The following is a 115343-nucleotide window of genomic DNA, read 5'->3' on the forward strand; positions in this document are numbered from 1 at the left end:
GTGGCCGCGCTGACCTCCATTAGCTCCTTGCGTTTCTTCATCATACTGCTGGTGGCGAGACTGCCATGGATTATCGCATCAGCTGCGTTAGGCTCGACCATTCAAACACAGCAGTACACTATTGCGATCATCATATCCGTTATTGCTGTTATCGGTTTTGTACTCGGCTATATCTACAAAGACAAGCTAATGAACCTGTTCTCCAAAGCGGAGCAGGCCAACGAAGCGCCCCAGGTCGATGAGACCACCAAAACAAATGAGACAAAGAATACAAACAAGGTCATAAACGCTGTCAAAGCCAAAGCCGCTCCTGCCCTGACCAAGCCTCGAGACATGGCCGCCGTCAAAAATAAAGGATAATACGAAGCAATGATTCATCATTCTGTATTATATACAACATAACTGGAGGAATTATTTATGTACCCCATTGAAACCAATCGATTGATCCTGCGCAATTTCACCGCAGCAGACGCTGCCGGACTGCTGGAGTATACAGCCAACCCACGCGTGAACTGTTTTATGGATCATCAGATGACAACAATTGAGCAGGCCACCGCCGAAGCCGAGAAACGCAGCAATGACGATTCCCATATCGCGGTCTGCCTGAAAGACAGCAATGAACTGATTGGTGAACTGTTCGGCATGAAGGAAGAGAAGGATTCGGATACGTACAGTATTGGCTGGAATTTCAACGGAAGGTATGAAGGAAAAGGTTATGCCAGCGAGGGCGCGAGGGCGTTCATCGAACATCTCTTCATGGAGCAGGGCATACGCAGACTGTACGCTTATGTGGAGGACGATAACTTCCGTTCCCAGAAGCTGTGTGAGAAGCTGGGCATGCGCCGGGAAGGTCTGTTCCTCGAATTCATCTCGTTTGTCAAACACGAGGATGGCACCCCGAAATACGAGAACACCTACCAATATGCTTTATTAAAAAAAGAATGGCTTACGCAGCAGGAAGCTCGGAAGTAACCGAAATAAGCCAGCTAACGCAGCCATAGACCTTATATACACATGCTGCATGATGCACCGAAACGGCTCACCATAAATATGGCGGCTTCTCCCCGGATATATTCCGAAGGATAAGCCGCCATTGTTGCTTTTATAGATGTATAGAAAGGTGATGCCAGACACACCATCTGTTCAGCTTAGATCGCATTTCCCCAGTATTGCTTTGCAATCTGCTGACCCTGATGAATTTTTGCCCACTGCTGTGCTTCACTCAGCTCATTCCCGCCGTCACAGGAGGCAAAGCCGCACTGGTGAGAGAGCAGCAGCCTGTCCTTGTCTATAATCTTGGATGCCTCATCCAGCAAACGGACAACACGCTCCTCATCGTCAAGTGTACTTGTCTTGGAGGACAGCAGGCCGAGAACAATCTCCGTATCCGGTCGATCCTTGAACACTTCCAGCGCTTCGATGGAACCTGCACGATCATCATCCCACTCCAGGAAGAAGCGGTCATACTTCAACTGTTTCAGGAACAGATTCGCAATCTTCGCATATGATCCACCGCCCATGTTGCGGGAATCATAATTGCCGCGGCAATTATGTGTCCACATTTTCAGACCCAGGCTGTGACCGTAGTCAATAATCGTGTTGTTAATGTCGATAAACTCTGTAGCGAGTCCTTGTACTTCCTCCTGATTAATATGCTCCCCGGTGAACGGCGAGTTCGGATTGTCGTCAGCGAACAGCTCCCACAGACAGTCGTCCATCTGCAGAATCGTACCGCCCGCAGCTGCAAATTCCTGCACAAATTCCTTATACGCGCTGACCAGACCTGCTTTGAGCTCCTGTGTATTCTGGTACACCGCATCCTTGCCTCCGATGTTATCCGACCAGGACAGTTCACCGAAAATATGCGATGGTGAAGGAATGCAGAGCTTGGTCTGCTGGTCGCCGGCTTTCTCCTGCAGCTGTTTGAACAGTTGAATAAAATGATGGTTTTTCCCGCTCAACTGGCCCGTAATGCGTAGTCCGATATCCTTGCGAGTTTCATATTTTGAAGTGCCATCCACATCTCTAAAAAAGTAACCATGATCTGCGATATAACGCTCCACCCCATCAAAACCCCAGACAAAGTCGAGATGCCACATCGATTTGGAAAATTCACCATCCGTAATGACGGTCAGATTGTTCTCAATCTCTTTCTGTACAACCTGATCAATGGCTTTGCTCTCACATTGCTGGTACCCTTCAAAATTTTCATAGAATGGATACTGGATGTCATCCCGATGCTCAATCTGTGTTTTATATGTCAACAGCTCTTCTGGCCGCAATAAACTTCCTACAATCTGAAACTTGTCTGTCATAAAAATAACCCCCTCGTTTGTATATGTTCATCATATCACGCAGAGCAGGGTTAGAAGAGATACCAAAAAAGTATGACTGGTTATAGCTTTAGGCTATATCACTATGCTTCCATTACTACCGTTTCACAGCTGTTAAATAACGAGAATCGCTGGAAGCAATCGTTCACTTGTGCTTCAAGCTGCTTGGTTAACTGTACATCTTTCTCGTACCAGACATGTTTCACAACAAGCTTGCTGGCTTTACGCTCCACAACAATCTCGGCCCTACCGATAAATCGATCCCCATATAATAAAGGCAGCACGTAATAACCAAATTTTCGTTTGAGTGCGGGCGTGTAGATCTCCCATTTATAATCATAGTCAAACAATGCATTTATGAGTTTTCTGTCCCACATCATATTGTCCAGCGGAGCAATCAGCTCGCAGCGCTTAGGCAATTCCTGATTTTGCAGTATCGTGTCGATCCAGGGCATGTCTTCCGACCTGCAATATAAGGTCTCCTTCATCTGCTCTACCCTGACCTCGATAATCCGATTTTCCTGCAATAGTTCTTCGAAGACTTTGTTGCGCTGCTCCGACTTTAATCCCCATATATGAAGCCAGGCATCCGATGCACGATTCCACAGCAGGCCTACAGCACCAATTCGGCGCAATACCCTCCACTTGTGATGCTGCAATTCGTCCATCAGTGGCTCAGGCGCATACAGCAGATCAGACCGTATATATTTCTCCGCCACATCATAATACTTGCGTGTTCCCTTTTTATGATGTATAACCAGCTCGCCTGTCGAATACATCTGCTCCAGCACGGACCGGGCAATGTTGCCACCACTACTCCAGTGGATGGCTGAGCTCCAGGTGAAATCTCCACTCAACTGTAATACATTCAAATCATTCGAGCTTACCGGACCATAATGCTGTATATAATTCCTTACTTGTGTAGTTAGCGCCTCCATCTCGGGATACTTCATGGCATGCTGCCTGGCAGCTTGTCTGTATCGTTCGAAATAAGGCCAGTCCTCCACGGGCATGATCGCCAGATTTTTGTCAGGATAATCAACCAGCAATCGATCCTGATACAACAACTCGTCGAGCATGCTCTTGCTAAATCCGCTGATTCGTGACTGGAGTACCAGTTCGGCGTTTTTTCCACAGACATCGATCGGATCATATTGAATGCAGCCAACTTGCCGCACAAAGTCCATAATGCCTGCCTTTCCGATAAACTGATGTTCCCCCAGCAACCCATGCTTCAACAACAAAAACTGTCTTGCCTGCCGTTTGGTTAATCGTATCATGAACATGTTCACTCCTTAACAAGTTCAATCCCAGTAATATACGAATATGTATTAAGCAAAAAACATAAAAACATACGTTCTTATTCTATCGTAACATGAATCTTACCTTGATTGCCATTATCGTGCACCTAAGGAAATATGTATTATGGTATAATTGCATAGCAATGGAAAGGCTGATATGGGCGGTCGGCTAATCTCCCGGAAGGGAGGTGATGCCTTGTGACAGTGTTTGAAGCGATTATGCTGATGCTTACCTTTGGTTTGCTAGTTACAGCGCTGCTGTCCGATAAACACAAGTAGACCGCCCACCCACGCAAAGGTTGCGGTCTACTTGGTCGTGTATCCTCTTGTTTGAAGCCCACCGCCCTTAAAAGCGGCTATTGCGCAAAGAGTCGTGTCGTCGCACGGCTCTCTTTGCATTATAAGCTGTTTATAGCCTTAGTATAACACGAGCAATTAAATTTTCACACCGTCCTGCGGCGCAGTTCATAAAAATACTGCACAGCAGGATGCTTAATTTTAATCGACTCCGACATGTTCAGAATCCGCTTTTTACCCACTCGTCTGTCAATCAGCGCCAAAATATTGAGCAGGATATCTTTACTCTCCAGATTGTCCTCAATTGAAGTCGCTAGAAACGTAGTTGCTGCTGTTGTAAAGTTAGATTTGCTTAACGCCGTTTGAGAAGCTAACAGCTCTTTGGCATGAGATGTGCTTTTTCGGCCTCGCACCATGATCTCAAGCCGCTCCTCAGGCACAGCCCCTTTTGTTTCTTTTCGAATCGCTTCAATCTCTTCAGGACTTACAGGGATGACGATGTTCGGATCGTTTTTGATCTCCTGATCGTTCTGATACCACCGGATAGGTGTTGTCGTATCCGCCATATTAAGGATGTTCTTCTGATCTACAGTCAGGTAACAGCTTCCTGATTTATCCGGTGAATAGCGATAGCTGGTCGCCCGGTACGAAACTTTTCCAGCCAGTGCAGGACTAAGAAAACTGTCTAATTGTTGTTTTAATTTACTCCAGGACATCTACTTCACCTGCTTTTTCTATTTTTCGTTCGAACGACCAAGGCCCCTCTTAAAAGAAAAACATAGCCGCGCAGGCTATGTCTCTCTAACCTAAATCATCATTCTTCTGAATTTCCGGTAACTAAGTCAGTCTACTTGCTTATCTGCCTCATCTGAATTATGGTTTTTGTCAAACTCATCCAGCAATTCACGTACTCTGGCGGTTGTTTTGGCGTTCATCAAGTTACCTCTCAGCTCACTCGCACCGCGGAAGCCACGGACATAGATTTTGAAAAAACGAGCCAGCGGACTAAACGAACGCGGTTCCAGCTCCGAGTATTGATCATGCAAATCCAGATGCAGCCGCAGCAGATGAAGAAATTCCTCTGTGGTGTGCTCCCGCGGCTCCTTCTCAAACGCAAACGGATTCTGGAAAATGCCCCGCCCGATCATAATGCCGTCCACGCCGTACTGCTCCGCCAGTTTCAGACCAGTCTCACGGTCAAGGATATCCCCGTTAATGGTTAGCAGTGTATTCGGTGCGATCTCGTCCCGCAGCTTTTTGATCTCGGGAATCAATTCCCAGTGCGCGTCCACCTTGCTCATTTCCTCTCTTGTCCGCAGGTGAATGGACAGATTCACAATGTCTTGCTGCAAAATATGAGTTAACCAGTCACGCCATTCATCGACCTCGGTGAAACCCAGCCTTGTTTTGACGCTAACGGGCAGCCCTCCGGCTTTTGCCGCCTGAATAATCTCCGCCGCAAGCGCTGGTCGGCAGATCAGACCGCTCCCTTTGCCATTCTCTGCTACATTCGCCACAGGACAGCCCATATTAATGTCAATGCCCTTGAAGCCTTCCTTCGCCATACCGATGCTCATCTCGCGGAAAAACTCCGGCTTGTCTCCCCAAATATGAGCTACAATCGGCTGTTCATCTGCGGTAAAGGTCAACCGCCCGCGCACACTTTTGTTGCCCTCCGGGTGACAGTAGCTTTCCGTATTTGCAAACTCGGTAAAAAACACATCCGGTCTGCCCGCCTCACTGACCACATGACGAAATACAACATCCGTCACGTCCTCCATCGGCGCCAATATAAAAAATGGTCGTGGCAATTCACGCCAAAAATTGTCTTTCGTCATATCCAAAACCTCTCTATGCATACTAGGGAAATTCTTTATCCCGAAATGGTTCATCATCTGTAGAATGATTATATCACACCCTTGAAAGAAGCATACTTCTCTTGAAAAACCGAATACATTTGACATCACCATATTTCAAGGATATTATAGACATGTTTAATCTTTGATTAAAGAGTGAATGGGCAGCCACTTATAAAGGAGATTAATGAAAATGGATATACTAACGAGTCAATATGAAATGATTAAACGAACGAGAGAGTCCCTCTTCTAAATGTGTGAGACGATGTCCCCTGCAGCTTACTTGCAAACCGTTGAAGCATTAGGCGGAGAATCCATCCGTAACCTGCATGTCCATGTCACAGATTGTTATCGCGTATGGTTAGGCGTTCGCGGTCTTGGACGAACCATTCCCAAGTTAAAGTCAGAATCCATCAGAGACGTACAAGAAATGCGCACTTTATTTGAAAATACAGATTTGCTGGTTGATGAATTTCTCCATGATTTTAGAGACAACTGGGACGCGAGCATGCAAGCCAGTTGGATGAGTGAAACCGCTGAATTAAGTGAATTATGGCTTTTTACACATTGTATAACCCATGAATTTCATCATCGAGGGCAGATTGTGAAAATCGCAAGACTCCTCGGAACCATTCCGCCCAAAATGAATTTATCTAAAATAAAATAATCACATGCGATCTACCTTATTTTCACTTGCCGATCCCCAAGGGCTCAACTACAATGGAACTCGGGTAAATGGTTATTAACATTCATACAAAATGGAGGTCTACATCACATATGGAAATTTCACTGGATATCATGAAGGACAAGGTTGAATGCCTTCAAGCTTATGACTTTCAGGAATTGGAACGAGCGATCGATGAACGAATCAATGTGAACAAAGCCCTTCTTTTACGCGTGAAGCTGGTTCAGCATCAAGTTACGTTTGATCCCGTTCGCAATAAAATGCTGTATAGTGCAGTGGTGCATTTTGCTGTAGAGTGAATGGCTTATTTTTAGTAAAGCTTCATGATATTCGTTGAAAAAAAGCAGGTTATCCAGAAGATAGCCTGCTTGTGCTGTATTGCTGCATGATTCAATGTTGAGCTAAATGTATAAGCGGATGATACGGCGATCTCCTCTGATCGAAGTTCACATTCTACTTCATGCATTCCCTACAGATTCAGTTAAAAGAGGTGAATACATCATAAGCGCATTGTTCTCCGTAATGAATTCATCGTTAACAAGTTCCCCATCCTGATTAAAAACATGTCGATGGAGCACATTCCGTCTCACATAACCACCCCAATGCTGCTGTTCAATGCGGTGCTGCTGCTCGTAAATTTCGTAAGAATGCAGTGGACTTGTATCTGCACGCCATTCTCCTCTCAGCACATGATCTCTCAACTCCAGATGAAGCTGGTAACAGGTTGACGTTGGATTAGAAATCATCAGATCCAGATAGTTATATGCACATGTTGCCCCGCTGCCAAAGGGCTGTGTACGTTTCGAATCGGGAAAAACATCATAACTGTGCCGGTGACGCTCAACCACAGCGAGTGGAGTGTGCAGGGTCATCCAATATAAAAGATTCGAGAGCTGACAGAGTCCTCCACCAACTCCCGGCTTAAAGCCGCCATAAAATAAAATCATACCCGGAACGTATCCTTTACGTGCGGTTGTTTTACCGATCAGCTTCCAATAGGACATCGTTTCACCGGGCTGAATAAGAAGTCCATTGAGGCATTGAATCGCAATCGACAGATTGATCTCTTTGTTGTGCTGGAGCCACATATCTACATCCTTTAATTTTCGTAGTGTAGGCGTTTCGTGCTGAAATACAACGTGAGGAAGCTTCTCCTGCGAAAAAGATTTAGCGAATGAAGTACCGTCCACCAGCCATCTAGCATATCTTCGCCAAATGTAATATGTTTTCCCCAGCATCAGTCTAAGTCTCGATCTCGGAACAGGTTTCTTTATCATTCAATCAGTCCCCTCGCTCTTATACTTCATCTATTAATTATTGAACACTCTACTCCTTACTCAGGTTACGAATGGTCCGAAGCTCCCTGTGCCAAAACAACAAAAAGACCTGAATTCACAAGAATCCAGGTCAAAGATACATGATGGAGTTTACATTCAGAACAGAAGCTTTTCTTGTTACTCTTCAAAAAAAACAGATAAAAATTCCGTGTCGTGCCGCACATCTTTGGATAACAGCCGTTCTTGCTCTATAGAGGGACCCGCTTCATTCTTGCGAATAAATTCCTTGAGCATGACATCCGCGTTCATATGAATCACAGCCTCCCGTAATTCCGCAGCACCAATAACGTAAACACCGTATGATACGGCTGCCAATGCTTCAAGCCATGCTCATCCCCCCAGCCTCCGTCTTCACGCTGCGAGGATTCAAGGTCATTCAGAAACTTGTCCAGTAATGCCTTGGGCATCGCTTTAGCAACCCGGGTATCCGGTGAACTCGCAAATTGGAAAATGGTGAAGTAGTTTTTCTCCGTTGTGTTTTGAACACATTTCAATATATTGTCGATTGTCGCTTCTATAAAAGGTCTATTCTCAGGTGTATCCTCCAGATTGAGATAGTAGTCATGGGCGTGATACGCCATAAACAGCCAATCATTGGCCTGAATGTGTTCCAGGCTCAGATTCGACTTCACCCACCGTGATGTGGATGAGGCCAAGGAAGAAGAGCAAATGCCCTGTTTCATCAAATTGCCCGTGATGGAATCCGGTGCAGATTGTCCGCCATTGCTCCACCACGAAGCATGGGGGTACTTATGTAAGGAAGCAGGATTTTTCAAAGAGCCGTCTTCATTTCGATTGCGTTCAACCCAATCCACCGTACCGATTAATACCTCGGTCAGCGACAGCTTCATATCACGTCCCATTGTCAGCAGAAACTCCAGCGCAAGCGGATGAGAGTCCGGGCATTTGATATCATGCTCCAGACCATGTCCCCACCCGCCGTCGGCATTTTTATAACAGAGCAAACATTGATAAAGTCGTTCAATCGAGCCACCGTCAAAAAGATAATGAAACAGCGCCTGCTCCCAAAGCACACCGTTAGCGTAAACAAAGTCCCTGGCTTTATCTATAGATACTCGCATCGTACGACCTCCCTTTATTACTCAAGATAGGTGAACGTTAAAGTGGATAATTCCATACCTTTCTGCAAATCCATCCCCTACAGCTTGGGTTTCAAATGTCTGATTACAGCTACACTCAAAATGGTCATCCCTACGCCAAAGCCTGACATGGATAATGGACCAAGCAGGAATCGCATGACCTCGCTCTGCACAACAAAGCTCGCAAGCATAACGACCATACAGATCACCGTGAAAATGCCCACCGTTAACGTGCCTATAACCTCATTCAAAGATTGGTTTTGCTCACGAGTGATCGTAATCTTATTGTCTTTCAGAATAGGAAGCTCTAACAATCTAGGAATGTAGTCCGTAATCTGGTCCTTGACCTTGCTTATGCGCTCCTTAACCATCTGCCCTTTGTTCATATGATCGGCATAGGACTGACTTGCTGCGGATAAGGAGAACGTATCATCTACAGATGACAGTGTGCCGTCCAGTGTAATGATCGCTCTGAATGCACCAGCAATGGTTGGTTTTAAAGACATCCCCATGTCCGAGATGAGGGTCATCATTCGTTTCATCATGACACTGGTCGGATCTGGTGAGAAAGATGCTTCTGTTAATAAACGATTAAGACGTTGTTCGATCAGCTTTTGATCCAGTAGGTCCCCTTCCTCGCAGACCTTTGTTAAGCCATGCGCCATCTCCTTGGTATCTCTATTGCTGTAACCCATCAGGAAGCTTAACATGCCGTCCCGTTCCTCATCTGTCAGATACCCCACTGAACCAAAGTCGATCAGTGCAACTTCGCCATCTGAAGTCAGCATGAGGTTGCCAGGGTGCGGGTCCGCATGAAAGATACCCATCATCAGAATTTGATCCAGAAATGCATGCATTACCATCTCCGAAACGTCGTTTGTCACCGCTTTGGTGAAGCTGGTTCCTTCGATATATTCCATGGTGAGAATCTGCTTCGTCGAACACTCGGCGTAGATTTTAGGAACACGAATTGGAATCCCATGTTCCTCGAAGGCTTTTCGCATCAGATTCGTATTTAAAGCCTCAATATCAAAATCCGTCTCTTCAAGTAAATTCTGTTTGAAACCTTCGGCCAGCTGGATTAATCCAAGTCTCTTGATTTTGACCGAACGTTCGGAAAGCCATGACACAAACTGGATCAAAATATCCAGGTCCACTGTCATCTTCTGCTTCACATCCGGTCTCAAAATTTTAACGACAACCTTCTCTCCCGTTGACTTCAGCGTTGCCAGATGAACCTGTCCGATCGAAGCCGCTGCAATAGGTTCCATGCCGAAGGATTCATAGGTTTCATCCATATTTCCGATTCTGGCGTCGATGATTGTTTTCAGTTCCTCCTGACTGAGAGGTTTGACCTGATCGTGCAGACTGGAGAACGCTTGAATATAGTTTGCAGGCAGCATGTCCTTTTTGGTCGATAACACTTGAGCAAACTTGACAAACACGCCGCCCATGTTATCCAGAACCTCAGCGATGGCATAGGGCAGCTTCGCATGATCCTGCTGAATCAGATGAGTCAAACCTTTACGTGAAATAATCCAGAATAAACGCATCATACGTCTGAAAGCACGAACCTTGTTCCAGATATAGAGGAGTGGATTGGTCGCTTGCAGCATTTTAAAATTAAACAAGCTAAGCAGCATATAGACATAACACGAAATAAACACAATCAATAACGGATAATAGATAAACATCACTCTAAGAACTTCGGCATCCGGCGGAGCTGCGGTTTGATTGAAGTATGTAAAGGAGAGCACCAGGGTTACGATGGACGTACTGAATAATACCGCCAAGATCAGCCTCAGCTGATTGCTTTTCAACGTGCTGATATTTCCGATAATAAAATAAATGACAAACGCCGCCACCAAAATACTGCTCAGATAAAATTGCTCCAGAACCTGAAGCAGCACACTCACCACAAAGGCACTGGCTAACGAGATCAACACTTTATGTTTCCTGTTAAATAACGAAGTCAGCAGCATGAATACAATGAAACACACGAGCAATGTAATGAAAAAGAACATTTGCATCCCACCTGTTATGTAATTAATACCGTTCTATCCCTCTCCCTCATCAATATAACATACTCCCCCTTGTGTAAATAAACACAAATAAACAAGCCTTCGTGCCACTGGTTAACATGCCATAAAACATCTTCTCCATTTACACCATTCAATCGTTTTTTTTGACATATGATTAACGTTACAGTAAACTGTAAACAATACAGTTAAGTGTAACACAAACTGTGAACTGTAATGAATAGATCAGAACTTTAGGTTAAAGGAGGTGCACCATGAACAGTTATACCGCTAAACAAATCGCTGAAATGCTGCAGCAGGATGACCCGCGTATGAATCTGCGAACCGTGAGGTATTACACTCAGATCGGTATGGTACCTCCCCTTGAATTAGCAGGTAACAAAAGAGTTTACACAGATAACCATCTCCATTATTTTCGGGCAATTATCACACTAGCGAGAACCGGGGAAACCCTGGCCTCCATCCAGGAAACATTGAAGAAACTCTCTATAACAGACATTGAAAAAATAAGTCAGCAGCTACCCTTATATGAACCCAGCCGAATAATTGAAAATGAAACGCTCAAAATCACAGATGATGTCATTATCACAATCAGCCCTCGAATATCCGCAGAGGTCAAACAACGAGTTATTGATTCTGTATCACAAGCTCTAAGGGGGGAGGATCTGTAATGTTTGATATCCAATTAGCAAAGTCCAAGATGGAGAACGAAGAAGGAATGAATCATCTATGGATCAGGCTCGTTCAGGGGGAACAACGGCAGGCATCAGAAGTTCAAATACAACTGCCAGAAGGGATATACCGCTCCCCAAATTTGAATGGCCTCACTGAGAATGAACGAGGACACATTGTAGTGGATGCGCCAGATCAAGATGTGCTTCTTGAAATCTATACGCAGACAGCTGTTCCATGCGATGAAATGACCATCGTAGTAATCCTGCACACCGCCGAGACAATGATACGCAAAGATATTACGATTCAAGTGGTTGAGGAAGAAGAAATGCATACTGCCGAAATGAATGAGCACGTTGTGGAACGAATCAAGACGTTGCGTCCCCCCTCTTCAGCCAGCAATCAGGACAAGGATGGAAGCACTATCATATACATTCAACCAAAGAAATTGGAAAAGAGTACATCAGAATACTCTCATCTGGAAAAGAATTACCGAGTTGACTACTGAAATGGAAAGGATGAACGCTATGACCCTGATTCCTTACGTTATCGAGCATACCTCCCGAGGGGAACGATCCTACGATATATATTCCAGACTGCTGCAGGACCGTATCCTGTTTGTGTCTGGTGAAATTACCGATGCTGTAGCCAACAGTGTGATTGCGCAATTACTCTATCTCGACGCCATGGATTCTGAAAAAGACATCCACATGTATATCAACTCACCAGGTGGCTCCATAACAGCAGGTATGGGCATCTATGATGCGATGCATCTGGTTAAAGCCGATGTATCCACACTATGTGTGGGTATGGCTGCATCTATGGGAGCGTTTTTATTAGCTAATGGGGCAAAAGGCAAACGACTTGCACTCCCAAACAGTGAAATTATGATTCATCAGCCGCTAGGTGGAGCACACGGTCAAGCCACAGATATTGAAATTAGTGCCAAGCGCATTCTTCGATTGCGAGATAAGTTAAACAACATATTGTCCGAGCAGACCAGTCAGCCACTGGAAAAGATTGCACAGGATACGGACAGGGACCACTTTATGAATGCGGATGAGGCTCAGGGTTACGGTTTAATTGACAAGGTCATTCATACGGCACAATAAACAAACCTCATAAAAACTTTAAGGTTAAGGAGCTAATGCCATGCAGGAACTGCAATTTGTAAAAGGTTATAGAGATCATGAAACACTTCGAACAAGTTTCTTCGAACTGGCTGCAAGTACGTTTGGTATCCATTTTGAAAATTGGTATCAACAGGGATGCTGGGGCGAGGGATATGTCCCCTTTTCCTATGTGGATGGAGATCAGGTGGTTGCCAATGTTTCAGTAAATCTCCTTGAACTCATCATTCATGGGGAGAAGTATAAAGTGATACAGGTCGGCACGGTGATGACACATCCCGATTACCGGAAAAAAGGGCTTTCAGCCCGTTTAATGAACAGGGTTTTGGAGGAATACGAGAATAAGTATGATTATATGTACCTTTTTGCCAATGAATCGGTGCTTGATTTCTACCCCAAGTTTGGATTTAAACCTGTGGAAGAGCATCTTTTTTCAATGGATTATACGGCGAAAAAACGATCGGTGCCTGCGAACATTCGCAAACTCGATGTTACTAACGCGGAGGATGTACGTCTTATCTCTACATTTGCATCCGAAAGACGACCTGTTTCGCAGCATTTTGCCACCGCTCAGACTAAAGGCATACTCATGTTCTACTGCCTGAATGTTTTTAGCCATGATATTTATTATTTGGAAAAGGAACACGTCATTGTTGTTTATCAGAAAGAAGGCAATACGATCAATCTTTTTGACGTCATTAGCTTAAACGAAATCCATATGACCGATATTTTAGATCAGATTACAGATGAAGATACGCAGAGAATAACATTTCATTTTACGCCGGATGCAGCAGAGAATATCATGCTCAAAAGCACACTAACCAATGAAGGTTTGTTTGTAAAACCTCATGGTGAAAATCTCTACCCTGTGCATGTGAAACATCCGATTACATCGATTGCTTGATAAAAAGCCTCAAAAGGAGCAGGTTTCCCCTGCTCCTTTTTGCTATGTGAAACTTCTTGTTCTTATCAAACGTAATTCTTCAGAACATTAAACGGTCGAGTGGACCCGTCATGCTAAATCACTGATCTTTAACGAAGGCCGATGTACTCCTGCTAACATAAAAATTCAAATTGTTTTTTTGAACAGAGAGAAGCTCTCACAGGAGTATACAAGGTATAATGAAGCCAGATGACCGTTTGGCATAAATTTATGACCATCATAACGAAGGAGAGGACATTCGTGGCGTTTATTCCGTTAAACTGTCCCAATTGCAACGGACGAATTGAATACAAAGAGGGTGAAATTCTAAAGTGCCCTTATTGTGAAACTGAGCTTCTATTGAAGCAAAATAATGTCTATTACGTAGACCAGACCGTTAATCACTATCACGGAACACCTCCTAAAGCACCGCCGAAGCAGGCTGGCTCCGTAAAGCTGTTACTTATACTGATGCTGGTGCTCGTCGGCGCCATCGGTACTTATGTGTATTCAAGCGTTAGCTCCACTCATCCACAGACAGAAGCCAAGCTGCCAGCGCGCAAGATGCCTGAAAGCGAGGTACTGCTCTCCTTTTTGCGGGATATCTTCGATAAAGGGGCTGCCCTGCCGACAGAGGAGGAACTGGCTCGAATTCGTTATTTGACTGTAGATTATTCGGACAATGACCAGTGGGAGTTTACATACAGCTTCTCCGATCCCTTCAGCGATGAACAGGCCGAGAAGCTCACTTATGTGACTCAGGACAAAAAACTGAATACCCAGAAGATTGATCAGCGAGATTTTGAAGCTTTTACGGGACTGACTGCACTCGATCTGACCGGAACCTATGAAATCTCCCAGACAGATCAAACAACTTTTGCACATATGACTGGTTTAAAAAGCTACGGGGGTGCCTTTAACGAATCCTTCAGCTCATTTTCCGATTACTTTGGTGATAAGTCTAAAATTACGCACCTTTCTACCCAGTTGCGGAGCAATCAGGAGTTGGCTCTACTGCTGGAATTCCCTAACCTTAACTCGTTATCGATTACCTATGCGGATGAGTCTGTAACGGATTTTCACCTGTTAAACCAGCTGCCGCTCAGGTCTCTGTCGCTCACCTTTGTCAATGAATTGGGATGGTTATCGTCCATGACCGGATTATCATCCTTATCCATCCATTACAGCGAAGCTACAGACCTGCAGCCGTTATATGCATTAACCCAGCTTCAAGAACTTAGGTTGTCTTTTTTATCCAATGTAAAGTCTATCGACTTTGTGCAAAACATGCCTGCTCTGCAAACGTTAGATCTTGAAAATGTCAACTTTTCGAATCTGGATCGCCTTGCTGGCAAGAGCTCCATTACCAAACTACGCCTGGCTTCATTAACCAAGCTTGGCTCGGTAAAGGCCATAAACACCCTGCCCTCTCTGCGTGAGTTAGTATTGTCAGGCTATTACGAAAACGCAGAAGCACTATCTTTACCTAAGGTAACACGTGTAGAAATTCCAAGCACTTTTCTCGCCGGGCTGAAAGCACCCGCTGCAACAAGTCTGACGCTTCGCGGTGGAAGCGGAGAATTAAATCTGGCGGCGCTAGGTAAATTCCCGAAGCTGGAGCAGCTATCCCTCTGGGAGACGAGTGAAATCACGGGTCTTGGTTCACTGGACAGCTTGACCAGCCTGCAGACCCTGAACATCTATGACTCCTCACTGTTCCAGGAGAGCGATGCCTTATTTCGTCTAAAGCAGGTTAAATCTCTAACGTGCTCCGAGTGCAGACTGAACTTTGAACAGAAATCGTCCGCGGAGAACAACGTTCTTGAGCAATTGACCTTGGAGCAGTCCTATTTTAGTAAAAATAATAACTCAATCACCGAGGTGGATCAGATCATGCCTTACTTTGTGAAGCTGTCCTCTCTGCGTTCCTTCACTCTGCAAGACAGTAATCTGACTTCTCTCGATTTCATGAGCGGCTGGAAGAACATCGAAGAGCTGCATCTTGAGAACAATGCCATTTCCGATGTTGAGCCCCTAAGCCAGCTGCCTCGACTGCAAAAGGTACATCTGACTGGAAATTCAATACAAAACAAGTCTGTGCTTGGTGCGGGTGTGCAGGTGTATTAAGAGGGTTGGAACGATTAAAATTATATCTTCAGCATCATTTCATATTGACTGACAAAGTGCTGAAATCCAAGGCTTATGAGAAATTCCATCATTTTATGCTCTGACGAATCGATGTTCAACAGACGAATGTTGTCAGCCTGTGTACGGTTTGCGAGTTCTGCGAGAAGGCTGGCTCCAATCCCTAATCGACGGAATTTCGGATGTACTGCTAGCTGCGGAATATCACCACTTTGTCGCTCAATGATGCCATATCCAGCAAATTCCCCATTATACCTGACGATGACATGTATGAATGCTTCGGGAATAGCGGTAACAGATGCAATCGAATTTTGCCACGAAGGCTCAACATCCCAAAAGCGCTTGCCTTCTTGCCAGTCAATCTGGCTTATTTGCTCCGTATGGTGATGTGGGGTTAAAGTCATCAGATGCTCTTTCTTGATTTGAAAACAGGCCAATTCCCGTTGAATTTGAAATCCTTGTTTTTCATATAAACGAATAGCCGGCAGGTTATCTTTAATTACCTCCAGCAGATACTGCTTGACATGCTGCTTCTTCAGAATACGGCTTGCCTGCATAAAAAGCTCGCTAGATACCCCTTGACGGCGGTATTTCGGTGCAATGCCTGTCGCAATATCATAGGCAGTGGGAACGCCCTTTAGCACGCGCAGCCCCGTTAAGGAAAAGCCAATCAGCTGCTCACCATCATACGCCCCAACTGAGAGTGTTGGAACAAAGCCACGGCGCAGCATCATGCGTTCAAAGTCAGGAAATGAAATGTCCATCTTCACCTGATAATCGGAGAATGCTTCGATAAATGCAAGATGAAGTGAATAAAGGTCAGTTTGTTCAAGAGTACAATAATTCATAGGATTTATTAAATTCATTGGTTATCACACAGCGCCACAACAAGTGTATGCCGCCTTCGTCCCTTTCATTTTTACTGTAATTCTATACGCGTAAAAGAAGTTAAACAATGTTGTTTTCCATAAATGACCAAACTAGATTCTCCGGAAAACACCCTATCCCTACTTGCTCGATATTGTAAAGGAGGATACCACATTTGGAGACGAATAGATGTAACATAATCAAGCTGCAAAATAATGATTATCACGATGTGAAATTGATTTATATGAATGAGAAAGTTAGAACATATCTCGGTGGAACAATACCTGAGGAGCACACATTAAACAAGTTTTCAGATACATTAGAACGCTCCCGGACGGGTTCTTATTATTGGGTTGTGCGATTGAAAAGCAATAATGATTGCATCGGTCTGGTTTCCTTGGATAAACACGTGGATGGTCAGCATTTTGAGATTTCCTACGAGTTTCTGCCTGATTGGTGGGGACAAGGATATGCCAAGGAAGTAATTAGTCGCATGCTTGATTACATATTTGATGAGTTACATCTAACCAAAGTCATAGCCGAGACCCAAACGGCCAATCATTCATCTTGCAGACTATTAGAAAACGTAGGAATGAAACTGGAACAAACCGTTACGAGATACGGTGCTGAACAGGCCATATATGGTATGGAGAAACAAAGCTAGGATACCCGATTATTGAGTTATATAGAAGGAGATCGATATGGAGATAACAGTAGTGATTAAACACTCAGAAAGCGAAACTGGGTGACAACTAACGTCATTTGAATGTCTCGAGAAAAGCCAACAACAAAGAGGGGGCCGCCCCTCTTTGTAATTTTTATTAATACATCTACGATGTAATTTTCGCCTCACCAACAATGCCACCAATCCCGCATGCATAGCATATAGGAAACAACCCTGATATTAGAAATTCCGATACAGCCAGTCCCTCTTTCTCTTTCTCTTTCTCTTTCTCTTTCTCTTTCTCCTCGTCCCCCTACTTCTTATTCGAATCAGAGCGCTGCGGATTGGCCTTGCCAAAGATATGATACGGGGTTATCCCCTTAGCAAATAAGCTATCGATCAGTCCGACCAATTCTTCTGACGATAGATCTTTGCCGTTGCGTATCCAAAGACGAAACATAGATATTAATGTTGATATGTAAAACTCCATAATATATGGCGCTAAAGCATCGTTTGTTGGAAAGTCCACAATCAATCGCTCAAAGGGAATTTCTCTTTTCAGACGTTCAATAAAATGAACAGAACCATAGTCGCCCAAGAGGGCCTTCAGAACTGAAATGTCTTCTGCATTTTCCAAGCATTGAAGTGCATCTTGGAAAGTATGTGTAGAAAACTCTCTGCCAGCCATTTCCTCGTTAATGGAATTCAAGATACGCTCTTCAACGTAGTCCAACAACTCATAGATATCTGTAAAGTATTGATAAAATGTACTGCGATTATATCCTGATTGCTTGGCAATCTCTTGAATGGATATTTTTTCGATGGGTTTTCGACTATATAAATCGCAGAATACATTTACAAATGTCTGCCTTGTTTTGTCCGTCATTTCAGGTTGCTTATGCATGATTTTCCTCCATTTTCTGTTCAATCCGTCCAACCCATCATACGACAGATATTAAAAATCTGATGGTTGATGAGTGTGTAGTCAATCCATACAATAACATTATACAACACGTTGTTGGATCATCGACAAGGACTGAAATACATTTTTAGGAGGTAATATGAGAATTTTATTCTTCGGTAGAGGTGTCATATCGACCCAATATGCTTGGGCTTTTGAAAAGGCAGGGCATACAGTAGAGTTTTACGTTAGAAAAGGGAGAAAAGAAACCTTCGGAAGCCATATAGAGCTTGAAATGTGGGATGCGCGAAGAGGGAAACAGCTAATTCAAGAAAACTGGAACGTCAAACTGCATGAGGAGATTAGCCCAAATTATGATCTCATTATTGTAAGTGTCAACACGGAGCAACTTCCAAAAGCAGCACAATTACTATCGACTGTTGCTGGAAACACCCCTGTCCTCATATTTAATAACATTTGGCAAGATTTGAAATCATCAATCTCACCACTGTCTATGAACAATGTTGTTTTTGGGTTCCCAGGAGCCGGTGGCGGCATTGCCGACAATAGGCTTAAAGGTGGTTTTTTGAAGATGCTATTTCTTGAAAAACCACGGGCAGGCACTGAACATATTAACAACAAGGTCAAAGAACTATTCGAAAGTGCCCATTTTAAAATTAGCTGGATCAAAGATATGCAAAACTGGCTATGGAATCACTTTGCCATGAACGCGGCTATGGAAACCGAAGTGTTGAAAGTGGGAAGTTTTCCAGCAATCTTGAATCATCGTGACTCATTCGCAAATGTTGGGAAAAATATGAGGGAAATTGTACCTGTACTCCAAGCAAGAGGTGCAAAGATTGATATGATCTCACTCCTGCTAACCAAGATTCCACCGGCACTTCTCGGAACGCTTTTTAACAAGGTTATTTTGGCAAAAAGCAGCATACCACGACTTATCATCGAATACAACAACAGCAAACCAAATTTTGCGGTACTTGAAGTTGTGAGAGAAGCCAAAAAGTTAGGCATACCTTTACCGCGTCTTACTGCAGCTTATGAAAACAACGAGCTTGCACAACGTTATTGAGAACTGATCCATCCAACAAACAGAAGCCACAACTAATGCTTTGGGTTAAATATATATTTTGGTTAAAACAAATATAGCCCGAACTTTAGCAGCTTCGGGCTATATAGCTTTTAAACAGGTACGTTCGGCTCCAGAACACAATATCCTGACCAACATCACTACTGGACTCCACATGCACCGTATCTACTTTTTCACTAGCCACTATGTGGGGGTATAATAAAAGAGCGACTGTTGTCAGCCGCCCCTAATAAAACCTATTTTTCAAAAAAAGAAGCGGGACATTACCCGCTCCGTATAGAGTTTTCCCAAAAATCCCACTGTACGTCAAATACTTCAAAATAGGTATCCTGAATTCTTTAACTCTTTGAATTAGTACCTACACCCAACCACCATTATTAAAGAAACATATACATTATTGATATAACAAGAGCAGACACCATGAATAGAAAAGGTAGAATCGTTAAAGTTACTCCTGCAATCGCCATTCCTCTTCCTTTAGATGACTTTATTGCACTTAATCCTAGCGGAAAACCCACCAATGAGGAAATACCTGCGATGAAAAAAAATGTTAAACCTACTCCGCTTGCAGATGTAACCACCTCTGCTACAATTGTTAAGACGACGAAAATGGCAGATATAATACCCAAAATCATTGAGACAATAGCAGCTCCTAGCCTATTCTTTAGTGGCTTTGGCTTTACTTTACTTACTGTTTTAGTTAAAGCTTGAGTAGACATAAAGTAGTGCTCCTTTTTACCTATGTATTTTGTCCTATTAGTAAATAATACCTTTATTCTTTAGCTCTTTCAACATCTTTTATATAGTTTAATTACAATGGATCGGCTACACTAAGTTGGACATAAAAATAGGGGCGAAAACAGCAAGCCCAGAGATGCCATGGAATTACGAAACCTTCGTCATTTAGAACTGGAATTATACGACTATGTCAACTGGTTTAATAGGCATCGAATTTATAGATCACTGGGATATTTGACACCTGTTCAGTATCGCCAATAAGCCCTTAAAAAAATTGGTCTGATTTATCGTTGACAAACCATTCGTGAAATTTCCAGGCGGATATAACAAGCCTTAACCTACATTAAGAGACAGTATCTTTTTAACTAGCCACTGGGTGCGGGTGTAAAAAAAACGGCATCTCTGCCGTTTGTGTTTAAAGTGTTGATGCAGACAGCGGCGGCGGCTTCTCTGTTCGCGGCGGTTTTCATACGATGAAAAGACACATGCACAGTATGTCTGTTGATGCGGCTCATTTCTGGCAATATTAGATGTGATTTTACCTATATAAGTTGAACCAAACAATTTACACAAGCCACTCCGATGACAGAATAACCTTCCAATCGCTGTTATCCCCAGATTTTTTTGATTCCTTTTTTAAAGGGGAAAATCTGGGGATAAAGGCGAACGCTTCGCTTTTTCAGTTTTTTTCTGTCCTCTTCGTTAATGTGTAAAAGAATAGTTCAACTTAAATAGAAGCCTTTAACATTAAAAATAATTGATTATGAAAATGTACTTCATTCGTATATATTTTTGTAAATAAACCAATGCACTTGTCTATGCTTTCCCCAGTGAACTTTTGGGACATGATGGCTTTATTCGAATAGATCCTTACTGTCTTCCAGTCACGAATAATTTGGTCCAATAACGGGTCAAGCGTATGTTTTGCATTGATTTGATCAATGTTGTACTTATAGAGCGTATTTAACCTGTATTTCTCAGAACATTTTCTGTAAATTGTACTGCTCAGTGTCTCTATAATCGTTTCATTTTGTATAATGAGCTCGTAATTTTCTGCGAGCAACAGTATATTATTCAAACTTTCCGTTATTTCATTTTGATACCTGCACATATTTTGTACGAATGTATTGATGGTTGTGTGCGCTGACTTCTTATTGTCCAAGATCTCATGATTACCGGGGGGCACTAGCGCATATTCCCAAAAGTAGTCTGGCATCTTTACGTGTTCCGAAGTCAGGCATGACGATTTGAATTCTGAAAATGGCAGAGAATATTGTCTGTATTCTGTAATATCATCAACCGTATATATTTCCTCGTTCGTAAGATTGAAGCCATAGACAAAAACAGGATGCAGTCCATGTTTTTTGTTATAGTAAAAGTCTCTCCCGCGTTGATAAAATAAATCAATAAATATGGAAATCGGATGACCACTAGAAATAGAGTTTATGATCTCATCTTGTAACGTATCTAGTGCAGGGGATATTTTACGAATAGAGATCCCCATTTCCTCAAGGATCTGATCTCCCTCCTCAAGATCCAACACCTCTAACTTGAAATATCCTCTTGTTTGTATTTTTTGTTTATCAAATCTATAAATAGTAATGACATTATTCAAAATCGGCAGCTCATCTTTTTTAAAATATCTGGCAAGCGTTAACAACAAATTGTAGCCGCAATTAAAATAAGGAAAATTATGATGAGGAAACATTTTTGTCATGCCGTCGAAGGGCTGAAAGGTGTCCAGGGAAACAATTTCTTCCATACATATTTCTCCTATACTAGGACGTGTCTTGAAACCTACTGAAGTGCATCTTTTACCGCCTTTTCGCCCCCTGCTACGTCACTTTCCCTTGACGTGCCCCGGCACGCCTGCGGAAAACTTCCTGGCTTGGAACGAAAATTCAGCAAAATCTGCCGCCTTCAGAGTTTTCAGACACGCCCAAAATTATTGTTGATATTACGGCTATATTACCTCTTAACAAGGTTCATCATACGGTATTGCCGCGTTCCAACCTTCATCTCTTCATATTTCTTCGAGCCGGGCAATGCGATGAAATCATGAATATCTCCAATATTCGTGCTCGCTTTGGCGTTGCTCGCAATGCCTTGTGTGCCAGTACGCTGCTTCGCACTCTCATCACATGATAGAAGAACATTCGAAGTCACATCCTGATTACGGATTACAGACAGGCCTGCTTCCTCTAACAGCCTGACGTTATGCGCTACCTGATCTCCCAGCATCAGCTCCGTATACAGAAATACGCCACCAGCTCTCATGATCCGGTACACCTCTTCATAGAAGCGTGATCGGTTCGGATAGGCATGCGCGGATTCTATATTTAACACCACATCGAAGCTCTCGTCTGCAAACGGTATATTCTCTGCATCGCCGACGAGATACAAAGATTCACCCCCTCGGGATTTGGCATTGCAATAGGCAATATTCGCCGGGCAGATGTCGAGACCGACAATAGACAGCGGCTTGAAATATTTAGACAGAGCTGCTATGTTCCCTCCCCTGCCGCATCCGATGTCGATCACCTGCCGTTCCCGAATCGCCGTCCTGCCCACTGTCTCAAGTAGCAGCTTGACTGAGTTTCTATTCCATGCATCGCCCGGCTCGATCACCGCATGTTGCTCACTCCCGTCCGGGACGTAACCATAATTTAAGAAGGTGGCGAATCGGCCTATACCGGACAGCCCAAGGGAGTGCGAAATCTCGCTATAATCCCGAATTTCAGCCTCTTTCCGGTTCCAATCGGAAGGGTGGGCAACCTGCTCACGCTGGTCGAGCATTGATACATAACGATCATCAATCGGATATACCGCATCGCAGCTGCAGCATTGCAGCAACGCCTCAGACTGGACCAGCACACCCTTGCAGCTGGAGCATACCAACCTTGCATGCAGATGCTGTAGCATGACGATCACCCAGCCGATATATGCATTTGATTCAATGCATACACATTGTAGTAATTGGGGATGTTCAAGTCTTCGTAGTAATCGATCAAGACATTGAAGCCGTTGGTGCGGAAGATGTTCTCGAGCCTGCTGATCTGTTCTCCATCCAGTCCGTGTACCTCCATTACAATTTGCCTGATTTTGCCCCAATCCTCCGGCTCTATGCCTTCCAGCACCTCAAATTCACTTTTTTCCACGTCGATTTTGAGCAGATCAATGGGGTTCAGATCGTAATAACGGATCATTTCAGAGATCGTAGTCAGCTTGCATCGATGGATTTGTTCATTCAGAAGCTTCGGCGACATAAGTTGATCCACAAACCGGTTTAGCATGCGCGGGTCATCGAAATGATCCCGGTAATGGTTGATTAACCCGTATCGGAGATCCAGATCGTGGTTCTCCCGGTATTTGATCTGGACAGAATCCGTGGACATCGTAGGGAAATAGGCAAACTCTGCTTCCTTAATCTCATTGGAAAGCCCGACGTTAACCGTTGTTACGCGAGGCAGCGAGCTCGTATTCATCTTCAAGAGCTCAAACGTCGGAGGCAGTGGCTCAAAGGCATATACCCTGCAGTTGCTCTTGCTGCTGACATACAGGGTGAACATGCCGATATTAGCCCCGACGTCCATGACCGTGCCATGATCCGGGAGCGTAATCCCGTGCTTGAAATACATCTCCTTCTGGAAAATCTCGTTGTAGAGGAACTCGGTCTCTCCTTCGTTGTTTTGATAGATTTCGATCCCGTTGTGCAGCCGCTTCTTGGCAATATCCTCTGTCTGCGGCGAAAAGCTCTTGTACTCCATCCTGCTCATGCACTTCACCCTCTCAACCATTTGTTTGTGGCATTTCTCTAACTGCTGGCGCTCTCGTAGTGTCTGACGGCCAGCTTCCAGAACAGCCTGACCATTAGAAGCGATATCACAGGAGCTGCAAAAATCCATACCCCAAGGAAGAAGTCCAAGCGGTCGATCAAATAAACCGAGGGCATGTTGGTGATAAACAAGATAGGCACGACATACAGTCCTATTCTCTGCAGCCATTTGGGGTATATGTACATCGGCATATTGTTCAAATCCCAACATTTGTCCAGTATGTCGAAGATCGAACCGGACTTCACCGTCCAGAAAGCAAGAATTTGCGGAAGCAGAAGCACTGAATACATCACGATCGTGCTGCTCAAGATCACGCCGATATATCCGGCCAAGTGCATGAAGCTTGGCTCGATGCCAAGCCGCCGCCAAGCCAGGACGATCATCGTGATCCCGGCGATCAGGTTCGGAATCGGAAACGCGTAGTTAACGTTCCGGAATGAAATCATAAACTGCAGCGATAGCGGCTTCGTCATATACAAGTCCAGCGTTCCGTTGCGGATATGGCCGGCGAATCTATAAAAGTTATCCATAAACAATCCTGTATAGATTGCGATCATAATCGTATAGGTCCCGGTGAAGATCATCATCTGGTCGGGAGAAATGCCATTAATTTCAATCCCCAGCCGAAAAACGAAGATGACATAGATCAGCTTGGTAAACAGAAATACGGTCTCCATGATCAAACCGGAGTAGAAATTTGCTTTGTATTCCATATAACCGACCAAACTGTTCTTTGCGAAAATAAAAAACATACGTACATGCTTCCGAATCTCACTCAAGCGGATACTCACAGACCTAACCTCCAACGGCTACATATTTCTTCATCCCGGAATCCCAAGCCAATTTGGAAATGACCAAAAGTACCATTACCCAAACCGCCTGTACCAGGAGCCCGCTCACGATCTCATGAATCTCCAAGCTCCCGAGGATGATCTTAACCGGGAAGAATACGACATACTGGAACGGTAAATAGCTGGAGATTGTGGCAAACGTATCTCCGAAAATATTAAGCGGAAAGATGGCGCCGCTGAGCAGATAGACGCCTTGGTTGAACGCGATATACACGCCCCAAACCTCAGTAATGATGAACGCGAGCGCACTAATCGAATAAAAAAGCAGGAAGTTGATGAGCATTCCGAACAAAATACTGACCAGGAACATAACGATCTGCCCCACTCTGAGCGGAAACCCCCAAATCTGAGTAAACACGGTCATCAGTATGACGAATAAGACAAGCACGACCCCGGTCTGAACCGTTTTCTCACCGAAAAAATTGCATATCCGATAGCTGAAATAATGAATGGGCTGAGCGATAAACTTGCTTAGCCCGCCCGTCTTGATATCATTCGCTATCTCCCCTTCGAAGCCGGCAGAAACCAGCTTGGAGACGACACCGGACAACACGGAATAAATGATGATCTGTGAATACGTATAACCGTTAATAATCTCTTGCGGCGAGCTGCGGAACACAGCTGTCCAGAGGAAGCATTGGACGAGTATGATAAAGCCGCCGCTGATAATGCCCATCAGGAAATCGGTCCGGTACTCCATCGCATTCTGAAGCGCAAGGATGTAAGTCCTTTTATACTTCTGCAAGGCTTTCATGTCTGGACCCCATCTTTCTGATATAAGCTTTCGATGCCTCGCTCGACAGGTACATCTTCAACTGTGAAATCAAGGATCGGGAACCGATCAAGTATCATTTTGGAAAGCCGCTGGAGGTCATGCTTCTCAATTTCCATGACGGCATTCATGCCGTCATGTTGAGTAATCGTGCCATAGTCGCTTAACGCTTGCCTCGGCACTTCATCCGTAAATTGCAGCTTGATAATCTTTTTGGCATGCAGCAGCTCGTTCACACGCCGAAGATCACCGTCGTATACGATCTTCCCCTGATTGATGATGACCGCTCGCTTGCATAGATCTTCAATATCCGCCATGTAGTGGCTTGTCAGAATGACCGTTGCCTTCGTCTGCTCGTTATAATCCTTCAGAAACTCCCGAATGCGCTTCTGCGAAATCAGATCAAGTCCGATTGTAGGCTCATCCAGGAAAATCACCTTGGGCCGGTGGATGAGCGAAGCAATAAGCTCCATCTTCATCCGTTCCCCTAGCGAGAGTCTCCGCACCTGAATATTGAGCAGGTCTTTAACGTCAAGCATCTCCGTAAGCTCATCCAGGACAAGGTTGTAGGACTTATCCTCGATCTCATAGATGCATTTGTTCAGGTACAACGATTCGTTCGCCGGTAAATCCCACCACAACTGCGATTTCTGCCCCATCACGATCGAGAACTGCATCTTGAATTCTTTTTTTCGCTCCCAAGGGACATAGCCTAATACCGTCGCTTGCCCGCTTGTCGGATACAAGATGCCGGACAGCATCTTAAGCGTAGTCGTTTTGCCAGAACCATTCGGGCCTAAAAATCCGACCATCTCACCCTGCTCGATTACAAGGGATATTTCGCTAACCGCTTCTTTGATTAGTGATTTCCGCTTCACTAAATTTTTGAGCGATTTTTTGAGCCCCAGCTCTTTCTCGTAATACTTGAAGCTTTTGGATAATCCCTCCAGGTGGATAATGCTCACTTGCGCACCTCATTTATGTGAATTTAGAATCGTTATACACCGTGCAAATGCAAGACACTGCACTTGGAACAAGCCGGTGTCAGTCGTTCGTCCATCATTTCCCTTATCCTTCTGTAGGTCATGCTATGCCATAATTCCTGTACGGACGCTTCATGTAAGTTGCCGATCTCGAACTCCTTGAAAAATTTGCATGCAACAATCGTTCCATCGGGCGTAATATCCATCCGATTCGAGAGAGCCAGGCACTTCTTGTTCATCGTGCCTTTCCCCCTCACCTCTTTGCCAAGCACGAAATCTTCGATCTGGTCATGATCCAGATTAGGCTGGTAGCGTAAACGCATTTTCCAGACCCGATTATTCACCCGGTCCAACTCGCTCATCAAAGCAGGGATACGCTCCGGATCGAGCTTGTAGTTAAAGGCGTGCCAGCTTCGTTCGCCCTTGTGCCCGCTCGCCGGAAGGAAGTCGAACTTCTGGTCAAAGTAATCGTCCATTCCCTGCGTGCATTCATCCGAGATGTACCATGGGAAGCAGACCATGACCATGTCTACACCGACGCCCTCCAGAAAGTTCAACAGATCGTAAAGCTTGTCGGTCATAGCATCGTTAACGACGGTATGGATCGTAATTTTGCCCCTGAATCGGTTTTCCTTGCGCAGCTCGACCAGCTTCCGGATCGCATCTATCGCCTTGTTGAATACCCCTTTGCCGCGAAGCGCATCATTCTCTTCTTCGAAGCCATCAAGCGCAATGAGCAGCTCCAGGTTGTCGGAGATTCTCAGCAAGGCGTCCAGCTTTCGCTCGATCAGCACCGCGTTCGTGCAGATCGTCGTCTCACGAGGATGGGCTTCAAGAAGATCGGCCAAACGGTCGAAATGGCTGTATACGAGCGGCTCACCGCCCCAGATATAGAGTCTCGACTTGGCTGGTTCCGTCTCAAGGATTAGCTTCTCCAGCAGCCCGTAGTCGAGCTGTTCGCGCTGCTGCTCCGGTGTCATGAAGTGATGGTAGCCGGTGTCGTTCCATTGATAGCAATGCTTGCAGCGCAAGTTGCATTGGTTTGTCAGTTTAATCCCGACCGACTCTGGCAACGGGGTCGCGTAACCCACTATTTTCTCCATGTTCCGCTTGGTTTCCACCGTATTCTTGATCGTACGTTTCAATATTTGCAGATCCTTTGCGGAATGCTTAATCTCGGATTTCGGATTCATATCAACACACCCTTCTTAAACGTAATAGGTTATTCACATGAATCAGTAGATATAATACCTTGAACAAGCCGTACAAATCGGAAGCATATTTTTTTTCATATACGCGCGATACTCTTTGTAATTGTCACTGCGCCAGATATCCAGCAGATTATCTTCGTTCACGTTGCCAAAGGTCAAATCATAGAAGGCATGGCAGGGCGAAACATCACCCCTTGCCGTAATCTCCGCATAAGTCCATGGTAGGGAGCAGCGTTTTCGTTTATCCGCCATCTGATGGAATTGTCCCGAGAAATAGTTTTGCAAATTCTGTTCATCTATCGTCTTCGGATAGGTAATCACATCGATACGGTTTTTCAAGCAATAATCTTTAACATTATTGAGCTGTCTCGTTAATTCGGGAATATCGATCTGACTGAACGAACCGATGTCTTTCCAGACCATCCCCTTGGCATACGGAGCTTCATGCACGCCGAATTCCTCACTAAGAACCTCCACATATTGGGCATATTGCTCTTCCGTGGCATAGAGCTGCACTTCCATGCTGATATGATCCAACATCGACAAGTCTATTTGCTTAAAGAAAAATTCCTCGATGTACATATAGTTCAAGGGTGTAATGATAAAGGATACACCTATCTTCGGAAATTGCTTGCCTTTGCTTTGCCGGAGCTCATAGAGCTTCTCGATTCCTTTGATTACTTTCTTGAATACGCCTTTGCCCCTCTGCCTGTCGTTGATTTCCTCAGGGCCATCAAGCGATACCCAGATCTTATTGGGCGGAGTCTCGACTAACATCTCGGCATGCTTTTCAAGCAGTGTGCCGTTCGTGGGGAAGTCAGCTATGCTTCCATAATGATTGATCATGGCGAGAATGTCGCTCAGCCACGGGTACATCAGCGGCTCACCGCCGAAGAAATCGTAATACGGCTTGCCGGGGCTGCACTCGATGATGATCTTTTTGATCAACTCCGGGTCCAGCTGCGCTAATGTTTTTTTGCTTTTGTAGGGCCCTTCGAGGCCCCATTCATAACACATTTTGCATCGTAAATTGCACTCCTCCAGCAGCTGCAGGACGATCCATCTTGGATAGCTTACCGTATCCTTGGCAACACTCAATGTATTTAAGCTCATCGCATAACCCCTTCTGCCATTGAAATCTTACCTCTTCGTTAAGGCAACCCTCGAACAATAGTGATCCACATAATTCGTCCGTTCACCGGGCCTGTTCTTGATCGCTTGATGCATCTCCTTAAGGATATCTACAGAAAAATCCATCTCTCGCCACTTCTCGTAGCGTATTCCGAACCCAAGCGACTCCCACAATTCCAGATTGCTAAGCTCATGACTGCCGAACGGCTCCAGAAGAATAAGAGGGGTTTCGGAGGCGAGCGAGTCGATCAATGTGCCCGCTCCCGGCTTGGCCACGATTGCCATCGCCTCAGAGGCGACGTCAAATAACCAATGATGATCAGCCTCAGCAGCGTATGAATTCGTATCTTCTCCGGATATTTCAATATATGGAGGAAACTCATGCAGGCCGTTCGCGCTCTTCACCCATGAACACCATTCCGGATCGTTCATCCAATATCGGTGATCGGGATCGGGCTTCGCTTCCTTCCAGTCGTAAGCTACAATATCAAGCCCGTAGTTATGGCCGGCAAGCTCTGGAATTGTACTTTGATAAGTGCCCATCCCCCAGCCGCCGCCATGAACAACAAGCCGTCGCTTCCTAGATTCGAAGGGCAGTGGCGTAGCAGGAAGAACCGGGATTTCGTATCGAATCGCCAACTTATCAGTGTCATAGAGACAAGCATTGTAATAATGCTCGTCATACCGGGGATGAAACTTCTTCAGGCTCTTCCAGGACGGGGCCAGATCCGAATCGACGTAGAGCAGGTCTACATGAATTGGATTCGGCAGCATCTTCTCCCTATACAAATCCAGAATATAGACCCAGTGTCCGGATAGCGATATGAATTCGTAGCGTTCTTCCGCTTTCCATGCCTCAAGCAATAGCTCGACCTGGGCATAATCTATACTATTGCGGATATCCATCGGCATTCGGGCCGAAAAATTGGCAATAGCGAAATTATTGTGGTATGCCGTCCTGCTGTCTGCAATATGCACCCTCTTGTCATGCTCCAAATAGCTTTCGAACACGAGCACTTCCGTCGCGATATCCCTTTTCCCGAAATCGCTTGCAGCTAACAGCCCGGGAATATAGAACCCCAGACCGAAACCCGAGCATAGAATCGTTACTTTCCGCTTCCCCATAAACTCTCTTCCTCCATCCATGGTTTCAAGCACTTCGGAATACATCAGCGGGCGATCTTAAAGGATAACGACAAAAGAACCTCCTCAAGCTTCGCGGACAATCGTTCGTTATCCCCTGTTCCCTCGATCAGCGAATAATACAATCTGCCCTTCACCTGCTTATTCCGGATCCCCTTGCACTCGCTGACGACCTTGTTAATAAAGAGCGTATTCGCGCTTAACGGTAGTATGCCAAACCCTTGATCAGGCTTATATAGAATACCCTCGCGGTCCAGCGATTCCAGCAATTGATCGAATGATACATCCCCTGCAAACTGTAAGGTCGCATGTGTCATGCTCCCGGCCGTACCGTGTTGCTCGAGATACCGATCAACGTAATGCTTGATCAGACTCATCGATCTCCTTGCATTGACCTCAACAATCGGAACGATGCGGCCGTCTATTAGCAGCATCGAATCGACGCATACGTGCCCGTGATAACCCGACTGGTAAAGCTCGCGGGCCGCCAGCTTCATTACATCAAAGTACTCCGCTTCGTGCAGCCTATGAAGCAGCCTGTCATCGGCTGTATAGGAACCTTGGTAAGCGAAATTGTGATTGACCAATTGCTGCACAGAGATATGGCGGTACGTACCGTCCGGATCGATGTGGAATTGGCAAGAGAAATCCAGCTCCTTGAGGAGGAACGGCTCAATAATAAACCGAACCGTTCTTCCCTTTCTGCACTGATCGGCAAGATAGGATGTGACCCGCTGCAGAATCGCTTCCGACTCGATTAGCAAATTGCCCTTCCCGGATACCCCAAACTCATCTTTGATCAGAAAGGGGCCATTTTTCAGCAGATTCAAGCCGCTTGACAGCAGCTCTTCGTGGGAATAGACCGTCTGGCTGTCACACTGAAGCTCAAGGCGACGGTTCAATTCGGTTGAATACAGCTTAGAGTTGACCGTCTGAACCGTCTCGACAGCTGGATAATCCTGTTCCAGCCCGAAACGCATAGCAGCACGGTCCGCCCCCGGAATGAGCGCAAAGGGCGACAACCGGGCGCCGTTCAGCAAGTATGGATCCATGTCACCCACATGATCAGTTGAGGTTAGCAGGTCGAATATATTGGCGGTTCTGCCTGCACTTCCTCCATCAGGACGCTCAAGATCGGTTGAATTGGACAGAAATTGGAATCCGATCTCATGCAAATACGCTTTATGAGAAGCGTTCATTCCATAACGAGTAATGAGCCTATCCTGTGCCCCGCAAAATGGGAAGAGCAGCTCATCCATGGCCATCACGACATTCTCCATTTCAGGATCGTGAAACGACGGCAGTTTGGCTTGATTAGGGTCGCGCCAGAAGCGTTCCGCATCAAACGTCCCGATAATGAGCTCGAACTTGCGTCTATCGTTCATGCAGATGCCGTCTTCTGCAACTCCGAGATATAATTGCAGAAGACTGTAACCGATTCCATGCAATCGAAGTCGAATTGTTCAAAATCGATTTCAATGTCGAAGCGCTCCTCCACCTTCAATAAGAAAGTAATCAGTTGTAAAGAGTCCAATCCCCCGTCTTCCATGATGCTGGAATGCCCGTTCAAGCTGATTTCCAGTTGGGCGTCGTCCTTGACTTCGCTTATCATCGCTATGATCTGTTCCTGCATAGGTACCTCCCGTTTAATAGATATATTGACTCTGGTAATAATAGATCGTTCTAGTGAGTGCATCATGCAAACTGATCGCCGCGTGCAGCTCCCAGCACGCAGTGCCTCGCTTTATGACGATGGTGGTCAGCCACAGGTTCCCAGTCCATGATCGTCCTTGATCTGGTTGTATCCGGATTCCTTCTCTTAATACAATGAATTTAAAAATCCCCATTGCGTAAGGTTGTTGAACGATGCGTTGCTCCCAAACGAAACAGGTATGGTTCTAGGCATGAATCACAAGATGTCGGGTCAAATACTAGGAGAGATTCTTGAGGTGATTGGATTCGCTGTGGTAGTGCCGAAAAAAAGAGCTTGAAGCAATACGGATCGTTGAAAGACAAGAAGGCAATAGGCTGTCAGCAAACGTAATCTCTAGGACAAGAGTAACGGTTTGGCTTACTCAATACGCTGTATCGCAACGATTATAGTCCCGGCATCACTCCCTCCACAAATATGCCCGGATCACCCCCGGCTTCGTGCTAAGGCTTCTATTCGGGTGCAAGAAGAGATATCCACAACTGACACCATCTGCTCCCTCAACATGACTGAATGTCTACCTTCTTCAACCATCGTTCGAGGAATATGGATTCTTCATTTTCTATATTCGTAATCAGCGTTTGAAAACTTTCGGAAATACTCGTATCCCTTGTCAAATTATATTTCATCGCAACATTCACAAGTATCTTTGCCTTAAGTTCAATGGCTGTGAATTCATCTATATGCTCTTGATTTAATTTATTTAAATGCCGATTATCGTACAAATACTTGAGTCTTAGCGTCATTAACTTCTTATGATCATAAAGTAAATGAAAAGGTCTTATATCAAGCGTAGCCTTCTGTTCCGATGTCTCTTTCGCATAATTTAATAGAGTTGTGTATATTTGCATGCCGAAATCAAGATTATGCCTGTCGCCCCCATAGTTGAACATCTCCCAATACTCCGGCGTTTTGTTAGTGAAATAATTTCTTATAGAATTCACCAGGGTATCTGCACTGAATTTATCCTGATGCTGCTCATTAAATGTATACAGATAAACCATTTCTCTAAGATAATCATGATTGGTTGTTAGATGATTCATGTCGAACGCAAGCTGGAAATCAGTAAATGATATCTCAGCCTGACTATACACGCCGTTCTTAAAGAAATCGGAAACATACAATATCTCTCTATCCAAATCATAGCCGTAAACAAATATGTCATGATGCAATTGAAGTTTATTGTAGCGATCGCTTAGGGGCACGTAGAAATAATTGACCATGGTGTGCACATAGTTATTCGCATTAATGTTTTCTATAATAAAATGAATAACCGAGTCCCATTTCGTTGTTACCGTATCTCTATGTAACTTTTGAGTAGTAATCCATTTGCACGAATCCGAAGGCCGCAGCTCATAAGTCACAGGGAAATAAAAATCTCCCCAATGATGTTTATAATCTTTGTTAATATATAATTGGATGTAATTGCTAAATATCCATGGATGTGCGCACTCGTAATGGGTAAGTATGGACAAGAGATGAGCATGCTGCGTATAGGTTGTAATCATCGGATAACTGACCGGCAATATTTTGCTGCCTAACGTTTGAGTTGAATTTTTCAACCTTTCGTTCACCCCTGATTATTTGGTTAAATGGCTTAAGGATTCCGAATCAGTATATCTCATTTAGCAATAAGCGCTTCGTGCTTGCCCTGTCCAGTTTTCCTGTTTTGGTTTTTGGAATGTCATCGATAATCCTCCATTGTCTAGGCACTTTATATGATGACAAATGCAAGTTGCAATGTTGTGTCAGTGCATCTATATCAATCAGGCATTCATTATAAACTTTCAGAAATGCGACGGGCACTTCGCCTAACAGATCATCGTGTACACCAACAACCATGACCTCCTCCACTTCTTTCAAGCCGTACAAAAATTCCTCGATTTCTTCCGGATAGATATTGATCCCGCCGGATATAATGATATTCTTCTTTCGGCCTGTGAGGATGAGACACCCTGATTCATTCCAATATCCCAAATCTCCTGTCTTTAACCAACCCTCAACAATGGTAGCGTTCGTTAACTCCGGGTTTTTGTAATAACCAAGCATCACATTCGGGCCCTTGACCCAAATTTCTCCGATCGCTGCTCCTTCAATCTCATTCTCTTCTTCGTCAACAAGACGAATAGAAACGTCATTGATGGGTGTTCCACAGGATAAGCTGCGCTCTCCCCGTTCCATCATGCTCACCCGCGGAGAAGCTTCGGTCAATCCATAGGTTTGAATAATGTCCGCGTGAGGAAATACAGTCTGAAGATGGTCTACTAATTTTGCGGGAATCGCCGCACCGCTAATTACAATAAATTCAATGGAATCAAAGGCACTCCAGTTCTTTGTCTGATGGAAATCGGAAACAAAGTGCATCAAATGCGTAGGCACCGCTGAGAATGCCGTGACCGCCTTATTCTGAAACAGTTTGAACGCGGTGCGCGGCAGCATGGGCAAGCTGATAAGTTTAATTCGGGTTCCATATAACATGCAAGAAATCAATTGCGTGACAATCGTAGAACTGAAATGAACGGGCATCGTTACCAGAAACGAATCCTGATCCGTATACCCCACCTTTTCGCCATGTGCCAACGCATTCGTTAATACATTCCAATGGGATAACATAACGATTTTAGATTTTCCGGTTGTGCCCGATGTAGGAAGGAGAATCGCACATTGATCGGGATCGGACTGATTTGTTATCGAGATCGATTCAAACGAAGGCTTTGGTTCTTGCGATAAATCCTGATCGGTAACCCAAGGAATGTCGCAATTCAAATGGGCAGGCTGTACATATTTGCTGATAACCAGTTTGGCGTCACTGGCATTTAAAATATTTTCGATTTCAGTATTGGATGCCGAATAAGGAACCGGTACGAACACATAACCGCAGAATTGAATACCAAGCGCCGTAAAAATGAACAAGGGCTCATTATTTGTGTATATTGCAAGATGACTTCCGGACTCAAGCTCAAAATTTTTGCGGATATATAAAGCAATCAAATAAGCTTCTGTCATCACATCTGCGTAAGTCCATTGCTGCTTCAGATCTTCAAGGATAATATGATCTTGGCGATCAGAGGCCTCCAGAAATAGACGCTGAATGATCGTCATCATAGCGTTTTCTCAGTCAAATAATTAAGGATTAATCCAGGCGTGGAGAAATTCTCAAATAACAGATCTTCATCAGGGATCGAGATATTAAACTTCGATTCCATTAAAACAATAAGCTTGATGAAGCCTGATGAATCGATCCCTTGGTCCAACAAACGGGTATCGTGGTCTTCCGGATACTCGATGTCCAGCTCAGCAAAAATTTCATTTCTCAAGATCAATTCCATTGATTTAGACATCATGTTTCCCCCGTTAGATAATCTTTAGAAAAAGGCTGATTAAAGAGGATCGTATACGTGATGAGCAAGCGAAAGTGATTGTGAAGAAGAATAAGTTCATAACGATAGAAAAGGTGAAATTTGCACTGAAAGAGTTGTTTATAGAGTTGTATGCAGAGATGCTGCAATTCATGTTGGAGGCGGAGTATGACACGATGCAGGACATAAAAGGCTTGACGCGAAGAGTACAACGACGGAAATACTTGAGGGTTACCATCGTCAACATCGCAAAACCTAAAGAAAAAAGCATTTTCCCAAGCAATGAAGCGTTGCTGAAAATGCTTTACAAAACTAAGAGGAATGCCACTCGTAAATGGACAGGGCGTGTACAATACTGGGACTAATCCCCCCATCACCTCTCCATTTTCTTCCTCGACGGGATCGAACTATATTGCGTAAAGTTGTGCTTCAAGAGCGTTTACACTAGTAGATTTACAGCACCAAGCGATTGATATATTAAATATAATTACATATATGCCAATTGTCAACAATTTTGAAAAAGCCCGTTGATGCCCTCTGAAATTGCATTCGTCATCTGGCTGTTTCTCTCATGTGCGATTGTTTCAAATGTGTATGGTAAAGGGAAAATATATTCAACTCAACCAGTCTAGCCATAAGGGATGCGCCCAATACAAAAAACAATGTCAGAATGCTTCATAGGCACAATGTCGAAGGTATTTTCTTCTAGGGACTGTACGAGTATCCAGGGGCAGAGGGCGCACTATGTGCAAGAGTTGCTATTGCCCGGATTGCGGAGCAGGAATGAACTATAAGAATGACCGTCATTCCTGCGTCTGCTCAACGTACACAGCTGTTAAGGAATTAGAAATGGTCTTCTACGTAATTCCCAGTCTTCTCTTTGAGATGGGATCAACGTTAAAGGTCTTTCCTTGAAGTAAATCGCACTTGTATTTTTCATTTTTAACAATGCCAAGAATCGCACCATCCTACCAAATACTTCGACCTGCCCGTGTTTTATGACCCGCGGCAGTTAATTCCTTAGCAATCATATGAGCCCCATAGCCAGCTATGTAACGCTCAAATATATAACGAACGATTTCCGCTTCCTGCTCATTTACAGATATTTTCTTCGTTTGAACATCATATTCATAACCCAGGCAGCTTTGAAATCCAACAAGCTCGCCACGCTTCATTTTCATCTTCAAGCCCTTTGAAATTACACCGTAGTCCTTCATAATTTTGCTTTTGAGCGCACGAAACTCATGTTCGGTAATTAGAGATATGGATAATAACTGCTTGAGCATAGCAATTTGCATGTTGTATCGGATCAGTTTGCGCTTCATACAATACCTCCCAATAAAGCAGATTAAGAAAATTCATTATTAAAGGGTTTTATTCAAGATAAATGCATAGTTTGGCACAAGTTTAAATGAAAGGGGCATGCGAATGCCCCTTCTCCTCTGTTTTGGTTTGACGATTTACTTATCCAGCGAACGATGGTTAGTCATTCTCATAGGTATCTAACCTCTCCCAGGTTCTCTGCGAGCTGCCCCCATTGCGATAAGCTGTGGCTGGACAGAAGTATCATTATTCCTCCGTATGGATCATCGCCTTAAATGGAACCACCATTTATTTACTGCATGGCAAAATCGCTTGCATCCTACAGAATAAAATAAGATGATTGTGGCGCACCAGCAGACTGGCTTTCTCCTTTTGGAGCACGCGAATAATGTGCTAGATAAGACATATTTAGTTTTCAATGAACACTGAGGTTTTAGCCCTCTACTTATCATTTCAATTTTCAATTAAAATCGGACCCTCAAAATAAAAAAAGCACGAATCTCATAATTGAGTTTCGTACTTGCTTCTCATTACATTTTACTTGTCGATGTTAGTATCTTTTTTTGTGAGAATGACAAAAAGCAAAATAATCTAGCTTTTGGAGTTAAAATGACCATCTCAATTAAGTTTCTCTTTGCTGTCCAAGTATTCACATAAATGTTCCGCTATTGCTCTTGCTAGAATTGGCGGTACTGCATTTCCAACCTGCTGATATTGCGCATCCTTCGTTCCAAAAAAAACAAAGTTATCAGGAAAAGTCTGCAAACGCGCTGCTTCCCGTATGCTCAATGCACGGTGTTTCTTAGGGTGAATCCACATTGACTTTCGGACATTAACAACAGTGCCTGAGGGCTCATCGTACTTTAAACGCAGATAAATAGTATTTTGCGTGCGTTCTGTATCAGAGTAAGTAGTTTTAAGTTCTGGCGGCAAACTATGAAAGTTTTTCCCTGGCTCAATTGCCTTAAACCTCTTTAGCGCTTCCGAAGTTGTTGCTGTTGAAACATGATTAAAAAGTTTTTTTGAATTGCGAAGTTGTTTTCCAAGCTCACTAATACTATTCAGAGAATCTGACAATTCCACTCCAATGTTCCCATTGGATATCTCAGTTTCAGTTTCAATTTCTTCTAAATCTTCTATTGCATCTCTTACTGTACGGTAATTCGATTCAAAAAAGGGTCCAATTGGGAGTCTAACCTCGTCGTTTATAGATTTCTTAACACCTATAAGTACAAAACGCATTCGCTTTTGAGGCGCACCAAAAGTAGCAGCTGACATAATACCATAACTTATACTATATCCTGTGCTTGAAGCTCCCAAAATAGACTCAATATAATCAATAACTGCCATCGAAGTAACATGAGCAATAAGACCGTTGTCAATTGAATAATGCTCAACCTTAATGCGATTGTCCAATATCTCCTTTGCTTTTGAAAGCATTCTCTGCATCATTATTGCCGGCATAATTATTTCACAAAGATTCTTGGCGTTTTCATACGATTCAGCAGTACTAAAATACTGTTGGATTGCCACCCCTGAATCAAGAGAATATTTCGCAATGGGGTTTCCCTCATCAACTGCTACAACAAGACCCGTTGCAAGAGAAAGGAGTCTTTTTTTATGTTTTTCTAGTGTAGCGCACAATTTATTTGAATTATTTCGCATTTTGAAAACAACATTTAGAGATAAATAATCGCTTTCCTTCCATAAATATTTTGTAATTTGTTCTAAGTTGCGAACAATGTCGATAATTCCCGGAAATATAAACTCCGGATCAAGCAGTTGTATCTCAGATGGAGCAGTTTTAATATTGTATTCTTTCACAATTTCAGCATCTGTTTCATCCACGTAAAAACGATGAATATCCGATTTAAGCATACTAACGTTTTCCATTACGAAAGCCATTGGGTTCAGATGAAGTACAGCCTGAACATATTTTTTGACAAGAGAATTATTTTGACTGATTGCATGATTTTTTTGCCGATTTGCATTTGAAAAACCTTGGCATGGAGGTCCTCCGATAACAACATCCACTTTGCCCAGTTTCTCTTTTACATCATCACTGAGTGCATCGGAGACATCACCGTAGACTTCTGTATTTCTGTGATTATTTTTATAAGTCTGTTGTGCATTTTTATTGTTTTCAAATGCCGCCTTTACATGATACCTACCCGTTTGAAGAAAACCACAGCTAAGTCCTCCTGCACCAGCGAATAAATCCACAACACTGTATTTTGATTTTGTGTTAAAATTCATAGTTTAAATCCTTCCTCCTGCAACCGTTCCAGCACAGCAAGAAGTTTTTTGCATTGGATCGGGTTAGGAATCTTTTGCGGTATCTGACACGCAATTCGCAGTGCAGTGTGTTCATCTGCTGTTATAATATGCCTATTGGTAGCAAAACTAAATATGTTTTTCCACTGCTCCTGAGAAATTTCTATTATTTTTGTCATAATCTCTGCATCTGAATCTACCCGCTGATCCGCTTTTGCTTCTCTTTCTGCTACTTTTCGCTCTTCCAGCCCAATAAGACATACTTTAATCTCTGAGGGTAACTCATACTTGATACTTTGAACGCTATTCCAGCATGCTTCTTGTTTGCACCACTGGGTGACATTTTCAATACCTCTTTGCGAATCGGTCAATTTACCGTACACAAGTTCAGATAATTCAGTCAGTGCGATAGTCACCGCATCAGGTATACTTTGACGATTCCAAATACTCATCAAATCTAAATTCATTCCAGGAAATTGTTTTTGTATAAGTGTATGAAAGAGAGAAATCGTGTAAGTCACAATGTTAGCACGATAGCCTTGGGAGTACCATGACTGACGTGACACCATCAATTCACTATACCTAAATATTATAATCAAAGCAACGCTCTCTTGAAAATACTTTTCATTGAAAACGAGGCCATCATCTGAAGATTCCCACTCATTATTTGTAGTTTTTGCAAACTCCGAAAAATTTGTTTGCGCGCCTTTACTCACTATGTAAGGTAACCCTTTCCATGTGTTGCGAACTTTAGCAAAGTCAGTTTTTGTTATAAGTTGATTTTTGGGATTTTGAAGCAAGAACTTCTTTTTTTCTCCAGCAGTCATCCGCATCTGCTTTTGAAGATACTGTCCACGTGCTCGCTCATAAAACCACTTTGTTTCGTGCTGAAGGCCACCCACCGCTCTTGCATACAAACGTTGTGAAAATCTCTCCATACGAATATGGAACGGATGAGTTGAGAAAAAGTCAGCATCACTGACTTTATTTTGGCTGTTAGAGGATCGCGAAATGTTTTGAACAAGTTCTGTCGCCTCCTCTTCTAATGTATGTTCAATAACTGTCAGTTTCATTTGAACAAAGATGGAGCTGAGATCAGCTTTATCTCTAAATCTTGCATTAGAAAGTGATGCGGTAGTTTGACCACCGTTGATTATCTGAAAATCCTTTGCAGAAACAAGGCAACTTCCCTCTGCAGTGCGATCAATTTGAATATCCATTGCAGTAGCAGAAATGCCGTTATTGTATGCAAAAAAACGCTCTGGACTCTGTAGAATAGAAGTGCGAATTTTTTTGTTTACGGCGACCTTTGTAGATAAAAATGAGCGTACATTTCCTTCTAAGAGATTACTGCCATACTTATCATAAATATCTGCCAAGATAGTACCAGGAATAATACAGAGATAGCTCTTAAAGTCTTTTGTCACAGTTCCACTTGCCTCCATACAAGGAATTCCATGATTAGAATACTCTTTAAAATCAATTTCAATAACATTTCTACCTGTATCTGAACTGCAGACTTTAAATAAACGATTTATATCCCATATTTGACTTTCAGAAGGGACTCCATCAATATGAGCAGAATCTAAAATCTTTATAGTTGTGCCTATAGAGGCTGTCGTAAAAATTAAAAGTTGATATTTACGAATTTCTCTTCGTTTCTCCCTAAGTAAATCTACTAAATCAGAGCAAGGCCTACTCATCTCAATTTCTCGATAAAAAGAAGAATTTAAAGCATGATCTACAAAGGCACTCAACCTTTCTAATAATTGCCCTGCCTGTGTTTTCGTGAGCACCCTCTCGGTTTCAGAAGTATCATAATCAGCAATTATCAAACTCAAAGTTTTGTCAAACTCATCAAAAGCATAGCCATCAACTCTTAACTTTCGGTTGCGCTTTCCCGTTCCTTCGAAATAGGCAACAGTAAAATCCATTAGGAATTCGGCTTCCTGTAAGTACTGTGCAAAAGAACTAACAAAAGACGCAGTAGAACCCTCCCCAGTTGCCGCTGCCTCTGCTTTAACTCCTTCTATAAAATCTTTTCGGAATTCTTGTGCGTCCATAGTATTATCCTTTCAGCCAGTCTGACAGTGCCGGCAAGCTTAATTCATAGTGTAATGATTCAACCTGTGGAGGAATATTACTCCTCATAATCCTTGGAAAAGTGTTGTTAACCTCATACCGTTGCGATCCAGAACAGTAATACTTCTGCTGAGAATACTCCTTCAAGTCAATGTATCCATATGCACTTAATTTAGATCGAAATAAATCCAAAGCATTCGAGCTATTAGCTAGTGTTAAGCTTATTTCATATACCACATCATTTAGAGATAATGCTCCTGCTTTATCAGGAGCGGCTTTATCAATTCGCATTACCACAAGTTCACCTTGGGTAGCAGAGTCCAATTGTTCCAATGAAGAAATTGTTACACTTGTAGCAGAGAGACCGATACTCTTCACTTCATACCAACAATCTTCATATATAAAATCTTGATCTAATCCCTCTGCTCCAACCCAACCTTGTATAGTATCCAACACAGAAGAACTTGTTTTTATCCGTTCCCACAGAAATAGAAGCTCCCCAATCAATCCTTTACGACGCTTCTCATCCATAACACCTTTTTTTTGCGACTCAAGAAGACGACTCCACTGCTTAAATCGATTAATAACCAAGTCTAGCGCTACTTTTTCATCTTTTGCTAATCGTGAATGTTCGATAATATCTGAACAGAGTATAACAAACACATCTTCTTGTTCATTTCTTAACAGTTCAAACGATAGAGTATATCGGTTGTCTGTTTCTCTTTTTCGGCGGGTTACCAGCATAGATTTTGATGAATCAATTACCTCGACATCTGTATTGCAAATAAGTAATAGCGTTTTTTGACTTATTGATTGATACCCAATATGCCACTCAAGTGGATGTTGCGTATCAACCTGTAGAAAACCACCCTCTTTGTAGCTTATACTGCTCCATTGCTTTTGGAGGATTTCTGGTGTTGTTCTCATTCGTCATTATCCTCCTCAGGATCATAATAACTACTGAGTTCTACCATGTTAACCATATAACTAGCTGTTTCTTCAGGCAACCCTGTAAACGGAAAACCTGCACCTAATGCAAAAAGAAAATCTGGTACTTGGCAACCTTCTTCAATCTGTGTTCTTACCTTACCGTTCTTATCAGTACTGGTTCGATCAACAGAAATAACATGTAGCATCAAAATAGGAGAACGCCCTTTAATAAGATAAGCACTATCGGAAACATGTACTTTCCCAGGATGCTCTTTTTTAAATTTTGCTTCTGCTTCATCTTTCTGTGTTTGCGTCAACCCCAACTTCGCTGCACCGCCCGCACCTACACGAACCTTTGTACCACTAATGCTAATTTGCCCTGATTTTGCAATGATGGTCCGCTTTTCAGGCTTTATTGTCAATTGCTCATCGCCGCAATATAGCTCTTTATAGTCTTTTTCAGAACCTTCAGCAATAACAACATCCCATGAATAATTCCCCATTTTGTCTCTAATAAAGTCCGCAAGAGCCTGCCCCTGAAAAGAGAGATGCCAAGGGTGAGTTTTGAAATCTCGTAAAAGTTGTTCAATTTCGTCTTTATTAACATCTTCCCAAAAATAGCCTGCACCTTCACGTTCAGTCCGCTTTCCTGTACTATCAAGTCGGTTCACAAAATCTTTAAATACACTCTCATTAGATTTCAAAGATGCAGAATCAGATTTCAGCCGCGGAGTTTCTAGCAAACGTCCTGAAACAGTTATTGGGCGTTTAACCATTGTTCCTGCTCGCATCTTGTTTCTCGCAGTAACAATTAGAGAGGCAGGGTCTTGTCGAACTTTTAACCCAAATTCCAGCGGTGTAAGGTTTGCATTCTTCATCCGTGCAATTTCTAATTTAAGTTCTTCAGCTGCTGCTGTTATATATCCATACCAGTCCACAGCTTCCACACCAATCCAAATTTTAAACAGATCGTCGTATCCTGGACGATAACCAAACCAACGGCCCATTTGCAGCAATGTATCATACATTTGTGATTTTCGGTAGAAATAGCTGACACATAGACCTTCAAGTGTTAAACCTCTGGAAAGGCTATTTCCGCCCACTGCAATAACGCGTAAGCCATCCTCACGGTGATTAAAATAATCAAGACTAGTTGAACCGCTTTCCTGATTGACTGCTCGCACATCTATCGGTGCTACAGCCTTAAATAAAAATTTCGAAAGGAATTCATGCCATTCCAATGGTTTTTGAACACCAGCTTTTTCACTAAGGCTGTGCTTATTCCACACAGCCTTTAAATAAGCAATATTAGATATTTTATCACTCTCTTCTTCAGGCTTACGCGAGTAATTTTGAAGATCGGAACGCATTTGGAGTATCCATTCAGTCGCCAAATCACGGATTTGGTTTTGGACATCCGTAAACCTGCTTACATGAATCATCATTGAGCGATGAGCTTTGTAATCTCCACGCAAATCACGAATACCATTTATTAACAAGAAATACGCCATAGCTTCTTTCATGCTTGGAGGTAATTCAGTGACTGGATGCCCTTTTTTATGATTAAATGGAAAGAATGCATTCATTTCTTGCGGTTGCAATTCTTCAAGACAATCCCTGAAAAGAGCTTCTACACCAAATATACTGTCTGCTCCGATATAGTTTGAGGGAGGAGCCAGTGAATATATGAAATCACGTGGAAACAAATCCTCTCCCCGCATATCATCAGTAGTTTCAGGATTAATAAAAATATTCGCATACGGAGTTGCAGTTATGCCTAGATAAGACGCTTGCCGAAACAGCTCCAAAAGTTTCCTAACTGCTTCATTGATAGCTGTCGGGTCTTCATCCGCCTTTTTTGTATTGACAGAAGCATTATCAGCCTCATCATCAATTAACAGCATAGGTAAATCAATCTTTTGCCCTGCAACGACATTATTATCACGCAACCAACGAATAAGATTATTGAGAATACTCTTGTTTTTCTTAACAACAAATACTACTGGATCACTAACACTCAACAACGATAAATCGTTGCTTTTCAATATATTTATATCGAAATCCTTAACTACAGAGGTGAAAGAGGCTATACGCTTATTCGTTCCGTATCTTCCAACTCCTACTGGTTCATTTCTGATTTCCTTCTTTGTAGGATCAAGAAAATATTCACTTTTTCTTCCTGAGAATTCTGCATCTAACCGTTCCTGTGTCTGCTGACGTAGATTTTCCATCATACCTGCAAGCACAATGATAACTCGATAACCTGTATCCGCAGCTTTATTAACAATAGCTGTATAGTTTGCAGTCTTTCCCGACTGCACATCTCCAAGCACAAGACCACGTCGTTGAAAATCATTTGTTGATTTCGGATCACCTAGCAAATCAACAATTTCATCAGATACACGGCCAAGATTTCCAGTTACTCTCGGGTTCCAATGTTTTATCTCTTCAAGATATTTTTTATATCTGTTCCAAAAAAAGAAATCAAGTTCAGAGCGCCTTGTCGGGAGCCATGATTGATGCGGACGCTTATCATCTTTAATAACAACACCAATTTCCATTACAACAACTATATTAGCTTTGAGTCTTCGCTTCATATCTTCGAATTCAGCGTCTCCTACTGGACAAAATGAAGACAAAGAATGTCGGAGCATATCAGCTATTTTGTCAAACTCCGCTTCACTTGGAGGAACCTCTTTAAATTGCGTATTTATATTTGCGGAAATCATACCTTCCAATTGTTCTGCATTAGTTATAGCCATTATACGTTACCTTCCTTTCGGTACTTTTCAATGATTTTCGGATGGTTTACAAAAGGCTCTGACACGGCCAGTCTGCCCAGCATCTCTTTTTTTGTTGCTGATGTTGGCATCTGATCAAGGAGCACTCGCAACATACTTTCAACTTCTTTTGCTGTTGTCTCCGTTTCATTCTCAAGGGATTTTTCCGATGTCAAATCAATGTATAACTGATTAAGCGGGATACCATTTTCAATAGCCTTTAATAGTGCTTCTACATTTTGTCTAGTTTGCAGCGGAGCATCTATGAATACCTCTACTAAAGGATGATCACGATTAATTCCATAAAAGAAACCTCCTTGCACTCCCTTGAACCGTTGCCAAATGTGAACAACTGAATCATTTGTCTCTTTTTTTCCTCTGAATACCCATGTCTGCTTGCTACGATCTGCCATTCGTTCAATGATAGATTCCAAGTTGTTTCTAACAATCTCAGGAGGAATAGCAATTGATTTTTTAATATCAAGGGTCCAGAGGCTATCCAAATCGTTTGGTATATCTACTTGAACCCGAGCTAACTTTGAAAGCTCACTCTGTCTCATCATGCGGAACCATGTTCCCCAAACCAAAAGTCTCTTATTCCTATATACATAAAAACCTTGGCTTTTACGAAGTCCTTCTTTGCCTCCAAGTTTCTTTATTTCAGCGGTCGATAATTTAGAAATGTGCGGCAGTATGTACGGACGAACAACAACCTTTGCACCATCAACATACAATACTTCATCGGCCATTGCCTGAGTATTTCTGCGCATGAGAAAAGGATCAGCATATTCAATTGGTATTCCATTCATATTTATTTCTATTTTTTTTAGGCCGCTTTCTCCGCTGAGATATCGGTGGAATACAAGGGAAAGATGATCACGGACATCGTCCATTTTCCTTCCCATAGAGCGTTCAAAATCCAATTCTCCAATTTTAAGCCTGTCGAGATTCTGCCATACAACCATTGTACCGCTCTCTAATCTATGAAGATTTTCAATGCATGGAATTGCATTAATTTCTTCTTCAGTCTCCATTACAATAAGCGACCATTCCTCATTCTTTATTACATGGTCAATATCCCAGCAACGAGCTTCAATATTACCATCCTTTTTGCTTACAACAGTCAAGGTACGGCATTGTGATAAAGAAGCTGTTTTTAGTCCAAGACCAAACCTTCCTAAATCTGTAGCCGCCCGCTTGTCATTTGGACTCTGACTACCATATCGCATAGCAGATTCAAGCTCATCACCACTCATTCCACACCCATTATCCAATATTGCTATATAGGAATCCCCAACAGGGAAGAAGAATATTTCTGCATAGGAAGCCGATGCTGAAACACAGTTATCTACAATATCAGCAATAGCTGTTTCTAATGTATATCCAATAGCTCTAGTAGATTCAATAAGTGTCGGAGCATATGGTGTTATGGTAATAGTTTTCAAAATACTCCCCCGTTCCCCTATAGTCCAAATATATAATCAACTACTCAAAAAATTGAACCCATGGGAGCAAGATCATCTCACACAAAGATATTCTTCAACTATAAAACTTATGATTTTCACTAATTTCAGAATTCGACATTCATCCACACTTCCCCTTTATGATATATATTTACTATTAAATTATAGTGTTTGGTAGTTTTATTAGATTTACAGATACTCTATTAACAAAAGAGTTCAATACAATCCTGTATTACTCTCCCATAAATCACCTGCCCACGGCTGGAGGAGGCATCAACTACCTTGCCATTCCCTCATAAATGTCTACATGCGTTATATCCATAAAACGACCATTGCATTCATAGCTCCAAAAACTAAATCATCCGGAGCTAAATTTTCATATGAATTGCAAGATTATTAACTACAATATATCGTGCCTGTTCTGCTACAGTGCGTGGCAACTGAATATTTAACCGCTTTTAAACCCACTGTATAAGGTAGCTATAATCTGTGTAGCGATCCATCACAGCCTTGGGCTGGCTATATGGGTCACTCAATCGTGTCAATGCCAGCTTGACAGTCCCAACTCCATGCCCCCTAACCCGCTAAGTGTTGAAAACAAAGAATTTCTAGGTATCTATTCGTTGCATTCCTTCCACGGTCTCCACATGAGTATTCGGGAACATGTCTACCGAATGTTTACCTCAAATATTTGATAACCGCCATCTTCAAGCATGTGCAAATTACATGCTAAGGTACTCGGTTTAAAACTTGCGTACAACACGCGCTCATGCGACATCTCCAGGACTGTATTCAGCTAACGTGAATCCAGTCCTTACGCGTGGGATCGACGATGATAACCGTCTGCTTCGATGCCTTGTTCTTTCCAACGAGGATCATATCCTCAGGTGCACCAACTTCGGACTTTGCATTCTTCACCTCGTTCAGTGCCGAATTGCTGAATGCATCTTAAGTCGTTTCAAACAAACTCCCCTATACCCGATCCGTTAATATCGCTTGAATTGAATGGGATCCCTAATCATCTCATCTCTCTGGATTTTTCTAAGCCTGATTATATGTAGGTGAGATCAACTCAACAGAATAGTTGCCATATGTTACTTTAGAATTTTTAATTTCATTTTTTTTGTTAAAAGGGCTTTCCTTTTGAATTAAGTCAAAAAGTTTAGATATGGTAATACCCTCCTTTTCATGTTTTCCTATTATTTCAATCAGGTTATACCATTGACACCAAGCAGCATTATCGCGTGGCATTTCGTCTCCTGAGAAGTTTCCGTTGTGTCTACCTATCACAAAAAACTTTATCTTATCTTTATTAATAAGTTGTGGACTCAACTGCAGAAAATCAGCTATCCGTTTTTCTGGAACATTGTTAACCCACTGTTCTATATCATTGACCCACTTTGTCGCTTTCTCTATATAATTCTTTCTCTTACTAATAAGTGATCGCGTCGATTCATAAATTGAGTCTTGCCATTTCAATTGAATAAAAGCAATTTCTTGTGTCTCTTTATCAAGTATACACGCATCAATATCTGTAATGTTTCTCCCGTTTTCATAAATATCTATACCTTTATTAAAGGTAATAAAACGATCATTATCAAAGTAGTTATAGAGCTCGTTTCTAAATAATTGTTCTCTATCTCTAGTGTTTCGGTCCCAATCTTTTGGATATTTCCTTTTTAACTCAGAAAACATAAAATCTATAGGCCTATAAATACATCCAGCGAATGAACGCAACAATTGTGTAGAAGATATTCTTGTGAATAATGGGCTTGGTGCACCTATATGACTGTAGTATTCTTTTTTCTCGGTATCAAATATGAATGTGTCCAGTATTTTTTCACCTATTTCGGTAGAAATATCTAAGAAATCTGTCAACGAATCTAAAAAAACATCATAGTCTAAAACAAGAGGAAGAATATTCACTTTTTCTAAGCTAGAATCCTTTTTCATTGCTATCTCTACAAATTGCAAATGTTTTATAGAGATTGATTCAATAACAAGAAGTGCATCTAGAAAGTATTGATATTCTATATTTCCAAATCTAGAAGTTTGAGAAAATCCATCCCACTCTGTTGCTTGTGCAAAATCTAGCTGTGCATTTAGAATAAAAAATTGATCTACTTCTAAATCAGCATCATAAGCTATAAAATTATAATTCCAGGTATATACTAATCTCTCCATTTTCTTCACAATCCTCGGAAGTTGAGTGAACGCTCTAAAGTATTCATCTCCTAAAGAATTTAATATGGTATGAGAATAGTTAACAGTCTTTATTTTTTCATATCTTTCAATTGAGTAGTGCTTACTCACATACGATAAATGTGCATTTTTTTCATCAATATGTTCATATTTTAATACACCAATCCGAAGCAGTTCTTCATAACTCTCCATAAGTCCTGCTTTAAAACAAATATTCAAAAACGTTTTAACACTTTGTATAGTTTGAGGTGTTGAAGGTATCAAAGGGAAGCGTTCGATATTATTATATTCTTTGTAGAGATAACGAAATGCTATTGGAAAAGAAAAATCAATAAAGTTAAGCTCTCGATCACTATCTCTGACACCTTTAAGAAGTACCGAATCATAGATTTGGTCATAGTATCGTACTACTTCGTTAATGAATAACTGTTGCTGTCTAATTGATAATCCGGCTATATATTTTTTAACTCTGTTTAATGCATGATCTTTAATTTTTTTTATTATTGTTAAGTTTTCCATAGTATCCCCTCTTTATAATTCTCGAAAATTAGATTATGCAAGCATTACCTACTTATAGTCCCTTAACACAACCCTCTAAATCGCATATTGTGACCGTAGGAATACAATTTACGACGGTCTTAAATGCAAAATCACAATGAATATTAGATTTATTTGTAGTAAGATTTTTACTTATACTTATCGTACCTAGAAATAATTAATTAATTTATAAAACATACATTAATATTTATTTTATTAGCCTACAAGAAAAACAGAAAACGTATGAAAGAACACTAACACACGCGTCCTGCTTCAATGTTTTCATAATAAGTGGAATGTCCTAGGCAAACGTAATTTACTTTATTTCTTAAAACTTACTAGACGTATCCACCCACTTACAACAATTGAACTCTGTTACTTTGTATCTGTAATCCCCCCGTCTAATATAAGGCATATTATAATATAGGAAGCTGATAACCGAGTAATTCTAAGCATTGACTCTCACCAACATCGCCACCGACTCCACATGCACCGTATGCGGGAACATAGGCTAGTTAGCTCCTATACGCTGCGGCGTGTTAAAACCTTGATTTATAAAGGATTTCTTCAATCTTATAGGTTCTGTTTGGTTGACGTTTACTCGAAAATGACGGCTTTCGTCCCCAATTCGTCCCCATCATTATCTGGATACACAGTACAGTTACATCATGCCACCCAGGAGACAAAGACGTTTTAATGTATTTTTTGAGTCTTTTCTTGTATGTAAAATCAGATTTCCCTCAGAAATCAGTCCCATATATTCAAGTGAATACGATGTTTGCGTAGAGCTTGTGAGCAAAATGTGAGCATGGAATCATCCATGTATATATTCCGTACGCAGGGGGCAACCCGTTATTGCAACTTTTGTTAAATTGACCGAGGAGAGTCAATTCTTCTGCATGAATGAACTAAGCCGTGATATAATTCAAAAGACATAACTAGTAGGTATTAACCCGTTGTTTGAGGAAGTTATTAGAACAGACCAAGTTGTGATCAATACTTTCAAGGATTCAGATCCTGCTTTATCGAAACTAATTGAACTAATAGGTAATATCGAGCTAACATTAAAAAGCAATTATTTTGAGTCACTTGTCTTTTCAATCGTATCTCAAATGCTTTCTGCAAAAGTTGCCGAAACCCTTAAGAAAAGATTATTAGATCTTGTATCAGGTGATGTTACTCCTGACAAATTGCTTTCTTTTGAAATTAACGAGTTACGTAAAAGCGGTATTTCTCCTCAAAAAGCATCCTATATATTAGGCCTTTCACAAAAAGTCTCATTAGGGCAGCTCGACCTAGAAAAATTGAAAATTTTGTCTGACGAAGATGCAATAAAGACATTGACCTCAGTAAAAGGTATAGGTAGGTGGACTGCCGAAATGTTTCTTATTTTCTCACTAGGAAGAAAGGACGTTATTTCGTTAGGCGACGTTGGACTACAACGATCGGCGTTGTGGTTATACCGCCAGTTTAATCCTGAAGAAATGAATAATTGTTTAGAAAGGCATTCCCTTTCGTGGATTCCTTATAGGAGTTTTGCTTCTTTATACTTGTGGAGAGCTATTGATGATGGGTATGTAGATAGAGAGTTTATAATAAAATAAACCGCCCGCAAATAAAATGCGTGGCGGTTCTCCTATGAATTAGAACAACTCGTGAAGCAATGAATTTTTCAGAGCATCACTATTTTCTTTCATTTTGCTAATTTCATGTTCAATAGTTTCACAATATGTGAGTAATGTCTGTACCTCGTTTATTATTTTCTCTTGCTCATCAATATTCGGTAGAGGGATTTCAAAGTCCAGAAAATCTTTCTCTTTAAGTCGAACTCTATTTGTAGAACCACTACTCGATTTCACACACTTTTGAACAAACTCCGGAGTTTTTACGACAATCTCCAGATATTCTGGCAAAACCAGCTCTTTATTTATATCAAATGAGGGAAAGTCAGCACTCACTACTGCACCTTCGAGATAATCTGGAACTATTCCAATAGCCCCATTCCTGGCATCAATTTTTGAGAAAATTAATTGGTTTTCACTAACAACACTTCGTTTTTCGCCAGCAATTTCAGAACCTTTTACTTCATTTCTTCGAACTACACCCTTCCCCCACATTTTAACCGTTACTTGTGAGTAAGTTTTATTAGGGTCAAGCGTAGTTTGATTTACATTTCTTTCCAATAACTCAGTTAAAGGTACCAGTGGGTACTTACCCGAGCTATTAACTTCTATTAAATTTGAACTCAACTCAGACAAATGCTTATTTATTTCTTCTTGGTGTTCCTGAATGCTTGCAATAATATCACTAGGTGACTTTATACTTTCTGAAGGCTTATTAGGATTAGTAAAATCTAAATCATAATTTCTTTTGATAACTTCATCAATAGATACTTTCCATGCAAAATCATTTTCAACTCGATTATTCCACCATTTCATTTCAGGCTCGAATTCCTCAAATGTAATTGGTTTTGTTTTTGAGTAATGCTTTGCACCTTCCGGCATTTGGTGCTCATAGTACCATATATCTTTTGTCTTTCCTCTTTCAAAAAATAATAAATTTGTTGCAATATCTGTATAGGGAGCAAAAACATTTTTAGGCAGCCTTACTATAGTGTGTAAATTAAAATCTTCAAGCAATTTTTCTTTTATTCTTGTTTTGATGCCCTTACCAAACAATGATCCATCCGGAAATACGATGGCTGCCCTGCCCTTTGCAGACAACACCTTCATGATATAGGCCAAAAATAGATCGGCTGTTTCATTTGTTCTAAAGATTTTGGGGAAGTTTGATGGAACTCCTTTTTCCTCTCTTCCACCAAAGGGGGGATTTGTTATAATAACGTCGACTTCATCATTTTTCCCGTAGTCTTTAAGTGGCTTTTGTGATAATGTGTTATCCCTTCTTATATTTGGGGAAGTTACATTGTGTAACAAAAGATTGGTTATCGCCAATAAATACGGCAGTGGCTTTTTCTCAATCCCAATCAAGTTTTTCTCTAATTTCTGACTATCCTCAACGCTGTTTATATATTGACTTAGATGTTCAAGAGCACAGATTAAAAATCCGCCCGTACCGCATGCAGGATCTAGTATTCTTTCTCCTAGTTTTGGTCTTGTCATCTCAACCATAAATTTTGTAACAGCCCGTGGAGTATAAAACTCACCTGCATTACCGGCATTTTGGAGCTCTTTTAGAATCCCTTCATAAACATCATTAAATATATGCCTATCCGTTGAACTATTGAAGTCTATTTCGTTTATTTTATTGATAACCTGCCTAATCAACGTTCCAGACTTCATATAATTGTATGTGTCTTCAAAAACAGTCCTGATCTTAAATGCCAATGGGTTTTCAACATCAATATTGATATTCTTAAGGCCTGGGAATAAATCGTTATTAATAAAGTTTACAAGCTCATCCCCAGTCATACCTTCATCGTTTGCAGCCCAACTTCTCCATCTTAAATTTGCAGGGATCGGAGAAATATAGTCCTCTAGAAGTTCTCGTTCTGTTTCCATATCGTCAAGAATTTTTAAAAAAATCATCCATACAAACTGGGAAATTCTTTGGGCATCTCCGTCTACGCCCACATCTTTTCTCATAATATCCTGAATTGGCTTCATATTAATAGTCACTTAGTTCCCGCCTTCATACCTAGTTGATGTTAGTTTGAATAAATTGCTGCAATTAAATTTTCAATTTGATTCAAATACTTGTCTTTCCCCCCGAAAATTTTCAGTATTTCGGTCGGTGATCCTATTTCATTAAATGGCTGTATTCTTAACAAATTAATGTTTAGAATTTGTTTAATATCAACCTCCACATATTTATCAAGAAGCGCATCTATAATAATTCTAACATGCGGACTTGTCGTTTTGTAATACTCCCCTTCTTTTACCAAATTAACGCGTTCGGGTTTAGTGACGAGCACTTTCCCATACACAACATTACCGACAATATCAAAAATGTCATAATGGTTACCAAATTCTTGTGAGAATCTTGCAAGAGTAAGACCGCTATCCTCGAGAATTTGGGTCAACCTTTCGATTTTCCCTGTATTAATCCACTTAGTTTTAAACACTTCGTATTCGCCAAGAAGATCTCTTAATCTTTCGAGCATTCCATCTTTAAAGTTATTTTTTAAAATAGATCCATCCTTGTCGAAGAAGCTAACGGTTTCCATTTTGATATTCACAGCAACATTATCAACTATAAGCTTATTATTTCTATCTGATTTTGACTGAATAATGACTCCTTTTTCAGGTGGCTGTTTCTTAGCTTTAGTTTCCGACCTCTTTTTTGTGGCACCCTTGCTGTTTTCTTCGGTGTAATCCAACGGATCCCCGTCAAAACTAGGATCTGCAAATAGCCGTGTTGCATTTCTGAAATCTATAATAGTAAAGAAATATTTATTGTATTCTTCGTTAACCCTTGTTCCTCTACCAATGATTTGTTTAAACTCAGTCAGGTTGTTTATATTTTTATCAATAACAATAAGTCCACAGGTTTGTGCATCAACCCCGGTAGACATCAGTTTAGAGCTAGTTGCAATAACAGGGTAATCTGAACTTGGATCAATAAAGCTGTCTAATTCCAGTTTACCTACCTTGTCATCTCCTGTGATTCTAACCACATACTTAGAGTTAAGTGAATAAAGATCGCTATTTTGGTTAACTAAAGCTCTTCTCATTCTCTCTGCATGTGGTGTATCAGTACAAAATACTATGGTTTTAGTAAATCGGTCCGTTTCTCTAAGAAATTGAGTGACTCTTTTGGCTACAACCTCACCTCGTCCATCGATTACTACAGTCTTATCGAAATCTTCTTGATTAAATGTCTTTTCTTCGATTACTTTTCCATATTTGTCGAGCATACCTTCTTCTGGCTGCCAACCTTCATCAATATCCAGCTCAATGTTTATGACTTTATATGGCGCTAAAAAACCATCCTCGATACCTTGTCTTAGCGAGTAAGTATAAATGGGCTCTCCAAAATAATCTATATTTGATGCATCTTTGTCGTCTTTAGGTGTGGCAGTCAGGCCAATTTGGGTAGCATCATTAAAATACTCAAGTACTTGATGCCATTCCGAATCATCAGCTATACTCCCGCGGTGGCACTCATCCACGATAATAAGATCAAAAAAATCCTTGGAGAACTCCTTATATATATTCTTGAAATCTTCCTTTCCGGTAATTCCTTGATACAAGGCTAGATATATTTCATATGATTTATCCACTTCACGTTCAGTGATTTTGGTCATCTTATCTCTAAAATGCTTGAAGTCGTTTGTCATTGTTTGATCTAGTAAAATGTTTCTATCTGCAAGGAATAGAATACGTTTTTTATTCCTCGCCTTCCATAAGCGCCAAATTATTTGTGAAGCCACATAGGTTTTTCCTGAGCCTGTGGCCATAACCAACAAAATTCTAGGTACATTATTAGCAACTGCTTCAATAACTCGGTTAATAGCAATTCTTTGATAATAGCGCGGTTTTTTTCCTGAATCATCTCTATAAAAATCCTGAGCAAGGATTTTTGATTGTTCATCATTCAATCCTTTTGCATTCGTAAATCGATCCCACAACTCTTTTGGAGATGGTAATTGATCAAGATTAATTTCCTTTTCTTTTATACCAGAAAAAACAGTGCGGTCGTGTTCAATAAATCCATCCCCATTGGTACTATAAACAAAAGGTACATCTAGAATCTCCGCATAGTCTAATCCCTGCTGCATCCCTTCCCCAATGGAATGATTGTTATCTTTTACTTCTATAATAGCTAAGGGAATTCCAGGCTTAAAGCTCAGCAAGTAGTCATATTTTTTCAATTCATCTCTGTATACATTTTCTTCTTCATCAACAATAATTTGACCCGATGTAAAACTTTTTTGTTCACTAACCTGTGTGACTATATCCCAGCCCGCTTTAATGATAGCTGGAGTAATGTACTTTGTGGAAATGTCCTGTTCAGATAACTGCTTTTTGTCCAATGGGTTCATGTTATCTCACTCCAATGAGTTCATTTAGTAATGATTTGTCATGAATAATAAATGTCCTTTACCCGCTGCATAATAGCAGCCTTCCACTTACACTAAGATAGCAAAGAGAAGATGGCACTAAATAACCATCTTCCCAAAAGTATAGCTTAACCTCTTGGTGGATATCGATCGTTTCCATAACTGTTTTTATCTCTGATCTGACCGTTCTCCCGGTGGATAACTACTTCGGATCGTTGGTTCCGCGCAATCTCTGTAGCCCGGGCAATAGCTTCAGCCTGAGTATTTGCCCGGGCAGTTGCTCTATCGTTCCCTGCACCTTTCACTTGCCAACCGCCATCACGATGTGGAGTAACATGCTGATTCTTTTTCACTGAGATCATCCTCCTCAATCTGGTTTTCTTTTTAATGCAACAATTGGGCTGCCCTGATTTTTATTATTAAGTGTCCCTTCTTGAAGACCCAAAAGCACCTCAATCTCAGACTTATTCAAACTTAACCCATTACGCGAAAGTTCTAATATAAGCTGATCGCCAGATAAAGCATCATTGGTTATCAGAACGTCAATTGCCTTTTTTAGTACTGTCGGCTGCGGAATAGCAATAATATCGTCCAAAGGTTCTTTCGTTCTCCAACCCCTCTTGGATATCTGCCTTATGAGGTATTGATATTGATTGGGACTGATTACCTTTAGCTGGTGAGCCCGCATCACCATAGCGGATATAGACACTTTCCACTTCTTCTTTAGCTCAACGTAAAAATCCAACCGATTAGGGTATATCAAGTCGCTCACAAACGATTCCTTGGGTAGCAAGAAAGCTGCGGCAAATTGGTTTGCTTCTTGCTCCAACTGACGAAACTCTTCTCTCGATACTTGTTCTAAGTCCAACGACCAGTCATGTAGGATTATATGCCCTAGCTCATGTGCGGAATCGAATTGTCTTCTGCTTGCGCTGTTCTTGTCACTGCCAAGCACTACAAAGTAATACTCCTCACCATTAACTTCTTGCCTTTGACTAAATGCATCGATGCTTCTGCCATCTGTTGAGAAAGAGGTTACGATAAACCCGTTTTTCTCCAGAAGACGAACCATATTAGGGATTGGGTCTACGCCCAATCCCCATTCCTCCCTCAATAGTAAAGCTTTTTGTTCAATATTTGCATCATAATCAATCTTCGGTACGTTAAGCGGCGGAAAGTCGATGTACTTATTGAGAAAATGATAAACTCTCGACAGCACTTTAATCTTTTCAACCTGGGAGAGTCTATCTTTCTTATTTGTAGTAAGCAGTGCGCGGAAGTACGTATTCCCTACCTTTACTTTGTCTTTATCTTCCTCATAGAAATAATCCCGCGGGAACCCCAGCGCGTTTATTAGCTTAAGTAGCGTCTCCAGACTAGGGTTCCCCTTATCATTCTCATATGAAGATATTGCTTGCTTAGTTATGTCAGCTGCTTCAGCTAACTCTGCAATGGTCATTGACCTGTATATTCGAGCGGCTTTTAACCTTTCGCCGTTAAACACCCTTACTTCTGGCATTTTACTTCCTCCTAAAACTGGTAGCCTCAATTTTCTTCGTTGTTTACATTATCGTCATCCTGCTTGAGATTAACCGATGGATCGTCTCCTGTTTCCGGTTGCTTTTTGAGTGTAACCAGAACATCCTCTTCCTCTTCCTCGGAAGGAGTATAATCAAATGCAACAGAATTTGCGCCATAATTTGTTGGAATTAACTCGCTCCAATCAACCTCATGTACAACTCCAAGTTCTGTGCTGGGTATTATAGCTGAGACAGATATAATATCATCTTTAGAAGTAGAGAAGCCAATCACAACGAATCGTTCGATTTCATCTTGACGCTCACGAACTATTCGATGTAGAAGATTTTCTACTCCTTCATCCCAGATTTCGTCTTCGAACAGACAAAGTTGATCGTTGTCAGCATGTAATCCACTATTAAGCAAGGCAAGAGCATCTATGTAATGGGCTGTAGACCGTTTTTTTCTTTGATCATGTAATTGCTTAAATCGCTTGTGCTTCATAAGGGTGTACAGGTACTTTAGCTCTGTGTCATAAAGTAATACGAGTGTCCACCGACCCCTTTTTACTTTAATTGAAATCAGTCTCTCATCAGCAGCATTTCTAATGAGATTGGAATTAATAAAGTCCCATACCAAAAAGTCGATTCCATTAAAGGATTCGAGTGCGAATTCTTTGACAAACTCGTTAATATCAGTTCTTTTTGCGTCTGTTAAGGCTTGTACTACGGAAACTTTGTAATCATCCGGAAGAAGCTTAAAATCATCGTCGTGCATTTACACTGCACCTCCTTTACTATATATTCATTTTACATAAAACTTAAAATAAGTCAATATGGATTCATTTTTTATCAAAAATTCAATTAATCCAACTTCATTAATTCTGATATAAATTCGCTTTAAATATCATTATAATCTAATATAGATCAAAATAAATCAATGGAAGGGAGTATGTTGATCAAATTATACCACAGAATGATTTAGAGTTGCTTCATCAAAAAGTCGAAGCCCAGTTAAGTAAATGTGAAAAGATACAAATATACGGTGTTTCAAGCTGGTCGTCTACGCTACCGAAGCTACCCGGCATATATGTTGTTTGGAACCGTGACAACAAGATAGTCTACGTGGGTGAGACGTCTAACATACAGGAACGCATGAATGATCTTAAAGATACAAGACATCATACGCTACGCCGCGCTGTTGGACATATGGAGTTTTCTAAAGAACCGGATTTCCATAAAGCAAATTCAAAAGTAAAGTTTTTGCCGCTCATTGAGAAAATGGTAACGGAGTTTTTCAAGATCAACCTGAGCCTTACATATTGTGCAACGAAGATCGGGAGGAAAGAATTCGAGGAATACTTAGTAAAGAAGTATGAGCCGGAGTATAACTCTTCATTGGGACGAAGACATATAATTTAATCCTTTGTGACTTTTACGAAGGCGCCTTTTTTCCATAAGTAATCAAACCACAAGTATTGCAATCTTCAGTACATACTTCAATTTTGGTGAATGTAATTGGGATTGCGCCAATAAATAGGGCCGAGATCGGAGACTTGTTGAGATTTGTAATCTATTATTATTTTTCAAAAGAAGATGACTTAAATGCCAGCCAACATCGAAACCATGTTCTTTGTAAGACATGCCCGTGTCTCAGACTCGGCAATCGGGTCGAGCACGCACTTAGTTCGGAAAAAGCTCTACAAGCAGCCGAACTGTATTGTGAAGTCATTTAGAAATCCATCCAAACCGAAGATTATGCCGAAATCCCTAGGTACAAAGCAAACATCCGAGCAACCGTTGATAGGATGCTCGGTGTCGTTACCAACAGGTACAAGATCGTCCAGAACCATGAGGCATTTGCTTATATTGATGAATTGTTAGGTGAAGACGTACAAACGGCAGGAAAGTATGGCTACTTGCCCATCTGCCCAAAACAGAAAACACATAAGCCATTACTTGGCGTTTGGCAGTATTAATATTATCAGTCATTCTGAACCATCAATTAACAGAAACCTCCGTTGGCCTTTTGTTTAAAAGCTGGTCGAGTTCTTTACACTTACAAACTACATTATGTTTAATTTTGAATTCTTGAAACAATATCTACAAAGTCTGAGCTGAACATGTCACCAAAAGAAATACCCTTTCTATCACGAAGTATTTTCAAAAAATCCTGAATTTCCATTTTTATTTTTGTTATGACTTTCAATTCTTCAGCATGATTACTTATTAATAAAGGGTCGCCAAGTTCAGTAATTAATTGCCGTAAGTCATCCTCAACTGATTGCCAATGTTTTAAATAGCCAGTTAGACCACCAATGGAATAAATATCGGCCGCAATTTGCGATTGAGTAGGATCGTCATAAAAAATCACATCATCCTTAGAAATCACAATATGAAACAATTTATCAATAAAGTTTCTATCTCGCATTGTTTCTACCACTTCATACATACAATTACGTGATTTAAGGTATTGGTCGCTGATAATTGAAATAACAATATCATGGTTACCGATAGATTGCATAAATTCTGTGAAACTTTCTTTATACTTCACATCTCGTATATCTCTTGATATATCTAAACCTCGAATCTTCCCCTTGATCTTCTCCTCAACTATGTCAGCAATACAAGAATCCTTTTGACAATAGGACAAGAATAGTTTCTTTCCATTTACTGGTTTCGGTCTATTATTGACAATGTCAATTCTAAAAGGTATACCATTAAAACAAACCGTTTCTTCATTTTTTTCGATGTGTATATATTCTATTTTATTTACTTCTCCTTCATAAAACTCACCAAAACAAATCTTCACATGCGAGTCAATCATTTCCCTAATAATTTTTTCCTTCTCATTTATTTTAAAGGCAGACTTTTTCATCCTCAAATTTTTTCCATCATCTTTTATACCGAATACGACTATCCCCCCGTTCTCATTCGAAAATGCTGAAATGTATTGAGCAATTTCTTCGTTCGAAATAACAGGGTGAACATAAACTATGTTTGTTCTGTCACTTTCTTTTACCTTATTTTTGATAATTTCCACAATTTTCATTTTTAAAGACTCCTTAATATTCTTCATCTATAATATTTTTCTTAGTGGAATTGCCGTAGCTCCAGTAGTTTTTAATAGGTCACCTAATGTAATTAACCTTACATCGCCTTTTTCGTTATCGGTCCATAACTCATAATTAGTGTCGTCTAATGCTTCTAGTTCGGCGTCTTCAAAAAAAATGATTTTATCGTCATCACTTGGACGTATAACAACCCTTATATTGCGATTTTCATCCAATTTCCTCGCCTTAAACACAGTAGTAGAGTAGTTATTCCATATCCATTCCTCTAATGTGTCATCGACTGAATAAAGCGGGTTATCTGACAACTCCTCGTACACACTTTTTATACTTCTTTTTATAAGAGAATCTATTTTTTCTTTTGCATAAGGCGATTTTGACGAAATATGCTGAAATAATTTCCTAGCATCTTCAGATATCGAAATTTCCCCATCTTCAAACATCTTCAGTAATCTTCCACTCTCTTTTAGAATAATTTTTATTTGCTCTAACTCTAAATTGTTTGCACGCATTTCATTTTCAAAGGTGGTTGCTAAACCAAGGCGTCTTGCTGTTTCTTCCGGGCTAGAGAGAATATTTTGGTGATATTGCTTATCATATATATCTTTAAATAATGGCTTAGCAAGATCAGGATTTTTTAAAAACCAGTCTGTAAGCTTATTAAAAATAACTTGCACTTCCTGAGTTCTTTTAGTTGTATTCGAGCTTTCATCTGACAATTGTTTACGTACATGGTCATTTATTTTATTTGCAATATATTCATTATTAATCGTTTCAATTTCAATGCCCTCTGATAGTCTGATGTTTTTATGCAATAATTTCTTTTTAATATCAGTCCCTAGTAAAGATAAGATTTCTTTTAGTAACTCATCAATGTTATCATCTACTGAAACTTTTGTAATTTCAATAAATTGATCATCTTGATTTGGAACTATAGCAGTTGCTAAAAAATTTCGTTTATCACTACTATCGAGCCATAAACTATAAAATCTATTAAGCCATGGCATCATTTCGTCTTTATCTGTGAACCAACCACAAAGATCATTTATGGTTTTCCCTTTTAGTAAACTATCATATGTGGCCTGCAGTGTAAGTCTGTTGTTTGGGGAAATATGCATCCAGTATTTATAGCTATCCTTCGTCGGGATAGCTTTAATATTTAAGCAGTTAATTAAGTCCCAAAGTATATCATTCAGATCAGGCTTATCCATCGATGGGATTAAAATATTTACTGAATTTTTACCATTACTCTCTTTGTATAAACTTTCCTTGCTTATTTTGTTTGACTTATGTTGCACATCGACAATAGGTTGTATTTGATATATTGATTGAATTGTATTAAAAATTCCCTTTTGAAATACCGACTCTTTTGAATGTTTTATGTAACACAAGTTAAATAGGTTATTCCAGTTATGCTGACACACATATTCTAGTAGATCCTTATAGAGTGAAATTGCAATCTTTATTATTTCTTGATTCGTTGCCGCCCCTTCCTGAATATGATTTCTTTCCTGTAACACTTTAAGGTTTGGGCTATTTATTACAATCGGAAAACTAAAATCCTCTGTGCCAATTAACGGGAAAGAGCAGAACAACTTTGGTATGTCTGCTACTGGGCTTGTATAATACCTATCATTTCGTTTCTCAATAAATGTAGCTACTGATACTTCATTATCTTTGTCGTAACATACCAAAATCTTTTTTGTGTCAGTAGACTCATTTTTATCATCATTAGTTTTTACAACATCAATGATTTCTAGCTTATCTTCAATTAATGACGCTTTATTATTGCGTCTATAAGTAACACCTTCACAATGAACTTCTTTTATTGTATTAACAAATGCTAATACAAGAGGAATTGACATATCAAGATCATTACATCCGCTCTTTATAGCTTCTTGTATCTCCAATGAATTTGTTCTTGTTAAATCATAAATAAATGAGGTCTTAGGTTCGCTGCTTTCTAACGAAAATCCAATATTATCACTCATATCAATTGTATCCAACATTGAAATCGCATTCATTATACTCTCTTTAATTTCTTGCTCATTTTTCCCACTTCGATCGATATCTAGACACATTCTTTTATAATTTACTGAAGCTGGAGTACTATGATAAAGCCCTTTAACTTTTACAATTTCCGAAATAAGATGCGTTGAGATGAATCCTGTTCCAAATTTCCCTGTCATCTCTTCACTGTTTATACGTTTTGACGAGATCTGTGTTATTAAATCTACTAAGTTGGAATATGTAAATATACTACCGTTGTGCGAAAACACTAATTCATTTTCATTTTTGTAAATCCATATTGAAACTTCTCTTCCATTAGCACAATCATTGGCATTCTGTATTAATTCCCATATCCAACGTCGTCTCATTATTCTTTTATCATTTTCATTAGCTCCCCGCAATTCATCCATCTTTGTCATAATGATGTTAATAGCCGAATCTATTGTCTTCTTCTGATAAATTACTTCTCGTTCATTCATATGATTAACCCCATTTCAATTAGCAGTTTCTCTACTTTGATTACTTTAGGATTGGATAAAAAGATATACTCTGAACCGACCGTTCCATTTATCTTAAGAATTTTCCACACAGAATTCTTAACGCTTACGTTCTTAAACTTGGATACAGAAATACAAAAGAGTATAGCCACATAACTCAATTCTATATTATTACAATGGAACAGCCAAATAGTTTGTTCATGTACAGCTGTAAATCCGCGGTTGCGTTCTGCTTCATCTTTTAAAGATCCGGATACTCGGCTGTAATAAACGTTATTAGGAGATGATCAAATGCCAGTCAACATCGAGTCAATGTTTTACGTAAGACAAGCCCCGTGGCACGGACTCGGAAATCGGGTCGAACACGCACTCAGTTCGGAAGAAGCACTACAAGCATCCGAACTGGATTGGAAAGTTATCCAGAAATCGATTCAAACCGAGGATTACGCAGAAATCCCCCGCTACAAAGCAAACATTCGAGCAACCGATCAGCGGTTGCTCGGTGTCGTTTCGGATCGATACAAGATCGTTCAGAACCATGAAGCGTTTGCTTTCACCGACGAATTGCTTGGGGAAGGAGTACGCTTTGAAACAGCCGGAAGCCTGCAAAACGATCGAAAAGTATGGCTTCTTGCAAAATTACCGGACAACTACAACATCGCTGGAGACCGCATTAATCCTTATCTCGTATTCTCAAACAGCCACGATGGCAGCGGCAGCATCAAAGTCGCTATGCCCCCTATTCGGGTGGTTTGCCAGAACACTCTGAACCTAGCATTAAGCAACGCCAAAAGAATCTGGACAACGATTCACATCGGCAATATCAAATCGAAGCTGGATGAAGCGAAGAAAACACTATTGTTGGCAGAATACTACATGGATAAACTTGAAGCAGAAGTCGATCAGTTGAACCGCATCAAGATGACCGATCAAAAAGTCATGGAATATATCGAGCTTCTTCTCCCAATGCCGGATAATGCTACTAAAATTCAGGAGAAAAATGTTGAGTTTCTGCGTTCCGACATGAAGCTACGGTATTTCGAGGCTCCCGATCTCGAACATGTTGGAAAGAACGGCTACCGTTTCATCAATGCCATATCCGACTTTGCGACCCACGCCAAGCCACTGAGGGAAACCTCATCGTTTAAAGAAAATCTGTTTATGCTTACGATAGAAGGAAATCCACTTATCGACAAAGCACACGAACTCGTTCTGGCCTCTGCTTAATCGTTATCGATTGCAGAGGCTATTATTATTGAGCCAACCAAGCGGTTGGCACTTTTCAATGAGACCAATCATTTTTGAAAGGTGACTTATATGAACAATCATCTTGATGATTTCAAATCCCTATTAGCTTATTCCCTGCGTGAAAAACCAGGAAGCTATATCGTCGAAGAAATCCTACAACGCTTTCCTTCCTTTTCTGAACTGGTTGATATTACCGAGCAAGAACTTCTTGCGATTGAGGGCATTGGAAAGGTGCGAGCCAAACAAATCGTAGCGACATTAAAGCTATCCCGAATTATATCTGCCCCAACGCCTTCGATCAAAACGATACAATCCCCATTAGACGTATACAGGCTTCTAGAGCCGGATTTCCGTCATTTGAAACAAGAACAGTTCATTTGCTTACTCCTGAATACAAAGAATGGCGTCATAGGCAAAGAGGTCATCTCAATTGGCTCATTGAATGCTAGTATTGTCCACCCAAGAGAAGTGTTCCGTCCTGCCATCAAACGGAGCAGTGCCTCGATCATTTGCGCCCACAATCACCCGAGTGGCAATCCCGATCCGAGTCCCGAAGATATTTCGATCACAGCAAGATTGAAAGAGACAGGCGAAATCGTCGGCATCGAGGTATTGGATCATATTGTAGTCGGTGATTACTCGTTTGTTAGTCTAAAGGAACTGCCAATTACTCTTTTCTTTGTTGCGACTCGATCCCAATCAGTTGGATTGTTATGTGACAGTCATAGTTCTAAATGAAGAGTTCTATCCGCTCAAACTAAGGGTCAATACGTGCGAAGATGTTCTTTCCGGAGGACATCCTTATTTGATTCCCCTATCGAATGGAGGCTAATATATGCAACAATCCTTTCACGCTAAAGAATTTATCCAAACCGAACATTTATCCTACGAAGATTGGTTGCAATACCGATGTCTTGGTATTGGCGGCTCTGACATTGCCGCGATCTGCGGGCTATCCAAGTGGCGAACATCCATGCATGTGTACTTGGAGAAGCTGGGAGAAGCACCGGATGAGGTGAAAAATGAAGCTGCTGAATGGGGCACTCGTCTTGAGCAGCTCATTGCCGAGAAGTTTTCCCAAGAGCATCCGGATTGGGCGATCCTCGAAAAGAAAGTGATGTACTGCCACCCTGAGAATGAATGGGGCTCGCCAATATGGATAGGATGATCATTTGTCCAAAACGCGGCCGTGGCATTCTGGAAATCAAAACAGCGAGTGAATATTTGAAACAGGAATGGGATAACGGAAATATTCCGGACTATTACTACGTTCAATTACAGTGGTACATATATATCATGAATCTGGATTTCGGGTATTTCGCCACCCTCATCGCGGTAATAAATACCGCGAGTTTGAAGTGTATCGGGATGAGGATTTAATTGCCCAAATCGTCCGGTTAGCCGAAGATTTCTGGCATCACTATGTCTTGATGCGTCATTGCCCCCTGTTGACGGTTCTGATGCTTGTTCAAAGCTTCTCTCTCGCCTTTATCCGAAAGCCTGGCACGCAACCATTCTTCCTCTCGAAGAAACTGATTTATTTACAACCTATTTAGACAAGAAACAGCAATTGAAAGTTTTAGAAGCCGCGATCACAGAATTGGAAAACCATTTTAAATCCCTATTGGGAGAATACGAAATTGGAATTGCGGATCCTTACAAAATAAAATGGGAAAACCGCACCCGAAACGGGATCGACAGCAACCGGCTGAAGGAATGTTACCCCAAGGTCTATGAAGCCTGCATTAAGCAAACGCAATATCGTCAGTTCAGCATGAAACAGGAGGTGAAAATCGATGAATCAACCTTTGCCGACGCTGTTTGATCGATTGAATGCCCCCTTCCCCTATTCTGAGTACCATTACGATAGCTTTGGAGACCGTTGTTATATCTCTGGACAATCCATTACCGAACGTCTCAATCAAGTATTAGGAGTAGGTTACTGGAAATATGAAGGGTTACATGAGACGGAGAAAATTCTCCATGATCCGAACGGTAAAAACGCTCGGGTGAAAATTTATGTACGCTTTAGCTTTTACAACAGTGAGTTGCAGGAATGGATCACCTTTATCGATACTGGCAGTGAGAAATCAAACCAGGAATGAATGAGGGCGATGCTACTAAAAGTGCCATTACCGATGGCATGAAGAAGTGCGCAAGCCGAATCGGTGTCGGAAGCGATCTCTATAAAGGAATGATCACATGGGATAAAAAGCAACAAGCGATCATTGTGCCCCAGCATTATGATCCGTATTACCAGGAACAAGGCTGGGGATTGCCGAAAATGCAACGCAGTACGCCTTCTTCATCTAACCAAACATCCTCTCGAAAGTTTGAACTGACCGATAAACTGAAAGGCAAACCTTCCGCCGTCCAAACCAAAATCAAAGCAGCATGGCAAGAGCTTGCCGGAAATCTCGATGGCTTGGATGAATGGTATGGAAAAAAGCGTCAAGAGCAAGTATCGGATCAGCAAATATACAACTTACTTCAGAAAAGGTTACAGGATAAAAAGAAACTGGCAAGTGCATAAGTTCAACCACTTATAATAGGGTCAAGCGATCTGCTTTAGCAAGATCGCTTTTTCCGTTTTTCAGGGAAAGGAGTAACAAACATGTTTAAAGGACCAAAGTTTATCACTCGCGGGGTAAAGGAGAATATCCCGCCATTCATGCAAAATATATTGTGGTATTTAATAGAGACCATGGAAGTTAAGGAAAAAGACTATTTGCAAGTTTTTCAATTAGGGAGCGTGATGGTGGATGGCAAACGAAAGCAGACGATCACCCACTCTCAACAGCAGCCTGAATATCGCACAGACTATACCGTTTGCGCCAAACAAATCGTATTGGAGAAAATTTTTGTCATTGACGATCTCACTCACTGCACAATGTTGTTGGCGGAAGAATATTAAATGGCACTTCGTAAGAGAAACAATTCAAGATATATATTATAAATCAGACATCATGCTAGATGATGGTCCTGAGTCAAGGAACATAATGGAATATAGGCAAATCCGTTTCTCAATGCACCTCCATGTTTCTAATGACTGTTTTACACAACATAAACAGTACATCATGCTTTTATACACGAATTTCATGGTTTTATCATATTGAGACAACTTGTAAGAAAAACTATCCTTTTCATAGAGATGAAAGAGGTGAACTTTTCGTATGAATAATGCCCAGCAGATTGGTGAAAGCATTCGGTTATTACGACTGCAAAAAGGATATAGTCAAGAACAGTTGGCCCTTCAAGCCGGTGTCAATACTTCGCACCTTGGTCAGATCGAGCGCGGAGATAAAAATCCGACGATTAAGACATTGAATAAAATTGCCACCGGATTGGATACCACTCTTGAACACCTGATGTTTAACACTGTTAAAAACACAAAGGAACTTATAAACAAAAATGCCATTCTTACTTTGATTTCTCAGGACGATATTAAACAGCTGATTATTGATACGATGAAAGCGAACACAGCAATGTGCCCTTCTAAAGATGACGATAACAGGAGGTAAAGTAAGTTGATGTATGCTACAGGAGATGAGCAGAAGGTTCAGAAAAAGAAGCCGCTATACAAACAATGGTGGTTATGGATGTTGACAGCAATTGTTGTCCTCTTGTTTATTTTCTCCTCAAATACCGAGCCATTAGAGTTAACAGATTTAACCAACCTGAGCAAAAAAGAAGTAGTGAACAAGCTTGGCAAACCGAATGATACTTGGATCGTTCAGGACGATGAGGACGGCTATTATTACATGTATCCGTTTGGGGTCACGCTATTGGGTGATGAAACATCGGTGTCTGAGATTTCTCTGACTTACGGCCAGAAAGGAGTCAAAAGCAACAGGGTGTACAGCATCCTGGGTCTGACGTTAGGCGTTAATTTTAATGACTACACCAAAGAAAACCCTGATGTCTTTCGAGCACCAAATCTGGACATAGTCTCCTCGGAAGGACAGCGCTCTCGAATGTATCATGACAAGCAGGAAGACACCATTCTGAACCTGCTCACCGAATCCGATCGAATTGTCGGTGTCCGTTATGCCCGCTACGCAAATAGCGATGAGTCGAGCGTAATAGACCTTGCCAACTACCTTGGAAATGCGGTGCCTGAGCAACAGATCATTCGGGAGTTAGGCGTCACATCTACGGTCACAGGCAATGCAGACAACACGTATTACTTTGGACAAGCTGGCATGGCTAACTGGGTCAAAAGCGATGCCAAGAACGGCCAAATTCGCGAGATCACGATCACAGACGGGAGATTCTTTAATATCGGCGGACAGCGTGTCGGGGATACTGAGGCACAAATCGCCGCGGCACTCGGCACTCCAACTTCAACAACTGAAAAGGCGGATGGAGTGAAGGTCAGCACATTTGAACTTACGGCGTCAAACACGGCAAATAATTGTATTGTTGAGGTTCAAAGCTCCAATGGGAAAGTCTCCACTATTCAAGCAACATTACGATCTACATATGCCGATTCATTGTTGTCACAGATCGAGGAGAAAGAGCCCACTCCTGTAACGGAAAAATCACCGAATACGTCAACAGACACTTGGCCGTCGCTAAGTTTGGAGCAGCAGATTGAATTTAATCAATATTTTAGCGAATTCAGTTCAGTGAACTTCGGCACATCGCCATATATCAAGGATAGTGCTATTAGTTCGTACAGCGCAGATGAATTGATTAGATTCGCGATTGAACGGAATCAAAAATTCGGTCAAGACAACAGCTATAGCTTGAACCCGAATAACGACAGTGAGTTAATGATGCATCAAGACTTAGTTGCTGAAGTTATCGAGCATTTCTTTGGAATTCAAATTAATCACAAGTCTACTTCCGGTTACCGATATAAAGACGGCTTCTATCGATGGGATGCGTACAGATGGGCGTATACGGATTCTAACCTGTTTTCTCAAGTACAACGGTTACTGGATAATCAAGATGGCACATTGACAGCCGAAATCGGCGTGTTCCAAGACCTGAACGACTACCGGAATTTCAATAGCGAAGATTCCGACCATTTGCAAGCGAAAGCCATTCGCTATCAACCTCAAGCTACTGGTTCGGACGCTTCACACTTTTCATATATCGGGACAGTAAAAGCAACTATTAAAAAGTCGGAATCCGATGACTGGATCTTGATTGACTATAAAGTTGAGAGCTTGTACTAGACCATCAGTAGGATGGCCCATATGACTATAAACCACATTGATAAGGAGGCACTCCATGCAACTTCAACAGAAGAAAATGAATAATGGCAGTACCCTGCCTGCACAGACTTTAATCCAGTTAGAGACTCCGATGAAAGCCTTTAAAAAATTGTACCTCATCTTTATCTTAACTGGAGGTATTGCACTTGCTTTCGGAGGTCTGGTCGGCATTCTATTCGGAATTGTAATAGGCTGGACAGCGGCATATCTTACGCTGCAAGGCATTTCAGGACTCAAGCTTATGAAATTAAATTTTAAGGACTATCCTCTTCCCTACCCTGTAACAGATGTCCAGCTATACGAGCATTTATCGTCAATATCCTTTCATCCTGATCTAAAACTGGAACAAGGAGTATGGGGGACACGATTTATTTTCAAGAATACGACAGCCCATAAAATTCACATCGATCAGAAAAAACAAACCTACTCCATTATTTCGAAATTAACCAAAAAGAACCTCGTAAAAAAGCGGCATAATCCTGGAGTTACTGAGTATTCGTTCACCTTTACGGCCGTTCCAATTATTAAACAATTGGTCGATGAAGCGGCGGCGTCATTATCAGAGCCTGGCCCAGCATCCGCTAAAGGTTCAGATTGAGTTTACAAGGATTGGAGGTACCCTGAGTGATCGCCATTTATGTAGTGCTAAGCATCCCCTTTGGCTGGGCTTTCATTAGCAAACTGCAAAAAAACGTCACGGTGCTTACAAGCATTTCAAATTAAATCGTTTATAAGAGCATCCTCTCTACCTTTATTGGTTGGGCAGTTACGCCGTTTTATCTGATCTATTTTATTTTCAAAATGTTTCGGGGTAAAAGCTTCGAGTTAAGTCTTCTTTAGAAAAATAGATTACATTATAAACCATAATGAAATGAGGATAACCACTATGCTCAAGAAACTAATAGCACTCGGTATTTCTTTCATGCTAATGTTTAGTGTTTCACAGGCTGTATTCGCAGCAAATGAGATTGGAATAAATATTGTCGGGCAAAAAGAAGGTGTTGTACATACACCAATGACGGAAGACGGTGTATTGGTATTTCCAATTGGTGAAATCCTCAAGTTCCTTGATCTTAGCGGTACAGAAACCGTTAATACTCGTGGAAAACCGATATATTCATATATCACATTTCAAGGGCAGTGTTTCAAAATTACGGAAGGTCAGACAGACGTTCAGGAATACGAGGTAGATGAGTCAGGTGCGTGTATAAGTGCCACCGGGAATACTTACCAACTAGAGAAATCGGCACGTTATCTGGACGATCCAACCCTAGGCATCTATGTTCCTTTGAGCTTTATTAGCAAAATCTTGGCGGATGCTCCTTATGGCAATACATTCGGCACAAAATATGTTGACGGTGCTTTGGAATTCAGTATGTACAAAGAAGATGGAACGGGCACAAAACAAGTAATCAATCCGATCAAACTTGCCATGAAAATCAATAGCCCGTGGTTACTAACAGAAGATGACGGAAAGAATTTTGACGATAACGATCATAATGTTACCCCCGTTATCCGTGACGGCAGCACGTTACTTCCTATTGCACCGATTATCGAAAGATTAGGTGGGAGAACTACATGGACTGGCAGCGAACAGAAAGTTACAATCACCCTCGGCGATAACACAATTGAATTATGGATTGATCAAAAAATTGCTTCTGTAAATGAAACAAAGAAAGAATTAGCAGCTGCACCAACCATAATCAACGGAAGAACCATGATTCCTGTTCGGTTTGTTACCGAGAACCTTGGCGCGACAATTCGCTGGAACGGAGATTCCCAAATGGTTTTGATTTATTATGGTGGCGCTGAGGAGAGCGCAACTGATTTATTCAGCTTTGATTATAAGATCACCATGCTTGATGCCGTTCAGAAAAAAGAGGATAATCATAAAACGGTTGAAGATGTGGTGAAGGAAAATCAACAGAAACACGAGAAAGTTCAATATAACGACCATGATCCATTAGATTATTATGGAAAGATAATACATGTAGGGGATACTGTCGGTTCAGGCACATTCGACGGAATCGTCAAGAAAATAAACGGCACTAAAGTGCTTGTTTACTGGAATCATGCCAGCTTTATCGTAGAAAAAGGCAAGGAAAATGAAACTGCCGCACTGTTCGGGATCAAATGGTTGACCGAACAGTGGGTTGAAGCTAAAACCGTTACGGTTTCTACATCGGAAAATTAGCATGTATGGAGGGGCTAGAAAAGCTCCTCCTTTTTTATGCATCATTAACCAATTCATTCTTATCCTTTTTTTGTACGTCATGATACAGGAGAGGGGCTTATCACCGAAGCATAAAATAACAAAGAATAACGTCAAATAATGTCGCTTAAATTGATTTAATGAACAGTATAGTAACTCAAATGCAAGGAGGAAATTTTTTATGTATGATGACTATAGTGAGATACTTACTGTCCAAGAAATGGCTGAGTTGTTGAAAGTGGGCTTGAACACGGCATATAATTTGGTTAACTCCGCTGAAATCGAATCGTTTAGGGTGGGTAATTCACATCGGATTCAACGCTCTGCTATTACGGATTATATTATTAGAAAGAGCACAGGTTCCTATCGAAACTAAAGGAGTTTTACGATCAATGTTACATGTAAATTCAATTACAGAAAAAGCTTTGGAAATAGTAGTCGAAAACTACCATTTACCGCATCATGGTGCCCAGAAAACTAGCAATATTTACGAGTTGGCGGATTATGTATTTGAAAAATGCTACCATCTTATTCCGAACGATATAAAAGAATTCTTTGAAATAGGTCAAGAAAAAAATGATATTGCAAAACCAGATTTAATCAGACATTTGATTATTAATGCTTATATGGTGCAACTTATCGAATCCGAGGGCAAAATACATACATCCGGTGCTTTCTTTAACCGAGTGTATAACTTTATCGATGTTGCTATAGCGAATAATCAACCAGTTTGGTACTTGTTTGAGGACAAGGTTGTTCCCCGAATAGCAGGAGAATTTTCTAAGAAACTGAGCGAACACTGGATGGATCCTGGTACAAGTACACAGGCTAATACTTTCCCCTCTTTTATAGCTCCGTTAGTTGCTTTTCAAGCCATTCATGTAGATTCCCATAAGGTTCTAAAGGGACACATGGATAATCAGCACAGTACGAGCTATTTCAAACAGCATAAAGAAGTTGCAAAAAAACTTCACTTGCATTTTAGCGATAATTTCAAATTTTTGTTAGATCAGTTTCCTACTATCGATAGAATAGAGCGCTTGTTTGAAAATAATCAGATGAGTTATCACCCTGTACTTAACAGGATTTTATTTGAGCGTGAATATCAAATAGGACTTGCAAACAAAATCGCAATTTTGACAATGAATGAGTCCGAAGAAATCAAACTCCAATACTATCGATTATTAAGCACACTCGCACTTCTTCCAAATATAAATGGGAGATTATTCTATTTACCTTACATTCGAACAAGTGGGAGGATGGAGAAATTAAGCTCTGCCTTTATAGGTATGGCGTTAATAACAATTCCTGTTATGGAATCCTACTTTCTATTTTTATTGAAAAAGAAAGGATTCTCTGTAAATGCCTCTGCCATGCATTTCATGAATGAGAAAGATTTTTTCATTGACGTTAAAACCCAACCAGAAGCCATTCCTGGTATTAAAAATCAAATTTTTGGTGCAAAATTAGGCTTGCAATGGGAACTTGCAGATATGCCTTTCAACTACATTAAGAACATTTTAATAGTCCTCAACAAAGTTGCAGAAATTCAAACGAGTCATTTGAACGGTATTCACTTGAATCCATACGATTTTTTGAAAAACAACGGATATGACAAATATGACCTGTTCTTATTCAATGAAAATAATGATCTAATGATCGAAACACTCTCACAAGTGGTCAAAGAAAAATATTTCGACGTACTGTTTAAATAGTGAACAGCAGTTAAAAGCGGAGCTACCCGAATGTTTGGGTAGCTCCGCTTTTTAAAATTTAAATATATCATAATATCGGATATTAAAGCTAGCGTTTTTCAAAAAAAACTACTTGGATAAGCGGAAGTTTTAAAAAATGCAAAGAAGTATGATTATTCACAGAGGCGCCTCTCAAACAAAAATCTAGGAGCTGAAATGAATGGTCAAAAAATCGTTGTTCGAAAATCTGGCTGAGAAGGAACAGAGACTTCTTACCCAACTATCAAAAAAGAAAAAAGACATCCAGGTCTTGGCGTGTAATGGGAAGGAGTCTTGCGCACTTATTGACCACACAAAACTTGAGCCCTACAACCTTATTATAGGAATTATTCGAAATGATGAAAAGCTCTGCATTGGTCGATACGGTGAGCAGCATTTTTCTTTCCCTGTCGATGAATCTACAAGTTTAATAAGGGTCTGGATAGATGTTATAGAACAGAACGATGTTAAATTTCACATCAATTGTCGTGACCAATATTATGAACTTTTCAATGATGACGAAGAGGTCGAATACAATGACGAGATCATGATTGCGCTGCTCCATTGTCCAGACTTCGTCCAGTTCTCAGTGTATGACGGTAATTTACCATACAGGAAGTCTAGTCATATCTTTACCGCTTCGAGGACAGCAAGTGAAAATATTAAAATCATTGCTCACAGCATGCTGAATCAGCACTTCCCCGGTCTTTCCCGTTTTTTAATCCAATTAGATGGTGATGGGAATGAAGCGGAATAATCGAACTCCATATCGTCAGAAAGACTTTGTGGACGCTGATGACTCTCTCTATGAAATACTAAACCAAATTAGATCGGGAAAACTGAATACAGACTTTCTGAACTCTAAAAACATGGAACTAGAAACTACGGACAACGACTTATCATTGCCTACAAATCAAAGTCTTAGTAGTTCATTCGTTCAATCGCACGATACGACCATCGGTGAGCTAATTTCCCCCTCTACGTTAAGGCGTGGGGGGATACAGCAAGAATACATGGATAGGCATAGTATGCAGTTTGACGAACCGGTAAACAAGGTCAACGAAGCTTCTTCCAACCAGGAATGCCCAGAGAAGAACTATAACGAAAACCAAGAAGCAAAGATACCGATCGATGTCCAAGCGATGAGGGCTTTACTTGAAAAACAAAAGGTTCGATGCTGTGGTACAACGGTGTTTCTCCATAAAGAAGAATTTGGTTGTTTCGAGGAACAAACGGAAGCAAGTCTTTACGTAGCCATCCGTAAGTCTATAACCCCGGAGATAGACATGAAGCTCGGTAAACACAAGATGGCAGAAGTTGTCCACCGCCTTGTCAGTAGTCCGGAGCATCAAGTTTCTTACACGGAATTCGACAGCCACACGCATTTAATCAATTTACGGAATGGGGTCTTCGATGTAAACCAGCAGAGATGCTATCCGCATAGTCCAGACTACTTATTTACAAGTTACGTTGATGCTGAACTCGGGAAGTCGCCTTCCGGTATTCGGGTCTATCGCCCAAATCAAGAAGACGAAGAGCACGGAAGTTGTTTTAAACGTTTTCTAGATGATTGCACGGCTGGGGATCGTCTGAAAATGAAGTCTCTACAGCAATTTATGGGCTATATTATCAGCAATGAATGGCGGGCTAAGAAGTTCTTCGTTCTGATTGGCCTTCCTCACACTGGTAAGAGCATATGGCTGTCGTTAATTCGTTCAATGATTGGCTCCAAGCATACAACTGCAATGTCGCTAAAGCAACTTGGTGAGAATCGGTTTATGAGCGCCGAGCTAATCAAATCCAAGGTTAATATAAGCCCTGAAATGGATGAGAACGGAGCTATAAAAGGCACAGATATCATTAAGGCAATCACCGGGGGCGACCTCATAACCGCCGAAAAGAAGGGCAAAGACCCGTTCCACTTCTATGGAAAAACGAAGCTCGTTGCTTGTGGAAACCATATGCCTTTGCTCAACAAGCTAGATGGAACAACCGCTTTCACTGACAGAATCCATTTTCTTGTGTTCTCCAATATCATCCCAGAAGAACAAAGGGACAAATCGTTACTGGACAAATTAATTGCGGAGAAGACGTACATTGTGGAATGGGCATTGGAAGGTTTGCGCGAGTTAATGGACAATAATCTGGTCTTTACGGAAAGTGATGAGGCTCGTGCTTTTAAATCGCGGTACATTGCTGAATTGAATAATGTAACAGAGTTTGTTCGTGAACGATGTCATGTAGATCTGGACAACGATGAGTGCAAGGTCCATCGCAAAGTTCTTTTCCCAGCTTACAAACAATACTGTTGGGATAATGGCTATAAGTCACTGAGTAAGCAAGAGTTTTTTGTAGAGGTCTCAAAACTTAATGTTCATCCGGGTAAAATGAGGATCAGCGGGTCCACTCCTCTGGAGGGTTTTCGGGGAATACGACTACTGACAAAAGCTGAGCTTAAATCTTCTTTTTGAAATATGGCAATTACTTAGCTACATTGGCTACGCTAATTCAAATGTTCAAGAAATTCGGTGTATTACGGTACTTTTAACGTAGCTTGCTCTCAACTATTACTTTGCTACATGCAGCAACAAAGAGATTCAGCCGCTGCGTCAGTCGGCTACCCGTTGATACCCAACATCCAGCACATACGTCATTCCCATAATCTCGGATATATATTATTCATCTGAATATATTGGAGAGAGGTTTTAGAATGAAAGGAAATTCGATGACCTACAGCAAGGTTTATTTTTCAAATGAAGCTCATAAGCAAAACCTTCAAAAGTGCATACAAAAATTTGCTTGCTGGACGAAAGAATACATCTCCGCTTGTTATCTAGCCGCGCACCAGGAAATTTTCAAGTGTTTCGAACTTGAACAGCAAGAAAACGGGCCATTCGACTGGTACTTTGATTGCTTGGATCACGTTTCGCTCCAAGAGCATCGCTCGACAGTCTCAACAGCTCCATTAACCGGTCAAACTACTGCACTTGTACACCTTGCACTTAATCTGTGGATGGACAAGAATTTGACCTTACCGAAGGCCTAACTATCTGGGACTACGAGCTATACCGCGTTGCACTGCAAGCAATCGCACTACGAAGAAATACACCGGAGCTTATCATTCAATAATATCCGTAATTTAAGGAGGCTAAACCAAATGAGCAATACAGCACACACTACTAATCTTAACCCGCTTAACACTCATAACACTCTCACATTTTCTGAAGCCTGGGAATTTATTTTCCAAGGTAAGATTTCCAAGGACAAACTTTATAGCGAAGTACGGGCAGGTAGGATCCCACACTTTCGTATAGGAACCAAGATCTATTTTAGAAAAACCACTTTAGACGCTTGGTTTCAAGAGCAAGAACGCATCAGCTTACGATAATTTCATAAAAAACAGAAAAGCTCGTCGTTCTCACGAGCTTTTCTGTTTAGGCAACATCTGATTGTCTAACAAAAAGTTAACTTTGGATCAGGAGGCAACCCCATGGCAAGTATAGAAAAACGCGGAGAAAATTCTTGGAGACTTGTAGTCGAGACTGGATATGATCCAAGTGGTAAGCGCCTCAAACGTTACAAAACGATCAAAATCGAAGATCAGGCGCTCTTAAAAACCACAAAGCGATTGAAAGATCATCTGCAAGAAGAACTTATGAAATTCAAAATTGAAGTAGAAGCCGGAGAATATATTGCACCTGAGAAGATGACGTTTGGGGAATTTGTGAAAGAATGGGAAGACAAATATGCAAGTAAACACTTGGCAGAAAAGACCTTATACACTTATCAATCTAACCTAAAAAATAGAATTCTCCCGGCATTTAGTCATTTGCGGATCGACCAAATCAAAACCATGCACATCGTTAGCTTTATAAACTCACTGTCAGATGAGGGTAAAAGACTAGGGTTTAGAAAAGGAAATTTATCTGCCGGTACAATTGAGATCAATCATCGGATATTGAAAAATATTTTCACACGTGCTGTCGAATGGAAATTAATCAAGGACAATCCGGTTGCTGGAGCAAAGAAGCCTCTCGTCAAACACAAGCAAATTATTCCCTACGATGAAGACGAAGTTCAAGACCTCTTACTTGCATTACAGAAAGAACCGATACATTGGAGAATTATGATTACCTTAGCCCTTACAACGGCGCTAAGAAGAGGAGAGTTATTAGCCTTAGAGTGGAAGCATGTCGATTGGAACACAGGTACTATTGATGTCTTGCAAAGCGTTTCAATGTCACCTGCTGGTAATGCGCATGTAAAAGAGCCGAAAACTAAAAACTCAAAACGGAAGGTATCTCTTCCAAACTCCATGTTGGAAGAGCTGAGAGAGTATTATCTTCATAAAATTAAAGAACGTGATAAAATTGGAGACCGATGGCAAGGTGGGGACTACTTTTTCATGTTCTGTCATCCTGACGGTAAGGCTTTCCATCAGGAGCGACCTTACCTATGGTTCCGAAACTTCATTAAGAAAAACAAATTGAGATACATTCGATTCCATGATCTTCGCCATACTTCGGCTACATTACTCATTAATCAAGGAGTACACGCTAAGATCATATCCGAAAGACTTGGACATGGGAATATCAATACCACTATGAACGTTTACGGCCATGCATTAAGATCTGCCGATCAGTCAGCGGCTGACAAGTTCGAAACAATCCTATTACGAAAACAGGGACAACAGGGACTGAAATAACTTCCGTCCCCGTTTCGTCCCCAAATCCCCTAACCACCTACTCAAAACCCTTATAGATCAATGAACAAACAGCCTCAACATGCACCGTATGCGGGAACATATCCACTGGCGTTACCTCTACCGTGCGATAGCCGCCGTCTTCCAGTACACGCAGGTCGCGTGCCAAGGTGCTTGGGTTGCAACTCACATAGACTACGCGTTCCGGCTTCATCTCCAGGATCGTGTCGAGCAGACGTGGGTCGCAGCCTTTGCGCGGTGGATCAACGACGATGACGTCGGCTTCGATGCCTTGTTCTTTCCAGCGCGGGATGACGTCCTCTGAGGCGCCGACTTCAAACTTGACGTTGCGCATCTCGTTCAACTGGGCATTGCTGCGCGCATCCTCAATCGCTTCGGGCACAATCTCTACCCCATACACTTGATCCGCATGCTGCGCCAGGAAAAGAGAGATCGTTCCGATGCCGCAGTATGCATCAATAACCGTTTCTTTGCCGCTCAGTCCGGCGTATTCTACCGTTTTGCCATACAGCACTTCGGTCTGCACCGGATTGACCTGGTAGAACGAACGCGGAGAGATCGCAAATTGCACATCACCGATATAATCATAAATTACATCCCTGCCCCACAGGACACGAGTCTCATCACCGAAAATAACGTTCGTCTGCTTTCTGTTAACGTTCTGGCAGATGCTCGCCACCTGCGGAATCGCTTCACGGATGCTGCCGATCCATTCGTCTTGATGTGGAATATCCCGACCGTTCGTGACCAGCACCAGCATCATCTCGCCTGTACGGAACGCCTTTTTTACCACGACATGACGCAGTAACCCACGGCCTGTTTCCTCGTTGTATGCACTAATGCCAAGATGGCTGCCGATCTCCTTCACCTTGGCCACGACTTCATCGTTGTGCTCGTGCTGAATAAGACAGGTATCCATGTCGATGATCCGATGGCTTCCTTTTGCATAAAAACCACCAACCAAACCGCCTTCAGCTGCGCCAATCGGCACTTGTGCCTTGTTCCGGTAACGCCACGGCTCGTCCATGCCCATCGTTGGCAGTACACGAATTGCGTGTTCTGTGTCTTTTTCGTTCATGACACCTTCAAGTCGCAGACGCATTCGATTACTCTCGTTGGTTTGTTCTTCTATTCGTTCATCAAATGGAGATTGTTCAGGCTCGCTTACCTGAGTCCCTTCCTCCACCAACACGTTCAGCTTCCCGATGCGCTGCAGATTATCGATCACCAGCTGACGTTTCCAAGCCAGTTGACCAGCATAGCTCATATGTTGAATCTGGCATCCACCACACTGATCATAGATCGGACATGGCGCGGATACGCGATCCGGGCTGGCTTTGACGATCTCCAGCAGCTTGGCGTAGCCGTATTGCTTTTTCGTTTTCATCACGCGCACGCGCACGGTTTCACCCGGAAGAGCGCCCTGCACAAATAGTGTGTAACCATTCGCGCGGCCTACGCCCTCGCCGTCATGATTCATGCCGATGATATCAATGACGGTTTCTTCATTTTTACTGACGGGCAATCCTTCGATTGGTGCTGCCGATTCACGCGGTCTGCCTTTGGAACGCGCACCAGACAGGGATGCAGATGCACCATTCTGCCGGGTTTCCTTTCCCGATTGACGTGTAGATGGACGACCAGATTTCATTGAGTTTGTTGATGGCATGGATTGATTTGAATGATTTGATTGGTTTGGCTGACGGGACGCTGAAGCCTTTCCTTTCCCTTGAGGAGCAGCCGAATTCCGGCGGTTTTTTCCACGACCGCTGCGGTTCATATTAGACAACGTACATTCACTTCTTTCTTAATATAGTACACCGCCTGCAGAGGCAGTGGTTAAATCCAGCGATAAGCCGCATTTTGCTTTATCCAGAGACGATGCAGGTAATTTTTTAAAAGGATGAGCACCGCTCGCTTATGCTCGCTGAATTCTAACGATTCCCAGGAACCTTATTCACGCCAAAAATAACGTTCCAAAATTCTAACGAATCTCAGAGACGTTATTTCAATGTAAAATCGAGTTTATCGGCCATTTTGAGTCATTTTACCTAAAATAGCGTCTCACCGAATCGTTAGAATTCCAAATCTACTGATTTCTCCAAAATAAGACTTCCTGAAATCGTTAGCACGAAATGCATCGATTCCGGCTTACCAAGCGATTGCTACAACAGCAGTGCTCTTACATACTATCGAGATCGACATAATACACTCGCACTCGCAGACATACTCACGAATCTTACATATACACTTGCACTCTCACGTATAAACTTGCGCTCCACATCTCACATTTACTCTTACACAACAGTCTGCTCTTAAAGCAGTACTCACGTACTCTTACATATACAATTGCGCCTCTTAGAAATACTGTCGCACTCTTACAGATACTTTCGTATTCTTACCTTCTCACATATCCACACACACTCTTACACATATTATTGCACTCTTGCTTCCTGTACTCTCGCACCCTTACATGTAAACTTGCGCCCCACATCTCACATTTACTCTTACACAACAGTCTGCTCTTAAAGCAGTACTCATGTACTCTACATAATACTATTGCGCCTCTTAGAAATACTGTCGGGCTATTACATTTACTCTCGCATTCATACTTTCTTACATATACTCTTGCATTCACGCACTTTTACATCCTATATCCATGCGCTATTCAACCTAACACGCTCTTACACAATCCTAGATCCTATACGCACGCATTCACTCAGTCTCACACTCGCGCGCACATTCACTAATACACTCCCGCACTCATGCACAACTCACAAACGCAAGCCACATGACTGGTCACCATCATGCACCCAACTCATAATCATACCGCACCAAACGGATCATCAGCACGCATCAGACTCCGTCCATCAGATCAAACCACACCCACCCCAAGCAGGGGCCTTCCGGTTCACCGATGGAACAGCTGCAGATGATGCTTGAGATTCGTAAACGTTGCCGGCAGTGTGCCGCCCAATTCGCCGTCCAGATTCAATTGCACATAACCCGGTGAAGTGACCTCCATGTGGTTCGTCTGGAAATGCAGAACCTTCTTGTCGTTCAGATGCTCCCCACGCAGCGCCAGCGTAACGAGACGGATCATGTCGGCCAGGTTACACTTGCGCACTGCAATCACATCGAGCATACCGTCATCAATGGTAGCGCCAGGAGCAAGCTTCTCGAAGCCGCCGACGGAATTGGTATTGGCAATGAGGAACAGCATGAATTCATCATGAATTTCTTCCTGTCCGTTCGCACGAATGATCAGCTCCTGCGGGGACAGGTTCGACATCTTTTCGATGCCCTTCATATAATAGGCCAGCTGCCCGATCATCGTTTTCAGACGACTCGGCACTTCATAGGTTAACTCGGTTAACGACCCGCCGCCTGCAATATTAATAAAATATTTATCATTGGCCTTGCCCAGATCAAGCGGACGTGTCTGCTGATTGATGACCAGATCCACGTAATCTTCCCATTGTCTTGGAATACCGAGCGCACGCGCAAAATCATTCGTCGTTCCCAAAGGAAATACACCCAGCGGCGGACGGTTCTCCCGTTCAGCCATGCCGTTAATGACCTCATACAACGTGCCGTCGCCGCCTGCCGCAATAATCATGTCATATCCGCGTTCAATGGCCAGCTCCGCTTCCCGAGTTGCATCCCCTTCACCCGTTGTTGCATGACAGGAAGCCTCAATACCGCCTTGATCCAGACGCTGCAAAATATCTGCCAGACGTTTCTTCATTTCTTCCCGGCCGGAGGTCGGATTATATATTAATCGAGCTCTTTTCATCTGATACGCCACCTATTCCACATTATCCATGAGTCGGAACGACCTCATCCGCTTTGTTTACTTTTCAGTAAAGGCCGCCATTTAACACAACATTAAACTTCAATTCATCCCGCCCAAACAATACGTTCCACATTCATATCTATGCCAAAGGAATTTCGTCTCATTCCATAGACCGCTGCTTCTATCATATCACCAAACGTAAAGATGTCCTAGCCTGTAATCCACAACTCGTTTTTGCAAAATAACCCGCTATCCTTCCATTCTGCCCGCCTGAACACGAATTAATCTCTAATACCCCTTCAGGCATCCTTTAATGATGACATAAATATACCGCAAATTTACAAATCTCAATATAAAAATATAAATATAATCAATATTTTTCCAGTAAGATGTGAGTACATGCCTCATACATAACAACCAGCACGCCATTATGTCGCAAAGGAGAATTGCATGATGAACAAAACGAAGAAACTTGTACTGATGCTCATGGTCACCCTCCTCGCCTGTATGCCTCTGGTTACTACCGCCGATGCGGCCGTGATCAATCATGATCAGGTCATCGGCTTTCAAGAAGTCACACCCGTAACAGCCACCCAAATCACAGCCAAACGTTTTCAACCTTTTCTAAAGGTCTACCATGGATGCGTGCCTTTCCCCGCTGTAGATGCACAGGGGAACACAAGTGCAGGCTTGGCAACATCAGGATCACACAATGGCGGCTGCAGCTCCAATCTGGGCCAGGTCTACTCCCGCTCAGCTTGGCATAATGGAGTGTGGGCGATCATGTACGCATGGTATTTCCCGAAAGACAATCCATCTCCTGGATTTGGTCATCGTCATGATTGGGAAGGCATTGTCGTGTGGGTAGACAATCCTGCTGTAGCCAATCCGAAAGTGCTCTCCGTCGCCTATTCCGGTCACGGCCAGTTCACGAACGTAGCTCCAAGCTCAAGCAATATGCAGGGGGATCATCCGAAAATCTCCTACAACAGCACCTGGCCGCTTAACCATGAGCTCGGTGTAACCAATGTGGTCGGAGGAACTCAGCCGCTGATCGGTTGGGATGATCTGACTTCCGCCGCACGCAATGCACTGAATACAACGGACTTTGGCAGTGCGAATGTACCATTTAACGATAACAACTTTACGAACAACCTGAATAAGGCTTGGTTTAGATAATTGGTTAGATAAAAAAACAAATCCCCTTCATGGCTGGATAAGCCGTATGGAGGGGATTTAACTATATAATATGCCACATATGATGCTTCATATCGTGCTTATATCTGAAACGACAGCTTCAATAAACAAGAGGTCATATGTCGCCTGAACCCCTCCTCCCGCCCCGACACTGAACCTATCTTCATACACCTTATACATCCGGGTAAACAGAGTTCGTAGACTAACCCCGGGCACTTGAGCTGCTTCCGAAGTGCTTGCCCCCATGCCTCTTACCGAGTGCAGAAAATTTCTTGCAGAAGCATATCTCTCGATATGAACCAAACGATTCTCCGGATAACTCGTAAAACCTGATCTCTCCAACATAACTCTCCACTCTTCAGCCGAATGAAACGACAGTCCATGTCGCTGCGGTTGAACTCTGCAGGCTAGATATACCTCATGAAATGCCTCATGCATCTCCCGAAAAGTATCCGTCCCAAAAGTTGTGAACAGAAGCCTGCCTCTTGGACGGAGTATACGCTTCAAGCCGTTCAAGGTCTGTTGAGGATCACGCAACCATTGAAAACAAGCATTGGAAACGATGATATCTACCGAGCATGACGGGGCATCATGAACCCACTTTTCAATATCAGCCAGCACAAAATGAATTCCTTCTGCGGTCCCCTTCCCACCTTCAGCATGCTGTACAGACAAGCATCGCCGGGATGCCAGACGAATCATTTCGGGTGCAATATCCACGGCGGTAATACTTGCTTCAGGCCAATCATTAGCAATCCTGTGTGTCAAAAACCCTGTACCACAGCCTATTTCAAGAATAGTCGGTGAATGACTAAACGTATTGTTCTTGCCGTGTGCAAGAGTTCCTGCAAGCCGAGAGGCCATCCTTCGCTGAACGTGGGCATGCGTATCATAAGAGGATGCATTACGATTGAATCGTCGCTGAACATTAATGCTACTGTCGAAGTTCGCTCCGTTTTCATCCCAACTCCTGCTTATACTCATGCCACCACCTCCTCCACTCCTTCTCAATTCTGACTTCATTACCGAGAAAAGCTGCATGTCCCCCATCATTCAGCGTCACTAATCTGGCTAGCGGTAACCGATCCAATAGTTCCACCCCTGCATCATATGGACAAATTTTGTCCTCATGCCCGTGGAATAAAAGGACTGGGCATTCGATTCGCGCCAGATCGGACAAATAATCCTCATGACGTAAAATTTGAAGTCCTGCCAGCAGCGCTTCGGGTGTCCAGCAGCCCGCCGGGGGGAGGCGGTCAGCATACCCCGTTTCCCACTCCCGTACTGTAAACATCATTTTGCGAAAACGACTCTCCACGTCTGGCCGTTCCTTGGCTATGTCTCGCATTATTTGCCTGACGTACGCATCGTGCACACCAAGGCTCCGTTCCTTCTTTTCCCGAACAAAACGTGCAGTTGCACTAAATAACACCAACCCATCGGCATAACCTTTGGCTGCCAGTCCAAGAGCAAGTACCGCTCCCAAAGACCAGCCCGAGATGAGTAGCGGAGCGCGAGGCACGTTCTCTCCACAAGTCCCTTTCGGCACGTGGAACAGTTCCGGCATGCCGATATCGCCATGAGCAGCGCCCTCATCCAATCGATTAGACCGAACTGCCCGAGATAACCGATTGACGGTTGTTTCCACAAGGTCCAGCATATCCTCGGGAGTACTCGCAACACTGTAATCCAGAGAAAGATGCTGATAATCAGGCAATCGTTGACGTAACGAGTTAAATACAGCATCAGTCATACTCCAGCCAGTTAGCCATAATATCGTCCCTGTTTCCTTTTGCTCTACTCGTCCCATATATTCATTCCGTATGTTCATGATGTGAGCAAACCGAGCTGATTCCCAACTTTCTTAATGAGAACACTCGCCTGCCTCAACTCATCATACGTATGCGCCGACGATACAGAAAAACGAATTCGTGCTGTGCCGACTGGCACCGTAGGTGGCCTAATGGCTATCCCAGCAATGCCGACTCCTTCCAGAGCTTCGCTGAAACGAAGTGCCTGTTCACTGTCACCAACCATGATCGGCACAACTTGCGAATCTCCTTCTACCACATAGAATCCTGCATTCATCAACGCGGAACGAAACCAATCACTGGCCGAACGCAGATGATTACGGCGCCAATGCTCCGTCTGTACCAAATGTAAAGCCGTCATAATTCCTGCCAGAAGCGAGGGCGGGAGCGCCGTAGAATAGATAAGTGGTCTGACTTTATTCATAAGAAATTGTATTAATACGTTGTTACCAGTTATATAAGCTCCATATATACCGAAGGCTTTGCTGAATGTTCCGATATGTACATCTACATGGCGATGGAGTCCCAACTCATGACAAAGCCCTTCTCCCTTTTCCCCGTAAACACCTCCACTATGTGCCTCATCCACCATCAGCATAGCGTCATATCGTCGTTTGAGTTTCACCAGTTCATGCAATCGTGCCCGATCCCCATCCATGGAAAACAGTGCATCCGTGACAATCAGCTTGCGCCTTTTATCCCGATGTTTGTGCAATAGAGCCTCCAGATGCTCCAGATCATTATGCCGATATCTGGCATGCTCCGCACGGCTTAACACGACACCATCAACGATGCTGGCGTGGTTATACTGATCGCTAAAAACCACATCTCCTCGTCCCATAAGTACTGCAATGACACCTGAATTCGCCATATAACCATTTGCAAAAACAAGAGAAGCTTCAGCATGCTGCCAAGATGCCAGCGCTGCTTCCAGACGGCCGTATAATGACCTATTGCCCGTGACGAAACGGGAAGCACCTGAGCCTGCGCCTTCAACCTGGAGTGTTTCACAAATGGCTTGAATAATATCAGGATGCCCTGCAAGTCCCAGATAGTTATTGGAAGCCAGATCAAGTAAGCTATTCCCTCCTCTTACAATATGACCAGGACGTTCAGGAGACTTAGTACTATCGCGTAAATGACGTTGATTTGAGGCGTGAGCCAGTTTTTCAAGTTCATTTTCCATCCAGTTCATATTTGTCGGCACCACCCTGCAAGGCATTGAGTTCAATCTCAAACCCCAAATCCTCAATCATCTGATGATCATTCGTAATGTCCTGACCTGCTGTCGTCAAATAATCCCCCACAAAGATTGAATTAGCGGCATACAGCGCCAAAGGTTGCAATGAACGCAAACTAATCTCACGTCCTCCTGCTACACGGATTTCTTTGGATGGACAAATCAATCGAAATAATGCCAGCACCTTAAGCGCTCTCATCGACGTTGTACGTGAAGCCCCTTCCATAGGTGTACCGGGGATTGCATTGAGAAAGTTAACCGGAATCGAATCTGCATCATGCTCTCGAAGTGCAAAAGCCATCCCTACAATGTCTCGCTGACTCTCGCCCATGCCGATAATAACACCGGAGCAAGGAGACATGCCGGAAGTTCTGGCCTTCTCTACAGTTTCAACCCGCTGGTCATACGTATGTGTTGTCGTGATGGACGGATAGTTATCTCGGCTTGTATTCAGATTGTGGTTGTAACGATGCACCCCCGCTTCAGCCAAACGTTCGGCCTGCCCCTCCTTTAAGATGCCAAGACAAGCACAGATTTTAAGGGGTAGCGTTGCACGGATTTCTTTTACAGCATCGATGACCTGCTCCAGTTCCTGATTTGTCGGTCCTTTTCCTGATGCAACGATACAATATGTACCCGCTTGGCGAGCCATTGCTTCCTGTGCACCTGACAGCAGCGTTTCCTTATCCAGCAAACTGTATTTCGGAATAGATGCGCTGGATCGGATGGATTGAGAGCAGTACCCACAATCTTCCGGACACAACCCGCTCTTGGCGTTGATAATCATATTCAGCTTTACTTTATTGCCATAAAAGTGTCGTCTCACAACATAAGCTGCATGCAGGAGTGGCAGTACCTCGTCATTATCAGCATCCAGAACAGCGATCCCTTCCTCTACTGTCAGGCATTCGCCTTTCAAAGATTTTCTGGCAAGGGACATCCAGTCTGTATCTTTAGGAGCTATGCTCATATTCATCGATTTCATCGATATTCCTCCATTTTCTGAATGGTCAAAGTATCTCTGACGGGAGAAAGGTTGATCGTTGACTGAAGCGCATGGATTAACCTCTTGGGATCAATCTCTCCTGTAAGCTCGGGAAAATGTCCCAAACAAGGAATGCCGCTGTATTGTTCAATGATTCTCCCGTTTGTCTCCACGCTTGGGTCAAGGTACAACTCACCTGAGAGACCGTCATTCAGAATGAAACCTAGAATTGAAATTCCGCGGCGTTCTAAGTATTCCATCGTAAGCAACGTATGATTGATCGTACCTAGTCCTGATCTTGCAACGATTAATACCGGAGTCTGAAGCCCAGCTATCAGATCAGCCGTCAAGGCGTCCTCTGTTATTGGAACTGCTACACCACCTGCGCCTTCAATAAATACGGAATCATATCGATTACGTATCGCTTCCCCGGCACTGAGGATATCCTGTAACGTAATATTCAATCCCGCCTGTTTTGCAGCAAGCATGGGTGCAAGTGGAGCCTCAAACGTGAACGAGGCAATATCCTCCGCGTACGAATCCATCCCCGTGTATTTCAGTAAAAGCTCTGCATCTGTTGTGCCTTCACCCGCAAGTCCACCCGTCTGAACCGGTTTCCAAACGCCGACGTTTCCCCCTTCCGCACGAAGCGCAGCAACAAGCGCACCTGTAATTACCGTTTTGCCTACCCCCGTATCGGTACCTGTTACGAATAACCCTTGTGTTCCATTCATCTCTACCGACCACCTTCGGTGACATCGATAATGGCTTTCATCAGAATATCGGTCATCTCATCCAGTTCTGCATCGGTGCTGGCAAGAGGAGGCATGAACACCACGACATGGCCTAAGGGTCTCGTCAGCATCCCCAGTTCCCGCGCACGCCCGGTTACACGAACGCCGATGCGTTCTGCCCATTCATATGCTTGCCGGGTGGACTTGTCCTTCACCAGTTCAATGCCCACCATCAGTCCCTTTTGCCGGATCTCTCCGACATGCGGAGCATCCTTAATGGCACGAAGTTTGTGCTCAACCAACAGTGCTTTCCTCCTTACACCCTCTAACATATGGTGATCTTCAAATCGCTTCAGGCTTGCCAGCGCGACTGCACATCCGAGCGGATTACCTGTAAACGAATGACCGTGAAAGAACGTTTTCTGCTTTTCATAATCCGCGTAAAAAGCACAAAAAACCTCTTCGGTTGCCAGCGTAGCTGCTACAGGCAAATAACCGCCAGTAAGCCCTTTACCCACCACCATCAGGTCAGGGGATACCTCTTCATGATCACAAGCAAACATCATACCTGTCCTCCCAAAGCCTGTAGCCACCTCATCGGCGATAAACAGTACGTCATACTCCCGGCATAATGTCGCCATCTCGCGCAGGCAGCCTTCAGGCATAACGATGATGCCACTTGCGCCTTGAACGATCGGCTCGACAATCATCGCCGCAATTTCATGTGCACTCGTTTCCAGAATTTTGCGTAGCTCAGACAGGGTAGCTTTCTTTGCTCCATGTGCACCACGCTCATGTCGATAAGCGTATGGATAGGGCACGACGTAAGACGGAAACAGCATCGGTCGAAATACGTCATGATACAACGGAATGGCACCTACGCTCACGGCGCCAATGGTGTCCCCGTGATAAGCCTGATTCATGGTGATGAATTTAGTTTTGGAGGTCTTCCCGAGATTCATCCAATATTGAAAAGCCATTTTGACTGCAATTTCTACCCCGGTTGCGCCTGCATCGGAATAAAATACTTTCGTCAATCCTTGAGGTGCAATCTCTGCAAGCTTCTCGGCTAGCTCAATTGCAGGGATATTAGCCATGCCAAGCAGTGTGGAATGTGCTACTCGTCCTAATTGTGCAGTGACGGCCTCATTCAGCTCCGGCACATTGTGCCCATGCACATTAAGCCAAACCGAAGAAAAACCATCGTAGTAAGCCCTCCCCTGTACGTCATACAGCATAACTCCTTCGCCTCGTTCAATGATTAGCGGATCAGACTGGTTGTAATCCTTCATCTGTGTAAAAGGATGCCAGACATGAGCCTGGTCTATGGCTACAAGCCGTTCATATGGTGTCATCGTACAGCTCCTTTCCATCAAATCATCTAACATTCTTAATTGTTAACCAATTTTATTTTTCAGGTTAACAATTAAGACATGCACATCTTATCAAACAAATTCTCCACTGTAAAGAGAGTTTTACATTCTACATATGGCCTATTTTTACTAAACATTACACACTTCTGATCATTTCGATTAGGTTCAAGATACCGTTTGTAGAGCGAAATAAAGACGCAATAAAACAAAAAAAACGGCATCTCTGCCGTTTTTTTATCATGAATGGATTTAAACTGGAATCCAACTTTAATGCTATTTAACTTGGAACTGCCCTATTACACTGCTCCAGCAAATACTGAATTTGCCGTTCCAGCCACTGACCAAGCAGCGGATGAGGAAGCAGCGTCTCCCCGCTATATGCATACTCCAGACCTTGAAGTCGCTCTGGAATGACATGACGCGTAAAATAACCGGCGCTCAGAAACAGCGGTGCCACAATTACACGGCTTCCACGCTCTTCGCTCCAGTATTTCGCCTTGTCATGCACACTCTCGGGATTAAGCAGCGCGTAATCTGTATGAGCTACACCGCTAATATCTTGTACGCGTCGAGCTAGAGAAGCTATGCCGGCTTCCCAGCGCTGGCGAAATCCGTCATGGATGCTTCCATGTCCAACGAGCAGGATGGTCTCCTGTTCGGGCTGCTGTGACAGTGACTGGACCTTGTCCCACACCATTACCGCAATATCAGGATCATCATCCACCGGATAACCGAAATGAACCCGGGCCTGTACCTCGAAAGGTTCAAGGTCTGTCTCCCGTTCAGGTGCTTCCTTGGCTCCAATCGCATATTCGATCTCATCCACATGTGTGCTTCCAGACGAAACAAAAAGAGGTACAACGAGCATATCCGTTACACCTTGTGCTTCAAGCCGGTTGATGCCGTCCTGAATCAAACGTCCATTCACGAGTTCCAGAAATCCGGCTTCAACAGGCAGCGGCTCAGGCAGATTCAGCCGGGAGATCGCGTCATCGACGGATTCAACCCAGGTCTTCTCCTGAGAACCGTGACTAATGATGAGTACACCCGGCTTCTTCATGAATTAGCGCCCCAGGCGTTCCAGCGTCATTTTATAACCATCATTGCCGTAATTCAGACAACGCTTCACACGCGAGATTGTAGCTGTGCTCGCGCCAGTCTCCGCTTCAATCTGGTTATATGTATTGCCTTTACCAAGCATACGTGCCACTTCCAGACGCTGGGACATGGATTGAATCTCGTTTACGGTGCAGAGGTCATCAAAAAAGACATAACACTCCTCAATATCCTTCAGTGTCAGGATGGCCTCGAATAGTTGTTCAATACTTTTATCATTTAGCTTCTTCAGCTGCATTTATTTATCATCCCCTAGCGGTTACTGTGTACCTACATTGTACCTACCCTGAGTTGGTATTTCAAGCGTTAACGATTTCACGCACTACAGAATAAAAACACATGTTAACGCTTACAAATAGTATCATTGTCCTTCCCTCATGGACATTACCCCTAAATATCGCAGTTTATCCCCATTTACAGGGAACTATATCCGATTATTCCTCTAGGATTTTTACACAACCCAATTGTGACAAAATTGTGTCTAAACTTCATTTTTCTTCCTCAAGACACATTTCCGCTCCTCACACGCCATCTGCGCCCAAATCCGCAAATATCCCGTTTCCCGTGACACTCGCCTACGCCGCTTCTCCGCGAATGACATACAGTATATCAAAAGGGAGTTCCACCTTGCTTGTTGTTTCCTCATTTCACTCCAATGATATCTCGGTAACAATCCATTCCGGGACCCTCGGTGGAACGCAATTCCGAAATCCAATATAGAAGGAACGTGATCGTTCATGCCACAGCATTATTATCATCGTCAGCCGGGAACACGGCCGCGTCCGGCTCCTCCTGGTCATCGGCAGGCCCATACATCGGCCTATGTACCTTATGGTGTCCCGCGTTCTCTGAATGAAGCCCAGATTCAACCGATGTATCCTGGGGTTGATCCGCATTACCCGGGCTTCGCTGAAGTCGAAGCATCCGGTCTTGTGCCTTACGGGCAAGGTGCAACTGGCGGAGGGTTTCTAGGAGGCAGTACTCCAGTTACCCCTGTTGTTCCAGCCCAAACACCCGCATCTTCAGGTAGTTCAGGCTTTTCCCTCGCGAATCTGGGGGAGCTCAAAGGCATGATTGACCGCTTCGGCGGTATTGACGGCATCATGAACGGTGTAGCCAAGATGCAGAAGGTCGTTGGCGGTATTCAGCAGATGGCACCGATGATGAAGCTTGTCATGGGCATCCTGCCTTTTGGCAAAAATAAAAATAGCAGCAGTGAAGCAGATGCTGACTTCGAGGAATATTCCAAGCCTCGCCCACGCAAGCGCCGCAAACAAACGAACAGCACGCAGCGCAAACGCACCTCGTCTCCGGCACGCCGCAAAAACTCAACTGCAAAACCGCGCCCCAAAAGACGCAAAAGCTAGTTCCCTTCAGACACCCCCTCTGCGAAGGCGGGTGTCTGAATAATTTTTTTCAGAATAAATACTAAGAACCTATGTTCCCATGCACAGTAGATGAGGTATAATATATAAGTTGAACTCTTCATTTACACGTTAACGGAGAGGACAGAAAAAACCTGAAAAAGCGGAGCGGTCGCCTTTATCACCGGATTTTCCCCTTTGGAAAAGGGGATCGAAAAAATCTGGGGATAACAGCGATTGGAAGGTTATTCTGTCATCGGAGTGGTCTGTGTAAAATCTTTAGTTCAACTTATACTAGAGAATACATATAAGGAGGCAGACCATGGAACTGTTCAAAGACAAATATACCCCCGCTCTGGTTGATCGGACCGCTGACCAGCTTCGCCAGTTTTATCCGCAGCTGCAGACACAGCAATTTCGTGAGTTAGTCTTCGCCGAGGGCTGGGAGACACTCGAATTCAAGGCAAGGATCCGCCGCATTACGGAAGCCTTGACTCAGGTGCTTCCGGCAGATTATGCAGAAGCGTTACATATTATCGGGCAGGCAGCTCCGCAGCTGCGAGGTGTTGAGTTTCTTTTCATACCTGACTTCATTGAAGTGAATGGACTTGCCCCAGACAGGTACGAGCTATCCATGAAGTATCTTGCGCTTGTTACACCTTATTCCAGCTCGGAGTTTGCGGTGCGCCCCTTTATTCAGCGTTACCCTCTCCAGACGATCAAACAGCTGATGGAATGGACGGAAAGCAGTAATGAGCATATTCGCAGGTTAGCCAGTGAAGGCAGCCGCCCTCGTTTGCCATGGGGAGCCAAGCTTGGTGAATTTATTGCTGATCCCACGCCGGTGCTTCCCATTTTGCATGCACTCCGGCAGGACAGCTCTCTGTATGTACGAAAAAGTGTCGCCAATCACCTGAACGATATCTCCAAAGATCATGCCGATCTTGTGTTGGATTTAGCTCAGTCCTGGCATGGTCAGCATCCGCATACGGACTGGATTATCCGTCATGCGAGTCGTTCACTGCTCAAAAAAGGGCATCCCGCTGCATTAAGCTTGTTCGGCTACAACAAACAGGAAGCTGTTGATATTGAGAACCTGAAACTGGAACGGGATACCATTGCGACAGGGGAGGAGCTTCATTTTTCATTCGATGTGGTCAATACAAGCGGGGAGCCGCAGATGCTGCGGATTGAATATGAGATCGGTTATATGAAGGCTAACGGCAAGCAGGCACCCAAGCGCTTCAAATGCTCTGACAGAATGTATGCGGAAGGCCGCACGCCAGTCGCGACCAAGCAATCCTTCAAGCTGATCACCACTCGCAAATTTTATGCGGGACTCCATACGCTCACTATTTTTGTGAACGGGCAGGAAACGCAAACCGTTTCTTTTGCGCTTGAAGTAGACTAAGCCTGCGTTTAAGGCAGAACTGGTCGCATATTTTACTCTTTTTACTTATGCACAGTTATGTATCAACGAAAAAACTTATTCACATGTGGATAGCGAAATAAAATGAGACAAGACAGGGGCCACAAGCCCCTGCCTACTTGAACCAGCCACGCTTCACAAACCATGCCACCATGCAGCCGCCCAGTACAAACATCAGCAACATCACTGCACCATATCCGTACTTCCACTGCAGCTCTGGCATATGGGTGAAGTTCATTCCATAGATACCGGCAATCAAGGTGAGCGGCATAAATACGGTAGTAATCACGGTTAAAGTTTTCATAATCTGATTCATCCGGTTGGAGTTCAGCGAAATATAGCTGTCTCGCAGATCAGCCGTCATCTCCCGATCCGCTTCAATCATATCTGTCAACTTGAGCAAATGGTCATATATATCAGTAAAATACACCGTATGCTCCCCTGATCGCTGGACATGCTGTGAATTCACGACCCGATAGAGCAGATCACGCATCGGAACAACGGTGCGTCTCAGCTTCAGCAGTCGACTTCTCAGATCAAACACCTGATTCATCAGTTCCTCCACTGATTCCTGACCCCCGCGGTTTTCCAATTCAGCCAGCTCATCCTCAATGGCAAACAGGGACGGAAAATAATGATCCACCAGCTTGTCCATCACGGTATAGGCTGCCGCGACCGGCCCTCTTGCCCAGATGGTTCGTTCATGTGCATGCTGCAGCAAACGATCCCAGGCTTCATCTACTTCTTCCAGCTTCCCATGATGAAAAGACACCAGAAAGTTGGCTCCCAGAAACAAATCCACCTCTTCGGCCTCCAGTGTGACCGGATTCAGTGCATGCAGCACGAGAAACTGCAAATTCTCATAATAGTCCAGCTTGGGCCGCTGCAAGACATGCATACAGTCCTCAATCGCTAACGGGTGAAAATGAAAATAGCTGTCCAGCAATCGGCTTTCTTCTTCTGTCGGCTGGTTGAAATCTGCCCATACCCATGCATAATCGCTCAATTCCAGCTGCTCCAGCGGCATGTTCACGGTAATCTGGTGATCCCGCGTAATTGCAAGTGTACGAATCATGGAGTAGACCACGTCCTTGTCTCTTGTCAAAGTTCTTCCCTATTATAAAAGTCTTTTCACAGATCTTGCATATCCAACATTCATTGTCCGAATTTTATTCAATCATACAACGTCAAGCCTCACACGTCTGCTTTAAGGAGTAAGTCATCGCTGCAGATGTATTACTTGATATGACTTATTTTGGCTTGATATGACAAACACAAACAAAAAAAGCCAACCCGGTTGGCTTCTCTCATTTCCCCTATCCACACAGTTTCCTGTATCCACAGGAAGATTTCTTTTGGTTTATCATTCCACGGATGGCTATCCACATATCCAGCCTGTCCACAATTTCGTGCACAGCCTATTTTCCATATCATTGATTAATTATCCACATATCCCGATATTCACATGGTTATAAACAGACCATTGTTCGGTTTTCTAAAACATATCCACGGTTGTGTTGCTTTATATGAGCGGTTTAGAAAATAATCCAGTACAGCAATCCCGCAAGGGCTCCGGTAATTGGAATCGTAATAAACCACGTAATAATTATACGGCCAGCCAGTCCCCATTTTACCGCCGAAAAGCGCTTAGCGGAACCTACACCCAGAATGGCGGATGTAATCGCATGTGTAGTACTTACCGGAAGGTGAAGTAGCGTTGCCGTGAAAATAACGGAGGCCGCCGACAAATCTGCCGCAAAGCCGTTAATCGGTTCGATTTTGAAAATTTTCGTGCCCATTGTTTTGATGATTTTCCATCCACCAATGGACGTTCCCAGTGCCATCGCAGTGGCCGCCGAAATTTTTACCCACAGCGGTACTTCGAGATGATCCTGTACTTTAGCTGCGACAAGCGCGAACGTAATAATCCCCATAGCCTTCTGCGCATCGTTAGTACCGTGCGTGAATGCCTGCAATGCAGCTGTGAAAATCTGTACCGTACGGAAGCCTTTATTGACGTTATGCGGGCTTCGTTTGGCAAATACATATTTGAGAATCGTCATGACGATATAACCGATTGCAAAAGCAATCAGAGGTGATAACAGCAAACCGCCTACAATATCAATGAAGCCCGTCCATTTCACTTTGTCCGAACCGGCTCCAACGAGTACAGCACCCGCGAGCGCGCCGATCAGCGCATGTGAAGAGGAAGAAGGAATTCCAAACCACCATGTGACCAGATTCCATATGATCGCGGCGATCAAGGTGACTATGACGACCTCGATGCCGTTATCCAGCTTGGTGGGGTCCGTCACACTCCCCCCAATCGTCTTCGCTACACCTGTAAACATCATTGCACCGACAAAGTTCATCACAGCCGCCAGAAGAATAGCCCGGCGCGGCGTCAATGCACGTGTTGATACCGAAGTTGCGATGGCATTGGCTGTATCGTGAAAACCATTAATGAAGTCAAACGCCAGTGCAAGGAAGACGACTATACCTAATACCCAAATCGTTGTTTCCATTAGTCTCTGGCTCCTTAAGAATTACGCATGATGATGGACTCAAGAACGTTGGCAACATGCTCACAATCATCCGTTGTCGTTTCAAGGCGTTCATAAATCTCTTTGCGCTTGATCAGCTCAATCGGATCGGATACTGTAGCGAACAGATTCTTGATACAGTTACGCAATACTTCGTCGCCCTGGTTTTCCAGATCGTTCAGACGAATGGTGTATTCACGAATCGCCAGCAATTTTTTCTGGGACAGCAAATGAATCGCCTTTTGAATTTCATAAGCCGATTGACGCAAAATTTCTGCAAATTGAACGATATATTCGTCCGGATCAACCAGTTGGTACATATAGAAACGGGAAGCTGTAGCTTCGATTCCGTCCAATACGTCATCAAGAGTTGTTGTCAGTTCCATAATATCATCGCGTTCAATCGGCGTGATAAATGTTTTGTTCAGCTCTGTAATGATGGTGTGTACGTAGTCATCACATTGCGACTCGTACTTCTTCATTTCATTAGCAAAAAGAGTTACATCCTGAAGGTTGGAAACATGCTGGGAGAAATAATCTGCCGCTTGAACCACCGTATCTGCCATGTTCTCCAGTGTTTCAAAAAATATATCCTTCTTCTTCTTAATCTTCATAGCTCTATCCCCTCTTCGAGAAATTGCGCTGATAACCGATGAAACATGAAATGACAACCTTTGATATCTTATCATATTTGTTTCATGGTTTGTACAAAAGCTGCGATGCTTTTTTATATTCTTCTCATATAAACCTGAAATGAATCTTAATTATGTGGAATTATGGCAAAATCAGACTCAAATTTTACACTGCGTTTACATTTCTCCAGGAAAATCAACCCAGGAGCTTATCATGACTGCTCACCGAGCTTCACATGATCTGCAAATTTCGGGGCGTTTGGAACGATGTTAATGAAGGTTTTACCAGGAACCAGTTTCATCTCCACTCCGTCCTGCACGAAACGAATGATATCCCCTTTTTTCCTCACCCATTGCCCGCGAATCATCTTTCCCTTCTGAAACAGCATCGCTTCCCCGCCTTGATCCACATTAACAGCCAATCGGCCTACATCATCAAGCACCTTATGATCTGCTCCGGCAACAATAATGTTAGCTGCACCAAGCTGATGGCCATTATCTTTATCCTCATCGGGCTTTCCATTAACCATTCTCATATATCGTCCGCTAACCTCATCGTAATCATACGTTACTTTATAACTATTCAATAAATAATGGAGCTCAAACTGCTTCACAGCCTCCCCTGCTGAAGTAGACCCTTGTTCGTCGTACATATACACAGGTGATTGGAACTCATGGCTGTATCCTTTCTTCTCTGCACCCTCTCTAAGCTTTTCGACAGAGGTATACAGGTTGTGAGGAGCCTTGCGATCCTTGGAGCGCCAGAAATAGGGGCCGCCATTCGAAATTTCATCCATATGCTGCTTCTGCTGTTTTTGCAAAATAGAATAGGCCTCCGGGCTGCCTCCCGCATGCACAAGCACACCATCATAGCTCTCTCCGAGCTCGATCAGGTACGGACGAATGCTGCGCACAGGGCCAACAGCGTCTGCACCGCCTTCACTCTGGAAAACCGCGATGAAACGGGTGATGCCGCCTTCAGCAAGCACCTCGATAATAATGTCTGCTGCGCTTAGCCCGGATTGAGGACGTGCCGCAGGTGCATTGTTAATCATGACCGCCAGCGGGCGATCCGTGGGTGCTGTCTCCACAGCTAGTCCTGTTAAAGGAGCTGTAAACATCGGATTAACAGGCTGCTCAATCGGCTGCTCTTCCTGTACTGGTGCAGGTGCAGGCTCCGGCTGAGGAACCTTGGCGAGCTCCTTATCCTGACAAGCAACAAGACTAATAGCCAGAAGACAGCCTGATGCTGTCAGCAATCCTTTTTTCCAAGAAAACGAATTCAAAATAAAACCTCCTGAACGATCTGGCTGACTCCCTTCAGATGTCATATGTGATATTTCTCTCATGCAGACAACCATCTCACGTATTTCCTTCCATTTAATCACAATGCTTCCGTTTTGTCTGCGCCTGAAAAGCCTTGATACAGCTCGTTTATCATTTTTGAAACACAGTTAAAGGGAAAAAATTTGTCTGAAATGTGAACTTCTCAAACCTTACTTAAAATTTGAACTAGATTGTGATTATTATCACAAACAAAACACCTTTACGGCTATACAATAAAGACATCAAAGGTGATCACTTAGAAAAACAAAAACAACACACACATTAGATTTCATAAAAGGAGTGGTTTATATGTTCAGCTTCAACCAATGGATTAGAGAAAACAAAGTGGCAATGTGGATTTTGACAGTACTTCGGGTGTATATCGGTTATGACTGGATGACTCACGGCTGGAGCAAATTGACTGGTGGATTCGAAGCAGGCGGCTTCCTCGCAGGGGCACTTGAAAAAGCAACAGGTGATCACCCGGCCGTTCAAGCTTGGTGGGCAACATTCCTTGAAAAATTCGCAATTCCGAATGCCGGATTGTTCGACTTCGTTATCCCGCTTGGTGAATTCCTTGTAGGTCTGGGACTCATCCTTGGATGCTTCACAACCCTGGCAGCTCTGATGGCAATGGTCATGAACTTCGCGTTCCTCTTCTCGGGTACAGTAAGCACCAACGCTCAACTGGTTGTGATGGAAATCTTCATCGTCGTAGCTGGTGCAAATGCTGGTAAAATCGGTCTGGATCACTGGGTTCTGCCTTACCTTCGCGGATTGTTCAACCGTAACAAAACGGTGACACCTACGACACCAACCATTACACCAACGAAGAAAACAGCTTAATCTGAATAAAATATAAAATCTCGGTCCTGCTCCTTCTTTCGGAGCAGGATTTTTATTGATTTGTAAGTTGGCTGCATCTTGTTAATCGCAAAAAAAGCAACAGCTTCCCAGAGGAAGCCGCTGCTTAACGAGAATTTATGGTTTAATTACATAATATTAATTGAATTTCGCCTCTCCGGCTCTCATCAGAACCTGAGTTGCTTCCGCGCGAGTCAACGGGGTCGAGGAATCAAAAGCCCCATTGACTCGGCCCTTCATTATCCCCGACTGCTGCAATTGAGCCGCTGCCTGAATTGCCCAGGCAGGGATGGTTGCTACATCCGTGAAGGAAGCCTCCGCGTCAGCATCTGTGATCGCCATGGCACGGCTGACCATAACGGCCATCTCTGCTCGGGTAATCGAAGCGTTGGCACGAAAGTTCCCTCTCATATCTCCTTGAATCCAGCCCAAAGCACTGGCTAACGCAATATCTTCACGTGCCCATGCTCCGATCTGTGCCATATCTGAGAAGACTGGCGAAGCTGAATCCGTATCGATATGCTCAGCTGCTGGCTTGTGCATCCGCACCAGCATTGCTGTAAACTCCGCTCGGGTTACGGAGGCTCCCGGATGGAATGTACCATCCGCATAACCTTTGACGATACCCAGCTCAGCCGCTTGGCGAATGGTGGAAGCTGCCCAGTGTCCGCTAATATCACTGAAATCCACTTTTGCAGGTATCGGACTCGCGTCAGCTGCTGGAACAGCCATCACAGCAAAACGTGTAAAGTGATTCACATCTACACTAATGGTATTCCCTTTAATTACGCCACCTTCAACCATGATCCATGGCGTATTGGGCTGATTTTGGTAGAAGACAGCAAGCTTCTCATTGCTCGAGAGTGATGTAGGGTCAAAACTCAGCGTTAATTTCACTGGAGCGCCAAAGTTCCCCTGCATATTTTTGGTCAATTCGTATACCTGACTCACAACACGCATGTTGCCGTTCAGCCCGGTCAGTGGTGTGTTCACAACGATAGCTTTGATCTCCAACTGCTGATTGGCTGCACCCGCTGGGACCTGGAGCTGCATTCCCGTACCTAATTTAATTTCAGCAGCCTGCCCTGCAGCAATAGATACGTTTACTTGCGTATCACTCGTACTATTCGAAGCATTATTTTCAGTGCCGAGGCCAGAGTTAGAGTTAGAGTTAGAGTTAGAACCTGAACCTCCTCCACCTTCGCTGTTTCCGCCATTTCCACTGCTCCCTGTGCCTCCGTTGCCATTGTTCCCTGAGTTTGAACCGCCACCTGGTGTCGTTACCGGCTTCCAGCCTGCATACAGAGTGATATCCGCATTCACCGTAGCTGTCGCAAAATCAAAAGGCTGGGTATGTGTCGCATCGGTATACCATCCTGCAAAGGTATACCCTGTGCGTTCTGGATCGGCGGGACGAGACAGATGATCACCGTACGCGGCTGACTGTGGAGCAATTACACTGCCTCCATCCGTTTCAAATGTAATCTGCTGAACCCGAGCGGCCCATTTGGCATACAACGTCACATTGGACTGGATCGGCTGACTAAAGTCAAATGGAACGGTGAACTGCGAATCCGAAAACCAGCCAGCAAAGACCTGACCCTCCGTATTCGAAGTTGGCTCAATAGGTAGGATTAGCTCATCACCATATCCGATACTTTGATCTGAAATAGGCGAACCTCCGGTTGTATCAAAGCTAACCGTATACTGATTACGTTCCCAGCCTGCATACAGCTGAACATCTTCATAAATAGACGATGTGGTAAAATTGAAAGGTTGCTGTAAAGCCGCATCACTATACCACCCGGTAAAGGTATAACCGGTTCGCGTTGGTGCGGTGGGTTCAATACCATAATCACCGTAATACACTTCTTGCTTGTCTACACTCGTTCCGCCGCCGCTGTCGAACAGAAGCTGACGCGGTGCATAATAGCTGAAGGTAAGTGTCGAACTATTATTAGCTTTGTCAGTAACAATCAGGGTGTAGCTGCCTTCCCGACTAACCTGATCCCCGCTTTCAAATGCTTCACCATTCAGCTTAGCCGTTCCATCACTAAAAGTAATCGTAGGCGGCACGGTATATCGTCCCCCGTTGCTTACTCCATCCACTGTTGGCGGCGTAAGATCAATCGTAAAAGAAACGGTTGTTGTACCATAGTTGTTGGTTACTACTAAAGTGTAGCTGCCTTCTGAACCAATGGGTGTTCCATTCAGATATTCACTGCCATTTAGCGTCGCATTACCATTTGTAAAACCGGGAGTTACGGTACCATTGTATATGCCGCCCTCACTAACTCCACTCACCGCTGGGGGTACAGGTGCCTCTACTTTGATCCTGATCGTAGAATAACCGCTGGCGAATCCATTGTTGTTGTAAGTACGGACGGTAAAGCTGTCATCCCCTGAATAATTGCTTGCAGCTGTATACGTAAAGCCGTTACCGCGATCGCTTACCGTTCCATGCTGAGGCTGCGTTCGCAACGATACACCCGAAGCCCCACTCCCTGATGCATTGCCAAGCAAATCCGAACTATATATTTGTACAGACTGGCCAGATGGAACTGTATAGATCGTGCTTGTTCCTGCCAACCCACTGGGAACACCTCCACCATTACCTGTCCTCGGGTAGATACCGGCTTCAAGTACAATATAATATCGGAACGCATAAGGATTATTACTAAGATTAGGCAACCCAAACTGTTCAGTACCGTTACTTCCAAATTTCACCCCTAGAAGTGAAAACAACGCCTTGTTGCTCGTTGAGACAAGTCTGCCATCGCCAGGCAACCAGGCTGTCTGCATCGGCACAAGAAACGGTATCGATTCGCCCATGAGCTCATTACCAGTTCCATTACCGATATCATTCCCATTCTGCTGCTCGGTAGAAGTTGTCGCTGCCACAGCATAAAACAGCCTGGTGTCCGGTATCGGAACCTCAACAGATGGCAGCGTAAACGTTCTGCCATCCGAAGAACCAAAAGTCGAACCAATCGCATCATACAACCTTGGATGGTCCAGTGAGTTATGGTTGCTTCCATCCAGCTTTAGCCATCCACCAGGCACAAAAGCGTACGGGAACATGCGCACCTCGCCTGCCAGAGCATTACTTACCATTCCTTCCTCTCGTGACGGAAACAATCCCCCGGTTGAAATGTAATATCCCATACCGTCAGGCACGGGTAAAGATGTCAGATTCGGTAACGAAAAGTTATCCCTCCCATTCCCGCCATACGAAGTGCCAAGTAAGGAATACAAAGTTGAATTGCTATCAATACTCAATGTCTGTCCTGCGGCGAATGTCCAGCCTTCTGGTGCATAATTGTAAGGAAAGAGCTGTATCTCACCTAGATACGGTTGACTAGCAGCTGCATGTGCGAAATGCGTTGTTCCATTCCCTAAGGAACACGTCGTAAACACAAAAACCAGTGCAATTTTCCATGCACGGCGCACATAATGAATCACTTGAATATCTCCCCCTTTTTCCTACATATCTCTTCAAGCTAAATGCAATAAGAATTAATGATGAGAACGTTCCTACATCCCTGCCTGTATGGAATTTTTCGTAACATGTAACATGATTACGCTTAGTTTAATTGATGCATGGGGAAATGAATATAGCGAATCTCTAGCTATTCAGCCTTATTTTTTCTTGCACAATTATGCATTGGAAATGATATTAATCATAATACCCATTCATTTTTTCCAGAACGCTACAATACAAGTTGAGGATATCCAGTCCCTTACACTTGCTCACCTGCCGGACTCCGTATTATGATAAAACTAAAGTCTGTTCTATAAAAAGGAGTATCCTATGCCAACTCAACGCCGTCTTGAAACGGACGCCGATTTTCAGGAAGCCATGTCTTTAAAACATAAAATTCGCGTATTCAAAGATAACCACCAGATTGATTCTGGCGGCATCATCATTCGTTTTGACGAGAACACCGTTGTTGTGCAATCCAGTGTCAGCGAGCTGGCCTATCACTCACGTGCGGAATGTGAGTTGTTCGAGATTCGTAAGTAGTGTTAAAAGTCAGGATACTGGCACGCTTTTTGAGATATTTGAGCGAAGCCTGTGACGTATCTATACACCAAAAAAAGGTTCCACGCAGTCGTTAACAGATGCGAGGAACCTTTTATCTTATTTATACGGTATTCTTCATTTCATTAATCGTTAATAACTTGAAAGACGTCACTTGCATCCAAACTGGATGCGAACTACATTCCAGCATTTTCATGTTCTCCACGCTCATCTGCTCCGAGTTATATGCCGTCTCCAAACTGCCAGCAGTTCAGACTAAGCGTGCCATGAGGATAGGATTGAAATAACCGCCGGGCTGTGCGGGACATATCCGCTGTCCCCATCGCATAGAACAAAGGTGCGATATGCTCCATTCCATAGGAGGGTACCGCTGTCCGTGCATGAGGAGCTTTTTTATCATACTGAAACAGCTCTCTTGTGTTCCATTGCTGCAGGCGCTCTCCAAGCCAATCATCAAATTCGATTGCCCAGTCCTGTGGCTCGTCATCCTGTGCCAGCATTCTCAGATTATGAACGGTTCCACCGCTGCCGATGATGAGCACATGATCATGTCTGAGCTGCTCCAGCATACGACCGATATCATACTGCTCTTGAGGAGAACGCAGGGAGTCCACCGACACGGCAATAACCGGAATGTTGGCCTCGGGATACATATGCAGCAGCGGCACCCACACGCCATGATCCAGCCCTCGTCCCATAACAGGCTGATACGGCAAGTTGCTTCGGGAGAATAACGCACAGATTTCGTTCGCAATCTCAGTCTGCCCGACTGCAGGGTACTGTATGTTATACATTGCTGAAGGATATCCGTAAAAATCATGCAGGGTTCGATGGTTCTCATCCATCGTCACCGAAGGCACAGGACAGTCCCAGTGTGCAGTAAAAACAACGATAGCCTTTGGAGCCGGCAGCCTCTCTCCAAGCTGGTTCAAAAATTGAGTGTAATCACTGCTCTCCACCGAAAGCAGGGGAGAACCATGCGCAATGAATAGTGCGGGTAATGTCATCGCTGCCAACCTCCAGACACGGATAGGATGCTTACCTCTCTATTTTACCCCGAAGAAGGCGCTTTTCCAAGCTACCCCCGTGACTTTTGATTGATGACGTTTGACTTATCGTTTAGATCATCCAGTGCTGCCAGTTCTCTTCAATCTTCTGACGCTCTCCAAGCCATTCTCTTGTGCGAGTAATAAGCTGTTCCCGCTCTTTACCTGATGAGAACGTATGATTGCCCTGGAAAATAATCTCCTTGTCGCAGCGCCCTTCCTGACGCATCCAGAAAACTTTCTGATACAGAAACGCATAGTCTACCGGGATGACCTCATCTGAAGTACCGTGTACAACCAGCACATCCCCGCTGAACTTCACGGCTTCCTGGAATGGTTGATGTTCTGCGAGAGATTCGAAAAATTTCGGTGTGAATTTGTAACCTAGATAATCGGCAGCACCTTTTCTCACACCTTCATCGTACACGTCCCGGCCTGTAATCTTTACAATATCATTGAATGGGTAACCGACAGCAGACCACATCACGAGATTTTTAACCCGTTTGTCACGCACAGCTGTCAATAGCGCAACAGCTCCACCCAAGCTGTGTCCGATCAATGTGACACGTGTCGGGTCTACATCACTGCAGTTCACCGCATAGTCCAGTATAGAACGGGTTTGCAGCACCATGGACTCCAGCCCTTCGGCTCCATATTCACCGCTGCTCTCCCCGCAGCCGATGTAATCGAAACGAAGCACCAGATATCCGTCCTCCGCGAGTTCACGAGCAGTCTTTACAAACAAACGATCCACACCAATTCGGCTTCCCACAAAGCCATGGCAGATGACCGCCAAAGGTACACGCTGCTGACGTGTCTCCTCTTTGATATCTTTTACAACCGGATAGTGAATGGTCGCGGTTAACTCCTCTTCCCCGTGACGGATGCTGATCTGACGTTCCATACCGATTTCCCCTTTCCTTGGTGAAAATGCAATCTATTTGACGTTTCTCGTTCTTATGTTAATTGTATTTAATCCGATAAGTTTAGTAAGTATTAAGAAGATATTAGTATATTATCATTCCCTTACCCGTAAGTCAACGCGAGAAATGATCGTTCTTTGTCGTAAGTTGTTGTTCTCTTTTTGAGCCTTTCCCCCCTGCAAAAAAAGAGCCTGGCTATGTTCAGCAAGGCTCGTAATATACGCTGTTTGGTTCCTGTAGCAGCTATTTCCTCTGCATGTATAGTCCATGGTTCTTTCCTACTCATAACTCCTGCGGAACATCGCATGAGTCTCGATTCGTCCGTTCCATTCATGCTGCTGACCTTCACCATCGTTGTCCCAGAAGCTTCTGCCCTGCAGATTGTCATCGTTAAGCTCTTCCCCAAACTCCGCATCGTCCACGTTCTCATTCATTGGCACCACCTCATCCTTAACACCACGGGAATTACTGTTGAGCAGCATCTTGCGTGTCAGATCTGATTGCTTGTCCATCTTGAGCACCCTCCTGTCCGTCATTTCGGTTTTAAATTGCTACTATTGTGGTGGATTGCACAGCTCTTTATTCACCGTTCACAGAATCGTTGCTTCTTCGGAACGGTCCGTGTATATTCACAGATTCACATGGGGAAAATAAAACCAAAATCAAAGGCATCCCTTGTCTGGAACGCCTTTCACCGAAAGGAATGAGCTCATGGCACATCTGCTTGCATGGATTCAGCATCATGGAAAGCTGGTGCTCTTATGTACCTGTGTTGTGCTAGCCTGCATCGGGCTATGGGTGAACCATAAACAGTTATTTTATAAGGAATGACTTTGCGAAACGACAGCCCTTCCCGTATACTAAAATACCGTCAGGGTCTTCATGAATATGGAAGATCAGAACGTGTGAGGACAGGGGGAGCAAGCATTGGGGATTTCGTATAAGAAGCTGAAAGAAATACAAAATCGGCAAATCACCGAGATGAGTCGAATGACACCAGATAACGTACAATTATACAACCAGATTAGCACTATTGCACGGCAGTCACCGGCAGACGAGAGAACTCAGGAAGAATGGATTCTCGCGGCAGGTAAAGCCATCGTACAGGCACAGCAGTCAAACAAACCGGCTCGCGAATTGTATGGACCAGATCTGGAGAAGGATATTTATATGCAGCTGGAAACAGGTAATGCTCAGCCAAACGTCCAATCAGGCACAAATACGGGCAGAAATCATTCCGGTACAGTTTCCAACAAAAAGAATAAAGCCAGCACCGTTCAGCACGCGGATCATGACGATACGCAAGAGCCTGCGCAGCGAACACCTAAATGGTATGTGATGATCGCCTGGGCGGCTATATCCGTAGTACTGCTCATTCAAGGCTGCGCAGGATTATTCTTCGGTATGACAGACGGCGATACCGAGCCTTTCGAGCATATCAGCCTGTTTTCCCTCCTTATTGCCGCTGTAGGCGGAATTGCACTGGTGGAGATGCTGCGTCGATTAGCAGCACGACCAGACGACCAGGGCGAGGACAAACATATGATGCCCAAAGTCAACGTTCGAGGCATCCTCATCTATATCGTCATCGTTGTGCTTGTACTCTTTGTCGGTTACCCGCTTAGAGATAAACTGCCTGTTTTCTACATGGCCCCGTGGGTGAGTGCGCTCATTGGCATTGTTGGACTTGCTTTAATGAGGCCGTTATTCGGGCAAAAGAAACAGGCATAACAGGACACAGACAGGCACATATTCTTTTGTGGTCATTACTACAATTGATTTTTAACAGGGACCGAATCGGTCCCTTTTTATATGGCTGCCGTTTTGATTATTTTAAATCACTAATTCCGTTTTTGCCCTTTGATTAATCCATTTTTTTGCTCTTATCCCTCTACCAGAGGGTTCGGGTTTGGGGTAGTGCTGGTGTTCAGCGTAAGACTCTGCTCCAGCTTGAGCTGATTGCGCTGCTTTACACCTTTGCCCGGCGTCTCCCCGAATTCACGCTTGTACATCCGGATAAAATAATTTACTTCCATGCCTACATTCTCTGCCGCTTCCTTCACACTCGCCTGAGGATGCTCGTTCAGCCACTCCATTCCCTTATGCAAACGCCAGCGCTGCATATACTGATGTCCTGTCACACCGTAGTGCTGATGAAACAGGCGATTCAGATGCTGTACAGAGTAACCTGCTGCATCGGCCACATGTTTGAATAACAGATCGTCCTGATAATGAGCCTGCATCAAGGCAATCGCCCGGTTGAGCCCCTGTTGGCCAGCATCCGGGTGCGGCTGCATTCCCGACACGCTGCTCTCTTGCCCTGGACTGTCCGCTTCCTTGGATAAGTGCCTGATTTCTGGCGCTGCCACCGGAAAAGTTGGCAGTGCTTCTTGAGGCATAGCCTGAGCGAGCTCCAGAATGAACTGGTATACCAAGGCAGAGATACTCCACATCGACATCTTGCCCTGATCCAGCGCCTTCCACAATTCCGTCATCCGTGACCATACTACATCAAACCCGGTCACGGTGCCTGGTTCCCTGCGAACCAATCCTGCAGCCTGAAGCACCGATGCCGCTGATTCACCGCCGATTCCGATACACGCCAGCTCACCGCTCGTTTTGGGATGAGGAATATATTCATGAGCTATTCCCGGTTCAAGTGCAATTAATTGACCTGCGCCAATAACAAGAACCCCTCTTCCCGCAATGTTAAACCGCCCCCCGCCACCTCGCGCCATAAACAGCTGGTAAACCGGAAAGCCATCCGGTCTATGAAGCCCCTTCTCTTCCTGCGTACCCACACCGTACAGGTACAAAGGCATTCTTGAATCCGGCCGCCCTGTCAAACGAAACGCTAACATGCCATCCTTCCTTTCAGCTTATGAGCTAATGCCTCTCTGCCTTTTATTATCGGTCGTTTGATCACAGATCAGCAATGGCCCAAGGAACCCTTTTCAGCGCTATAATTGTCCGAAAATAAGGACATTGGTCATGACGTTGGCAGATGCTGTCGTGTGGTGATAACGGAGAAAAGGAAAAACTCCCTTTCCGGGAATGGAAAGGGAGTCTGAAGATACCGTTATTAAGTTCGATACAGTACTGTTTTTTACACTTATGGAGTTTGGTTGCCCAAGGATGTCGATTCGCTACCGGTATTATTGTTTCCACTCGAAGCACTCGCTCCGCTTCCATTTGTGTCAGGTGAGGAGGTACCTGAAGCATTCGCTGCTGGAATTGTAAAAGTGACTTCATTAGATTTACTTGATGTTTTTGTTGAATCAGAGGGTACTGCTACTACCCAAATTTTATAGTCTCCAGCTGCAAAATCTACATCACTTGAATCCTTAGCGGGACTTCCAATTGGCACACTTATGGGTTGGTTATCGTTTACAATCACCGTTTTAACAGCTCTCAAGGTTTGATTCGCAGGATTAGTCTTAGTAATGTAAATTTCATAACTGGCAATGCCCGTTTCGTTGGGCTTGGTAAAGCTCACACTAACGGAATCGGCTGTTACCGTTGGTGTTTGAACATTCGCTGAGCCCACAGGTGTTGGTGCTTGTTTTTTTGCATTAATTGTAAAGTTACCAGATGTAGCAATACTTGATTCTCTATTAGTATCAGAGGATTCGGACAAGATAACAATTTTATACGAGATTCCGTCTTTAATTGTATTTCCGTTGCTATCTTTCAGTACTTCAGGCAAATCCGAAGTTCCTGGACTAACTTGAATCGCATTACCTTTTACTACAGTTGCTTTAGCAATGTTAGTGTCAAATGCAGTCGATGAAGGTACAACCATTAACATATAACGTCCAATTCCCTGTATAGAATCTGGCTGGGCAAAGGTGACTGTCACATCGGATGCGTTCCCTTGGGCTTGATCTACGCCTTTGACTCCGAAATTAGTGATTTTAACTGGCGATACGGCAGACCTCACAGATAAACTAATGTCAGCATAAGCCGTAGACAATACATTAGCGCTGCTATTGTTACTCATAGCAAGAACAAAAATGCGATAATTCTGATTATTGGTAATATCTGCACCATCTGTTGTTCTAACATTTTCTAGATTAAATGTGTAATCTCCACTTCCACTTGCTTTATTAACAACCTTGAAGTTAGGATTTCTATTTGCTTCCTCCAGGTTGAATCTTCCTACATTAGCGGCCTTTACAACGAAAACCCGATAATGGTTTATATTCGCCTCATTTTGAGATCTATTAAATGTCACTTGCAGATCTTTGCCATTTCCATTATCCGCAACGTCAGTTGCGTTAACCTTAGTCGGTGCTGTAATCGCTAAATTCTGTGTCAGGGTAATTTGAGCCGAAGATGAGGACAGTGCATTCTGGCTCCAATTACCGTTGTTGTTCACTGACAGGACGAACACTCGGTAAGGAAGCCCGTTAACAATGAGATTTCCAATGGTATCTCTAGTACCCGATTGCAGTGTTACTGACAGATTACTTCCAGTTTTGTTCACCTGAGTGTAAGAATTCGACGAATTGGCTGAATTCAGATTGAAGCTTCCCGCGTAGCTCGCAGGCACCACAAACACGCGATAGTGCGAAATATTGGACTCATCCGACGCTCTGTTGAATGTCACGCGCAGATCAGAACCGTTCCCGTTGTCACCGATATCTGCAACTGACAGGTTGCTTGCCACACCTGCAGTGCTATTCGACGTCAATCTCAATACACTGGAAGAAGCCGACAGCGCATTGGTGTAGTTATTTTGCTGACTGCCCGCTGCCATGACATAGATTCGATAATCCTGCAAATTCGTGATGTTATAACCGCTTGTATCTCGCATATTCGAAGGCAAGGTTACAGTAATGTTATTGCCCGTTTTATTCACCGTGTAATAGAGGCTGGAAGACAGATTGCTTGCTGTATTCAGGTTAAAGCTGCTGGTTACCGAATTGCGTACAACAAACACACGATAGTTCGCCACTTTCGACTCATCCGATACACGGTTAAAGCTTACCTGGATGTCACGGCCATCTCCATAATCTGAAATGTCTCTGACTTGTGTAATCACTGGAGCTGCCGCTGTATTTACAGACAACGTCAGGGAAGATGATGATGTAGACAGCTTGCTATCCATTGTTGTATTCGCACTCACTGACATGATGTACACCACATAGGCTGTTCCGCTCTTGATCAACTCGCCAGAAGTATCCCGGGATGAGGAAGTCAGCTGAGCTTTAACTGCACTGGAATTTCCTTTGTAGATGATCGTAGAATTGGCACTGGATACTTTATTGGCCGCATTGAGATTAAATGTCGAGGCATCCTTTGCTTTCACTACATATGCGCGGTAATACGTAATATTGGACGTCGTGCTTGGCTGTGTAAAATTAATCTCCATATCCCTGCCATCGCCATAATCGCTTACGTCAGCTACACGCAGCCCCGTTACAGCCTGAACGGAAGATTTCACCTGGTTCAGCTTCAGAACTTGGGAAGACCAGTTCAATGTATTTTTATAGTTATTACTGCTGTTGCCTACGGTCAATACATACAGACGGTAGCTTTCATTGCCGTTAAGCAAATCTCCGTTAACGTCACGTGTCTGAGCATTCAGTGTGAGCTTCGGATTGCTGCCGTTTGGCGTAATGGAAGTATAATTTGCGGAAGGAACAGCCGAGGCCGTCTTTTCATTGAAACTGTTCACATCACGCGTTTTCACCAGCATGATCCGGTACGCTGACACGCTTTTTTCCGAAGTCGCACGTGTAAAGCTTACCGTCAGATCGCGACCATCTCCGTTGCTGCCGGATACCGAGCCGTTTATATTCCAGGCCGCAAACTGTGTATCATCTACTGGCGTTTCAGGCGTTGATGATGTTGTTTTGATATCCACACGCTGATTCCGTGAGTTCCAGTATACTTTTTCCCCAAATGCTTCACTCACAAAACGAATCGGCACCATCGTGTTTCCCTTGATTGTACTCGCAGGCACATCCAGCATGGTGAGCTGTCCGTTGATATATGCAACCTTGGAACCGAGCGTTAATGAAACCTCCTGATCCCCGCGTGTTGCTGTAATTCTTTTCGTTTTATTGCTGTACTTTACATCTGCATCCAATCCTTCGAAAATCGACCGCAGCGGAACAAGTACCCGCCCAGCCTTCATAACTGGAGCTTGAGCTGACGGCAGCTCGGCATCATTAATATAGATACTGATTCTTGCCGCTGCGTCCATCACCGACAGTGGCAGTGCAGACATGAGCATGGCCGACACGGCCAAGGCTGACATCACCTTTTTGACTTGATTTCCTCCCGCTTTCCTCATACCTCTATCCCCATTCTCTACATAATTAGTAACATTCGTATAGACTAGCTGTGCTGTTAATGAATTCCTGTATTTTCCTATGCACATCTAAGACGTTCCGAATCGATAAAAAGTTTCCGGTCTGCCCAAAAATATTTTCGCAGAAAAATTTACCTGCCATCTACCTTGAAAAGTTAAAAATAACAGAAGAATTTGTCATTATTCCGCAACCACTTTATGTGCCAATTACTGTAATCTGTGGGTAATGGTTAACCACGACAGCTCAGGCAGGGGACTTACTTGAGGCTTTACCCTTTACTTCAGTCGCATCTAATAATACAGAATTGCAGGAGGTTTATACTGATGCCATTATCTTTACATTATTTAAAAAATAAAGGCTTACGCACGCTGCTTACCGCCACGGCTATAGCTGTACTGTTGCAAACGGCTGCTGCTCCAGTCGCTGGCATCGCTTCTGCTGCACCGGCTGCGGAGACCAAGGTTACTACAGCCAGTTCCTCCGCGATCTACAAATCATTTCAGAATATGCTTTACAAAAAAAATGGTCTGCCCGCAGCCGATCGCTACCTTGAATCCAAGATCAGTCAGGCGACCCCATATCATGCAACATTAATGGTAATGCAGCTGGAGAACGCGCGGATCAAGGCACTGACCGCTATGACGGATCGTATGCTTGTCCCGAATGTGCAGGATCAGATGTTGAAAATCTATAAGTGGAATAACAGCTTCACCCAACTGATGGCCCGCACCAAAGACAACACGCTGCGCAACTTGCTGCAGCAAGCCAGAGACAGTGGTTACCGCCTGACGATGATCGAGGGCTCGCTGTATCCAATCATGAATTATGCTGCTTTTGACAAGTATACCTCTTACGTGAATAAGGATATTAAACAGTACATCCGAATCATGGCTGTGGAAACAAGCAATATTTCTACTGAGGATGGAGGCCTCATGATTGGATATCAGGAGATGCTTAATCGTGCGCTGAATCAGGAACAATTCCTGAAGGACTATCCGAAGTCCAATCGGAAGCAGCAGATACAGATGCTGCTGAACGAGTATACCTACTATACGTTTTATGGGCTGGATAATACACCTCTGTTCGATTATGACACCACTGTCATGGATGCGAATGCTCAAAAAGGTTACAAAGCTGTCTTACAGCGCAACTCCTCCAAGGACAGTGCTTTTCTGAAAAAGCTGAATGCTTTTATGGATGTCGTCGCCGAATCCAAGTATGAACAAACCGAAGCGGTCGAAAACTGGCTGGAACAGAATATGCCTAGAAGTGAGTTTTGGAACTAGTAGTAGTGTGAGGATGCGATGAAACGGTGATTGCTGGATGGCATCATTTTCTAACGATTCCCAGAAGCCTTATTTGGCTTTTTTTGAGCGGTTCAGCAATGTAACGATCTCCAGCGACGCTATTTCATCCAAAATGAGTGAGAACCTGTGATTTTCGGAATAAAAAGTGGAAATAGCGCTTCTCCGATTCGTTAGAAGTTAAAGTGAGCTGAAAATGGCGAAATAGCGTCATCTGAGATCGTTAGCCGAATCGCTCATGTCGGTGAACACAGCAAAAAGACGAAATCCACCTCATCATGAGGGGGTCTCGTCTTCTTTTTTTTGCGTATCCCGTGGTTCCTGTGTACAGCATATGCGGAAACGTAATTATCCTTGTCCTGTGTCCCGAGAATCCATCTCGAACCAGCAGCCGTTAGCCTGCCGACTTGGGGCCTTAAGCCATATTCGACAAAGACCACGAAACACAACCGCTTAAAGCGGTTTAATCATATGATCGTACGCATGTCCTCCAATGAGAATGGTTTCATCCTGAACGTAACCTTGCCGTTCATACAGCTGCCTCGCACGTCCATTGTCCTGTTCTACGATGAGGGCTGCCCGTGTATGGCCGAGTTCTTTCCCCTGCTGCTCAAAAGCAGCCATCAGTGCACGCCCGATGCCCTGCCCCTGAAATGACTCGCTTACCGAGAGAGTATCCAGATAATACTCCCCGGGACGGGTTTCTTTTACCAATGCATACTTCTCGTCCGTATCCCGTCCAGGCCGATCCAGAATCGGCTGATCCAGACGGTCCGCATCATCCCCCGCGTAAGCTATCAGAATTCCAGCAACCTGCCCTACCTGCTCCATCACGGTAATGTTCTGATAACTGATCCTGTTATGTTCCTGTAACATCAATTTCCGCAAAATGTGCATCGCCCGTTCATGATCACCCTCACCTGCAAGTGCATAAGTAATATCGTCAATCGCCTGGACCAGCAGCGGAAGCATATGATCCACATCTTCCTTCCGCGCAGGTCGGAGCTGAGGTGTTGTATTTGGTACAGCTGACTCTGTCGTTGGTTTCACTTGTCAACAAATGCCCCTTTCTACTTGCCTGCCTTATATCTGATTTTGGTTCTGATTCTGCATGATCTGTTCTATCTCTATCTCTATCTCTATCTCTATCCTGTACCTGTCTGCACTTGTCTGCACTTGTCTGCACTTGTCTGCACTTGTCTGCACTTGTTTTTACCTGTCCCCCATCTCTGTCTCGATGCCTGTCTTTGCTGCACGATTTTAAGCTAAAGCCAGCTGAAATCCTCTATCAGATTAACATGTTGAACAAGTTAAGGTTTTTGTTCAGCTCTGTATAGGCGATGCCTTTGCGGTTCATGCGCTCGATCAGCGGCTGGTAGTCCTCTTTGTACATCAGCTCGATGCCGACCAGGGCCGGGCCGTTTTCCTTGTCATGCTTTTTCGTATATTCGAATCTGGCGATATCGTCATTTGGACCAAGCACTTCCTCCAAGAACTCACGCAAAGCCCCTGCACGCTGCGGGAAATTCACCATAAAGTAGTATTTCAACCCTTCATAGATCAAGGAACGCTCCTTGATCTCCTGCATCCGGTCAATGTCATTGTTACCGCCGCTAATTACACAAACGACCGTCTTGCCGGCAATCTGTTCCCGATACTGGTCGAGTGCAGCAACAGCCAGCGAACCGGCAGGCTCCACCACGATGGCATTTTCGTTATATAACTCCAGAATGGTTGTGCAGGCTTTGCCTTCCGGCACCTTGACGATGTCATCCAGAATACTGCTGCAGATGTCAAAGGTCAGATCGCCAACCCGTTTCACCGCCGCACCATCGACAAACTTATCAATATCATCCAGTGTGACCACCTGCTTGCGGAACATCGCTTCACTCATAGAAGCCGCGCCAAGCGGCTCAACGCCGATAATTTGAGTGTCAGGGCTGACCGTTCTCATATACGTTCCCACACCGGCTGCCAGACCACCGCCACCAATCGTTACAAATACATAATCTGCATGCTCATCGAGACTTTCCATAATCTCCATCGCAACTGTACCGTTCCCCGCAATAATCTTCGGTGAGTCAAACGGGTGAATAAAGGTCATGCCCTGCTCATCACACGCACGCATTGCTTCAGCATAAGCATCATCATATGTGTCCCCGATCAGAACAACCTCTACATTATCGCCGCCAAAACGACGCACCTGCTTCACCTTCTGATTCGGCGTTGTGCTTGGCATAAAGATTTTGCCGTGAATTCCGAGTGCATTACAGCTGAAGGCCACGCCTTGCGCATGATTGCCTGCACTTGCACAGACAATACCCTTCTCCATCTCGGCCGGAGTCAAATTGCGAATCATATTATAGGCGCCCCTGATTTTAAATGAACGCACCACTTGCAGGTCTTCACGCTTCAGATAGACGTTACAGTTATATTTGGCCGACAATACAGCATCCCGCTGCAGCGGCGTTCTTACGATCACTTCACGCAGCACATGATGTGCGCGCACGATATCCTCCATGCCAACACTGGCATGTCTGGAGCCTTCATTTCCTGTACTCGTTCCTGCTGTTTCTTGATTCTCTGGTTTCATCTGTCTCCACACTCCGCTTATATGGTCTAACAATGTCACACATTGTTTTTCTTTTCATTGTATCACTTTTGCTCTGTACATGCGCCTGGTGAAGAATTGGATAACCTTTACTCCCCGTCCCTTACCATTCGCATAATCTCTGCCGTAATCACCTCAGGGTCTGTAAACATCACCATATGCCCTGACTGTGCTGCCTCCACCCATCTAGCGTTGGACAACTTGTTAACCGTCTGCTGGTGAGCCTTCACGATGGCGGGCCTGATTTTACGCTCCCCTTTGCCCGGCAGTGTACCTGAAATCAGGCTGACCGCCACATTTCCCAGCTTGGGAGGCTGCTCCTGCAGCATTTTCAAATCCAGTATAAATCCCTTTCCCTCCGCAGCCACCGTGCGAGCCGCCTGTACGGTAAAGTCCTCCTGTCGGTGATCCGCAACAACATCAGCAGGCTGCATGTGAAATGCTTTGATACCAAGGAAACGATACAAGCCCAGATGAGCCAGCATCGGAATAAGTGCACCATTGATTGCAAAGCCCACTTTCGCCATTCTGGAAAAATACAAATCACAATGCTCATCCGACGGATCAACGAGAACAATCCCCCGCAGACGAGACAGATTAACCCCTGCCGCTGTACGCACAATGGGACCTCCCCAGCTATGTCCGACCAGAATAAACGGTCCTGGCCCCAGCGCATCCAGCAGCTCGTTCAAATCTTCCGCAATCCGCGCCAGTGTGCGAGGAGAATTATCGACATCACTTCGTCCCGCTCCAGCCCTGTCGTAGACAACGGTACGTGCCTGCTCGGCTACAGTGGGTACAATCAGTCCCCATGTGGATCTGGAGACACCCATGCCCGATTCAAATACAACCGTAACTTCCCCTGTTCCCCTGGACATATAATGAAGCCTTCTGCCATCTCGGGTCTGAATATAAGCACTGGAGCCAAACGTATGTAAATCAGGATGATGATTCATCAATTTCCCTTCCTCCCTCCGTTGATTCACAGCTATCTCCATTTTCTGTCTTTCATGCTCTCTCTGCTATCTTCAATCCGCTCTCTTCTCTCTTGTACCTTCCATCCTATCTCTTCTCTCTTGCACCGTCTATTCATCTATTCCCTATCTTCACCGTTCCCTAAATGAAAATGATTATCAATTAATGATTATACCTTGTCCGATGTAAAAAAAGAACACCCGATCATCATCCGATCGGGTATCCCTCCCAGCCTTACAGCGGCTGACCGTATAATATAAACCCTACGGCCTCGCGCCCGCTTTCTTGCGCTTCACCTAATTTCCTAACGCAGAGGCATGCCTCTTATGCACGAATGCCGTGATTCTTGCTGTTCAGCTGCTCCAGCAGTTGATTCATTGCCTCTTCGGTCATGGCACCGCCGCTAAATGCCACCAGAGCGCGCAGCGGCATATATTTCATCATGGCGTTCATCATATCCGCATGGTCACTCTCGTCGGCGTCGTCTCCGCCGCCGAAGCCACTCGCTTCCTGGAACTGCTGCAATGCATGCTCCAGCAGCTTTTTATTCTCAGGGTCGCGCTGGATATCTCCCAGTGTACTGTTGCGTGTGTATGTTGGAATGAACGTTGCCGTGGACTCAACACTGACCCGAGTCTGCAAACGAATATCACGCGAGGAGCTGCCCACCTGAATGTCGAACTCGCCTGTTTCAACATGCCAGTCTTTCATATCCACGTTGTAATAGGCGAATGAACGCTTGTTCAAGGTGAAATGAACCGTTTTGGACTCACC

General features: G+C 43.4%; 107 protein-coding genes and 1 pseudogene (2 of these 108 cut by a window edge). 44 read left to right on the top strand and 64 right to left on the bottom strand.

Going from position 1 to position 115343, the window contains the following annotated elements; all coding sequences use genetic code 11:
* Both ACQSGY_RS19230 and ACQSGY_RS19235 read left to right on the top strand, forming a co-directional pair.
* Nucleotides 1–360, top strand: partial view of a TVP38/TMEM64 family protein gene (locus ACQSGY_RS19230; RefSeq protein WP_427179936.1) — the 3' end only. It extends 468 nt beyond the left edge of the window; 360 of the gene's 828 nt are visible here — the last part of the coding sequence; the start codon falls outside the window, past its left edge; its stop codon occupies nt 358–360.
* 57 nt (nt 361–417) lie between these two features.
* Nucleotides 418–972, top strand: a complete 555-nt coding sequence (locus tag ACQSGY_RS19235) for a GNAT family N-acetyltransferase (protein WP_427179938.1) — start codon at nt 418–420, stop codon at nt 970–972.
* A 176-nt stretch (nt 973–1148) separates the two neighbouring features.
* Here the strand turns inward: ACQSGY_RS19235 and ACQSGY_RS19240 are convergent, their stop codons facing one another.
* Both ACQSGY_RS19240 and ACQSGY_RS19245 read right to left on the bottom strand, forming a co-directional pair.
* Nucleotides 1149–2315, bottom strand: coding sequence for a cobalamin-independent methionine synthase II family protein (locus tag ACQSGY_RS19240; RefSeq protein ID WP_427179939.1), 1167 nt, complete (start codon nt 2313–2315; stop codon nt 1149–1151).
* 101 nt (nt 2316–2416) lie between these two features.
* Nucleotides 2417–3613: a winged helix-turn-helix domain-containing protein gene (locus ACQSGY_RS19245; RefSeq protein ID WP_427179941.1), complete on the bottom strand. Its 1197-nt coding sequence runs from the start codon at nt 3611–3613 to the stop codon at nt 2417–2419.
* 225 nt (nt 3614–3838) lie between these two features.
* Here ACQSGY_RS19245 and ACQSGY_RS19250 point away from each other — a divergent pair, with 225 nt between their 5' ends.
* Complete coding sequence (locus tag ACQSGY_RS19250) at nt 3839–3913, top strand: putative holin-like toxin (RefSeq protein ID WP_427180136.1); 75 nt, start codon at nt 3839–3841, stop codon at nt 3911–3913.
* Nucleotides 3914–4077: 164 nt separating this feature from the next.
* Here ACQSGY_RS19250 and ACQSGY_RS19255 read toward each other — a convergent pair whose 3' ends face one another.
* On the bottom strand, nt 4078–4647 hold the full coding sequence (locus ACQSGY_RS19255) for an SF0329 family protein (RefSeq protein WP_427179943.1): 570 nt from the start codon (nt 4645–4647) through the stop codon (nt 4078–4080).
* A 126-nt stretch (nt 4648–4773) separates the two neighbouring features.
* Complete coding sequence (locus tag ACQSGY_RS19260) at nt 4774–5769, bottom strand: tRNA dihydrouridine synthase (protein WP_145405494.1); 996 nt, start codon at nt 5767–5769, stop codon at nt 4774–4776.
* A 283-nt stretch (nt 5770–6052) separates the two neighbouring features.
* On the opposite strand from ACQSGY_RS19260, the gene ACQSGY_RS19265 reads away from it, so the two are divergent.
* Complete coding sequence (locus tag ACQSGY_RS19265) at nt 6053–6454, top strand: DinB family protein (protein ID WP_427179945.1); 402 nt, start codon at nt 6053–6055, stop codon at nt 6452–6454.
* A gap of 110 nt (nt 6455–6564) precedes the next feature.
* A complete protein-coding gene (locus tag ACQSGY_RS19270) occupies nt 6565–6771 on the top strand; it encodes a DUF2536 family protein (protein WP_427179947.1) in 207 nt (68 codons plus the stop codon).
* A 159-nt stretch (nt 6772–6930) separates the two neighbouring features.
* Here the strand turns inward: ACQSGY_RS19270 and ACQSGY_RS19275 are convergent, their stop codons facing one another.
* From ACQSGY_RS19275 to ACQSGY_RS19290, 4 genes are all read right to left on the bottom strand, one after another.
* Nucleotides 6931–7749, bottom strand: a complete 819-nt coding sequence (locus ACQSGY_RS19275; RefSeq protein ID WP_427179949.1) for a VanW family protein — start codon at nt 7747–7749, stop codon at nt 6931–6933.
* A gap of 177 nt (nt 7750–7926) precedes the next feature.
* Nucleotides 7927–8058 (bottom strand): hypothetical protein, encoded by a 132-nt coding sequence (locus ACQSGY_RS19280; RefSeq protein ID WP_427179951.1) that lies wholly within the window; start codon nt 8056–8058, stop codon nt 7927–7929.
* 5 nt (nt 8059–8063) lie between these two features.
* Nucleotides 8064–8891: a hypothetical protein gene (locus ACQSGY_RS19285; RefSeq protein WP_427179952.1), complete on the bottom strand. Its 828-nt coding sequence runs from the start codon at nt 8889–8891 to the stop codon at nt 8064–8066.
* A gap of 77 nt (nt 8892–8968) precedes the next feature.
* Complete coding sequence (locus ACQSGY_RS19290; protein ID WP_427179953.1) at nt 8969–10933, bottom strand: AarF/UbiB family protein; 1965 nt, start codon at nt 10931–10933, stop codon at nt 8969–8971.
* 269 nt (nt 10934–11202) lie between these two features.
* Between ACQSGY_RS19290 and ACQSGY_RS19295 the strand changes: the two genes are divergently transcribed.
* From ACQSGY_RS19295 to ACQSGY_RS19315, 5 genes are all read left to right on the top strand, one after another.
* Nucleotides 11203–11619, top strand: coding sequence for a MerR family transcriptional regulator (locus ACQSGY_RS19295; protein ID WP_427179955.1), 417 nt, complete (start codon nt 11203–11205; stop codon nt 11617–11619).
* Nucleotides 11619–12128, top strand: coding sequence for a hypothetical protein (locus ACQSGY_RS19300; RefSeq protein WP_427179957.1), 510 nt, complete (start codon nt 11619–11621; stop codon nt 12126–12128). Before ACQSGY_RS19295 ends, ACQSGY_RS19300 begins: the two co-directional genes overlap by 1 nt.
* Nucleotides 12129–12138: 10 nt before the next feature.
* Entirely contained in the window at nt 12139–12732 is a 594-nt protein-coding gene (gene clpP / locus ACQSGY_RS19305; RefSeq protein WP_427179959.1) for an ATP-dependent Clp endopeptidase proteolytic subunit ClpP, read from the top strand.
* 40 nt (nt 12733–12772) lie between these two features.
* Nucleotides 12773–13654, top strand: a complete 882-nt coding sequence (locus ACQSGY_RS19310; RefSeq protein WP_427179961.1) for a GNAT family N-acetyltransferase — start codon at nt 12773–12775, stop codon at nt 13652–13654.
* A gap of 279 nt (nt 13655–13933) precedes the next feature.
* Nucleotides 13934–15799: a leucine-rich repeat domain-containing protein gene (locus ACQSGY_RS19315; RefSeq protein WP_427179963.1), complete on the top strand. Its 1866-nt coding sequence runs from the start codon at nt 13934–13936 to the stop codon at nt 15797–15799.
* A gap of 20 nt (nt 15800–15819) precedes the next feature.
* Here ACQSGY_RS19315 and ACQSGY_RS19320 read toward each other — a convergent pair whose 3' ends face one another.
* Nucleotides 15820–16683: a GNAT family N-acetyltransferase gene (locus ACQSGY_RS19320; protein WP_427179965.1), complete on the bottom strand. Its 864-nt coding sequence runs from the start codon at nt 16681–16683 to the stop codon at nt 15820–15822.
* A 176-nt stretch (nt 16684–16859) separates the two neighbouring features.
* On the opposite strand from ACQSGY_RS19320, the gene ACQSGY_RS19325 reads away from it, so the two are divergent.
* A complete protein-coding gene (locus ACQSGY_RS19325; RefSeq protein ID WP_427179967.1) occupies nt 16860–17348 on the top strand; it encodes a GNAT family N-acetyltransferase in 489 nt (162 codons plus the stop codon).
* Nucleotides 17349–17661: 313 nt separating this feature from the next.
* Here the strand turns inward: ACQSGY_RS19325 and ACQSGY_RS19330 are convergent, their stop codons facing one another.
* On the bottom strand, nt 17662–18252 hold the full coding sequence (locus ACQSGY_RS19330; protein WP_427179968.1) for a TetR/AcrR family transcriptional regulator: 591 nt from the start codon (nt 18250–18252) through the stop codon (nt 17662–17664).
* 157 nt (nt 18253–18409) lie between these two features.
* Between ACQSGY_RS19330 and ACQSGY_RS19335 the strand changes: the two genes are divergently transcribed.
* The 3 genes from ACQSGY_RS19335 (at nt 18410) to ACQSGY_RS19345 (ending at nt 20356) form a co-directional block, all read left to right on the top strand.
* The gene (locus ACQSGY_RS19335) at nt 18410–19339 is read left to right on the top strand and encodes a ketopantoate reductase family protein (protein ID WP_427179970.1); all 930 of its coding nucleotides are present in this window, start codon (nt 18410–18412) and stop codon (nt 19337–19339) included.
* A gap of 438 nt (nt 19340–19777) precedes the next feature.
* Nucleotides 19778–20068, top strand: a complete 291-nt coding sequence (locus ACQSGY_RS19340; RefSeq protein ID WP_427179972.1) for a hypothetical protein — start codon at nt 19778–19780, stop codon at nt 20066–20068.
* Nucleotides 20069–20236: 168 nt separating this feature from the next.
* Nucleotides 20237–20356, top strand: a complete 120-nt coding sequence (locus ACQSGY_RS19345) for an IS3 family transposase (RefSeq protein ID WP_427179974.1) — start codon at nt 20237–20239, stop codon at nt 20354–20356.
* A gap of 466 nt (nt 20357–20822) precedes the next feature.
* On the opposite strand, the gene ACQSGY_RS19350 is transcribed toward ACQSGY_RS19345, so the two are convergent.
* The 15 genes from ACQSGY_RS19350 to ACQSGY_RS19420 form a co-directional block, all read right to left on the bottom strand.
* Nucleotides 20823–21857: a hypothetical protein gene (locus ACQSGY_RS19350; RefSeq protein WP_427179975.1), complete on the bottom strand. Its 1035-nt coding sequence runs from the start codon at nt 21855–21857 to the stop codon at nt 20823–20825.
* A 206-nt stretch (nt 21858–22063) separates the two neighbouring features.
* On the bottom strand, nt 22064–23017 hold the full coding sequence (locus ACQSGY_RS19355) for a methyltransferase domain-containing protein (protein ID WP_427180138.1): 954 nt from the start codon (nt 23015–23017) through the stop codon (nt 22064–22066).
* Between the two features lie 5 nt (nt 23018–23022).
* Complete coding sequence (locus ACQSGY_RS19360) at nt 23023–23871, bottom strand: FkbM family methyltransferase (RefSeq protein WP_426334076.1); 849 nt, start codon at nt 23869–23871, stop codon at nt 23023–23025.
* A 38-nt stretch (nt 23872–23909) separates the two neighbouring features.
* Entirely contained in the window at nt 23910–24722 is an 813-nt protein-coding gene (locus ACQSGY_RS19365; RefSeq protein ID WP_216517968.1) for an ABC transporter permease, read from the bottom strand.
* A gap of 4 nt (nt 24723–24726) precedes the next feature.
* Nucleotides 24727–25536 carry an ABC transporter permease gene (locus tag ACQSGY_RS19370; protein ID WP_427179977.1) on the bottom strand — a complete coding sequence of 270 codons (810 nt, stop codon included), beginning with the start codon at nt 25534–25536 and terminating at the stop codon, nt 24727–24729.
* Nucleotides 25533–26519, bottom strand: a complete 987-nt coding sequence (locus tag ACQSGY_RS19375) for an ABC transporter ATP-binding protein (protein WP_427179979.1) — start codon at nt 26517–26519, stop codon at nt 25533–25535. Before ACQSGY_RS19375 ends, ACQSGY_RS19370 begins: the two co-directional genes overlap by 4 nt.
* Nucleotides 26520–26551: 32 nt before the next feature.
* On the bottom strand, nt 26552–27730 hold the full coding sequence (locus ACQSGY_RS19380) for a radical SAM protein (RefSeq protein WP_427179981.1): 1179 nt from the start codon (nt 27728–27730) through the stop codon (nt 26552–26554).
* A 42-nt stretch (nt 27731–27772) separates the two neighbouring features.
* A complete protein-coding gene (locus tag ACQSGY_RS19385) occupies nt 27773–28861 on the bottom strand; it encodes an SPASM domain-containing protein (RefSeq protein ID WP_427179983.1) in 1089 nt (362 codons plus the stop codon).
* 27 nt (nt 28862–28888) lie between these two features.
* The gene (locus tag ACQSGY_RS19390) at nt 28889–30004 is read right to left on the bottom strand and encodes a UDP-glucuronosyltransferase (RefSeq protein ID WP_427179985.1); all 1116 of its coding nucleotides are present in this window, start codon (nt 30002–30004) and stop codon (nt 28889–28891) included.
* A 44-nt stretch (nt 30005–30048) separates the two neighbouring features.
* Nucleotides 30049–31407: a hypothetical protein gene (locus ACQSGY_RS19395; protein WP_427179987.1), complete on the bottom strand. Its 1359-nt coding sequence runs from the start codon at nt 31405–31407 to the stop codon at nt 30049–30051.
* Nucleotides 31404–31655 carry an acyl carrier protein gene (locus tag ACQSGY_RS19400; RefSeq protein ID WP_145405520.1) on the bottom strand — a complete coding sequence of 84 codons (252 nt, stop codon included), beginning with the start codon at nt 31653–31655 and terminating at the stop codon, nt 31404–31406. The genes ACQSGY_RS19395 and ACQSGY_RS19400 overlap by 4 nt, the downstream gene beginning before the upstream one ends.
* A 13-nt stretch (nt 31656–31668) precedes the next feature.
* Nucleotides 31669–31869 carry a hypothetical protein gene (locus tag ACQSGY_RS19405; RefSeq protein ID WP_427179989.1) on the bottom strand — a complete coding sequence of 67 codons (201 nt, stop codon included), beginning with the start codon at nt 31867–31869 and terminating at the stop codon, nt 31669–31671.
* A 364-nt stretch (nt 31870–32233) separates the two neighbouring features.
* Nucleotides 32234–33295 (bottom strand): hypothetical protein, encoded by a 1062-nt coding sequence (locus tag ACQSGY_RS19410; protein ID WP_427179991.1) that lies wholly within the window; start codon nt 33293–33295, stop codon nt 32234–32236.
* A 49-nt stretch (nt 33296–33344) separates the two neighbouring features.
* Complete coding sequence (locus ACQSGY_RS19415) at nt 33345–34838, bottom strand: class I adenylate-forming enzyme family protein (protein WP_427179993.1); 1494 nt, start codon at nt 34836–34838, stop codon at nt 33345–33347.
* Entirely contained in the window at nt 34835–35050 is a 216-nt protein-coding gene (locus tag ACQSGY_RS19420; RefSeq protein ID WP_427179995.1) for a phosphopantetheine-binding protein, read from the bottom strand. The genes ACQSGY_RS19415 and ACQSGY_RS19420 overlap by 4 nt, the downstream gene beginning before the upstream one ends.
* A gap of 253 nt (nt 35051–35303) precedes the next feature.
* Here ACQSGY_RS19420 and ACQSGY_RS19425 point away from each other — a divergent pair.
* Nucleotides 35304–35457, top strand: a pseudogene (locus ACQSGY_RS19425) (IS256 family transposase); the annotation flags it as partial.
* 603 nt (nt 35458–36060) lie between these two features.
* Here ACQSGY_RS19425 and ACQSGY_RS19430 read toward each other — a convergent pair.
* The 8 genes from ACQSGY_RS19430 to ACQSGY_RS19465 all read right to left on the bottom strand — a co-directional run bounded on the left by ACQSGY_RS19430 (nt 36061) and on the right by ACQSGY_RS19465 (nt 48665).
* Complete coding sequence (locus tag ACQSGY_RS19430; RefSeq protein WP_427179997.1) at nt 36061–36417, bottom strand: recombinase family protein; 357 nt, start codon at nt 36415–36417, stop codon at nt 36061–36063.
* A gap of 616 nt (nt 36418–37033) precedes the next feature.
* Nucleotides 37034–38671 (bottom strand): DNA cytosine methyltransferase, encoded by a 1638-nt coding sequence (locus ACQSGY_RS19435; RefSeq protein WP_427179999.1) that lies wholly within the window; start codon nt 38669–38671, stop codon nt 37034–37036.
* The gene (locus ACQSGY_RS19440) at nt 38668–40752 is read right to left on the bottom strand and encodes an AIPR family protein (protein WP_427180001.1); all 2085 of its coding nucleotides are present in this window, start codon (nt 40750–40752) and stop codon (nt 38668–38670) included. The genes ACQSGY_RS19435 and ACQSGY_RS19440 overlap by 4 nt, the downstream gene beginning before the upstream one ends.
* A gap of 4 nt (nt 40753–40756) precedes the next feature.
* Complete coding sequence (locus ACQSGY_RS19445; RefSeq protein WP_427180003.1) at nt 40757–41698, bottom strand: PD-(D/E)XK motif protein; 942 nt, start codon at nt 41696–41698, stop codon at nt 40757–40759.
* The gene (locus ACQSGY_RS19450) at nt 41695–44463 is read right to left on the bottom strand and encodes a Z1 domain-containing protein (protein WP_427180005.1); all 2769 of its coding nucleotides are present in this window, start codon (nt 44461–44463) and stop codon (nt 41695–41697) included. Before ACQSGY_RS19450 ends, ACQSGY_RS19445 begins: the two co-directional genes overlap by 4 nt.
* Nucleotides 44463–45926, bottom strand: a complete 1464-nt coding sequence (locus ACQSGY_RS19455) for an ATP-binding protein (protein ID WP_427180007.1) — start codon at nt 45924–45926, stop codon at nt 44463–44465. Before ACQSGY_RS19455 ends, ACQSGY_RS19450 begins: the two co-directional genes overlap by 1 nt.
* Nucleotides 45927–46736: 810 nt before the next feature.
* On the bottom strand, nt 46737–46862 hold the full coding sequence (locus tag ACQSGY_RS19460; protein WP_427180009.1) for a hypothetical protein: 126 nt from the start codon (nt 46860–46862) through the stop codon (nt 46737–46739).
* Between the two features lie 123 nt (nt 46863–46985).
* Entirely contained in the window at nt 46986–48665 is a 1680-nt protein-coding gene (locus ACQSGY_RS19465; protein ID WP_427180011.1) for a hypothetical protein, read from the bottom strand.
* Nucleotides 48666–49639: 974 nt separating this feature from the next.
* On the opposite strand from ACQSGY_RS19465, the gene ACQSGY_RS19470 reads away from it, so the two are divergent.
* Entirely contained in the window at nt 49640–50287 is a 648-nt protein-coding gene (locus ACQSGY_RS19470) for a DNA-3-methyladenine glycosylase family protein (protein ID WP_427180013.1), read from the top strand.
* Between the two features lie 39 nt (nt 50288–50326).
* Here ACQSGY_RS19470 and ACQSGY_RS19475 read toward each other — a convergent pair whose 3' ends face one another.
* The 5 genes from ACQSGY_RS19475 to ACQSGY_RS19495 all read right to left on the bottom strand — a co-directional run bounded on the left by ACQSGY_RS19475 (nt 50327) and on the right by ACQSGY_RS19495 (nt 57000).
* Complete coding sequence (locus ACQSGY_RS19475; protein ID WP_427180015.1) at nt 50327–52321, bottom strand: N-6 DNA methylase; 1995 nt, start codon at nt 52319–52321, stop codon at nt 50327–50329.
* Nucleotides 52322–52350: 29 nt separating this feature from the next.
* On the bottom strand, nt 52351–54687 hold the full coding sequence (hsdR, locus tag ACQSGY_RS19480; RefSeq protein ID WP_427180017.1) for an EcoAI/FtnUII family type I restriction enzme subunit R: 2337 nt from the start codon (nt 54685–54687) through the stop codon (nt 52351–52353).
* Between the two features lie 146 nt (nt 54688–54833).
* Entirely contained in the window at nt 54834–55067 is a 234-nt protein-coding gene (locus ACQSGY_RS19485; protein WP_427180019.1) for a DUF2188 domain-containing protein, read from the bottom strand.
* A gap of 5 nt (nt 55068–55072) precedes the next feature.
* On the bottom strand, nt 55073–56224 hold the full coding sequence (locus ACQSGY_RS19490) for a helix-turn-helix domain-containing protein (protein ID WP_427180021.1): 1152 nt from the start codon (nt 56222–56224) through the stop codon (nt 55073–55075).
* A gap of 26 nt (nt 56225–56250) precedes the next feature.
* Nucleotides 56251–57000 carry a DUF5986 family protein gene (locus tag ACQSGY_RS19495; protein ID WP_427180023.1) on the bottom strand — a complete coding sequence of 250 codons (750 nt, stop codon included), beginning with the start codon at nt 56998–57000 and terminating at the stop codon, nt 56251–56253.
* A gap of 209 nt (nt 57001–57209) precedes the next feature.
* On the opposite strand from ACQSGY_RS19495, the gene ACQSGY_RS19500 reads away from it, so the two are divergent.
* On the top strand, nt 57210–57644 hold the full coding sequence (locus ACQSGY_RS19500; RefSeq protein WP_427180024.1) for a GIY-YIG nuclease family protein: 435 nt from the start codon (nt 57210–57212) through the stop codon (nt 57642–57644).
* A gap of 655 nt (nt 57645–58299) precedes the next feature.
* Here ACQSGY_RS19500 and ACQSGY_RS19505 read toward each other — a convergent pair.
* Nucleotides 58300–59274 (bottom strand): RNA-binding domain-containing protein, encoded by a 975-nt coding sequence (locus ACQSGY_RS19505; protein ID WP_427180026.1) that lies wholly within the window; start codon nt 59272–59274, stop codon nt 58300–58302.
* A gap of 27 nt (nt 59275–59301) precedes the next feature.
* Nucleotides 59302–61782, bottom strand: a complete 2481-nt coding sequence (locus ACQSGY_RS19510) for a sacsin N-terminal ATP-binding-like domain-containing protein (RefSeq protein ID WP_427180028.1) — start codon at nt 61780–61782, stop codon at nt 59302–59304.
* Between the two features lie 309 nt (nt 61783–62091).
* Between ACQSGY_RS19510 and ACQSGY_RS19515 the strand changes: the two genes are divergently transcribed.
* The 19 genes from ACQSGY_RS19515 to ACQSGY_RS19605 all read left to right on the top strand — a co-directional run bounded on the left by ACQSGY_RS19515 (nt 62092) and on the right by ACQSGY_RS19605 (nt 76920).
* The gene (locus ACQSGY_RS19515; RefSeq protein ID WP_427180030.1) at nt 62092–63027 is read left to right on the top strand and encodes a DUF932 domain-containing protein; all 936 of its coding nucleotides are present in this window, start codon (nt 62092–62094) and stop codon (nt 63025–63027) included.
* Nucleotides 63028–63117: 90 nt separating this feature from the next.
* Nucleotides 63118–63786: a RadC family protein gene (gene radC / locus ACQSGY_RS19520; RefSeq protein WP_427180031.1), complete on the top strand. Its 669-nt coding sequence runs from the start codon at nt 63118–63120 to the stop codon at nt 63784–63786.
* Nucleotides 63787–63883: 97 nt separating this feature from the next.
* Nucleotides 63884–64216: a YqaJ viral recombinase family protein gene (locus ACQSGY_RS19525; RefSeq protein WP_427180033.1), complete on the top strand. Its 333-nt coding sequence runs from the start codon at nt 63884–63886 to the stop codon at nt 64214–64216.
* Complete coding sequence (locus tag ACQSGY_RS19530; RefSeq protein WP_427180035.1) at nt 64204–64428, top strand: YqaJ viral recombinase family protein; 225 nt, start codon at nt 64204–64206, stop codon at nt 64426–64428. Before ACQSGY_RS19525 ends, ACQSGY_RS19530 begins: the two co-directional genes overlap by 13 nt.
* Before the next feature lie 58 nt (nt 64429–64486).
* A complete protein-coding gene (locus ACQSGY_RS19535; RefSeq protein ID WP_427180037.1) occupies nt 64487–64873 on the top strand; it encodes a hypothetical protein in 387 nt (128 codons plus the stop codon).
* Nucleotides 64845–65153: a hypothetical protein gene (locus tag ACQSGY_RS19540; protein WP_427180039.1), complete on the top strand. Its 309-nt coding sequence runs from the start codon at nt 64845–64847 to the stop codon at nt 65151–65153. The genes ACQSGY_RS19535 and ACQSGY_RS19540 overlap by 29 nt, the downstream gene beginning before the upstream one ends.
* Nucleotides 65150–65581 carry a hypothetical protein gene (locus ACQSGY_RS19545; protein WP_427180041.1) on the top strand — a complete coding sequence of 144 codons (432 nt, stop codon included), beginning with the start codon at nt 65150–65152 and terminating at the stop codon, nt 65579–65581. The genes ACQSGY_RS19540 and ACQSGY_RS19545 overlap by 4 nt, the downstream gene beginning before the upstream one ends.
* An 81-nt stretch (nt 65582–65662) precedes the next feature.
* Nucleotides 65663–65962, top strand: coding sequence for a DUF960 family protein (locus ACQSGY_RS19550; protein WP_427180043.1), 300 nt, complete (start codon nt 65663–65665; stop codon nt 65960–65962).
* A 259-nt stretch (nt 65963–66221) separates the two neighbouring features.
* On the top strand, nt 66222–66569 hold the full coding sequence (locus tag ACQSGY_RS19555; protein WP_427180045.1) for a helix-turn-helix domain-containing protein: 348 nt from the start codon (nt 66222–66224) through the stop codon (nt 66567–66569).
* Nucleotides 66570–66575: 6 nt separating this feature from the next.
* Nucleotides 66576–68231 (top strand): hypothetical protein, encoded by a 1656-nt coding sequence (locus ACQSGY_RS19560; protein WP_427180047.1) that lies wholly within the window; start codon nt 66576–66578, stop codon nt 68229–68231.
* A gap of 55 nt (nt 68232–68286) precedes the next feature.
* A complete protein-coding gene (locus ACQSGY_RS19565; protein WP_427180048.1) occupies nt 68287–68868 on the top strand; it encodes a hypothetical protein in 582 nt (193 codons plus the stop codon).
* Between the two features lie 288 nt (nt 68869–69156).
* A complete protein-coding gene (locus ACQSGY_RS19570; protein ID WP_427180050.1) occupies nt 69157–70464 on the top strand; it encodes a copper amine oxidase N-terminal domain-containing protein in 1308 nt (435 codons plus the stop codon).
* 199 nt (nt 70465–70663) lie between these two features.
* Nucleotides 70664–70858, top strand: a complete 195-nt coding sequence (locus ACQSGY_RS19575; RefSeq protein ID WP_427180051.1) for a helix-turn-helix domain-containing protein — start codon at nt 70664–70666, stop codon at nt 70856–70858.
* A 16-nt stretch (nt 70859–70874) separates the two neighbouring features.
* Entirely contained in the window at nt 70875–72197 is a 1323-nt protein-coding gene (locus tag ACQSGY_RS19580; protein ID WP_427180053.1) for a hypothetical protein, read from the top strand.
* A gap of 199 nt (nt 72198–72396) precedes the next feature.
* Entirely contained in the window at nt 72397–72972 is a 576-nt protein-coding gene (locus tag ACQSGY_RS19585; protein ID WP_427180055.1) for a hypothetical protein, read from the top strand.
* Between the two features lie 271 nt (nt 72973–73243).
* Entirely contained in the window at nt 73244–74686 is a 1443-nt protein-coding gene (locus ACQSGY_RS19590; RefSeq protein WP_427180057.1) for a DNA primase family protein, read from the top strand.
* Between the two features lie 239 nt (nt 74687–74925).
* Entirely contained in the window at nt 74926–75261 is a 336-nt protein-coding gene (locus ACQSGY_RS19595) for a hypothetical protein (RefSeq protein WP_427180059.1), read from the top strand.
* Between the two features lie 111 nt (nt 75262–75372).
* Nucleotides 75373–75603: a helix-turn-helix domain-containing protein gene (locus ACQSGY_RS19600; protein ID WP_427180061.1), complete on the top strand. Its 231-nt coding sequence runs from the start codon at nt 75373–75375 to the stop codon at nt 75601–75603.
* Between the two features lie 102 nt (nt 75604–75705).
* A complete protein-coding gene (locus ACQSGY_RS19605; protein WP_427180062.1) occupies nt 75706–76920 on the top strand; it encodes a tyrosine-type recombinase/integrase in 1215 nt (404 codons plus the stop codon).
* 37 nt (nt 76921–76957) lie between these two features.
* Here ACQSGY_RS19605 and rlmD read toward each other — a convergent pair whose 3' ends face one another.
* Complete coding sequence (gene rlmD / locus ACQSGY_RS19610; protein ID WP_427180063.1) at nt 76958–78589, bottom strand: 23S rRNA (uracil(1939)-C(5))-methyltransferase RlmD; 1632 nt, start codon at nt 78587–78589, stop codon at nt 76958–76960.
* An 11-nt stretch (nt 78590–78600) separates the two neighbouring features.
* Here rlmD and ACQSGY_RS19615 point away from each other — a divergent pair, with 11 nt between their 5' ends.
* Entirely contained in the window at nt 78601–78723 is a 123-nt protein-coding gene (locus tag ACQSGY_RS19615; RefSeq protein WP_427180065.1) for a hypothetical protein, read from the top strand.
* A 1126-nt stretch (nt 78724–79849) separates the two neighbouring features.
* Here ACQSGY_RS19615 and ACQSGY_RS19620 read toward each other — a convergent pair.
* The gene (locus tag ACQSGY_RS19620; protein WP_216517990.1) at nt 79850–80734 is read right to left on the bottom strand and encodes a diacylglycerol kinase; all 885 of its coding nucleotides are present in this window, start codon (nt 80732–80734) and stop codon (nt 79850–79852) included.
* A 480-nt stretch (nt 80735–81214) separates the two neighbouring features.
* Between ACQSGY_RS19620 and ACQSGY_RS19625 the strand changes: the two genes are divergently transcribed.
* Entirely contained in the window at nt 81215–81913 is a 699-nt protein-coding gene (locus ACQSGY_RS19625) for an NPP1 family protein (RefSeq protein ID WP_427180140.1), read from the top strand.
* Nucleotides 81914–82000: 87 nt separating this feature from the next.
* On the opposite strand, the gene bioC is transcribed toward ACQSGY_RS19625, so the two are convergent.
* From bioC to ACQSGY_RS19665, 8 genes are all read right to left on the bottom strand, one after another.
* Nucleotides 82001–82915, bottom strand: a complete 915-nt coding sequence (gene bioC / locus ACQSGY_RS19630) for a malonyl-ACP O-methyltransferase BioC (RefSeq protein WP_289375720.1) — start codon at nt 82913–82915, stop codon at nt 82001–82003.
* Nucleotides 82890–83762: an alpha/beta hydrolase gene (locus ACQSGY_RS19635; RefSeq protein WP_289375722.1), complete on the bottom strand. Its 873-nt coding sequence runs from the start codon at nt 83760–83762 to the stop codon at nt 82890–82892. Before ACQSGY_RS19635 ends, bioC begins: the two co-directional genes overlap by 26 nt.
* Complete coding sequence (bioF, locus tag ACQSGY_RS19640; RefSeq protein WP_427180067.1) at nt 83759–84937, bottom strand: 8-amino-7-oxononanoate synthase; 1179 nt, start codon at nt 84935–84937, stop codon at nt 83759–83761. Before bioF ends, ACQSGY_RS19635 begins: the two co-directional genes overlap by 4 nt.
* Complete coding sequence (bioB, locus tag ACQSGY_RS19645; RefSeq protein ID WP_427180069.1) at nt 84918–85967, bottom strand: biotin synthase BioB; 1050 nt, start codon at nt 85965–85967, stop codon at nt 84918–84920. The genes bioF and bioB overlap by 20 nt, the downstream gene beginning before the upstream one ends.
* Nucleotides 85964–86701 (bottom strand): dethiobiotin synthase, encoded by a 738-nt coding sequence (gene bioD / locus ACQSGY_RS19650; protein WP_427180071.1) that lies wholly within the window; start codon nt 86699–86701, stop codon nt 85964–85966. Before bioD ends, bioB begins: the two co-directional genes overlap by 4 nt.
* A gap of 2 nt (nt 86702–86703) precedes the next feature.
* On the bottom strand, nt 86704–88056 hold the full coding sequence (gene bioA / locus ACQSGY_RS19655) for an adenosylmethionine--8-amino-7-oxononanoate transaminase (RefSeq protein ID WP_427180073.1): 1353 nt from the start codon (nt 88054–88056) through the stop codon (nt 86704–86706).
* Nucleotides 88057–88351: 295 nt separating this feature from the next.
* The gene (locus ACQSGY_RS19660; protein WP_427180074.1) at nt 88352–89134 is read right to left on the bottom strand and encodes a sirohydrochlorin chelatase; all 783 of its coding nucleotides are present in this window, start codon (nt 89132–89134) and stop codon (nt 88352–88354) included.
* A gap of 3 nt (nt 89135–89137) precedes the next feature.
* The gene (locus tag ACQSGY_RS19665; RefSeq protein WP_017690665.1) at nt 89138–89428 is read right to left on the bottom strand and encodes a YerC/YecD family TrpR-related protein; all 291 of its coding nucleotides are present in this window, start codon (nt 89426–89428) and stop codon (nt 89138–89140) included.
* A gap of 499 nt (nt 89429–89927) precedes the next feature.
* On the opposite strand from ACQSGY_RS19665, the gene ACQSGY_RS19670 reads away from it, so the two are divergent.
* Both ACQSGY_RS19670 and ACQSGY_RS19675 read left to right on the top strand, forming a co-directional pair.
* Entirely contained in the window at nt 89928–90557 is a 630-nt protein-coding gene (locus ACQSGY_RS19670) for a tyrosine protein kinase (RefSeq protein WP_426334066.1), read from the top strand.
* 319 nt (nt 90558–90876) lie between these two features.
* A complete protein-coding gene (locus ACQSGY_RS19675; protein ID WP_427180077.1) occupies nt 90877–91965 on the top strand; it encodes a DNA alkylation repair protein in 1089 nt (362 codons plus the stop codon).
* 133 nt (nt 91966–92098) lie between these two features.
* On the opposite strand, the gene corA is transcribed toward ACQSGY_RS19675, so the two are convergent.
* The 4 genes from corA to ACQSGY_RS19695 all read right to left on the bottom strand — a co-directional run bounded on the left by corA (nt 92099) and on the right by ACQSGY_RS19695 (nt 96444).
* Nucleotides 92099–93058, bottom strand: a complete 960-nt coding sequence (gene corA / locus ACQSGY_RS19680) for a magnesium/cobalt transporter CorA (protein ID WP_427180141.1) — start codon at nt 93056–93058, stop codon at nt 92099–92101.
* Nucleotides 93059–93518: 460 nt separating this feature from the next.
* A complete protein-coding gene (locus tag ACQSGY_RS19685) occupies nt 93519–94508 on the bottom strand; it encodes an inorganic phosphate transporter (protein ID WP_184186169.1) in 990 nt (329 codons plus the stop codon).
* Between the two features lie 14 nt (nt 94509–94522).
* The gene (locus ACQSGY_RS19690; RefSeq protein WP_111273207.1) at nt 94523–95140 is read right to left on the bottom strand and encodes a DUF47 domain-containing protein; all 618 of its coding nucleotides are present in this window, start codon (nt 95138–95140) and stop codon (nt 94523–94525) included.
* 230 nt (nt 95141–95370) lie between these two features.
* Complete coding sequence (locus ACQSGY_RS19695) at nt 95371–96444, bottom strand: DUF3048 domain-containing protein (RefSeq protein ID WP_427180078.1); 1074 nt, start codon at nt 96442–96444, stop codon at nt 95371–95373.
* Between the two features lie 349 nt (nt 96445–96793).
* On the opposite strand from ACQSGY_RS19695, the gene ACQSGY_RS19700 reads away from it, so the two are divergent.
* Nucleotides 96794–97330: a DoxX family protein gene (locus ACQSGY_RS19700; RefSeq protein ID WP_111273209.1), complete on the top strand. Its 537-nt coding sequence runs from the start codon at nt 96794–96796 to the stop codon at nt 97328–97330.
* A 156-nt stretch (nt 97331–97486) separates the two neighbouring features.
* Here ACQSGY_RS19700 and ACQSGY_RS19705 read toward each other — a convergent pair whose 3' ends face one another.
* On the bottom strand, nt 97487–100810 hold the full coding sequence (locus tag ACQSGY_RS19705) for an InlB B-repeat-containing protein (protein ID WP_427180079.1): 3324 nt from the start codon (nt 100808–100810) through the stop codon (nt 97487–97489).
* A gap of 349 nt (nt 100811–101159) precedes the next feature.
* On the opposite strand from ACQSGY_RS19705, the gene ACQSGY_RS19710 reads away from it, so the two are divergent.
* On the top strand, nt 101160–101372 hold the full coding sequence (locus tag ACQSGY_RS19710; RefSeq protein ID WP_427180081.1) for a hypothetical protein: 213 nt from the start codon (nt 101160–101162) through the stop codon (nt 101370–101372).
* A gap of 239 nt (nt 101373–101611) precedes the next feature.
* Here the strand turns inward: ACQSGY_RS19710 and ACQSGY_RS19715 are convergent, their stop codons facing one another.
* The 3 genes from ACQSGY_RS19715 to ACQSGY_RS19725 all read right to left on the bottom strand — a co-directional run bounded on the left by ACQSGY_RS19715 (nt 101612) and on the right by ACQSGY_RS19725 (nt 103871).
* Complete coding sequence (locus tag ACQSGY_RS19715; RefSeq protein ID WP_427180083.1) at nt 101612–102397, bottom strand: DODA-type extradiol aromatic ring-opening family dioxygenase; 786 nt, start codon at nt 102395–102397, stop codon at nt 101612–101614.
* Between the two features lie 112 nt (nt 102398–102509).
* A complete protein-coding gene (locus ACQSGY_RS19720; RefSeq protein WP_427180085.1) occupies nt 102510–103340 on the bottom strand; it encodes an alpha/beta hydrolase in 831 nt (276 codons plus the stop codon).
* Between the two features lie 297 nt (nt 103341–103637).
* On the bottom strand, nt 103638–103871 hold the full coding sequence (locus ACQSGY_RS19725; RefSeq protein ID WP_427180086.1) for a hypothetical protein: 234 nt from the start codon (nt 103869–103871) through the stop codon (nt 103638–103640).
* Nucleotides 103872–104286: 415 nt separating this feature from the next.
* Between ACQSGY_RS19725 and ACQSGY_RS19730 the strand changes: the two genes are divergently transcribed.
* Nucleotides 104287–105090 (top strand): hypothetical protein, encoded by an 804-nt coding sequence (locus ACQSGY_RS19730; protein ID WP_427180088.1) that lies wholly within the window; start codon nt 104287–104289, stop codon nt 105088–105090.
* A gap of 152 nt (nt 105091–105242) precedes the next feature.
* Here the strand turns inward: ACQSGY_RS19730 and ACQSGY_RS19735 are convergent, their stop codons facing one another.
* A complete protein-coding gene (locus ACQSGY_RS19735; RefSeq protein ID WP_427180090.1) occupies nt 105243–106220 on the bottom strand; it encodes an AraC family transcriptional regulator in 978 nt (325 codons plus the stop codon).
* Nucleotides 106221–106471: 251 nt separating this feature from the next.
* Nucleotides 106472–109660, bottom strand: coding sequence for a stalk domain-containing protein (locus tag ACQSGY_RS19740; RefSeq protein WP_427180091.1), 3189 nt, complete (start codon nt 109658–109660; stop codon nt 106472–106474).
* 342 nt (nt 109661–110002) lie between these two features.
* Here ACQSGY_RS19740 and ACQSGY_RS19745 point away from each other — a divergent pair, with 342 nt between their 5' ends.
* Entirely contained in the window at nt 110003–110965 is a 963-nt protein-coding gene (locus ACQSGY_RS19745; RefSeq protein ID WP_427180093.1) for a hypothetical protein, read from the top strand.
* 471 nt (nt 110966–111436) lie between these two features.
* On the opposite strand, the gene ACQSGY_RS19750 is transcribed toward ACQSGY_RS19745, so the two are convergent.
* The 4 genes from ACQSGY_RS19750 to ACQSGY_RS19765 all read right to left on the bottom strand — a co-directional run.
* Nucleotides 111437–112033 (bottom strand): GNAT family N-acetyltransferase, encoded by a 597-nt coding sequence (locus ACQSGY_RS19750; protein WP_427180095.1) that lies wholly within the window; start codon nt 112031–112033, stop codon nt 111437–111439.
* Between the two features lie 238 nt (nt 112034–112271).
* Entirely contained in the window at nt 112272–113504 is a 1233-nt protein-coding gene (gene ilvA / locus ACQSGY_RS19755) for a threonine ammonia-lyase IlvA (protein WP_188594359.1), read from the bottom strand.
* 179 nt (nt 113505–113683) lie between these two features.
* On the bottom strand, nt 113684–114550 hold the full coding sequence (locus tag ACQSGY_RS19760) for an alpha/beta fold hydrolase (protein WP_427180144.1): 867 nt from the start codon (nt 114548–114550) through the stop codon (nt 113684–113686).
* A gap of 343 nt (nt 114551–114893) precedes the next feature.
* Nucleotides 114894–115343, bottom strand: partial view of a beta-glucosidase family protein gene (locus ACQSGY_RS19765; protein ID WP_427180096.1) — the final stretch only. Its footprint extends 1851 nt past the window's final position; only the last 450 of its 2301 coding nucleotides appear in the window; its start codon lies off the right edge, out of view; its stop codon occupies nt 114894–114896.

The organism is Paenibacillus sp. TC-CSREp1 (assembly GCF_050171015.1).
Lineage (GTDB): Bacteria > Bacillota > Bacilli > Paenibacillales > Paenibacillaceae > Paenibacillus > Paenibacillus silvae.

Bases quoted from the DNA above. Each gene is read 5' to 3' on its own strand.
- ACQSGY_RS19345 (WP_427179974.1), top strand. From the start codon at position 20,237: ATGGAATTACGAAACCTTCGTCATTTAGAACTGGAATTATACGACTAT.
- ACQSGY_RS19685 (WP_184186169.1), bottom strand. From the start codon at position 94,508: ATGGAAACAACGATTTGGGTATTAGGTATAGTCGTCTTCCTTGCACTG.
- bioF (WP_427180067.1), bottom strand. From the start codon at position 84,937: ATGAACTGGATGGAAAATGAACTTGAAAAACTGGCTCACGCCTCAAAT.
- ACQSGY_RS19555 (WP_427180045.1), top strand. From the start codon at position 66,222: ATGAATAATGCCCAGCAGATTGGTGAAAGCATTCGGTTATTACGACTG.
- ACQSGY_RS19710 (WP_427180081.1), top strand. From the start codon at position 101,160: ATGCCAACTCAACGCCGTCTTGAAACGGACGCCGATTTTCAGGAAGCC.
- ACQSGY_RS19405 (WP_427179989.1), bottom strand. From the start codon at position 31,869: ATGGGGATTTTTAAATTCATTGTATTAAGAGAAGGAATCCGGATACAA.
- bioC (WP_289375720.1), bottom strand. From the start codon at position 82,915: ATGAGTATAAGCAGGAGTTGGGATGAAAACGGAGCGAACTTCGACAGT.
- ACQSGY_RS19600 (WP_427180061.1), top strand. From the start codon at position 75,373: ATGAGCAATACAGCACACACTACTAATCTTAACCCGCTTAACACTCAT.
- ACQSGY_RS19275 (WP_427179949.1), bottom strand. From the start codon at position 7,749: ATGATAAAGAAACCTGTTCCGAGATCGAGACTTAGACTGATGCTGGGG.
- rlmD (WP_427180063.1), bottom strand. From the start codon at position 78,589: ATGAAATCTGGTCGTCCATCTACACGTCAATCGGGAAAGGAAACCCGG.
- ACQSGY_RS19715 (WP_427180083.1), bottom strand. From the start codon at position 102,397: ATGACATTACCCGCACTATTCATTGCGCATGGTTCTCCCCTGCTTTCG.
- ACQSGY_RS19430 (WP_427179997.1), bottom strand. From the start codon at position 36,417: ATGAAGCGCAAACTGATCCGATACAACATGCAAATTGCTATGCTCAAG.
- ACQSGY_RS19380 (WP_427179981.1), bottom strand. From the start codon at position 27,730: ATGAATCCGAAATCCGAGATTAAGCATTCCGCAAAGGATCTGCAAATA.
- ACQSGY_RS19605 (WP_427180062.1), top strand. From the start codon at position 75,706: ATGGCAAGTATAGAAAAACGCGGAGAAAATTCTTGGAGACTTGTAGTC.
- ACQSGY_RS19735 (WP_427180090.1), bottom strand. From the start codon at position 106,220: ATGTTAGCGTTTCGTTTGACAGGGCGGCCGGATTCAAGAATGCCTTTG.
- ACQSGY_RS19350 (WP_427179975.1), bottom strand. From the start codon at position 21,857: ATGGAAGAAATTGTTTCCCTGGACACCTTTCAGCCCTTCGACGGCATG.
- ACQSGY_RS19240 (WP_427179939.1), bottom strand. From the start codon at position 2,315: ATGACAGACAAGTTTCAGATTGTAGGAAGTTTATTGCGGCCAGAAGAG.
- ACQSGY_RS19340 (WP_427179972.1), top strand. From the start codon at position 19,778: ATGAATAGAAAAGGTAGAATCGTTAAAGTTACTCCTGCAATCGCCATT.
- hsdR (WP_427180017.1), bottom strand. From the start codon at position 54,687: ATGAACCCATTGGACAAAAAGCAGTTATCTGAACAGGACATTTCCACA.
- ACQSGY_RS19580 (WP_427180053.1), top strand. From the start codon at position 70,875: ATGTTACATGTAAATTCAATTACAGAAAAAGCTTTGGAAATAGTAGTC.
- ACQSGY_RS19370 (WP_427179977.1), bottom strand. From the start codon at position 25,536: ATGAAAGCCTTGCAGAAGTATAAAAGGACTTACATCCTTGCGCTTCAG.
- ACQSGY_RS19625 (WP_427180140.1), top strand. From the start codon at position 81,215: ATGCTCATGGTCACCCTCCTCGCCTGTATGCCTCTGGTTACTACCGCC.
- ACQSGY_RS19745 (WP_427180093.1), top strand. From the start codon at position 110,003: ATGCCATTATCTTTACATTATTTAAAAAATAAAGGCTTACGCACGCTG.
- ACQSGY_RS19720 (WP_427180085.1), bottom strand. From the start codon at position 103,340: ATGGAACGTCAGATCAGCATCCGTCACGGGGAAGAGGAGTTAACCGCG.
- ACQSGY_RS19415 (WP_427179993.1), bottom strand. From the start codon at position 34,838: ATGATGACGATCATTCAGCGTCTATTTCTGGAGGCCTCTGATCGCCAA.
- ACQSGY_RS19675 (WP_427180077.1), top strand. From the start codon at position 90,877: ATGGAACTGTTCAAAGACAAATATACCCCCGCTCTGGTTGATCGGACC.
- ACQSGY_RS19690 (WP_111273207.1), bottom strand. From the start codon at position 95,140: ATGAAGATTAAGAAGAAGAAGGATATATTTTTTGAAACACTGGAGAAC.
- ACQSGY_RS19585 (WP_427180055.1), top strand. From the start codon at position 72,397: ATGGTCAAAAAATCGTTGTTCGAAAATCTGGCTGAGAAGGAACAGAGA.
- bioD (WP_427180071.1), bottom strand. From the start codon at position 86,701: ATGAATGGAACACAAGGGTTATTCGTAACAGGTACCGATACGGGGGTA.
- ACQSGY_RS19450 (WP_427180005.1), bottom strand. From the start codon at position 44,463: ATGGCTATAACTAATGCAGAACAATTGGAAGGTATGATTTCCGCAAAT.
- ACQSGY_RS19595 (WP_427180059.1), top strand. From the start codon at position 74,926: ATGAAAGGAAATTCGATGACCTACAGCAAGGTTTATTTTTCAAATGAA.
- ACQSGY_RS19285 (WP_427179952.1), bottom strand. From the start codon at position 8,891: ATGCGAGTATCTATAGATAAAGCCAGGGACTTTGTTTACGCTAACGGT.
- ACQSGY_RS19465 (WP_427180011.1), bottom strand. From the start codon at position 48,665: ATGGAAAACTTAACAATAATAAAAAAAATTAAAGATCATGCATTAAAC.
- ACQSGY_RS19245 (WP_427179941.1), bottom strand. From the start codon at position 3,613: ATGATACGATTAACCAAACGGCAGGCAAGACAGTTTTTGTTGTTGAAG.
- ACQSGY_RS19355 (WP_427180138.1), bottom strand. From the start codon at position 23,017: ATGCTACAGCATCTGCATGCAAGGTTGGTATGCTCCAGCTGCAAGGGT.
- ACQSGY_RS19330 (WP_427179968.1), bottom strand. From the start codon at position 18,252: ATGCATAAGCAACCTGAAATGACGGACAAAACAAGGCAGACATTTGTA.
- radC (WP_427180031.1), top strand. From the start codon at position 63,118: ATGAACAATCATCTTGATGATTTCAAATCCCTATTAGCTTATTCCCTG.
- ACQSGY_RS19660 (WP_427180074.1), bottom strand. From the start codon at position 89,134: ATGAAGAAGCCGGGTGTACTCATCATTAGTCACGGTTCTCAGGAGAAG.
- ACQSGY_RS19510 (WP_427180028.1), bottom strand. From the start codon at position 61,782: ATGAATGAACGAGAAGTAATTTATCAGAAGAAGACAATAGATTCGGCT.
- ACQSGY_RS19665 (WP_017690665.1), bottom strand. From the start codon at position 89,428: ATGCAGCTGAAGAAGCTAAATGATAAAAGTATTGAACAACTATTCGAG.
- ACQSGY_RS19255 (WP_427179943.1), bottom strand. From the start codon at position 4,647: ATGTCCTGGAGTAAATTAAAACAACAATTAGACAGTTTTCTTAGTCCT.
- ACQSGY_RS19565 (WP_427180048.1), top strand. From the start codon at position 68,287: ATGCAACTTCAACAGAAGAAAATGAATAATGGCAGTACCCTGCCTGCA.
- ACQSGY_RS19495 (WP_427180023.1), bottom strand. From the start codon at position 57,000: ATGCACGACGATGATTTTAAGCTTCTTCCGGATGATTACAAAGTTTCC.
- ACQSGY_RS19545 (WP_427180041.1), top strand. From the start codon at position 65,150: ATGAATGAGGGCGATGCTACTAAAAGTGCCATTACCGATGGCATGAAG.
- ACQSGY_RS19620 (WP_216517990.1), bottom strand. From the start codon at position 80,734: ATGAAAAGAGCTCGATTAATATATAATCCGACCTCCGGCCGGGAAGAA.
- ACQSGY_RS19635 (WP_289375722.1), bottom strand. From the start codon at position 83,762: ATGAACATACGGAATGAATATATGGGACGAGTAGAGCAAAAGGAAACA.
- ilvA (WP_188594359.1), bottom strand. From the start codon at position 113,504: ATGGAGGATATCGTGCGCGCACATCATGTGCTGCGTGAAGTGATCGTA.
- ACQSGY_RS19400 (WP_145405520.1), bottom strand. From the start codon at position 31,655: ATGCAGGAACAGATCATAGCGATGATAAGCGAAGTCAAGGACGACGCC.
- ACQSGY_RS19740 (WP_427180091.1), bottom strand. From the start codon at position 109,660: ATGAGGAAAGCGGGAGGAAATCAAGTCAAAAAGGTGATGTCAGCCTTG.
- ACQSGY_RS19515 (WP_427180030.1), top strand. From the start codon at position 62,092: ATGCCAGTCAACATCGAGTCAATGTTTTACGTAAGACAAGCCCCGTGG.
- ACQSGY_RS19335 (WP_427179970.1), top strand. From the start codon at position 18,410: ATGAGAATTTTATTCTTCGGTAGAGGTGTCATATCGACCCAATATGCT.
- ACQSGY_RS19300 (WP_427179957.1), top strand. From the start codon at position 11,619: ATGTTTGATATCCAATTAGCAAAGTCCAAGATGGAGAACGAAGAAGGA.
- corA (WP_427180141.1), bottom strand. From the start codon at position 93,058: ATGATTCGTACACTTGCAATTACGCGGGATCACCAGATTACCGTGAAC.
- ACQSGY_RS19530 (WP_427180035.1), top strand. From the start codon at position 64,204: ATGGATAGGATGATCATTTGTCCAAAACGCGGCCGTGGCATTCTGGAA.
- bioB (WP_427180069.1), bottom strand. From the start codon at position 85,967: ATGAAATCGATGAATATGAGCATAGCTCCTAAAGATACAGACTGGATG.
- ACQSGY_RS19540 (WP_427180039.1), top strand. From the start codon at position 64,845: ATGAATCAACCTTTGCCGACGCTGTTTGATCGATTGAATGCCCCCTTC.
- ACQSGY_RS19385 (WP_427179983.1), bottom strand. From the start codon at position 28,861: ATGAGCTTAAATACATTGAGTGTTGCCAAGGATACGGTAAGCTATCCA.
- ACQSGY_RS19445 (WP_427180003.1), bottom strand. From the start codon at position 41,698: ATGAGAACAACACCAGAAATCCTCCAAAAGCAATGGAGCAGTATAAGC.
- ACQSGY_RS19260 (WP_145405494.1), bottom strand. From the start codon at position 5,769: ATGACGAAAGACAATTTTTGGCGTGAATTGCCACGACCATTTTTTATA.
- ACQSGY_RS19440 (WP_427180001.1), bottom strand. From the start codon at position 40,752: ATGGACGCACAAGAATTCCGAAAAGATTTTATAGAAGGAGTTAAAGCA.
- ACQSGY_RS19280 (WP_427179951.1), bottom strand. From the start codon at position 8,058: ATGAACGCGGATGTCATGCTCAAGGAATTTATTCGCAAGAATGAAGCG.
- ACQSGY_RS19485 (WP_427180019.1), bottom strand. From the start codon at position 55,067: ATGATCTCAGTGAAAAAGAATCAGCATGTTACTCCACATCGTGATGGC.
- ACQSGY_RS19390 (WP_427179985.1), bottom strand. From the start codon at position 30,004: ATGGGGAAGCGGAAAGTAACGATTCTATGCTCGGGTTTCGGTCTGGGG.
- ACQSGY_RS19270 (WP_427179947.1), top strand. From the start codon at position 6,565: ATGGAAATTTCACTGGATATCATGAAGGACAAGGTTGAATGCCTTCAA.
- ACQSGY_RS19490 (WP_427180021.1), bottom strand. From the start codon at position 56,224: ATGCCAGAAGTAAGGGTGTTTAACGGCGAAAGGTTAAAAGCCGCTCGA.
- clpP (WP_427179959.1), top strand. From the start codon at position 12,139: ATGAACGCTATGACCCTGATTCCTTACGTTATCGAGCATACCTCCCGA.
- ACQSGY_RS19290 (WP_427179953.1), bottom strand. From the start codon at position 10,933: ATGTTCTTTTTCATTACATTGCTCGTGTGTTTCATTGTATTCATGCTG.
- ACQSGY_RS19435 (WP_427179999.1), bottom strand. From the start codon at position 38,671: ATGAATTTTAACACAAAATCAAAATACAGTGTTGTGGATTTATTCGCT.
- ACQSGY_RS19360 (WP_426334076.1), bottom strand. From the start codon at position 23,871: ATGAGCAGGATGGAGTACAAGAGCTTTTCGCCGCAGACAGAGGATATT.
- ACQSGY_RS19525 (WP_427180033.1), top strand. From the start codon at position 63,884: ATGCAACAATCCTTTCACGCTAAAGAATTTATCCAAACCGAACATTTA.
- bioA (WP_427180073.1), bottom strand. From the start codon at position 88,056: ATGACACCATATGAACGGCTTGTAGCCATAGACCAGGCTCATGTCTGG.
- ACQSGY_RS19505 (WP_427180026.1), bottom strand. From the start codon at position 59,274: ATGAAAATTGTGGAAATTATCAAAAATAAGGTAAAAGAAAGTGACAGA.
- ACQSGY_RS19615 (WP_427180065.1), top strand. From the start codon at position 78,601: ATGGCATGGATTGATTTGAATGATTTGATTGGTTTGGCTGACGGGACG.
- ACQSGY_RS19320 (WP_427179965.1), bottom strand. From the start codon at position 16,683: ATGAATTTAATAAATCCTATGAATTATTGTACTCTTGAACAAACTGAC.
- ACQSGY_RS19550 (WP_427180043.1), top strand. From the start codon at position 65,663: ATGTTTAAAGGACCAAAGTTTATCACTCGCGGGGTAAAGGAGAATATC.
- ACQSGY_RS19310 (WP_427179961.1), top strand. From the start codon at position 12,773: ATGCAGGAACTGCAATTTGTAAAAGGTTATAGAGATCATGAAACACTT.
- ACQSGY_RS19395 (WP_427179987.1), bottom strand. From the start codon at position 31,407: ATGAACGATAGACGCAAGTTCGAGCTCATTATCGGGACGTTTGATGCG.
- ACQSGY_RS19575 (WP_427180051.1), top strand. From the start codon at position 70,664: ATGTATGATGACTATAGTGAGATACTTACTGTCCAAGAAATGGCTGAG.
- ACQSGY_RS19235 (WP_427179938.1), top strand. From the start codon at position 418: ATGTACCCCATTGAAACCAATCGATTGATCCTGCGCAATTTCACCGCA.
- ACQSGY_RS19590 (WP_427180057.1), top strand. From the start codon at position 73,244: ATGCAGTTTGACGAACCGGTAAACAAGGTCAACGAAGCTTCTTCCAAC.
- ACQSGY_RS19760 (WP_427180144.1), bottom strand. From the start codon at position 114,550: ATGAATCATCATCCTGATTTACATACGTTTGGCTCCAGTGCTTATATT.
- ACQSGY_RS19700 (WP_111273209.1), top strand. From the start codon at position 96,794: ATGTTCAGCTTCAACCAATGGATTAGAGAAAACAAAGTGGCAATGTGG.
- ACQSGY_RS19265 (WP_427179945.1), top strand. From the start codon at position 6,053: ATGTCCCCTGCAGCTTACTTGCAAACCGTTGAAGCATTAGGCGGAGAA.
- ACQSGY_RS19295 (WP_427179955.1), top strand. From the start codon at position 11,203: ATGAACAGTTATACCGCTAAACAAATCGCTGAAATGCTGCAGCAGGAT.
- ACQSGY_RS19725 (WP_427180086.1), bottom strand. From the start codon at position 103,871: ATGGACAAGCAATCAGATCTGACACGCAAGATGCTGCTCAACAGTAAT.
- ACQSGY_RS19670 (WP_426334066.1), top strand. From the start codon at position 89,928: ATGCCACAGCATTATTATCATCGTCAGCCGGGAACACGGCCGCGTCCG.
- ACQSGY_RS19570 (WP_427180050.1), top strand. From the start codon at position 69,157: ATGCTCAAGAAACTAATAGCACTCGGTATTTCTTTCATGCTAATGTTT.